We start from the raw sequence: 115,343 nt of genomic DNA on the forward strand, positions 1-115,343 counted from the left end.
GAATCGTTTTCTCATCACATTGTATGAGTAGTGCACCTTCTGAGCTAAGTCCCGTTGCAATCCCAGATACCGTATTTTTAGCTGTACGAGCCGTTATACGTTCCCCGAGCATTCCAGCTCCTGCTTCCCACTTTAATTTGATCGGCAAAAATCCATCCGTCAAGTATTCATCGTACAAAGCCTCAATTTCAGCAAGAAGTGTTGCAATCAGTGGCGCACGGTCCATCTGATGCCCTGTTTCAATGGCTAGCGAGCTAGCTTGATTTTGTAATTCTGAAGGAAACATTGTGTATGGTGTGTTCACATTCATACCCATTCCCACAACAACATAATGAATTTGATCTTGTTCACCCCGTAGCTCCGTCAATATACCGCATATCTTTTTTTCATTAATCAGTAAATCATTGGGCCATTTTATATGTGGGGATAATCCAGTCGCCTTTTGAATGGCTTGCCTTACCGCTACAGACATTAGCAGAGTAAGTTGGGTCGCTGCTTGTAAATCGATTTGTGGACGCAAAATCAAACTGAACCAAATCCCCGCTGATTTAGGTGAAAACCAATTACGTCCCAGGCGCCCCCTCCCTGCCGTCTGATTATCTGCAATAACGATTGCACCTTCTGGCGCTCCTTCTTTCGCCCATTCATGCGCTACCGTTTGCGTAGAAGTGGTTGTGTCTAAATAAGTGATATGTCGCCCCAATCGTTTCGTTGTCAAATGGGCGGAAACTTCCGCAGCGGATACACGATCTGGATTTACTTGCAGTCGATACCCGCTACGTGGCTTCGCTTCAATCTCATAACCGGCTTTACGTAATTCCTCAATATGTTTCCAAATCGCCATACGGCTACATCCGATCTGTTTACTCATCTCTTCACCCGATAAAAAATGAGATCGGTTTTGCAATAAGAGCCGAATGAGTTCATGCTTGATCCGATTTTCCAATTTCATAACCTACCTTCAGCAATACCTGCTCATCATTGGCAATCTCTTCTAGTGCAACTCGTCTGCATAGCGCTTTTAGAGTCCGACCTAACCACGCTCCGGCTTTTCGATTGACAGTTTTTTGTAGTGAGGCTCCATCGATTACGAGCTCCCGTACATGGTGAATGGGCATTTCTGCATACCATTGATTCAAGTCCTCTTCCGTCGGAACGGCTTCCTGCATCCAAATCCGTTCATAAAATTGACGTACAACGAACAGTGTAGATAGGTCGTATGTCAGCATGGCTTCTTTCCAAGCCATAGAAGTCGCACCGATTGGCTTTATGATCAATTGAAAAGCGACAAGTAGTTGTTTCTTGATCCGATTAGGTAAGCGAAATGCCGTTAAGCGCTCTTCGATGTCCACTGGTTTGATATCTAACAGGAACAAGAGATAGAGCCAATAAAACAGCGGGTTTCTGATGCCATCTACATCTTTGATTTTCACCTGATGAACTTCCCAAGAATGAAAAGGTGGCAAATAGTTGCATAGCGGCGTATCAAACAATAAGCGTAGGCCCAAAGTAGGGTAAGGCGATTCCCACATTTTTTGTAATTCGGCCGTCACACGTTCGACTGATAGATGGATACATAGCGGTGCACACTGTACCATCGCTTCATAGCATGAATGATTGATTTGAAAGCCCAGTTTAGCAGCAAAGCGGGCAGCCCGTACAATACGTAACGGATCCTCCTGAAAACGTTCGACTGGATCTCCTACTGTACGAATCACGCGATTTTCAATATCTGAAATACCACCAAAATAATCATGGCGTCGCCCATGACGATCTTCAGCAATCGCATTAAAAGTGAAATCACGACGTGCCAAATCTTCTTTTAAAGAAGAAACAAATTGAACAGAGTCGGGTCTGCGAAAATCACGATAAGTCGATTCCACTCTAAAGGTGGTCACTTCAAAAGCATCACCTTCAATCACAACTGTGACCGTTCCATGTTGCAATCCTGTAGGTATGGTATGCTCACAAATACGTATCACTTCCGTAGGAGTGGCATTTGTCGTGATATCATAATCATTCGGATTTTTTTGTAAGTCTTCATCTCGAACACAACCGCCTACTAAATACGCCTCATACCCGGCTTTCTCTAATGAATGAAGCAGTAGATAAGCCTTCTCTTTTAGGTGGTACATGTTTAAAATTCTCCTGCTAATACACGCTGATATACAGCTTCATATTGTTCCGCGATCTTATTTCCGCAAAACTCATTTTTTACGCGTTTTAGACCAGCCTGTGAAAATTGATGGTGTAAATCATCATTTTTTAGGAGCTGGACAGCCCAGCGAGCCATCTCATCCACATCTCCAACCGAAGCCAAAAAACCGGTTTCTCCATGAATCACAACTTCTGGTAACCCATCCGCATTTGATCCAACAGTAGGTACCCCACATGCCATCGCTTCTAATGCTACCAAACCAAAACTTTCTTTTTCTGATGGTAAGAGTAACAAATCTGCAAGCGATACCAGCTGAGACACTTCATCTTGTTTCCCTAGGCATATCACCCGTGACTGAAGTCCTAATTCTTCCACTCTCTCCATCACTCTCGGTAATTCAGGCCCTTCACCTACCAATAAGAGCCGGGATGACACATGTTTTTGTACACGATTAAAAGTTTCAATGACATCCATCGGCCTTTTTACTGAACGAAAATTTGAGATATGTAATAATAACTTTTCATTGGGATAAATATATTTCTCACGCAAGAAAGTTACATCCCGCGGATAATAGATACGCGTGTCTACAAAGTTGTAGATACGATCAATAAACGTGTCGGCACAAAACAATTGATGTGTCTTGTTCACGAGGCTGTTGGAGACAGCTGTAACAGCATCACTGTGTGTGATCCCAAAACAGATTACATCCTTTAGCGATGAATCCTCGCCCAGTACGGTTATATCTGTTCCATGAAGCGTCGTTACGACTTTCAAGTCATCTCCTACCATCTGTTTTGCTAAGACGGCTGCAATAGCATGGGGAACCGCATAATGAACATGGAGTAAATCAAGATCATAAGTTTTAGCGACTTGTGCCATCCGACTCGCTAAAGCGAGATCATAAGGTGGATATTTAAACACCGCATATCGATTGGCCTCTACACCATGATAACGAATGTTTTGATGAAAGCTCCCCAGGCGGAAGGGCATATCATACGTGATAAAATGGATGTCATGTCCCCGTTCTGCTAGTAGTTTACCAAGCTCAGTCGCTACCACTCCTGATCCACCATGACTCGGATAGCATGTAATACCAATACGCACAAAGATTCCTCCTCTTCCATTATACGAGAAAGCTAGATGTGAGAGGCTTGCGCGTTTTTAAGCCTTCACCATACACCGCCTGTATTTGGTTCCCCCATAATTGATCTCTGCCTCGCATCATCGACAAATAGGTAGAGCCATTAAGAGGGGTTTCTACTTCTCCAGCTTCTCTTTTAAATTGCGTCTCATAAGCTAAAATGGCTTTCGTTTTTTGTTCATATACATCACTAATATCAATAATCAGATCAGCTGGTTTGATATCATTGATAAAGTAATAGAAAACATGCTTCACTCGGTGTGCCGCTTCACCACCCGAGGTCCGTTGCTTACGGATCGCAGCATCAAATACAGCCTCATCCACCATTTGACTACAGGTGACATGATCCGGATGACGGTCTTCAAAGTAAGGTGCCAACACCACTTTAGGACGATAACGACGTATCATTTGTGTTAATCGTTCCACTTGATGAGGAACGTTACGTATCGATCGATCCGGCAATTTTAAATTGATCAGCTCTTTTACACCTAAGATTTCAGCCGCTCTACTCGCCTCTTTTCGTCTCGTTTCTACGGTACCATTTGAGGATAACTCTGCTTCTGTTAAATTACAGATTGCTGTTACAAATCCGGCTTGACTATGCTTCGCTAAAACGCCTCCTACGCCAATTTCGACATCATCAGGATGTGCACCAAATGCTAATATGTCGACTTCTGTATGCTTCATGAAACACTCTCCCTTAAGACTGATCCCTATCAGGCGTATCGATTTGACCGTCGTAAGACTACTCCGCCATAACAGACTTTCTCGTTTTGCTTAATCGACACGCCTATGACCATGTATCATTTTACGCCAAGCTAAATCCCCCTGCTCAATGGAACGAATCAGCACTTCAGCAGTTGCTAAATTTGTTGCAACTGGAATATTATGCACATCTGCCAATCGTAAAAGCGCTAAAATATCCGGTTCATGTGGCTGTGCTGCTAATGGATCCCGAAAAAAAGCAATAAAATCCATTTCATTTTGGGCTACCATTGCACCAATCTGTTGATCACCACCAAGCGGTCCTGATAAATAACGATGTATGGTTAAACAGGTCTCTTCCATAATCCGTTTTCCGGTTGTTCCAGTTGCATATAATTGATGTTGTTTTAACAAGGGTTCATAACTAACGGCAAACTGGACCATCGTCTCTTTCATACGATCATGCGCAATTAAAGCGATTTTCAATGTTTTGCACCTCACCTTTAGAAATCAAGCACATTTTCTAAGCCATACACGAAGTAGTCCAATTCCATCACTTTTTCAACCGCTAATTTTACGCCAGGCATAAAAGATTCTCTATGAATTGAATCGTGGCGAATCGTGAGGGTTTGTCCTTGATCACCAAAAATAACTTCCTGATGGGCCACCATGCCAGGAAGCCTAACACTGTGGATACGGAAGCCGCTCATCATAGCACCTCTAGCTCCATCAATCAATTCTTGTTCGTCGGGGTGACCTTGCTTGATTTCAGAGCGATTTCTAGCAATCATTTCTGCTGTTTTGACTGCTGTTCCTGAAGGCGCATCTAATTTCTGATCATGATGGGACTCTATGATTTCAACGTGCGGCATGTACAGCGCTGCTTTTGCTGCAAATTGCATCATAAGTACAGCTCCTATCGCAAAATTGGGGGCAAAAATAACACCAATTTTGTACAACCGTGCTAGATGACTCAAACTTTCGATATCCTTTTCTGATAATCCACTCGTACCGATCACAGGTCTAACGCCAGCTAATATCGCTTGTTCGGCATGAACTTTTACGTGTTCAGGTGTTGTAAAGTCAATCAATACATCCGCTTGTACGGCTTCAAGTGTTTGAATCACTGAGGCTGTACATAAGATGCCTAATTTTCCAAGGCCCACTATATCTCCGATATCCTTACCTACATTGGAACGTGATACCGCGCCCACCAAGTGAAGATGATCATTTTGTTCAATCATGCGAACGACTTCTTGTCCCATTCGTCCCGTGGCACCTGCAACAATTACGCTTATTTCCATTTCGAATTCTCCTCTTTAAGTTAAAACCCTTCTTCATCAATCGGTGTCCACCGATTTTGATCTCGCGTTTGATATTTCAACATCACCTGCTTAAACGCTTCCTCTAAATCAATATCTAAACTGTTTGCAAAGCAGATCACAATAAACATTAAATCCCCTAGTTCGTTCGCAATACTATTTTCCGCTTCTTCCCCTTTTTTCTTTTTTTCACCGTACTGATGATTCACTTCACGTGCTAGCTCTCCTACTTCCTCCGTCATGCGAGCCAGCATAGATAAAGGATGAAAATAACCCTCTTTAAATTGAGAGATATATTGGTCTACTTCAGACTGCATGGCTTGTATCGTTTTTTCTTTGTCCATTATAAGATCATCCTCGCATCTCTGTGAAAGTTGATAGATCTTCAGATCTCTATACACGAACCTTATGTGATTCCTACACATTATCATGTTACCTGATCTTACATCATATCTCAATCATTCTTGCATTGAAGTAGTAGGAATGGGCATGTATAATATAGCGGGTATGGAAATGTTATGGAGTAATGAGGGATTATAAATGAAAAACAATAAGTTGTTGTTTCATGCGCGTAATATTTTATTGATTTTTATTGGTACTCTTTTATTTTCATTTGGAATCAACTACTTTGCAATTCCTAATGAACTAGCTGAAGGGGGATTTACGGGTATTGCCATTCTACTTTATTATATGTTTGATTGGACACCCGCTTATATCATTTTTATTTTAAACATCCCCTTGATTTTCATCGGTCTTAAAGTTTTTGGTAAACAAACTTTTGTTTATACGATTGTTGGCATCCTATTTTCAACTATTTCACTAAAGCTTACTGAAGATGTAAGTAGTAGAATTGGAACGACGATAACGGACCCCCTCCTAGCCGCACTGTACACCGGCGTATTTGTTGGCGCTGGCCTAGGTCTTATTTTCCGAACAGGAGGAACGACCGGTGGCGTTGATATTATTGCACGCTTAGCGAATAAGTATTTTGCGTTAAGTATTGGACGTACCATTTTTATCCTTGATTTTGCCATCATCTTGTCGTCTGTTCCTGTAATTGGCTTAAATAAGATGATGTATACATTGGTGGCTATCTTCGTGGGTGCTCGTGTCATCGATTTTGTGATCGAAGGTGCCAATGCCTCAAAAGCAGCCACAATCATTTCAAATGTACCACAAAAATTGGCCAAAACCATTACAAAAAAGATGGACCGAGGCGTTACCTTATTAAAGGGACAAGGAGGTTATACCGGGAAAGAAAAAGAGGTGCTCTATGTTGTCGTTGCACCGAATGAACTCCCTAAGCTAAAAGCAATCGTCAATGAGCTCGATTCGAACGCATTTGTGGTCGTACATGATGCGCGCGATGTGCTAGGAGAAGGATTTACTTTTGATAAAATCAATGGAAACGGAACCACACCATCCTAGGTAATGAACCACAAAGTGCCCAAATGAGATCTTCATTAGGGCACTTTGTGGCGATAATTTTTAAGACTAATATAAGCGAGCGCACCAGCTACAACAACGCTTATGGTCAAAGCGATCATTTTTATCGACAACATTTCAAAGCCGATTGCGGCATACACTTCTTGCTCACTGCCGTGAAAAATGGGTGACATTAAATCCTCTAGTTGCTCAACCACTCTCATCTTTTTAGATATGGCTTCATCCGATCGAAGAAAGCGAAGCAATCCTTCTACATGATTGACGATTTGGGGACTTTTGGCGATCAATAAAGCTGGGCGGATGCGTTGGTATTGCAGATCCAATCGATCTAACTCTCGCTTTATTTTTTTTTGATCACCTGTGGAGATGGCTTCCTTTACCTTTTTTAATTGCGATTGCAGATCGTACGCTTGCTCCTTCCAAAGTGGCTGATTGGGATTCGCAACTGCATCAAAAGCGAATTGTAAACGCCATGTCGCCTCCCGAATAGCTGAAGGATTTGGACGTAGTTGATTTAAGTGATTTTCTAACTGTACAATCACATCAGCCAATTCCCGTATCGATCTTACAGTTAAATTTTGATCCGCTAATTGTGACTGAGAGAAGCGATGTGATAATTGCTTTAGCTTCGTACGTGCCGTTTCATAATCTTCTTGTTCAACAGCCGCTGCGACGCTGTTTGCCCGCTGTAACCAATCTTCATTTTCTTGCTCAAACGCAGGACTGAGCGATCCCCCAAACAGATGAAACCAAGCCATAAAAGTGATTAGGCACTTCATAAACAACCCTCCTACTCTATGACTATGAAGGTTGTCCCTTTCTATGACAAAAAACCTAGTTGCCTTAGGCAGCTAGGTTTTTTGTCATTCATCTATTATTTTTGTTGTTGCTTTAACAACCATTCCACTAATACTTCTCTTTGTTCGGGTGTTCCTTGAAACATACCAGCCGGCATGCCGTTCTTACCTTCTACAATATAGCGATCAATTTCTTCTGCAGTGCGGTAATTTCCAACTCCAAGTAGACTTGGACCATTTTTACCCTCTAAGTTTTCACCGTGACAAGTAATACACGCACTTTCAGAGTATAACTTATATCCTTCATCTTCTACCGCCACTACATCTGTCGTTTCAGGCGCTTCCGGTGGAGCCGATTCGAGTTGCTCAATATGCTCCGCTTCTGCTGCCCATGTGAGATAAATGATGGAAATCAGTGAAAGAATCATGATCGATGACGCAATCGGGCGTTTTAATACCCGACGCTCATTACTGCGATCTAACCATGGTGCGAGTAGTAATGCACCAAAAGCAAAACCAGGTAATAAGAGTCCAACCAAGTTAAAGTCACCTGATGCCCATTTATACTTCAATATTTGATATAAGAATAAGAAATACCAATCCGGAACTGGTAAGAAGCTCGAATTAGTCGGGTCAGCAACTTCACCAATTGCAGGTACATGCGCCATAACCAAAGTCATAAACGCAACCAAAAATACAGCCCCAACCATCCATTCTTTTAACAAAAAGTCTGGTAAAAATGCTTCATTATTCCCTGGGAATTCAGCGTAATCTGGTGTGCGAAATTTGTCCTTCTTCGCACGTACACGTGAGTCTCCCACATAATGAACTTGCTCCATTTTACCATCATGCTTATGCGACAAGTGGATCCCTCCTCACGCGTAGACCTTATAGTGGGCCCGAAATACCTTGTCTACGAATAATAATAAAGTGAGCGCCCAATAAACCTAATAATGCTGCTGGAAGGAAGAACACATGAATCGCGAAGAAACGTGCAATCGTTTGTGCTCCTACAATATCTCCACCTTGTAGAAGAAGGCCAATATACTCACCGATAAACGGAACCGAGTTCACGATCTCAATGGTAACTTTTGTAGCAAAGTAAGCCTTATTATCCCACGGTAAGAGATAACCTGTTAAACCAAGCCCCAACATCACAAAGAAAATTAATACCCCTACTACCCAGTTCAATTCACGTGGGTTTTTATAGGAACCTGTAAAGAATACACGCATGGTATGCAAGAATAACATCACAATCGCTACACTTGCTCCCCAATGGTGCATTCCGCGCACAATTGCGCCCATTGCAACTTCATCTTGTAAGTATTTAACACTTTCATTGGCATTGATGATATCTGGAACATAGTACATCGCCAAAAACATACCGGACAAAATCTGAATCAGAACAACAAAAAATGTCAGTCCACCAAAACAATAAATAAATGCTGAAAAATGGTGAGCTGGATTGACATGTTCCGGCACTTCATGATCGGCAACATCACGCCAGATTGGCGTAATATCCAAACGCTCATCTACCCAGTCATATATGGCGCGCAACATTTACGCACACCTCCGATCCATGCTCATTATGCTTTTACTACCGGTCCGATCAACAATCTACCGTTTTCAATCTTGGTTTCATACTCATCCAACGGTTTAAGTGGTGGCGTACCGGGTACGTTTGTGCCATCTTTGAAGTAGCGTCCAAAGTGACACGGACAGAAAAATTCATTCTTAAATTTGGGGTTACCGTTATAGTTCACTGTGCAACCTAAGTGCTTACATGTTGGTGACAGGGCTACAATTTTGCCTTTGTCATTTTTAAAGACATAAGCAGTACGCTTTTCTATGAACTCGTACCATCCATCTACGGCTTCTACATCGTAGTGTATCAGTTGTGGTGTATCTGTAACATCTTTTTCAGATAATCCAGCTTCGACAAAGCCTACGCCGCCGCCCTCTTTTAAAACAGGGTCGATGGCGAAGCGTACCATAGGGAATAGCATCGTTGAAGCGAAGAAACCAGCTGTTCCACCCAACGTGTAAGTCAGAAACTGACGGCGGGATACTTTCTTACTCACGACTCGTCTGACCTCCTTCTATACGGCTTAACCGTCCATTCGGAGCGGAACCATTTGCTAAGACGAATACATTTTTTACTAGGACATTTACCATGATAGCCAATAGCCCTAGTAAAAGTCAAGAAAATGACTGTGACCATCAAACGACAATTCGTTGTCAATCTTTTTAAACTTGCTTCTGCCAGTTTTCTAAAATCTGCGCATAGAGGAGATCGATTTCAGCAGTGCGCGCTTCTTCGTCATTCACGTTCTCTGTCTTTACTATGTAGGGCAAAAATTGAATCATCGAATCGGTAGGCATTTCAAGTTGAATTTTTTGATCGGTAATACATATAAAATGATAAAAACCAGCAGCTTGGAAAGTTTGTAGCACATGCTCGATGTAATGCTTAAAGAGATCCATATCACCGCCTGTATAAGGAATAGCAGGTAACAGGAGCATACGACCGGTTAAGCGTTTCTCAATCCCTACAGCAATCTCTTCCACCATTTTAGCAGCATCCATCATAATTTGTTTTCCTTCTATACGCACATCATAGACCGGTAAACATAAAGTATCTACAAAAGATGCATGTTGTTTCCATTCTTCTTGCTTCATTGTAGCTAATAACATTATTATCCCTCGTTTCCAATAAAAAATGCTCAGTCTCTGCTGAGCATTATACCTAAATTGAATGAATCATTCTAGTGATGCATTATATTGTTTGGAAAGTTGCATAAAAGCATCGCGATCTCCAGCTACTAGAGCTTGATCGATTTGTTCATATAAAGTATGTTGTCTATATGTTTTTATGGATTGATCAAGAATCATTTCTGCGAAGAGCTCCAGCAAATGATCCTGTGCGATCTCATGTTTACGCATGGGATGTACCTCCAATACAGCAGCATATTTTGAACAGACCGTCCGATCTTTAAAATACAAACCGATATATAAGTCGTCGTGTGGATAAGATCGTATATCGTAAAAAGCGGATTCCACATCTGATCCAACTCGTTTGTTTTTTATAAATTTAAAAGCCGCCATATTACTACACTTTGTGGAAATGATAAGAGAGCGCGCTAAATGACGTGTATGTTCAACAAAATGGACTTTTGTTAACAGTTTTTCATTAGAGGATAGATAGCTGAGTAACCACGCTGCTTCTTTTTTTTGTAACTCATAATGTTCCAGAAACCAATTGATGAATTCCTTTTTTTCTGCAACCGAAATCATGTTACGCATGCCCTTCCTCCTCATAAACAAATTAAATTGAATATTATGTCTATTTAAAGGTGCGTATCAATTTTCTTTGTGGTTCATAGGGAGCATTTAAAAAACACCCCCCTGCTTGTGTTTACGTAATAATCAATTCGACCTCTATGGTTATTTTTCCTGCTTTAAATTTTGTTGAATAAAATGATCTTCGATCTCTCTTTCACGAAATGCAGACACTCCTTGCATCCATTTTTGGCCAGATTGGGTAAGCGTGAGATAAGTGATCTCATCTTCTATCCCCACCTTAATCACGCCAAGATGAAGTAACATTTTAATCACTTTTTGAAAGAGTGCTTCATGATTGAGATAAAAATAAGGGGTAAGCCAATTTTTAACCGCTAGCCAAACAGATTCTTGTTCAATCCAATCTGGATAACCTAGTAAGCCAATCCAACGAATGACCATCGGGAGTTGCTGAATCGGCTTACGGTATAAACGAATCCAAAAGCGGTACATAGCCTTTAAATTTTCTTCTTCATTTTCATGTAATTTCCCGTTCCCTGCTTCTGTTAAACCTAAACTTCCGTCAAGATTTTCCCTGATATAACCACCATAGTATGCATAATCATAAATGAAAGAGAAACGATCTGGATATTCATGATATCTTCTACCAAAACCAAAACGGGGACCTCTCTTTGTTATGACCTCTTCTTCGATTTGAAATTGAGCAAAAAGCTGTTTTTGTTGATTTTTATAGATTGCCCCACTATGTGTCGTCTTGACGACTTCTGTCTTTATGAAATGTAGAAACTGGATAAAGTCAACATGTAATAAATGAGATTCATCTCGATATATAGCTGGTGTATATTTGCATATGTGAGGAGATTGGCGATAAGAAGTAGCCAATCGACTAAGAAGATGCTTACGCACATCGTGTGGTACATGAAATAAATATTGTGTTTGGTGCGTATAACCTGGGAATAACCATCCCCGCTTTATGGTATCTCGAATTAAAGCTTGTGGTTTGGCAGAACCAGCTATTGATGCTTTAGCACGTAATTCTTCCATCGTGAAGGAGAGGCTGGTGTCTAAAATAATTAATTGTGTAAATCGCTTCGCATCCTGTTCCAGTTCATCATAATTTTTATGCACAAAGCACTCGTTCCCGATGGTTTGCAGTAATACACGGATTAACTCATACTTGGAATGTTTGGTTTCTTGGTCAAAACCATAGTATCGATTCATTGATTTTAATTGCTCAATATCCGTATAAGATAACCAATCAGCCATCCGCATAACAATCTTCCTTCCGCTTTTTTCCTATTACTATTCTGGTCTAAATAAGCGAAAGATAGACTTAAAATATCATATTTAAAACTGACAGGAATGGTTAATTTAATTGTAAAAAAAGGTTGTTGTCATGAATCAAAACCGCGCGTTCTGCTTCTCATTTTTTGGGGCACTTTCTCTGTATCTGCGCTTTCCGTTTTAACATGTACTTGAAATCCAATGCAATAAAGCACGAGATAACTTATGAATACCATACTGTCGTTGATCACAGAGTTTCGAAGAAGTGGTGCAGTTACATCACGCATAAAATGATTCCACACCTCTCCAACGAAAGTGAGTAACGGATGAAAAGGAATGATAAATATAAGGTGAAATAAGACAAATATGATTATGCCAATGGACAAAGGTAATTGATAAACAAATTTTGCAGATGAGCCAAACCCGATATATATAAAAGCAACCATTACGCCAATGATCACTGCGGTCCATTCCATTAAAATCGATTGAAGGTGTATATCAGGCAACCATAACTGGATAAAAAAAGGAAAAATCCATAGTTTCAAACCGGCTACAATCGTCAAAATGACAGTCATTTCCACCCATAAGCGTACTATTTTTCTCCACATCAACCAACCACCTCACTATAAGGGGTATGCATGTACCCATAAAAAAGACCGCTTTTTTAAGCGATCTAAACTGATAATTGTGTGATAATTGATTCAAAACTGGGAAACGATACTTTGATCGCTTCTGCTCCATTCACCCGCACACCATCTCTGGCAGCCAACCCTGCTATCGCAAGCGCCATCCCAATACGATGATCACCATGACTACTACACATTCCGCCCTGAATTTCATTTCCGCCTTCAATCACCATACCATCTTCTGTTTCCGAAATGTTAACACCGATCTTTTGTAGTTCCATCACTGTAGTGGTGATTCGATTTGTTTCTTTAACTTTTAGCTCAGAAGCATCTCTGATAATTGTTCTTCCATTCGCTTGCGCAGCGATCACTGCCAATATCGGGATTTCATCAATGAGTCGTGGTATAAGTGTCCCGCCAATTTCTACACCCTTCAGATCGTCTCCATATACGGTTACGTTACCAATGGGCTCATTACACCACACTCCAGTCTGTTCTATTTCCACTGTTGCACCCATTTGGACAAACACGTCTAAAATTCCTGTGCGAGTCGGATTAATGCCCACATCCTCTACCGTCATTCGACTACCTGGTACCATTAATGCCGCTGCCCATAAGAAAGCAGCAGAAGAAAGGTCACCAGGCACTTTAACATGGGTTCCAATTAAAGATTGCTTTCCTGGCACCATCACCTCTAACCCATTTGTAATCACTTCTACTCCAAACCCAGGTAACATCATTTCAGTATGATTACGTGAATGAATCGTCTCCCGAATCACTGTTTTGCCCTCAGCCTGAAGTCCTGCCAGTAGTAAAGCTGATTTAACTTGAGCAGATGCAATTGGACTGTTATAGTGCGTGCCCGACAAGCGGCTCCCTTGAACGGTAAGAGGCGTAAATCTTCCATGTTCACGACCTTCAATCTGGGCCCCCATCAGTCGTAGAGGCTCTACTACTCGTGACATGGGACGTCTAGCGATGGATTCATCCCCAACCAATACAGCACTCACTTTCGTTCCAGCTAGTATGCCTAGCATTAATCGAATCGTTGTACCAGAATTCCCTACATCGAGTGGTTTCAACGGTGATTGTAAGCCCTCTATTCCTTGACCATAAATCACAAGACTGCTCTCATTTTCCATTTGAATGTCTACGCCCAACTGTCGTAAGCAAGAAACAGTACTTAGACAATCCTCTCCATGTAAAAAGCCGTCTATGTATGTTTTCCCTTTGGCAATTGCTCCAAACAAAACAGCACGGTGAGAGATCGATTTATCACCTGGCACGGTATATCTTTTCTGAAAGGGTTTTATTCGCATTGTTTCTAACATGCTCATCCTCCTAAAGCTCATCTCCTGTAAATACGATATATCCAACACTGCGTAAGATCATAATCGCATTTAATAGATCCTTATTCGTTTTAAATGTTAGTCTGAGTACACCCGGATGGTCAACACGATTTTCCATCACTTCTATGTTTCGTATGCTAACTTGTGCATCACCTAAATGTACGGCTACTTTCCCAATCATACCTGGGTGATCTGGGATATCGACAAAACACTCATAACGAGGAGCTAAAATACCTCGGTCTCGCTCTGGCAACCGTTCTCTCAGTTGCTTTGATCGGGTGAATAATGAAATAATTTTTTGATCATCTTCAGTGGCAATCGCCTCTTGAAATGATGCCATCTGTCGTAACCAATCTTCCATAATCCGTAAAATCTCATGTCGATTGGTAAGTAAAATATCTTGCCACATCGTGGGATCACTAGCACCAATTCGAGTTAAATCGCGGAATCCTCCCGCAGCCAGACGGTGAAAAAAACCACTTTCTTGGTTATAGTCTCCTACCAAATTAACCAGACCTGATGCGATAATATGGGGAAGATGACTAATCGCTCCCACCACACGATCATGGTGCCTAGGCTCCATTTGAATAAACAACGCATGTGTTGCTGGTTTAAGTAAAGCTTGTAATCGATCCACTTCAGGTTGTAAAGCTTCATCCCCGGGGGTTAGAACGTAATAAGCATTCTCAAATAAGAGGGAGTGTGCCGCTTGAATCCCCGAACGATGCGAACCGGCCATAGGATGCCCTCCAATAAAAACAACTTGCTGATGGTCAAATAGATGACGGTAATCCATCACTTCCATTTTTGTGCTTCCAACATCCGTAATCACACAACCTGGTTTCAACGATAAGGCGGCTAACTCCTCCATCATGACTTTAATCATACGCACTGGAAGTGCAATGATGATATAGTCACAATCCACAACAGCTTCTGCTAAACTTGTCGTTCCCCTATCTAAAGCACCAATGAGCTTAGCAAAATGTAAATCTTCCAATGATCGATCAAAACCGATCACTTCACAATTGGTTCTTTCCTTCAATCCCAGTGCGAGTGAGCCACCAATCAAGCCCACTCCCAAAATGGCAACACGGTCTGACATAATCTTATATCTTCCCTTTCTCCTTTAAAAAAGCTGCAAAGGCTTGTAAGAAAAGTTCATTTTGCTCTTTTGTTCCTATCGTTACCCGAATAGATGTGGGATAACCTAATACTTGTCCAGATCGAACAATTATGCCAGCTCTCAGTAAATGATTAAAAACGTCATCTCCAGCAAAACCCGTATGAATCAGGATAAAATTGGCTTGTGATGGATAATAGGAGAGATCCCATTTCTCTAATTGAGATGTAATTTGCTTCATTCCTAAACGGTTTTGATTACGACAGTACAAAACAAATGTTTGGTCTGTTAAGGCATGTAAAGCTGCTGACTGTGCATAGCGATTGGTATTAAAAGGGTCGCGTACACGGTTGAGCATCTGTATCACACTAGGGTGGGCGACTGCATATCCGATACGAAAAGAAGCAAGCCCATATATTTTAGAGAATGTACGAAGCGCGATAACCTGTGGATTATAATCGATGAGTGCAATCGTATCCGGATAATCAGGATGTGTAACGTATTCCTGATAGGCTTCATCCATGACAACCAAAACATGTGGCGGTATACGTTCTAAAAACGATTCGATCGTAACACGATCGACGATCGTACCTGTAGGGTTATTCGGATTACAGATCCATACAATTTGCGTGTCCGCATTAATTCGATTTTCCATTTCTTTTAGATCGTGACACCCATCGGACAATGGGACTTTCACGATATCGGCACCCGTCATTTTTGTAACCATTTCATAGCGAGGAAATGTGAAATCAGCCATGATCGCGTTTTTTCCAGGCTTTAAATATACTTGGGCTAACATCTTAACAATTTCATCGGTTCCGTTCCCAAGTAGAATACGACTTGGGTCCGTCTCAATATGCTCTGCAATTTTTTCAGTGAGATCGGGTGCTGCCCCTTCCGGATAGAACGGTGTATCTTCTGGATGACTCACCCCTTTTGACCAGACCTCTTTTGAACATCCCCATGGATTTTCATTTGAAGCCATTTTAATCACTTCAGTTAAACCTAGTTCACGCTTCACTTCTTCCAGTGGCTTTCCAGGCTGATAGATCGCAGTATCCTTTATCCATTCATTTGGTGACACCATACCATAACACTCCTCTCCTTTATTCCTCCTTATCTTACTTTGATTTTAATGTTCTGACAAACTGTCGAAGCATACTTATCCCTTCCGATCGTGTTTCTAATTGAGTGAGTAGGTGTGATACAGCTTCTATTTGTTGGACAAATGCACTCCCCACAATTACGCTATCGGCGTGTTGATGAAAATAACGAACATGCTCCACTTGAGAGATGCCAAACCCCACTGCAATCGGAACTGGACTTACACGTCGTACTTCATTTAAAAATAACTCAACTTCCGGATTAAAGGTGGTACGTACTCCAGTCGTTCCCACCGATGAAACACAATAGATAAAGCCACTAGCACCTTCTACAATTTTCTCCATTCTAGCGCCAGATGTAGGGGCTACTAGTGGAATGACGGCTATGCCATATGACTCAGCTAACGCACGAAGCGCTAAACTTTCTTCGTAGGGGAGATCCGGAACAATGATACCCTCAAATCCACTTTGATGCGCATCGTGTATTAGCTCTTGAAAACCATACTGATAGAGAGGATTGCTATAAGAGAACAGAATCAAGGGGACATCTAAGCCTCTTGCCTGTGCTTGCTTTCCTAGCAATAATACATCTTTTAAATAAGTTTTTTTCCTGAGCGAGCGCTCTGCTGCGAGCTGAATGGCTGGACCATCTGCAGTTGGATCAGAGAAAGGCACACCAATCTCAATAGCCGCAACCTCTTCCTCTTGTAACATTTGAATCAAGTCTAATGTCACTTCTAAGTTTGGATCTCCTGCCATTAGAAAAGGAATAAGTTGTTTTCCTGAGCGTAATCTCAATTCAATGCGGTTCATATGCTTCCTCCTCCCATCACACGTCGAATTGTCTCCACATCTTTATCACCTCGACCAGACAAACAGACCACTAGGACTTCTTCAGGTGAACGCTTCTGAGCTACTTGAATCGCATATGCAATGGCATGAGCGGATTCTAATGCAGGGAGTATGCCCTCTGTCTGACATAACTCAACCAACGCTGACATCGCTTCATCATCTGTGATCGCATGATAGCCAACACGTCCAGTCTCTTTTAAAAAAGCATGTTCTGGTCCTACTCCTGGATAATCTAAGCCAGCAGAGATCGAATGTGCGGGTGAGACGAGACCATTTTGATCTTGTAAAATGTAACTTTTCATGCCATGTAAAATACCTGGAGTTCCCTTAGAGAGTGAGGCTGCATGTTTCTCAGTACTTAAACCCGAACCAGCAGCTTCTACACCGTGTAAACGCACCTCTTCGTCGGTCAAAAAAGCTGCAAACATACCAATCGCATTACTTCCTCCGCCTACGCAAGCGATAACATCTTGCGGGAGCCTTCCCGTTTGGGTTAAGATTTGTTCCCTCGCCTCATCACTAATCACGCGTTGAAAATATTTAACCATTGTGGGATAAGGATGCGGACCGACGGCTGAACCAATCAGGTAAAACGTATCTTCTACCTTCGCGACCCACTGTCTGAGTGCTTCATTGGTCGCATCTTTTAATGTTTTTGTACCCGAAGAAACGGCCTCTACTTTGGCTCCGAGAAGTTCCATCCGAAACACATTGAGTTGCTGTCTTGCCATATCTTCCTCGCCCATATAAACCGTACATTCCAGTCCGAGTAAGGAAGCTGCTGTTGCTGTAGCTACACCATGCTGCCCAGCACCCGTCTCCGCAATCAGCTTTTTTTTCCCCATTCTTTTTGCCAATAATGCTTGACCAAGTGCATTGTTAATTTTGTGTGCACCGGTATGATTCAAGTCCTCACGCTTCAAATAAATTTGTGCTCCGCCAATTTGCTCACTTAAACGTTTGGCATAGGTTAAAGGAGTCGGCCGTCCTGAATACGTATGAAGATAATGCCCAAGCTCTTCGACAAAAGCTGGATTAGCTATAGCCTCCAGGTAACCAGCCTCCAACTCTTCTAAAGCATACATCGCTGTCTCAGCTACAAACTGCCCACCAAAATCACCAAATCGCGTACGTGTAAAATGATCATTTTTCATCAACTCTGCTCACCTCGTCTATCAATTGTCTCATCTTCATACTATCTTTTTTACCGTTTGTCTCTATTCCACTCGAAAGGTCAATGCCATCTGGTGCATATTGATCGATTAATGCACCTACATTTCCCCTATGAAGTCCACCGGCTACCCACACCGGAAGGGTAGCACTTGGTAATTGATTCTTTACTTCAACGATTTGCCTCCAATCAAACGAAACACCTTGCCCACCACGTTTATTTTTATTGGCATAGTCAAGTAATATCACATCAATCCACGGTAAATATTCCTTTACAAGAGGCACTGGCTTTCCTTCCTCAATATGAAATACTTTGATCAACTGCAAATCGAAATGATTTTTAATCTCTCTACAAAACAAAACCGACTCGTTCCCATGTAATTGAATACCATCTATTTGAACAGCATGCATAAGCGCTGCGACGTCTTGAAAGGAAGGGTTCTGCATGACCGCAATTCGCTTACTCTTATCGGGTACATGCTGCAATAGATTTTGTAATGTCGTGTGTGAGACGGTGCGTGTTCGTCCTGGTACCAAAATAAAACCCATGTAATCAGGTGAAAGGGGTATTGCTTTTTTTACATCCTCACTCGTTTGAAATCCACACATTTTAACGGTTGTTTTTTTCAAATCACTTCACCTGCACAATTTCAGCTACAGTCGCTGTAGGAGATGATTGTCGCATCAAAAATTCTCCCACTAACACACCGTCAACACCAGCTCGACGCATCCGAATGGCATCTTTTATAGAATGGATGCCACTTTCTGCTAGGATGGGACGATCCGAGTTTAGAAAGGGAAATATACGTTCAGTATGCCCCAAGTCCGTTGTCAAAAGTTGAAGATCCCGATTATTAATACCAAGCACATCAGCCTTACTTTCATTAGCCACCTCGACTTCTTCAAGCGAATGCACTTCTACTAATACTTCCATCCTCAACTGATGGGCTAACGTAATCAAATCGTGTAAGGTTTGTGGTGTGAGTAAGGAGACAATCAATAAAATCGCATCTGCCCCTAATCGCTTACTTTCAATCACCTGTAGCGGATCTACGATAAAATCTTTGCGCAAGATGGGAATCGATGTCTGTTGTTTCACAGCCGTTAAATATTCAGGTTTACCCTTAAACCAATTTTGTTCGGTTAAAACAGAAATACATTGCGCTCCTCCCTCTTCATACATACGTGCTGTCTGCACAGGATCAACTTGATCTTTAATCACACCACGAGAGGGTGATGCCGGTTTTACTTCTGCAATTAAAGTGAGATGATCTTTTTGTAACGCTTCCGCAAACGGTCTTCCTGCTGGCAGCAATAGCGTTTTTTCCTTTATCTCTGGTGTAATGGTTTGCTCCAGATGCTTAATCTCATTTTGTTTATACGCAACGATTTGTTTAAGAAACATCTCGCACCCCCTGTGAACCGTTGATCACATCTGTTAACTTTTGCTTTGCTTTACCGCTGTGAATCGCCTCACGTGCCATTTTTACCCCTTGTGCCAAATCATTTGCATGTCCTGCTACATATATGGTTGCTGCAGCATTAAGTACCACGACATCTTGCATAGCACCTTTTTCATTATTGACAATTTTACGAATGATACGGGCATTCACTTCCGCACTTCCCCCCTCAATCGCTGCTACAGGTGTACGGTCAATGCCAAATTGTTCCGGAGTAATATCATAACTGAATACCTTGCCCTCTTTCACTTCACTAATTCGTGTCGGTGCCGAGATTGAAATTTCATCTAATCCATCATAACCTGCAACAACAATTGCTCTATCTACACCTAATTCACGTAAAACGAGTGCTACTTGCTCAGTTAATGCGATATCGTATACGCCTAGGAGTTGCGTATTTACGCCCGCTGGATTGACCATTGGTCCCAATAGATTAAAGCAAGTTCGTATCCCCATCTCCTTACGGGTAGGCATTACATGACGCATCGATTGATGAAATAAAGGAGCAAATAAAAAGCATAATCCTGTATGACGAAGTAATGCTTGCGCTTCATCTGCGTTCAATTGGATATTCATCCCAAGCGCTTCAAGAACATCCGCACTTCCGCTCTTACTGGAAATCGCACGATTGCCATGCTTTGCAACCGGGACGCCAGCGGCGGCTGCCACAAACGCAGATGCCGTAGAAATATTAAAGGTTTTACCACCATCTCCACCGGTCCCACATGTATCTACAGCCATAGGATAATCATGGTGAACACGCAACGCGTGTGTCCGCATACTTTGTGCAAACCCGACTAATTCAGAAACCGCTTCACCTTTCATCCGTAATGCGGTTAAGAGTGCTGCGATTTGCGCAGTCGTAAAGGTTCCTGTCATCATCTGATCCATCAAATCTCTGGCTTCGGAACGCGATAAGTCAGTACCGGCAATTATTTTTTGTAAGGTTGTCTGGATCATACCGCTCCCTCCACTGCTCTATACGACTTCGCAATTTCTAGTGAAAGTAAAGCTCCTTTAGCTTTATTTACCGTTTCTTGATACTCTGCTTCAGGATCAGAATCGGTGACAACTCCAGCACCTGCTTGTACAGTTGCGCGTTGATCTTTAAAATGGATCGTTCGAATCGCAATACAGGCATCTATATTTCCTGTAAAACTGAAGTAACCGATTGCTCCACCATATATCCCTCTCGGTTCTGGTTCCAGCTCTGCAATAATCTCCATTGCTCTTATTTTGGGCGCTCCTGATAAAGTACCTGCTGGAAAAGCAGCTGCAAATGCATCCAATTCACGATACGGTTCATCCAATGTAGCGGATACATGGGATACCATATGCATCACATGGGAGTATTTTTCAATTGATTTTAAATCAGACACTTGAACACTGCCAAAACGAGCAATCCTGCCTAAATCATTTCTTCCCAGATCAACTAACATCATATGTTCAGCGCACTCTTTTTCATCGGCAAGCAAACTTTCTTTGAGGCGGTTATCTTCATCACGCCCTTTACCTCGAGGGCGAGAGCCTGCTATCGGTCTAATTCCAACTTTGCGATCGTGAACGCGGACAAGCAATTCGGGTGAACTTCCTACAATCACCTCATCGTCTAAGCGTAAATAATACATGTATGGTGAAGGATTTAAAATCCGTAAAATACGATAGGTAAGCATAGGATCTGGAGGATCATCCATCGTCCATTTCTGCGACAGCACAACTTGAAAAACATCACCTGAATCAATATAAGCTTTAGCTTGCTTAACCTTCTCTATATATGTGTTTTTGCTCATATTCACACTTGCATTTCTAATCGGTTGTTCCGTTAAATCAACGGTTTCGATCGGCAGAATCTGTTTGGATTGGCGTATAAATGCTACTGCCCATTCTTTCAACTCTTCGGTCAATTGCTCATATCCAATCGCAAGTGCTTCTGTATCCATTTCTTCTACTACTTTCAAAAATCCAACAAACAATACCTGTTGTTTTAAATGATCAAAAACGATCATCCGATCGACAAACATCAAGTGAAAATCATGATGATGGAATAATTGATCTTCTTGGATAAGCGGCCGGTTGGGTTCAAAATAACGAATACTTTCATAGCCAATTGTTCCTACAGCCCCACCTAAAAATGGTGGGTATCCTTCGTACTGAGGTGCATGATGCTCATCTAATAATTGCTGTACGAGATTGATGGGATCAAATGTCATTTGAATATCACGACGATCTCTGCTTTTTAATTGAAATTTGCCATTTTGACCCTTTACAATTAGAAATGGATCTGCCCCAATATAGGAGTATCGTGACCATTTCTCGCCACCTTCTACACTTTCCAATAAAAAGGAATAGGACTCCTGAAGCATGCGATGATATAGGCTGACAGGTGTCTCTGTGTCAACAACGATCGTTTTACAAACGGGAATAAAGGAATAATGCTGTGCCAGATGTTTTACATCTGTAAGTGATGGGTATATGGACATACCGCGTTCCCTCCTCTTTTCTAAGCCTATTGCCTAAAAATGGAGGAGAAAGAATATAGGGGATTCGTGGGATATGAAATAAACCAAAGTAACATAAACTTTGGCTGAGGTTTTATATATAAAACTCCACTCAGCTCACCTAAACTATATCCAATCTCCACTCTGCTACTCTCATCTCTGGGTTCTTACCTGATCTTGCATTAGACTTTACCGTAGAATTTATATCATGTCAATAGATATTTGCGGATTGCTAAGATCTGGTCGAAGTTGCTCCGCCTCTTTCAAATAAACATGCTGAATCTCGCTTGCTGGTTTTTCTGTATTAACGAGTACCAATAACCGAATACAACGTGGTAAACTACCAGGCACAGCAATTTCACTCGCACATAGTAAGGGCACAGCTTCCCATTGGGGCATCGTACGGATCGCACGTGCAGGAAAAGTAGCATTAATATCTGCCGTAACCGTCACAAAAACACTACATATATCTTCAGGCATAATCTTGTTTTGCGCTACAATTTCTAATAACAACGTTTTTGTTTCAGCTAAAATGACATTTGTCTCATTTTCTTCAACTGTAATCGCACCTCGTATTCCTCGTACAGACATACTTAGCCTCCTCGAATAACTTGAAGCGCTTGTACAATCAACGCTTCTTGAACATGTTCTACCATTTCCACATGGCCAAGCTGTTTGGGTAATATGAAGGATAATCTACCAGAAGTACTTTTTTTATCGTGTTTGATGAGGTTGATGAGCTCATCATCTGAGCAAGGCAAGGAAAACTGCGTCGGCAATCCAAACGATTCAATTAATCGAATCGTTTTATCGATGACGGCTGGTGGTGTTTTAAGTACCCATTGCCCCAGATAAACGGCACTTACCATGCCAATTGCTACACATTCTCCATGTGTGTAGTGTTTGTAACCCGCACAAGCTTCGATCGCATGTCCAATCGTGTGCCCATAATTTAAGATAGCACGGATACCATTCTCCTTTTCATCCTGCTCCACAATCGTAGCCTTAATCCTACACCCGCGATAAATGGCTTCACACAATAAGGATGGGTCTCTCCCTAACAAGGCATTTTGATGATTCTCTAACCACCCTACAAATGACACATCCCAGATGAGCGCTTCTTTAATAAGTTCAGCAAAACCGGATCTCAGCTGACGTAATGGGAGTGTAGAAAGCGTATCTACATCAAAAATAACGCGTAAGGGTTGATGAAATGCACCAATAAGATTTTTACCCATCGCATGGTTGATGCCTACTTTACCCCCTACAGCACTATCATGTGCCAGCAGTGTCGTGGGAAGTTGGATAAAAGGAATTCCACGCATGAATGAAGCTGCTACAAAACCAGCCAGATCACCTACAACGCCTCCACCAAGCGCTAGGATCACACTTTTTCGATCTAAACCAAACTTCAAACATGCTCCAACCACACGTTCATACTGTAAAATGCTTTTACTCGCCTCACCAGCTGGTACAAAACATGTACCTACTTCATACCCAGCGGTGCATAATTGATCTTGAATTCGCCCTGCGTACAAAGGCCCTACATGACTGTCCGATATTAACATCAATTTTTGCTGTTGTGTAATCCCGAGTTCACGAAGTGATTGTACAAGCTGTTTGTGTAAACCAGATCCTATTTGAATATCATAGCTGTGATTTTTGGTCTTTACCGATAAATCATGAACTATCATTAAAACATTCGCACCCTTTCACGATAACGATGAACTTGATCGACTAGTTCTTCGATTGTATCAGCGGGGAACTTTTCAAGTAATGCTTGAGCGACCTCCCATGCTACCACATTCTCAGCTACTACGCTAGCAGCTGGAACTGCACAACTATCTGATCTCTCAATACTCGCTGCAAAGGGTTCCTTACTATCTATATCAACACTGTTTAGAGGTTTATATAACGTTGGGATGGGCTTCATCACGCCACGCACAACAATGGGTTCTCCTGTAGACATCCCGCCCTCAAACCCACCTAGGCGATTTGTCGCTCGAAAAAAGCCCTTCTCTTGCGACCATAAAATTTCATCATGTACTTCAGATCCTGGGCGTGATGCGGCCTCAAATCCAATCCCAAACTCAACACCTTTAAAAGCATTAATGCTAACCATCGCTTGTGCAATTTTAGCATCTAATTTTCGATCCCACTGCACATGACTACCTAAACCAACAGGAACCCCATCTACAATCACTTCTACGATACCACCCAGAGAATCGCCTTCTTTTTTCGCTCGGTCAATTTCTGCCATCATTTGGGTAGTTGCCTGTTCATCTAGACAGCGAACGGGCGATGCTTCTGAACGATCTTGCATCTCTTTTAGCCCTAGATCAAGGGATCGACTTGCCTTCACTCCACCAATTTGCAAAACATGTCCCATGATGTCAATTCCACAAGCTAATAAGATTAAACGCGCTACACCTCCAACTGCAACACGCGCAGCCGTTTCACGTGCACTGGAGCGCTCTAATACATCTCGCATATCGCGTAAGTCATATTTTAAGGCACCATTTAAATCAGCATGACCGGGACGTGGACGAGAAATCCGTCTTGCATCTACTTGCTCCGGATCAGGTTCAGCAGTCATAATTTTTTTCCAATGTGTCCAATCTTTATTCTCAATGATGAGTGCGATGGGCGCACCCGTTGTTTTTCCAAAACGGACACCTGACATCACCTGAATCTGATCTTGTTCGATTTGCATCCTCCGACCTCGACCATATCCTTTCTGGCGCCTGGCAAGTTGTAAATTAATTAGCTTCTGGTCAAACTCAAGGTGACTAGGGACACCTTCTATAATTAAAGTAAGTTGTGGTCCATGTGATTCTCCAGCAGTTAAATACCTCATCTCTCTACTTCCTCTCAGCTTCTCTGCTTCTCAGCTCTCATATTGAATTTAAATTTGCTTACTATCATATCACAAAAGGTATGGATAGATGAAGACCTAACACTTATGTCTGTTCATAGAATATACTGGAACAATAGCGAAAGGAGGCATTAATATGGGTATACAACCCATTCTCCAGCATCGACAAAAGAAATATAGCTATAAAAGATGGTCAAAACTTCCTTATGCTGGTGAAACAAAGCCGCCAGCATATCCAGTAACCCCAGATGCGAGAACTTGGCCGCTTTATTATCTGACCCACAATCGCATCGGCCATTTTGATGGACCCCACGGAAAGCGTATTCCACAAATTTTAAGCCCGAACCTGATCAACTGGACAAAACAATTAAAAGTGGTTAGAAAGGTCCTTCACAAACTGACTCCGCACCAAATTGCAATTGCTAAATATTGGGGAGCAGGGCCCGCTACGAAACAATGGGTGCCGATTTTAGATATTTTAATCGATACGTACAGTTCTTACCGGATTCATAACCCCATTATAACCCCTACTTATGCTGGACGAATTTTAGCTACAACACACGCTGCGATGAATGACACCTTTGTGGTTACATGGCAATTAAAATATCAATGGGATGTGGCTCGCCCCAATCAAATCGATCCCCAAACGGTTCCGATCTTATGTACACCTGTTTTCCCCGCTTATCCTTCTGGACACGCTGCCATCGCAGGTTGTGCAGAAGCGATGCTCAGTTATTTTTTCCCTGCTGAAAAAGAACGTTTAAAGCAACTCGCACAAGAAGCCGCCCAATCTCGTTTATATGCTGGTGTACATTTCCCAGTCGACAATCAACAAGGGTTAAAGTTAGGTCGTCAGATTGGTAAACAGATCACACAATTTTTAGCCACCCAAATTGATGGAACAGGCAAACCCATCGACCAGCCTCTACGACAACGTCGATCAGCCAAGCTCCCTCCACCTCAATATGAACAGGTTATTCCCTATTCTTTCTCTAACTATTGCTCATCCAAAATAAAAAAGGTGTCTCCATAGATAGCTGGAAACACCTTTAAGAAAATCACATTTAGATCCATTTGGAAATCGTTTTATCATAAGAAACGATTTCGTTTTCATCAAACCACAAAGCGAGTTCACGTGTTGCGCTTTCTGCAGAATCAGAACCGTGAATAATGTTCATGCTCACATTTACACCAAAATCTCCACGTAAAGTTCCAGGGAGTGCATCAGCTGGGTTTGTTGCCCCCATCATTTGACGTGCTGTTGCAATTACGTTGTTTCCTTCCCAAACCATTGCAAAAACAGGGCTAGAAGTAATAAAGTCGACAAGCTCACCAAAAAAAGGTCTCTCTTTATGCTCAGCATAATGCGTTTCTGCAAGCTCACGAGATACATCCATCAGTTTGGCCCCTACTAATTTGAACCCCTTCTTTTCAAAACGGGCAATTGCTTCCCCAGTGAGTCCACGCTGTACGCCATCTGGCTTAATCATTAAAAACGTTCTTTCCATTTCGTATTCCTCCATCTATTATGTAAATTGAGTCCCTCAAAATTCTACCAAGATTCCTAGCGTTACGCAAGTTGACTGAGATACTTTAATACGAACGGCGTACAATAAACTCGCCAATCAATTGTAAAGATTGACGTTCCAAGGAGTCTGGCAGTAGCGCTAATGCATGTAATGCCTTTTTTAGATAGCGTGTTGAGAGTTGAAGTGTTTCTTCGATCCCGCCAGCCGTTCTTACAATATCTAATACTTCGTTTAAGGCTCCTTGTGTACCTTTACTCTGAATATAGGTTAAGATTTTGGTTTGATCTTGCTCAGTAGCATGATGAAGGGCATAAGTAACAGGGAGCGTAATATTTCCTTGTCGTAAATCACTGCCTGCCGGTTTACCTAATACTTTTTCGTCGCCCGTTAAATCAAGCACATCATCTGTTAACTGAAAGGCCATCCCCACGTAATACCCATATTTCGCTAAAGCTTTTACATCTCGATCTCTTGCTCCAGATACAATCGCACCCAACTGGCAACTAACAGACATCAATAAAGCCGTTTTTCTCTTTATACGACGTAAATAACGTTTTAAAGATTGATCTGGAGCAAATATATCCTCAATCTGTTCGATTTCGCCTTCACACATCTTCATCATGGCATTTGACAAGATGGCTTGCACATCTGAATCTTTGATTTGAGCAATCTTTTGCAAAGCACGTGCGAAAATAAAATCACCCGTATACATAGCTGTTTGATTACTCCACTTTGCTTTTACTGTTTCTTTTCCTCGTCTAGTACGCGCATTATCGATGACATCATCATGAACAAGCGAAGCCATATGAATCAGTTCAAGTGCTACAGCAACGTGACTAATGTTCTCCAGATGATACGTACCAAACCGTCCAGAAAGCAAAACAAACACGGGACGCATTCTTTTCCCACCTGCTTTTAATAAGTGGTGTGCAGCATGTTGTAAAGTCGTTTGTTCAGTGTGAATCGAATGCGTTAATTCTTGTTCAATTTTTTCTATATCTCTTCGTAAATGTAAATAAATGTCTTGAAGTTCCATCATGCCCACCCTAACGATCTCGAACTGACCTCAGCTGGCAAATCATACATTCGAATCTGCACCTCATTTGAAAGCAGTCCAATATCAGCTGCACAGCGATAATATTCTCTTAAGCCCGCTACTTCCATGGATCCAAAATGATAATTTAAACCGGCATAATATTGCATCCAAAATTGAGAATCACCACCCAAGCGTGCTTGAGCGATCTGGATGATCTCTTCTAAATGGATTTCACCCTTTTGCTTGGCTTCCATAAAACTTTGATAGATATGCGATATCCGATCGCTATAGGCAAGCGCACAATCTTCACGAATTGCCCACACTGCAAATGTCATACTATATCCTGTTCTGTTATACCATTCTTCTCCAAGATCATAAAACGAGATTTGTGGATACCTCCACTGTGCTAAAATCGCATCATCCCCAATGATTAGTGCCGCATCAGCAACTTTCATCATCTCACCTAGATTCGGTTGCATCGTGATATAATTGGGCTTCACACCTTCAAATTTTTCTAACAAAATTTTGAGCAGTGCCACCGATGATGCTGAAGTTTGTGGTAAAGCCACAGTTGCACCATTTAGTTCTGATAAATTTTTCCCTTTTGTAAACAAAAAAATGGATCTAACCTTTCCAGTAGCACTTACCGAAAGATCTGGCATGAGCAAATAACGGTGAAAATGTTCCGCATATGAGAAGGAGGATATGGGGCCCATATCGATTTCTCCATTTATCATCTTTCGATTTAGTCCAGTCGGAACTTCAGGAATAAATTGGACGGTCTGATTGCGTCCTTCGAAATAATGGTAAATGGGTAAAATATTCGTAAATGATATTTTACCGATACGAATCGGTTTCATTTTCCACCCTCCCAGCGTTTGTATAACTGATGTTCAACTTCTATACTATCCAAAACCTTGCCCGCTACAAACCGAACCATATCTTCAACTGATCGGGGTTCATGATAAAAGGCAGGCATAGCAGGTAGGATATGCGCGCCATTTTGTGCTAATTTCAGCATATTTTCCAAATGAATCGCAGACAGTGGCATCTCTCGCGGTACAATTACTAATTTACGCTTCTCCTTTAACATCACGTCGACCGTGCGTTCTAAGAGATTTGTCGATAAGCCGTGTGCTAACTTAGCAAGCGTACCCATGGAACAAGGAATCACCACCATGGCATCACATTGAAACGATCCGGAAGCAATGGAAGCACCAATATCCTTTAGCGGATGATAGATTAATTCGCCTGGTAATCCTTTAAATTGTGATTGCAAGAAAGCTTCACGATTGCTTAACACCCATCCATGTTCTTCTTTTAATACGCGCCACGCAGCTTCTGTTAGGATGATATGAACCGTATCTCCTCTGCCCAGTAAGGTTTGGACAACTTGTAAGGCATAAGGAGCACCACTTGCCCCCGACATTCCGATGACAACCCTTTTTTTATTCATAGCCATACATCCACCATCGTAAAGAAAAATAGGATAACACTTAACACACCATTCATGGTAAAAAAGGCAGTATCAAGTCGCGATAAGTCATCTGCTGATACAATCGCATGCTCATAAAATAAAATAAGAATCGCAATTAATACCCCCATAGCAAACCACATATGTAGTCCAGTATAAAAGATCAGCGCAATGAGTCCAATCGCTGTCCCGACATGCATGAAACTAGATATGAGAAGAGCGCGCTTTAAACCAAATCGTACGGGAATAGAATGAAGCTTAGCTTTCCGATCAAAGTCGACATCTTGACATGCATAAATGATATCAAACCCACCTATCCACAACGCTACAGTAAAAAACAAGATCAAAGATTTGGCATCAATTTGTCCTGTTGTTGCCACCCAGCCGCCGAGTGGTCCTAAACCTGTCGCAATCCCGAGTACGAGATGGCATGTCCAAGTAAATCTTTTCGTATAAGAATAGATGACTAAAAAAAACACCGCAATCGGTAATAACCAAACGGCTAAGAAATTAAGTTGCCATGCGGAAAAAAATAAAACGGCAAATGACACCACAACAAATCCCCAAACATAGGAAACGGAAACCAATCCCGCTGGAATCGCCCGTTCTTTGGTACGTGGGTTTTTGGCGTCGATATGCCGATCGATGAGACGATTTAACGCCATCGCAGCACTGCGAGCACCGATCATAGCCAGTGTAATCCAGCCGATTTGTCCCCAGGTTGGAAGTACCCCATTTACTTCTAAGCTACCTAACACCGCACCAAGATAAGCAAAAGGTAAAGCAAAAATCGTATGTTCAAACTTAATCATTTCTAAAATTATTTTCAGCTTTTTTATCACATTCACTTTAACATCTTTCCTTTTTCCTCAAATGGCTTGTGGCCGATATGGAGGGCCATAATTCCACCTGTTAAAGGATATACTCCAACATTTTCTAGACCAATATCGGTTTTCATGATATCACCTAATTGCTTATAGTCTGGAAATGTGAGTAATGACTCGGGTAACCATTTATACTGTTCATAGCGGTTAGCAAAGATCTTGCCAACGAACGGAAGTAAATGCCTGAAATACAGGTAGTAAACAGCACGAAATGGTTTCCAAGTAGGCTTTGATAAATCCAAAGAAACGACTTGTCCTCCTGGTTTAACCACTCTTTTCATTTCCTTTAACACATGTGCCAAATCTTTTACATTTCGCAATGCAAAACCGATTGTGACATGGTCAAAGGTATCATCTTCAAATGGAAGGGCCATGGCATCCCCTTGTACCAACTCGATGATAGCGCAATCGGGTGATTGATCTACTTTCTCCTGCCCGACTGCCAGCATATTTTGACTGAAGTCTAAACCCACTATTTTACCAGTTTGCGACGCATGCGCGAGTGATAGTGTCCAATCCGCCGTGCCACAACAAATATCTAACGCGTAATCGCCTGCCTTTACCTCCATTTTTTTCATCGCAAACTGTCGCCAACGTTTATGCATATTAAAGCTAATGAGTGAGTTCATGCGATCATAATCACGTGCGATACTTTCAAAAACACCATGTACAAATTTTGGCTTCTCTTCGTTATGATGTTGATTCATAGCTATTCACCCTCTTTCACACGCTTATCCCACAGATTAAATGGCGTCTATTTGTAAAAATCGAACCAGTTCTGTTTTCCAACTCATTTCTTCATGCACACGAAAAGAATGGAGGATGTCGGTTACTTCTTTTTTCATATTCTCGATGGCATCATGATCGCCCTTTTTGATATGATGACACCGTTTAAAAAGAAGGGGTAGTAAACTTTTCCAAAAAGCACCTAAATCTTCCTGAACATGAAAAAAATCGGCCAACGCCGTTAATAACTTACTATCTATGATATGTTGGTTAACTTCCTCATCAACCAATTGACGCTCAACTTTTAGTTCATTTACTTCACAAACGGCTTGGGATAAACATTTAATTCCTGCATTTTCATTTTTTAGAGCTAATAACCGATAAAAAAGTGCACTATAGTAATCTCCTGCTAAAACATAAAGTTGCCTTTTCTTCAAATCGGTATCTGACTGCTGCTCTTGGTTCGTTACATTTTCATGTGTCAACAAACTCATTTGTAATAATGTAGTGGCAACCGTATACGTATGTATTCGGTCTCTATCGAGTTGAAAAGATTGGAGCATCATCATACACATATGTGTGAAAAATGAAGGTATTTCTGGCTTGCCAATCCATCTCTCCACAAACGGAGATAAACCATATTTTTCAATATCAGAATAAACTTGATAAATACCATTTACTTCTATGGACGTCATCAAAAGCGCCCCTCCAAAATGCCTTGCACGGCTCGTCAATTTTTCAGATTTACATTCCACCGCCCCAATAATGGGACTTCCAGTGATCAGTATAACACATTATGAATGAATTAGCAGTTGCAAGGCCCGAATTCTTAAGGGTTGGTAAAATCTTTCAACTGGAAATATTTTCGCAAAAATGGCTCTATGTTATCGGTTTCCATGTTTTTCATCAATACTTGTTTATCGATTGCTGACTTGTCAGCCTCAAAGCTCATTTGTACTTCATTTCTCTGATAGATCGTAACAAATATGGTTTCAATATTCTCCTTCTCTACAAAAGCGGATTGAACCAGGTGTCGTAGATCTGTCCATTGTTTTTCTTTTATCGTTTGTTCTGGATAAGTAAGTTCTAGGTATAATGCGCGTTCAGTCCAGTCAGCTGTTTTAAGATCACCTGTAAGGGAAAGTGACATTAAAAAATCAACTAAGTTTTGCATTGTGATCACTTTGTCCTCGCTTTTTTTAAATACAGGTAGATCGCCTTCTAATTGTGACGAGGACTGTAATACAGGAACCAGAGACAGTAACAAAACCAACAAGACAGACACAAACATCGTAGCAGCGATCCGCTTCCCTATTTGTATCATAAGTAATCCTCCTCATATTCGCCTTGCTTTATTTTATCGAGGAGGTCGTTTAAACATGTCTATTTTATTCTTCAGTTCGTATTTCACCTAACGGCGTAATAATCTTAGCTTTACCACGAATTTTGACAGCAGATGTATGCTCTGTAAATTGAGCAATCATCACTTCACCTTGATCTAATTTCTCAGAGTGATGAAATCGTGTATCTTTACCTCTTGTTAATCCAATTACATTCACACCGTTTTCTTCTGCTTTAATAATAAAATATTCTCCACTTGACATGCTATCAATTCCTCTCCTTTATATCTCACAACACACTTCTACTCTAGTCTACCATGGAATGGATTCTAAGATCCAAGAAAAAAGGCGATCTGGATCATTCAGCTCCAATTGGCTTCCTATCTGCATGAACGAAATATTTGTTATATTTGGCTCATCCAATTCCATCATAATAGTGAATCTTGAGTATTAGATTTGTTGATATTCAATGTGATCAAAGCTATGAAAAACACACATCCAATACCGGTGTTTTTTTATGTTTAACAGTTGGGTGGCCGATACGGTGGGATTAAAACCAGAAGGGATTCAGCTCATTCGTAGTAGACTGTGGCTGTTTCATAAATACCTTTCTCTCATATTATATAGAAGTGACGTGCAACAAAAGTATGGTGTAAGTATTAATGCATCTATGTTTACATCCATATTAAAAGGAGTAGATTCATGGCTCATAAAAAGAAGAGAAGAAACGCTAGAGGAGCAAAAAGAATAAGTCAAATAATAGGTGGATCTGGATCCAATGGATTATTAAACAATAGGAAAGCATCAAAAACGAATAGGATTACGAAGACTACACGCTCCTTTATGTCTGATCAACCGCTCATTTTTTCTTGGAATTTTTCTGTAGCTGTGTTAGGATTCAGTTCTTCTATATCTCCAGTCTTTTTGCAAGACGGCGTCTTTAGTTTAGACAATAATCCACAGTTAGGTTCACTTATTTTTAACCCTCCAACAGGTACGGTCTCCTCATTAACAAGCGCAATAACGCTCACCCAGCCTGTAAACGTAAGCGAACTAACAGAAGCCTTTATCCGCTGTGGGATATGGACGAGGCAAGAAAATACAAACAACTTTATACCAACGAATATTTTTGTTGATTTGCCAAAATTCACTGGTTTAAAACCAGTAGGCACTCACTTTACAGCCACTGCACATCTATCAAATTCTGTAGATGCTCGTGAGGAGTTTCTTCTCGTCTATTCACTTATGTTTACCTCAAATCCAAATGTAGGCACTGGAATCAGCGGTATAGGTAAAGCTACAATTGTATTTAACTAGGAACAAATAGATCGCGTATTCATTACGCTGATCGTTCAAGTACCAGAGTAACACCCTCACTAACTTACGCTGTCATTTCAATTGAGGAAGCTCGAGACCGTTGCAAAAACAAAGATTAAAAAAGAACTGTCCCTAGAGTAGTCAATCTACTCTAGGGACAGTTCTTTTTTAATCGAATCGGGCTAGCCAGATTTGAACTGACGACCTCTTGCGCCCCATGCAAGCGCGCTACCAAGCTGCGCCATAGCCCGCTATAATGATATGTAAGTTGAATTACTAACATAAAAATTATATAACGCGCACGATATAGAGTCAAGAGGTAAATTTAGTTTTATTTACATGGTATTTCTATATTAATCCATACGATTGTTTCATTTCATTTGGATTAAGCTTAATGCTTCTGCTCTTGCCGCATCATCATTTGTGAAGATACCGCGTACGGCTGATGTAATCGTTTTAGAACCTGGTTTTTTCACACCTCTCATCGTCATGCACATGTGCTCTGCTTCCACGACGACGATAACGCCATGAGGCTCTAATGTTTCAACGATGCTATCCGCAACGGTTGAAGTAATACGTTCCTGTAATTGAGGGCGTTTGACAACAGCTTCTACTGCACGTGCTAATTTACTAAGACCTGTTACGCGTCCGCCTTGCGGAATATACCCCACATGAACCTTACCAAAAAAAGGTACCAAATGATGTTCACATGTTGAAAAGAAAGGAATATCTTTTACCAAGACCAACTCTTCGTGATCTTCGCTAAAAATTGTAGCAAAGTGCTTTTTAGGATCTTCATGCAATCCCGAAAAAATCTCTTCATACATCCTTCCCACACGAGCAGGTGTATCTAGTAACCCTTCACGATCTGGATTTTCCCCAACCGCTTCTAAAATCATTCGAACTGCTTCTTCTATCTTTCGTTTATCTACTTGCATCCTAGTATCCTCCGTTAATGATCTAAACAAATCAGAAATGGTATGTACACTTCGTACAAACATTATTATATCACGCATCATAGAAAAAAGACCTCAAATAAGGTCTTTTTTCTACAGGTTGTTATGTATGGCTATCCATTAACATGGATATATAAAAACACCTGTTTATTTGTTCACTTCTTCTTTTAATTGCTTTCCGGCTTTAAAGCTTGGAACTTTACTAGCTGGAATATCAATTTCTTCACCTGTTTGTGGGTTGCGCCCTTTACGTGCTTGGCGCTCTTTTACTTCAAAATTTCCAAAACCAATCAGTTGTACTTTATCCCCTTGTTTCAAAGCATCCGTGATCGCATCAAGGACAGCTTCAACTGATCTCGAAGCATCTTTTTTTGTCATTTCAGTAGCTTCAGCAACTTGATTAATTAATTCCGTTTTATTCATTACAACACCTCCTGTACGAATCCATGACTGACCCGCTATTTAAGCGTGATCTTACATGTGACAATCCTATACTAATATAGACATTGGCGAAGTTCAAGTAATTAAACGGTATTTTTTGTCTGAAATAAAAAAAAGCGCTAACGTTGCGCTTTTTAAAATGTTTATAATATGATGGCAATTAATCCTCCAGATCCTTCGTTGATGATTCGTTCTAATGTTTCCTGAAGCTTGTATCTTGCATTTTCTGGCATCATGGAGAGCTTTGCCTGAATACCTTCACGAACAATTTGACTTAACGATCTGCCAAAAATATCAGATTCCCAGATTTTTAAAGGATCTCGTTCAAAATCACGCATCAGATAATTAACCAATTCTTCACTCTGCCGTTCTGTACCAATAATCGGCGCAAATTCAGAATGCACATTTACTTTAATCATGTGAATGGACGGTGCAGTAGCTTTCAAGCGAACACCGAAACGACTTCCTTGACGAATTAATTCTGGTTCATCTAGTGCCATTTCTTCTAATGTAGGTGCTGACACGCCATAACCTGTTGTCCTCACCATTTTTAAACCTTCTGCTACTTTATCATATTCTCGTTTGGCCATGCTTAACTCTTGCATTAACTCTAACAAGTGATCTTTCCCCCGAATTTCTACTCCAACTACTTCCGTCAAGACTTGATCATACAGTTCATTAGGTGCAAACAAATCGATTTCAGCTACACCTTGCCCCATATCCATACCCGAAAGTGCAGCCTTATCAATAAAAGAGTAATCGTAAAAATGCCCTACCACCCGATCTACATCCCGTAAGCGTTTTATATCTTTTACAGTCTCTCGAACTGAGTTTTCGTACTCGCGACGCAACCAATGTTCTTCGTCTAGTACCATCACCCAGCTTGGTAAGTTCACATTTACTTCATGCACCGGAAACTCATATAAAACTTCACGTAGAACGCCCAAAATATCCTCTTCACCCATCGTAGCTACACTTATGGCAACGACTGGTATATCATATTTTTCAGCCAGTTCTGCACGTAAGTTTTGTGCTTGTTCACTATAAGGGCGTGAGCTATTTAAGAGCATAATAAATGGTTTACCTACTTCTTTTAACTCATCTACAATTCTTTCTTCTACTTCTTCATAAGAAGCGCGAGAGATATCGGCTATGCTGCCGTCAGTCGTCATAACAATTCCTAAGGTAGAATGTTCCTGTATGACTTTGCGTGTTCCTACCTCTGCTGCTTCTTGAAAAGGAATGGGCTCTTCAAACCATGGGGTGTTAATCATGCGAGGGCCATTTTCATCCTCGTAGCCTTTGGCACCTTCGATCGCATACCCGACACAATCAACCAAACGAATATTAACATCTAGTCCTTCACCAACATGTACACTTACCGCATTGTTAGGTACAAACTTAGGTTCAATGGTTGTGATGGTTTTTCCAGCACCACTATGTGGTAGTTCATCCGTTGCCCGTATACGATCTGACTCGTCAGAAATATTAGGAATAACTACCTGCTCCATAAAACGTTTAATAAATGTAGACTTCCCGGTGCGCACCGCACCGACCACACCCAGGTAGATGTCTCCTCCTGTTCGTTCTGCTATATCTTTCAAAATATCTACTTTTTCCACGAAATGACCTCCTTCAAGGCTCCTTCTTTCTGGAATTGTCGCCGGTGCGAAGGCGCTACCCCTCTCTCCGGTCCTCCCTTGGACAATACTAATATATGAAAAAAATACGTTAATATGAATCTGATTCTAAAAAAAGAAAACCTGCCAATAACGACCGATGTCGATGAACTTACAGTGTGTTACTAACCGTCATGCCGCTATACGAAGTTCCGCTCCAAACCTACTTCCTCATTTTGGCTAATCGATACTACTGATTTTTCGTTAATTAAAAAGACTGTTTAGAAGTAGGACTTTTCGTTCTAAACCCAGCTACTTTAACCGTAGCCGATAGCCTTCCTAATATAAAAACGCCAGGAATAATAAGTAAGTGAATCCAAAAATCTCGCATTCCACTTCACCTTCTCCATCATTTCTACAAATTTATTTCACATTTTATGTCCCTATCTTTAAAAATATGCAAAGAACCTCCTTATGTGGTTTACATAAGGAGGTTCTTTGCATATTTTCTTATTCTTCCAGTTCGACAAATACAGGTTCCTGATTGACAATTTTCATCGGTGGTGAATACGAGGGTGCAAATAGATCTTCTAACGCTAACCACTCTCTTAGATCTTGATCAGCTTGTGGTGGTTTCTTTGACTCCTGCATCTTTCTCATTACTTCATTTCGATAGTCGACATATACATTTCCTGACTGATCCATTACTAATGGCAATTTCTCGCCTGGGGTATATGGACTTTCAACCCATACTTCTTTTGTTCCTAGCTTTTCATAATCAATCGAAAAGATGTGGTTTGTAATTTGATCTATACTGGGTAGCTTACCCTTTTTTTCTAATTGGGTTTTTACATAAGGCTCAATTTTTTTCACCCGATCTTGAATCCTTAAGTCAAGTAGACGAACGGTGGGCTTCTCCCCCGTATTTACAATCACATAGTAGAAATATCCGCCATTCTCAAAAGCAGATGGTGGAATTTCTCCCAAGATTGGCCCGATCTCCTTAAAGTCGACTAAATAATGTGTAGTCAACATGGTTTCATTTTCTCGATATTGAAATGGGAGTATATTTCTTTGTTTCTCATATGTTTCCAAAGCAGATTGAACACGCATCACATGCTGTGGAAGTTGGTCCAACTGTTGTCTTTTTTGATCGGGATAACATGCAGTTAATAGTCCTAAGCATAATAACAAAAATAAAAACCGAGTCAAACGGTTCATGTAAAAAACCCTCCTAACCAAACAATAACCTTAAAATAACAAGTAACGTAAAGAATAACAATACAAACGAGATCGAATTTAAAACCCATCGCAACCATGTTCTATTTTGTTGCCTCCCGATAGCAATCAATAAATTAATCAATACCAGCAAAAATAATATAATCATTAACTCCACAGAACATACCCCTTTCAATACCCCTATTATAAAATTTATTTTGTAAGATTCCTATCTCATCATTGTCAAACACGTGACTTTCACAAATCCACTACTGCCTAACCAAGAACTAGACACCTTACCCAATCCAAATACACCTAAGTATGCATATGATAGATGGACACTTGCCTTTAATGGAGGGGAAATCTATTGGCTAAAAAACCGACGAAGACCACTGCGAAAAAAAGGCCATCAAAACGACCTGTTACGCCAACTAAATATAAAAAACCAATGGCACGTAAACCACCTGCACCACCGATTGCAGAACCTGACATGGATGAGATTTTCGAGAATGAACCTTATCAAACCTCTATCGTTCCCAAGCTAGCACGAGATCTGTCGTCCATTAACATCGCGAAAGTATTAACCAACTTTATGACTTTTCGTTCCACAGTTAAAGATGTAAGTACTTCCATTCAAAAATTAGAAAAAATGATGGACTCTGCCTATGATATGTTCGAACTCTCATCTCAGTTTTTTGGCGATACCAAAAAGCGTGGCAAGCGTTCACCATTCTTACCACCTCCACGACCTAAACATGAACAAGGTGACGATATTCCTATTATTAATTTACCTGAAGGAAATCATAAAGGTCCACTCAACTCTAATTTTCTAAGTATGCTAGGCCCACTCAGCGGTGTCTTAAAAAATGTAGACATCGCGCAAATCATGAAAATCATGCAATCACCTTTTGCACAAAAAATGATATCCAACTTATTAAAAGCAAACGGAGCACGAACACAAAGTTTAAATCGTTCAAAAAAAAGGTGAAGCGAAATCGCTTCACCTTTTTTATTTCCACATCATCTTCAGTTGAGACTTGATGCTGCATCCCTGTCCCAGTGCTTTCTCGCTCAAGTGAAATTGATAATGTGTAAAGCTATTACAAAATATGTCTGATGAATCAAGCTTGCAACACGAAAACCGCCCAAAAACTACCATGTTTCCATGATTTCTTCCATTTCATTGGTTTTACCTCGAAGCATCAAATCTTTGGCGGCTTGTTCTGGTTCCTTATCCATAAATAAAACTTGGTATAGCTGTTCAGTTAAGGGCATCTCCACCTGATAGTGCTTGGCTAAAGCATGAGCTGCACGCGTCGTTTTAACCCCTTCAACGACCATTCCCATTTCATCTAGGACAACAGATAAGCTTTTACCTTGACTTAACATATAACCAGCTCGCCAATTCCGGCTATGGGTACTCGTACAAGTCACAATCAAATCTCCTACACCCGCTAAACCAACAAATGTGATCGGCTTTGCTCCCATCGCTTTACCTAAACGCGCGATTTCAGCTAATCCTCTCGTCATAAGAGCTGCTTTTGCATTATCCCCGAATCCAAGTCCCTGAACAAGCCCAGCTGCAAGTGCAATAATATTTTTTAAAGCACCTCCTACCTCAACACCAATGGCATCCGAATGTGTATACACCCGAAATGATGTATTCATGAGTACATACTGAACTTGTTTGGCTACTTCTTGATCACCGCAAGCGACCACCACTGTGGTTGGGCTCTTTTGAATGACCTCTTCAGCATGACTAGGGCCTGACAAAATCGCGATAGATGCTTGATCGCGCTCTAATTCCTCTGACAAAACCTCTGACATCCGTTTCCAAGAATCTTGTTCAAATCCCTTTGCCGCATGTACGATATGTGTCTCTTTGTTCATCACCTTTTTCACTTCACGTGCAGTATGGCGCATCGCATGGGATGGCACTGCAAACAATATAAAGGATTTGTTATAACAAGCCTCTTCTAATGATGTCGTAGCATAAATAGCTGGATGTAACTTCGCTTGTGGTAAGTATTTTTTATTGGTATGGCGCTGATTTAACTCATCAGCCACAGGAACAGATCGGGCCCATAAGGTAACATCGTGACCATTTTCAGCTAGCACCTGAGCAAGCGCTGTCCCCCAGCTACCAGCTCCTACTACTGCCACTTTCTCTTTCACACATCTTCACCTCCACATCCCTCTAAATCTTACGCTCTTCCCCATTGATCAAGTTTTTCAAGTTTTGTCTATGTTGAAAGACAGCCAATAGAGCGATTACACTCATCAATAGAATCAATGTCATTTCATAACCCATGACGAGCATGACAAAAGGGAGTGAAACCGTAAATACAAGTGATCCCAGTGACACAAATCGACTGATGAAAATCGCGATTAGTCCTAAAACACCTGATATAAGCGCCGCGTAGAAAAATAAGATAGCAGCCACACCCACTGTTGTAGCAATCCCTTTGCCTCCACGAAAACGAAGAAAAACAGGCCAATTATGTCCAATAATCGCAGCAATGCCGCACACCAACATCAAGGTAAGACTGGTTGGGTCTGTACGGAATAAATATCCGATCCCTACACCAGCCATCCCCTTAATTACATCTAAAATAAAGACAATAAGTGCAGCTCCTTTACCCATTACACGTAGTGTGTTCGTAGCACCAGCATTGCCACTGCCATGTTTACGAATATCGATTCCTTGTCGATAACGACCCATAAAATAACTAAAACTGATAGAACCGCACAGATACGCTAATATTATCGGAATGATCCAATTAAGTAGCATACGAATGCCTCTCCCTTTTTATATTTTAATCTCGCTTATTCCGTAAGAAAATATTTAGAGGTGTCCCAGTGAAAGGGAAAGCTATTCTAATCTGATTTTCTAGATAACGGAGGTAACTAAAATGAGCCAATTCACGATCGTTCACAAATAATACAATGGTAGGTGGTTGAACGGAAACTTGTGTCGCGTATTGCACACGAAAGCGCTTCCCTTTCGTTGAAGGGGGCGGATTTGTCATCAACGCATCATGTACCACTTGATTTAAAACAGATGTAGAAATACGTAATGCATGTTGCTCAGCTGCTAATAAGACTGTAGGTAAAATTTGCTTCAGACGTTGTTTAGTCATAGCTGATACAAACAGAATAGGCGCATAGCTCATAAATTGAAATTGATCACGTAAATTACGTTTAAACTGATCCATCGTTTTTTCATCTTTCTCTACTGCATCCCATTTGTTCACAACAAAAATGGCTGCTCTGCCTGCTTCATGTGCATACCCGGCAATCTTTTTATCTTGTTCTGCTATCCCACGCTCCCCGTCAATGATGATTAAGCAGACATCAGAACGCTCAATCGCTCGCATCGCACGAATGACACTATATTTCTCTATCGATTCATATACCTTTCCTCGTTTACGAATCCCTGCTGTATCAATAAGCACATACGATTGATCCTCATGGGAGAATGGTGTGTCAATCGCATCACGAGTTGTTCCAGCTTCTGGACTAACGATTACACGCTCTTCCCCTAAGATGGCATTAACAAGCGAAGATTTACCCACGTTAGGTCTGCCGATCAAGGAGACACGGATCGTCTCATCATCATAATCCTCTTCCACTTTGTCTGGAAACTGCGATACTAAGACATCGAGTACATCACCTGTTCCTGAACCATGTACAGATGACATCCCAATTACATATTCAAATCCAAGTTGATAAAACTCGTATAAGGAGTCTTCATGTTTTAAGTCATCAATTTTATTTACTGCTACAACAACAGGTTTTCTAGAACGATGTAATAAATGCGCCACTTCTTCATCAGTCGCTGTCATTCCAGCACGTCCATCTGTTACAAATAAAATCACATCTGCTTCTTCAATCGCTAGCTCAGCCTGATTTTTAATATGATCAAGAATCTCATCTTGTACACCCATCTCAAGCCCACCTGTATCGATTAGGTGAAATTCCCGCCCATTCCATTCACTTTTACTGTAAATGCGATCACGGGTAATCCCTGGTTGGTCTTCAACAATGGCAATTCTTTCACCCGCTAATCTGTTGAAAATCGTTGATTTGCCTACATTAGGTCTTCCTACTATTGCAACAATCGGTAAACTCATTCTCATTAATCCTTTCTTCTAAACCATCGGTTCCACGGTAAATGTGTCAGATAGACAACATTAATCTTATCTATATTTATGTATTTAGGCAACCATTAGCCATGTTTGATTATAATCATCGTGTCTGGATCAAGTTCATGTGCCATACCATCTAAAATTTTTTCTAATAAATACGTTTTGCGCTGCAACTCTTTCTCATCTGGTACGATAAACACAACAGACCCACCCGTTACGGCCTCTGCATTAGTTGTAATCACCGCTAACACGACCTTCTGTAGACTCGTACTTCCACCCATTGAAATCCACCCTTTTTTAGTGAAATGATGCCTATGGATATTGCGCTGGTTTTCTTACCGCAGATTCCAGCACCGGCACCTCACTCACGACTCGAATCGCTTTTTGTAAATCTTGATCGTTAGGGAGTAACAAGACACCTAATCGACCACTCTTCAAATCCCTTTTAGATATCGGGATCAGTGCTGGTTCACCCGTATCACGATACACGCCCATAGAGATGGAAGCGTCATGTAGAATGGCTTGGCGCTGTCCAATATTACTAATCGTGACTTTCGCACTAATATCCACTGGTTCCACGATTAAACCCACACCTTGTTGTAAGATGATTTCACGATTTGCAGCTAATCCAATATTCATCAAATAAATATCATCTACATATAGACTAGGCCCTTCTACACGTAACTGACCCCCTTTAACTCGAGCGATATCTTTTAATACTTTTCCCGATTTTACAATGCCACTTATCGCCAACAAGAATATACCAGTTGCTACGCCTACCCACCAGCGATCACTTATCACCGCTGCAAAAGTTGTAAGGGCAGCTGTAAAAATGACTAAATAATTTCTCCCTTCAAACACCATGGCGATACCTTCAATATAAGTAGCACCACGTTGAACCAATTCCATTTGATCTAATTTGGACAATGTTTCACGTTCCATATTACGAACATCACGAAACTGTTGTGCAGCTACAGTCAAAAAAGTGATCGCTGTGTAATCCTTCTGTAGTAAGGCAGGTATGGCTATAGCTCCAAGAGCGGATGCAATCAATCCGAGTGCAAGATGAATGATTTGTCCGTGTGGGTACGTCGGGTACTGACGATAATCCGCTCGCAACATGCGAAGGCGTGTCAAAAATCCAATTAAAATCCCGATGATGACTGCCCATGTGAAATTTTCAAACTCCATTCCTTACACATCCTTACCCTGTCATTTTAACCACACGTTTAGATATCCAACGCTTAGCTTCATCGCTGATATAGATACTTATAAATAAAGCAACAAGCAGCTTTATCATGGTTTCTCGCATCCATAAATCACCGATAATCATCGGGTTAGCCGCTCCAAAATGAAAAGCGATTGTGAGCAAATGATACATCACAATCAAACCCGTGCATAAGCTGATTCCCGTTTGCAAAGGCATGAATATAAACGCTGGCAACATGAAAAAAAGAAATATTTTCCAACTGAGGTCCAAATACAAAAAATGATCGAAGTAGAAACAAAGCCCGCCCAAAAAAATGGGGACCATACGTACAAAAAATAATGCATTTCCTTCTAACCGAAAACTAAAATACATATGAACAATAAGAATCGCGACAAAAAAAAGATGGATATGTATCATGGGCATGATGGGGATCGGGTCAGTATGAAAGACTACAACCATGCTCATGATCGACAGACATATGCGCTTTGAATCCACTTCAAGTTTTCGCTCTAATTGAGAGAACCATCCTGTGTAAACCAAAATGCCAATTGAGAGTAAACATACCCATGCCAAATTCTCTAGAAACAAACGTAGACACCTTCTTCTACCATCAGTTGCCTTTAGTATCTCTACTCCATCCATTTTTAAACAAGAAAACCAACCGCCATTGTGCGGTTGGTTTTCTTGTTTAAAAATAGGCTTACTTATTTAAGTTACGTAGTTCTGGATAAACATCACCTAATGTTACATTTAAGCTTCCATGATTCGCATGCTCTTCAAATTCAGCAATCTCTTTTTTTACTTTAGCTTGCTCTACTTCTTTTATACTGAGGCTAATTCTTTTCTGCTCTTTCACAATATCTAAGACTTTCACTTGTACTTCTTGCCCTTCTTCGAGCGCTTCATTAGGAGAAGCGATGTGGCGATTCGCAATTTGCGAAACATGTACTAGCCCTTCAACACCCGGGAACAGCTCAACGAATGCACCAAACTTGACTAAGCGCTTTACTTTACCCGTGTAAATTTCATCCACTTCGATTTCTTTCATCGCTTTTTCCCAAGGACCTTCCTGTGTTTCTTTTATGCTTAAGCTAATACGCTCACTTTCACGATCTAATTTTAAGATTTTTACTTTTACTTCATCGCCTACGTTCAATACATCAGATGGATGTGCAACACGTTCCCAAGCTAACTCCGAAACATGCACAAGTCCATCTACTCCTCCAATATCGACAAAAGCGCCAAAATCAGTTAAACGTTGCACGGTTCCAGAAAGCTCTTCACCCACTGTTAACAATTCTAATCTTTTCTTTCTCTTGCTGGTTTCTTCTTCTTCTAAAATCTCTTTACGTGACAAGATCAATTTGTTTTTCTCTGGATCAATTTCAATCACCTTTAATGATAATGAGACACCCTTATAATCCGAAAAATCTTCTACAAAATGCAGCTCTACGTGAGATGCAGGAATAAATCCACGAACGCCTACATCTACAACTAAACCACCTTTAACGATTTCGGAAACTGTAGCAGATAACGTTTCATTTGCTTCAAATTTGCGTTGTAGTTCTTGCCAAGCTTTCTCCGCATCGACAGCTTTTTTAGATACAATCAATCGATCTTCTTCCTCGTTACTACGAATCACTTTTAATTGTAATTCATCGCCTTCTTTAACGACGTCGCTAGCTTTTTCAATGTGTAAACTGGCAAGTTCTGAAATCGGTAAGATCGCCTCACTTTTATATCCAATATCTACTAACGCTTGGCTATCTTCCACTGTTACAACTTTACCTGTAACGACATCCCCTACTTGATAGTTCTCTACTTCGGTAAATTCTGATTTCATCTCTTCTGACATAATCATTACCTCCTATTTACAAATCCTTCTTTTCATTACTTTATAATATAAAGATTAAATGGAATAATCACCTAACATACATTAAGCAATCCATTAAATCATGTTACCTTAGCATTTTGAATGGATAATCGAATCGCCTCCATCACATCATTCGTAACCAGTCTTGCAACTTCTTCATTCAATTCTCTAGCTGTTCCATAATTTTCAACTTGAATCGGCTTGCAAAATATGATCCACACGGGTCCGAACAACCGATAGTTACTAATAATAGCTGTTGGTATTATGGGTGTACCGCTAGCGAGTGCAATTTGAGCAGCACCTGTTTTCCCTTCTTTTAGAACACCTGTTTTGGAACGTGTTCCTTCAGGAAAAATCGTGACCACTTTATTTTGTGCTAAGATGCGAATCGATTGTTGGATCGCATTGTTATCTCCATTCCCACGCTCCACCGGATAACTCCCTAATTGCGTAATCAGTTTCCCGAACAATGGAACTTTAAATAGTTCAGCTTTTGCCATGAAATGGATTTGGCGATCCAGTGTAGACGCTAAGACAGGTGGATCAAAATTGCTAATGTGATTCGGACAAATGAGGACAGGTCCGTTCTTAGGTACATTTTCTAGCCCGATTACATGTACGCGATAAATGATACGACAAGTAAGACGTACCAATTTGTGTAAGAAAAGATATAACATATCTTACTCTTCACCGCCCAATTTGTTCCGACAAAGTTGAAAAATCATTTCCGTTACTTCTTCAATGGTAAGAGAAGTTGTTTCAACGAATAGGGCGTCTTCTGCTTGTCTAAGCGGCGCAAAAGTGCGCTTTCGATCATTCTCATCACGATCCGCTATTTCTTTGTGAATGACTTCTAATTGAGTGGACTCACCCTTAGCCCGGAGTTCTTGATAGCGCCTCTGGGCTCGTGCCTCGATAGAGGCAGTCAAAAATATTTTCACATCTGCATGAGGTAAGACATGTGTTCCAATGTCTCTTCCATCCATTACTACAGCCTGACTTTGACTGATCAACTGCTGTTTTTTGACTAATGCTTTACGAACCCCAGCAATTTTAGCAATATCTGAGGCGAGAAGTGAAACTTGATTGGAGCGAATCTCATCCGTCAGTTTGAGTCCATCTACATAAACTCCGTCTGTGTCAAGTGTAATCGTCAATGCTTCTGCTAAAGAAGAAATTTTCTTTTCATTCATCAGCTCGATCCCATCTTGCAACACACGCCAAGCAATTGCTCGATACATAGCTCCAGTATCTACATATACAGCGCCTAGCTTATCTGCTAGGCGACGTGCTACTGTGCTTTTTCCAGCACCAGCAGGGCCATCAATCGCAACTTGAAACTTTTTCATAAATCTTACAATTCCTCTCTTGACAGGGTAAAAAGCCGAGCAGGTGAAAGGCCTACTCGACTTTGGGTGAGTTTCTGCAATTTTACTCAACATCTAAACCCTATCGACAACGCCGACCTTCGACTTCCATGTTTGACAAAAAGTATGTACACAATAAATATAAATTAAAGGATATTCATCCATTCAGAAAGAATAAAATGAGTGCGTATACCTGTAACCAGACTAACATAAATTGTATTGACTTGCAACGAAAACAATGGACAGGTCGCATAACACACAACCTGCCCCTACCCAATTATGCAAGGTCAGCATCAGCTTGCTTGACCTTTTTCACCTCTACTTCATCACCCGTATTTGCATCAATAAATACACGATATAAGCTATTCTTCAATATACCTTGAAATTCATAGCATAATCTGGCTTCTCCTTGTCGGTCATAGATAACTGCTCGGTTTACTTTTTGAATTTTCAAGTGTTGATTCACCTGTTTCTTCGCGTCTTTCTCACTTAGCTTCGCTTTCATTTTGGACACATCTAAAGGATTGAATACATACTCGTCTGTTTGTAATCCCATGATATCTCCATTATCTAAAGCTACCTTCGCTACAACCGTTTTCGGATAAACCATCACACCATTTGTCTTTTGAACAAAATTATAAGCGATTACATTTTCTGTTTCATCATATGAGATCGCTTCCATATGTTTAAAACCAGATTTGATTAAAAAGCGCTTTGCTTTACGCAGTGCTTCTTCATAGGATATTTTAGACACTGTTACGGGACGATCGTATAAAAACCAGACAGGATGACCGCCTTTAACTGTGACATTTGCATAAACATCACCTATTTTAGATTCTTTGTAGTTGATATTCCATGTCGGAAAATCGCCTTTCACACTTTTTTTCGTATTCATCCCGTCCGTTGTTTTACGATCAACCATTTTAGCTACTACTTTTTTTGCATCATCGGCTGTAATCGTAGGTCCAGTCAAACGATTATTCTTTTCTTTTTTCCGCACTTCCATATTACTTATAGTTGGACCCCAATCAATCTCTGGATACTGTTCGACCTTGTGATTGACCTCTTTAAAACCATCAATAATCACATTATCCATTTTTTGATCTTCAGATGCTAATGCCATCTCTACATCCATCCACCGTAAATCTTTATCCATCACTTTCTTCTGTACAGACTGCAGATCCTTGCGTATATCGTCAGCGTTTTGATACAACCCTTCTAAAGTTTTCCATTCATCATCCGTAAGTGGCTGCTTATCCAAATCTCTTAGACCAATTTCATAAGCAAATTTACCTGTTTTAGCTACAAATTTTTCAGCCGAATCAAACGGCATAAGTGTTAGCGGGAGCTGTCCAATATTACTTTGAGCCGAATATGAAATTCTCCATACATTAGAAAGAGAACTAGACATTTGGTTACGGGAGTTTAAAGCTAATGACTTTCCCAATTCATCCTGTAATTGATCCACGTTTGCATTTAACTCATGAAAAGCACGTTGGTACTGACTTTCTGCCTTAATCAAAATAGAATTCTTATCTTGATTTTCTTGATATCCCCATGTAGCAGTTGCAACCAGTGCAATGAGTGTAACAGGAAACAATACAGCAGCTATTCGTTTATACATCAAGCCATCACCTCATTTATTTCCATTCTCATGTTGGACATAGTTTCTGCTTGTTAAATCGGAAATATACCCGATATTAAGGATTCATCTCATTGACAGTTGAAAGCCGCTTACATACGATAGATGAGGATTAGAAAAGCTAAGACGAATGTCCGTAAAAGAATCATGAGAGGTGGTGAATGTACGTACTTCTGCGTACAAGATCCTATGAAAAAAATAATCGTTTTAACCACTGGCGGTACGATCGCGATGCAAGAAAACGAACACACACAAGGCGTAAAGCCAGAAAACCCTAATGTATTAAACAATGTCATTCCACTACTTTCTAAATATGCTTCCGTTGAAATGGAGCACATTTTTAATTTACCCAGTCCACATATTACTTTTGCTCATATGTACCAAGTTGCCCTAAAAGTACAAGCTTATCTAGATCAATCGGATATTGGTGGCGTCGTCATCTCCCATGGTACGGATGTCCTAGAAGAAACCGCATTTTTTTTGGACTTAGTCATTCAAAGTGAAAAGCCGGTCATCGTGACAGGTGCGATGCGGAGTCAAAATGAACTTGGAGCAGATGGTCCATATAATCTTGTAAATGCAGTTCGCGTGGCAGCTCATGCGTCAACTTCAAATTATGGTACCTTAGTCGTTTTTAATGATGAAATCCATGCCGCGCGTACGGTTACTAAAACTCATACAAGTAATATTGCTACATTCCAATCACCAACGCTCGGACCAATCGGCTTCATTACCAAGAAAGAAGTCACCTTTTCAAGACAAGTCACACGACCAAAACCACTACCTTTAAAACCTTGTTCTGATCAAATTGCACTTTTAAAGGCAGCAGCTGGGATGGATAGTCAATTACTCAACTTTGTCATAAATTCAAACTATGAGGGGATTGTCATTGAAGCATTAGGTCAAGGAAATCTCCCCCCTACTATGCTACCTGGCATTGAAGCTGCCCTAAAAAAGAAAATTCCGATCATTCTTGTCTCCCGTTGTTACAATGGTTTTGTTCAAGATACGTATGATTATGAAGGTGGTGGGAAACAACTAATGGATAGGGGTGTTATTTTTTCTAATGGTTTAAATGGCCAGAAGGCACGAGTAAAATTAGCACTCACATTAAACATCACAAAAGAGCCGAGTCAATTACAGCAATTCTTTTCAATATAAACGTGTACAAAATGGCTCTATCTACTTATAATAGAATTTGTGCAAATTGCACGGGTGGGTGAGGGTATATATGATTAAAGGAAGTCGAATGTGAATTTGATGAACCGTTTATTCTCATTAAAAACACACCAAACAACAGGTAAACAAGAAGTGCTGGCAGGACTTACTTCATTTTTTACTGTCGTGTACATTATTATCGTAAATGGTCGCATTATCGCAGATGCAGGTATTCCTTTAAGTGCAGCTATTATGGCGACTGCTCTTACTTCCTTTTTTGGGTGTCTATTAATTGGACTCTGGGCGAATGCCCCCCTTGTACTTGTACCCGGTATGGGCGTAAATGCGTTTTTTACGTATACGATTGTTCACGGAATGGGTTTAAATTGGCAAGAAGCTTTAACGGTGGTCTTTATTTCCGGTTTGCTGTACATGATCGTAGCATTCACCTCGTTAAGTGGCACCATTTCACGTGCTATCCCTAGTTCACTTAAACAAGCCATTACCGTTGGTGTTGGACTACTTATCGCCTTTATTGGCTTACAAAAGGGCGGGCTGGTGATTGCAGATTCTAACACTTCAGTGGCAATTGGGGATTTAGGTGAGCCCAATGTATGGCTAACGTTATTTGCATTGGTCACCACCTTCGTCTTATTTGCTCGCAATGTTAGAGGGCATTTCCTTATTGCCATTTTGATCACAACTGTAGCTGGTGCAGTAAGTGGGATTCATTATCCAATCGAAAGCAATGAACATACTTTCTCTATATCGACCTATTTAGAAGTTATAGGATCCTTCTCCTTCTCTAGTATCGGGACTTTCGCCTTTTGGAGCGCATCGTTTGTCCTCACGATGGTATTAGTTTTTGAAAACATGGGGTTAATCCAGGGGATGCTCACGGATCAAAGTAAATTTAAACGTTCCTTTCAAGCAAATGCGATTTCATCCGCTGCTTCTGGATTTTTAGGGACAAGCCCCACTGTTGCGTCACTTGAAAGTGCCACGGGGATTGCATCCGGAGGGAAAACAGGGTTAACGGCAGTTACTGCGGGTCTACTCTTTCTTCTTTCTCTTTTCTTTATCCCCTTCATTAAGTGGATTCCAGATAGTGCAATCGCTGCTGTTTTAATTGTAGTCGGCGGACTCATGATGCAAGAGGTTAAACATATCCCTTTTCATGATTTTAGTGAAGGTTTTCCTGCTTTTATTACGCTATTATTAATCCCGTTAACATATAGCATTCCAGACGGCATTGCGTTTGGTTTCATCAGCTATGCCATCTTAAAAATCGCTGTCGGAAAACGAAAAGATGCATCTGCTACGTTTTACGTCATCGCTCTGTTATTTTTATTGCAATTGATCTTGCATGGTTAGTAGTATAAAAAAAAAGAACCGTATGTCATACTCATACGGTTCTTTTTTTCGCTTTAATTGCCGTTGCTATGATCTCTCCATGATATCTCCCATTTTCAATAAATACTTTGGTTGAATCATGACCCGTTACAACTACACCTGCCATATACAGCCCTGGGATGCTCGTTTCCATTTCTTCCGATAGTATCGGACAGCCTGTTTCCAAATCAATTTCTCCACCCAATTGTGTGAACAGGCTCAAGTTAGGTACATAACCAGTCATGGCAAAGACGGTATCCGCTTCAAGACGCTGTACACATCCCTCCTTTTCAATCCAAATATAATTTGGTTCTATTTTTTTTACTTCTGATTTCCATAGTACTTTTACTTTTTCTTTTTCAATCAGAGATTCAATGAGTGGTCGTACCCACGGTTTCACACTATCATGAATGTGTTCCCCTCGGTAAATCAATGTTACATCTGCCCCCACAAACTCTAATTCTAAAGCAGCATCAACCGCTGAGTTTCTTCCGCCAATTACCACCACTTTTTGATGAGAATACGGATGCGCATGCTGAAAATAGTGATGCACGTGAGGAAATGATTCACCAGGAATTCGTAATAAATTAGGTTGGTCATAAAAACCCGTAGCCCAAACCACATTGCTTGCTTGATAACGCTTCTTTCCAGTTTGATGCTGGGATACGATTTCAAAACCATCCTCATTCGGCGTCATTCGCTCCACCTTTTCAAAAGTATGTATATTTAAGTCATAGTGCTTTGTAACCATACGATAATAGTTTAACGCTTCATCTCGAGTTGGCTTTGCATGACTAGATATGAAAGGAATATCCCCTATTTCTAAGTTATCTGCCGTACTAAAAAATCGCATCGACATTGGATAATGATAGATTGAATTCACAATACAACCCTTGTCCATTATAAGAGGGGTTAATCCGCGTTTTTTTAATGCAACAGCAGCCGCAATACCACATGGACCTGCCCCAATAACGATCACTTCTTGCAAGTTTTTATCTCTCCCTTCAAGCGTGTTGATTTTCCATAACATCGTCGTGTATTTTGCTCTCTATGCACTTTCGCCTTGAAAATCAACGGAACAAGACGCCCTGACAGTCAAACACTTCGCTAAGTGAAGGCGCGGACTTCCTCATTTTGGATCATCAACAACACTGTTCTCTCTTATGCGTGTAGAAAAACACCCATCGCCATTTATGGGTGTTTTTCAAATCGACTTATTTTATTATTATACCCAACCTCTAAAGCGAGACGCTTCTGCCATTTTTCGAACGCCAACCATATACGCCGCTAATCGCATGTCAATACGCCGTGCCTGTGCCGCTTGATACACATTTTCAAATGCACGCACCATGATGTTTTCCAACTTTTGTTCTACTTCTTCATCTGACCAATAGTACCCTTGATTGTTTTGAACCCATTCAAAGTAAGATACCGTAACCCCACCTGAACTTGCTAGCACATCTGGAACGAGTAGCACGCCTCGCTCATATAAAATACGTGTTGCTTCTAGTGTTGTAGGTCCATTTGCAGCTTCCACGACAATATCCGCTTTAATTTGATGTGCATTGTTTTCTGTGATCTGATTTTCTACAGCTGCTGGCACTAGAATATCACAGTCAAGTTCAAGCAATTCATCATTAGATATCGTATCTTTAAATAACTTCGTAACCGTACCAAAAGAGTCTCTGCGATCGAGTAAGTAATCGACATCTAATCCTTCTGGATCATGTAATGCACCATAAGCATCTGAAATGCCAATCACTTTCGCTCCCGCGTCATGCATGAATTTGGCCAGAAAACTGCCTGCATTTCCAAACCCTTGTACAACAACGCGTGCTCCTGTTAACTCAATTCCACGTTTTTTTGCCGCTTCACGAATCACGATGGTAACACCTTTAGCCGTTGCCGTTTCTCGTCCCCTTGATCCTCCAAGTACCAGCGGTTTCCCTGTGATAAATCCAGGAGAGTCAAATTCACGAATACGACTATACTCATCCATCATCCACGCCATGATCTGCGAATTAGTAAACACATCAGGAGCAGGGATATCTTTTGTAGGGCCCACGATCTGACTAATTGCACGTACGTATCCGCGAGATAAACGTTCTAATTCTCGAAACGACATATTACGCGGATCACAAATAATACCTCCTTTTCCGCCTCCATATGGCAAATCTACAATACCCGCTTTAAGACTCATCCAAATTGAAAGCGCTTTCACTTCAGTTTCCGTTACTTGTGGATGAAACCTTACACCACCTTTAGTAGGCCCTACAGAGTCATTATGTTGGGCACGAAATCCCGTAAATACTTTTACGGAACCGTCATCCATACGAATTGGAATTCGAACTGTAAGCATACGAAGCGGTTCTTTTAATAATTCAAATACAGCTTCGGGATATCCTAATTTTGTTAGTGCCTTTTGTATGACTGTTTGTGTAGAAAGAAGAACGTCCAGATTTTCATGTTCTTCACTTTTCTGATTCATCGTTGACTGTCCCATTCTTACCACCCCAACCAAGATTACTCAAACAAAAAGTAGTCGTGTCGATCTGCCCCATATGCTCACCGCTCAGAAAATCGCCGTCCGCTTCTAATGATCACTTTTACTATACCCAAGTCCACAAACTCCGAAACTTGATAGATGAGACATGACTTGGTTAATCGACACCTATAATGCTTCTGCTTCCTCTAAAACCATACTACATTGTAACCCCAGAATCAATTCAGATTTTATCATTATTCCTCCGCTGAAGAGATAGGAAAACGCACCCAAAAGAGTGCGTTTTATTTATATACACCAAAATATTTTGTAATTTGGTTAATAGCATCTTGTTCAAACACGACTTTTCCATATTCCTGAAGTAAAGTATCTGTGATCGTAGACGCAACTCCGTATTCTGAAAGTAACGAAACTACAGCATCAATACGCTCCCCCACAGACTCTTCGGACAACAATAAGTAATAAGCCTTTTGATAAGCATAAACCTGTCCACCCGACTCCGTAAACGATTTGATTCGATGTGAAGCTTGAACGAGATTTTCAAAGTCAGGAAAACAGAAAGTAATATGATCCGTTTCTTCCATCGTCACTTCTAATTCATAAACATCTGTTGGATCTAAGACATCTTCAGGAGATTTAGTAGATCGGCCGCGTGTCACGATAACTACCATTCCTTGAGCGGGCAAAGCAAATACTTCGACTGCAACTGGACCTGCAACTTCAAATCCTAATTCTTGATAGGCATGATCCATCATATCATTAAATAACTCATGTACTTTGGGAATATCACTCCACATATCTTCTTTCACAATTCCTCGATCTGTTAGATCGCCCAAGGACAAAAAGAAGCGGACTTTATCCCCTCCTAGACGTTCCACACGCATGGCTTCCCCTCCCTCTTTGGAGAATCTCCTCATTCTATCTTATTGAAATGAGGCCTCTCATGTTACTAAAATACATGCTCTATTTCTCTCTGTCTTACTTCTACAAAATGAGCATAGATTTGAATACTTATACCCCAAAGATACCGGAAGTATCCCATGACGTCAACTCTTTTAACTATGAAATGACAAATCTGTTACAAAGTTACTTTCAGTATTGATCAACACCTGAACTGAACGATGAATAAAAGTGTGAGGAGCACCTATCCTATTGAAGTTACTTAGTGTGATTGTTTATCATTCATCACTGTGAAAGATCGACTTTTTTTATGCTTTTTTATCCAAGTTATTCCTTGAATCACACTAAAAATTACAATAAATAGAATCGCGTGTAATACATAAGCATACAGGGTATATAAAATCACCATGAAATAAATACATACCCACAGCAGACGTTGTAATTTTTTGCGCTTTATGGGGTTTTCTATACTCAAAGAAGCGTTCAAGCGAATTCTTGTCACTAATATCGCTATACTGGTTGCAATAAATAGATAGGCAAGCGCATTTTCAAAATCTAACCAAGACCAAAATAGATCGCCTGCAAGGGAACCTTTAAAAAATATCTCGAACAAAAAAATAAATAGGATCGAAATGGGCAAAAAAATAAAGTCTTTCATCTTATCCCTCCTTCAAAGTGAAAAATCGCATATATAATCCCATTAAAAGATCAATAACCGTATGTGCGATAATGACTGGCGCTAATTGCCCCGTCCATTCCACAATAAAGCCGAATAAAATACTAATTCCCACCACAAAACTAAATAGGAGCCATTTATGTAAATAACGGGTGTGAAGCAGCGCAAATAGCATTGTACTCCCCCATATGCCAAGCCATTCTTGAATCACTCCCCGAAATAAAATTTCTTCCACAACACCTGCAATACATGCGATCCAGCAAATATGCAAAAAAGAACGATTTTTTAGTAGTAGATGGTTGATTCCACCATCATCCATCCAATCTTGGGGAACCATTTGGATTAAAATCAATTCTATACAAACGATTAAAAGTCCAAGCGATGCCCCCCATATCCACATATCTATGTTACTAAACCCGAAGTATCCCTCATTAAAATGACCTTGCCACCACAACAAAGGAAAGCCGATTACCATCATGATAAGTTGGGTAATATAAAAACTAAGGAGAACTTGTTTTTCAGTGAGTTTTCTAGCTGTCATGCCTACTTACTCCTTTTCTACTCTATGTTTTCGATCTTGCATTTCTTAATCATTCGTTCTACAATGAGGGTTGGGAGTAGACAATATCCTTGAGGGACTTCATTTTTAGGAGGAGATTTAATCTCATGCGTACTTGGGTAGACAAAGACACATGTATTGCGTGCGGAGCTTGTGGCGCAACAGCTCCGGATGTATATGATTACGATGAAGATGGTATCGCATATGTCATTCTTGATGATAACACAGGAACTGCAGATGTTCCTGAAGATTTATTTGATGATGTTCGTGATGCTCAAGAAGGTTGTCCAACCGATTCAATTAAAGTTGAAGACTAACCATATAACAAAACTGCTGGGGTAATCCTCAGCAGTTTTTGTTTATCCATTTACTTAAGACGCTCTATATATGCAGATACTGCGAATATCCCCTCATCTACATGAATGATTTCACTGTACCCTTGACTTTGTAAAAAATGAGCAGCATGTACACTACGAACGCCATGTGCACACAAAACATATAGGGTCGAATCCTGCTTCAATTCATGCAAGCGCTCAGGGAGCGTTTGTAGTGGGATGAGAAGACTACCTGGTAAATGCAGTATTTCCCATTCCTTCTCTTCTCTTACGTCTAAAATATAGCTATCTGTATGACCCCAATCATTCTCTATATACTTCTGCGCAAATAACGCTGCTGAAATATGCTTCATTAGATCCCTTCATTCTTCTATTTATTTTCCAATACACTGGTACTGTTCATTACGATCATCATCTCAACATTTTTCATTTGCGTATATGGCTAAAAATGACTACAATGTGAGAGATAAGATTTTCATACATAGTATGTTGAAGGAGGAACCAAGCATGAGCAAAGAACTAGTACTTGATGCATTTATTGAAATTCCTACCGGGAGTCAGAACAAATACGAATATGATAAGGAACAAGGTGTATTCCGTCTTGACCGCGTATTGTATTCCCCTATGCATTATCCAACTGAATACGGCTACCTTGACAATACCTTAGCAGAGGATGGAGATCCCCTAGATATTTTAGTATTAACGAATTTCCCTACTTTCCCTGGTTGTGTGATTAAAAGTCGTGTTATTGGGGTTCTGGTCATGTCTGACGACAAAGGCCCAGACGAAAAATTACTGGCGGTACCCGTTGACGACCCTCGTTTTAATCATGTCCATTCTTTAGAAGATATTTCCTCACATATCCCTAAAGAGATTGAACATTTCTTCCGCGTATATAAAGATTTAGAAAACAAAGAGACAAACATCATCGGATGGAAAGACGCTGACTTTGCAGCCAATCTCTATGATGAATGTGTCAAACGCTATCAAGAAACCAACTGATCCATTTGGCAACCTCCTCCTATCCATGGGATACCGAGGAGGTTGCTTCTTTGACTAGAGTTAAAAGTCCCAGCTGTCTTGACAACTCATAATGCAACTCTGTTACACCATGAGTAAAACGGATCATCACTTTTCGTCCTGGTGCTACACCTTCCATGGGCATGACTTTTAAAACCAATCCTTCTCCAAATTTAAAGTGATGTAGTTTCATCTCCGGATCAACCACTTCATCAATAAACTTCAAGTGAGGTTGTGATTGGGTTCTGTTCGGAGTAGTTCTTGTAGGCTTCATAACCTGCTGTTTCATAACACTTGGTGACGCTTCCTGATAGCCAATCTCTTTCAAAAACGGCGAAGGTCCTATTTTTTTTCCTTGCCTCATTTGACTAACGGATAGATACAGCTCCGTTTTGGCACGTGTCATCCCGACATATAAAAGCCTTCTTTCTTCTTCCCATGCTTCATTTTTTCGATGCTCCGCTACGTTTAAACTACGACGATGTGGCAATACCATGGCATGTAACCCCATTAAAAAGACGCGATCAAACTCTAATCCTTTTGCTTTATGAAAAGTCATGAGATGAACAACTGGATCATGTGGTTGATTCTGAATCACTTTTTTCACATGCTCAATGTGCGCCAACAAGGCTTGTCCATCTTGATGATGACGAGCAGCAAGCAACAACTCCTCGATCGGTTCTTTTAAAGTTGCTACATCATTTCCTGTATGCTGAGCAAAAGATTCTAAATAACGAAAGTACCCGATTTCCTCACAAATATAAGCTACTGCTTCTTCTGCACACATTAATGGAATACGTAACAGTTGCTCCTGCAACGTTTTCATATGTTTCTTTTGGTAAGATTCTAATCCAGGTAATTGAGGTAACACTTCAATTAAACTTACTTGTTGTTTACGTGCCATACTCCAACAAGCGTCTAGCCAATCCGATTGATACAGATATCGCTTCGGCTTATTCACAATTTGGGCCAAGGCGTCTAAATCATTGCCATTCATGCTCAACCGTAAATAAGCTAAAATATCTTGAACTTGAAAGCGAGTATAAAAAATACGATCTCCTTCAGCAATTGAAAAGGGAATCTCTTTGCGAATACACGCATCTACTAGCGCCCGTGCTTGTGTAGAAGTGCGATATAAGATACCTGTATGCATCCCATCTCTGAGCTGTTCAATCATTTGAATGGCTTCTTCCTCTTCATCCTGAGGCGAAAGCCATTTAATCGGAGCCCCTTGGATCCCTGTACCCGCGCGTCGTTTTTGAGCACGATGCTTATTTTGCCTGATTAAGCGGTCACTCACTGCAATAATTTCATCCGTAGAACGATAGTTGGTTTCCAGTACAACTTTACTCACCGAATTAAAGTCTTGCTCAAGTTGCAACATAAAACGAGGATGACTGCCTCTAAAACCATAAATGGATTGATCATCATCTCCTACTACAAAAAGCTGTTGATCATGCTGACTTAATCGCAATAAGATATCATATTGAATTTGATTAATATCTTGAAACTCATCTACCAATATATGCTGAAATCGCTCTTGCCAGTATATCCTTACTTTCTTATCGTCCAATAAGTGATAGGTAGCCATCAAAATGTCATCAAAGTCCCAGTATCGATGTTGCTGTTTCAATTGTTCATAGCCAAAATATATCTTTTTAAAAATTCTGTTCTTCTCTTTTTTAACTTGTAGTTGCTCTGGTAGAATGCCATTCCCCTTACATAGCCCAATTTGATTCATAAACATGGCCACCTGTTCATCATCATTGGGTAGTTCATTCTGGGCCAACAACTGGCGTATCCACTCATTTTGCTTAAAGCCACTCGCTAATGTGGGAACCATGATACCCGCAGTACGTAGCATTTTAAGAAAAAGGGCATGGAAGGTCCCGATCCAAATTTGATGAATCTGTTTGGGAGAGATTTGCAACAAACGCGCTTTCATTTCATTCGCAGCATCACGCGTAAAAGTGACGATCATCAATTGATCAGCAGGCACACCTTGTGCTAGTAAATATAGGACACGTCGTGTTAAAACCGTCGTTTTACCACTACCAGGTCCAGCAAAAACCACAACGGGTCCTCCATCTGCCACAACAGCCTGAGCTTGTTCTTGATTTAGATCTGCCAAAATCATGGATGATGCATCCATTTTTATAACCTTCTTTCAACTCCACAATCTTCATACATTCGTTTTTTTGCTAATGTTTCCATGTTACCATATCTCATATGGAATCAAAATGTGTATTTCCCGAAATATTTTCGAGTTGACAGGTATTAATATTCGTGTTAGAGTAAGAATCAAATTTTAGATTCTAAATACGACGAAGGAACCAAATATTCTGTTATGAACTTGCAGAGAGCCGATGTTTGCTGCGATTCGGTAGTTCAATGAATATGGAGCATTCCTGAGTGAAGCGCTGAACATTTAGTAGGCGATTCCGGATGATATCCGTTATCAAAATACTCATAATGAAGACTATTTAAGGAATGCTTAAATAGTGAATGAGGGTGGCACCACGAACCTTTCGTCCCTCACCTGCAATTGGGCAGGTGTGCAGATGGAGGTTTTTTTATTATTCATTTTAATCCTAGGAGGTATACCATGTTATTTCAAGACAAATTCCAACTTCGTATTCCTGGCCCTACACCCATACCACCCCAAGTTCAAATGGCCTTAACCCAGCCGATGATCGGTCATCGCAGTACAACGGCATCCACCTTAATTGAAACGTGTAGTGAGGGCCTTAAACATATTTTTGGAACGCAAGAGTCGCCTCTCATTCTAACAAGCAGTGGGACTGCGGCACTTGAAGCTGCAGCCATTAATGCACTTATGCCTGGCGACGAAGCGATTGTGATCGTGACGGGTGCATTTGGCGATCGGTTTGCTAAGATCTTAAAACGTTATCAAATTAAAGTGCACCGTCTTGAAATTCCTTGGGGACATGCTTGCGATCCCCATCAAATACAAACATTTCTAGAAGCACATCCTCAAACAAGTGCCGTATTTATGACCTACTGTGAAACCTCTACAGGGGTATTAAATCCCATTTCATTGCTTGCACGAACCATTCGTCAACAATCTGATGCACTTATTATTGTTGATGCGGTGAGTTGCTTAGGCGCTGTCCCAAGCTTAGTCGATCAATGGGGAATCGACATCATGGTATCTGGCTCACAAAAAGCATTGATGCTTCCGCCTGGTCTCGCCTTCGTTACCGTTAGTCAACGCGCTTGGCCGATCATTGAACAGAACCCAACCCCACGCTTCTATCTAGACTTACACGCATATCGCAAACAACTTGAAAACCAAACGACACCATATACCCCCGCCCTGAATCTATTATTCGGATTAGAGGCCGCTTTAACACAAATTGAAACTGAGGGATTACCGCAAGTTTTTACGCGACACCAAACGTTAAAGCGGATGACCCGTGCAGGCTTAGAAGCCATTGGTTTTGAGTTGATGACGTCTGAAAGAGATGCATCCCCCACTGTTACATCTGTATCTGGCCATAAACAAGCGATCCATACAGAACAACTAAGAAGCTTATTAAAGGAAATGCATGTCCATGTTGCTGGTGGTCAACAGCATATGAAAGGAAAAATATTCAGGATTGGACATATGGGATATTGTGATGGTTTTGATATTTTAACCACTTTAGCAGCCATTGAAATGGCGCTTACAAAAATGGGCATAACAATCGAATTAGGAAGTAGCGTCCGAACCGCACAGGAGGTATGGATCCATGCATAAGGTTTATATTACTGATCCACTTAGCGATCAAGGTATTGAGAAACTACTACAAGCTGACGATATTGAAGTGATACGCAGATACGACCTCACCCCTAACCAATTATTAGAAGAAATAGCAGATGCCGATGCTTTATTGGTTCGAAGCCAAACACAAGTGACAGAACAAGTGATTGCACAGGCGCCACGATTAAAGGTTATCGCTCGTGCTGGAGTCGGAGTAGATAATATTGATATCCCTGCCGCCACCCAAAAAGGCGTCATCGTCGTCAACGCACCTGATGGGAATACGATATCCACGGCTGAACACACCTTTGCCATGTTACTGTCACTATCTCGTAATATTCCACAAGCTTATCACTCCATCCTGCAAGGAAAATGGAATCGAAAAGCGTTTGTCGGCATTGAGCTCAAATCAAAAACATTAAGTATTATCGGACTAGGTCGAATCGGAGCCGAGCTTGCCAAAAGAGCTAAGGCATTTCGGATGGAAGTGATGGCGTACGATCCGTATCTGACGAAGGAACGTGCAGAAGAGCTGGGTGTAAAAAAAGCATCCTTTGATGAAGCAATTCGTTATGCGGATTATATTACGGTTCACACTCCACTCACCAAAGAAACCAAACATTTCATTAACGCTGATACCTTTCAAAACATGAAGCAAAATGTGCGCATTTTAAACTGTGCACGCGGCGGAATTATTGATGAAACCGCACTTTACGAAGCCATTAAAGCTGGTAAGGTAGCCGGAGCAGCACTTGACGTTTTTGAAGATGAGCCACCTATACAAAATCCATTACTTGAGCTCCCCCAAGTGATTGCTACACCCCATTTAGGTGCTTCTACTATAGAAGCACAAGAGAATGTAGCCATTGATGTGTCCGAAGAAGTGATTCGCATCTTACGCAATCAACCATTTAAAAATGCAGTAAATTTACCTTCGGTTCCTGCTGAATTGCAACAAAAATTACAACCTTACCAAGAATTAGCTGAAAAGCTAGGCTCCTTCTTGGCTCAAATCACACCTGGAGCACCAACTAAGATTACATTCACCTATGCTGGAGAGATTACCGCATTGGATATTGCGCCTCTTACCCGTACCATCTTAAAAGGCTTACTGTCCCATTCCTTGGCAAGCGTCAACGATGTCAATGCCCCCCATTTAGCACAACAACGTGGCATACAATTAATTGAACAAAAAACTTCTCATACACATGGATTTACACAAATCATTCATGTCGAGATGGAAACGAGTCGAGGGAGTCACCGTATTGCAGGAACACTGATCAATGGTTTTGGTGCACGCATTACGAAAATAGATGATTATTCTGTCGATGTCACACCTCGTGGCAATCTCCTTTATATCAGGCACCAAGATATTCCAGGTGCGATTGGGAAGGTAGGTATGTTTTTAGGACAACAAGGTGTCAATATTGCCACAATGCAAGTAGGTAGACTTACCCTTGGTGGACAGGCGATAATGGTACTGCGCATGGACCGCCCACTGACTGCTCCTATTTTAAATGAATTCACACAAATACCCAACTTCGAAGAAGTGATTGAGATTACGTTATAATAGAGGAGGGGGGAAGGCAGTGATGTTAATGATTCAGAATGAGGAAATGCCTCCCCGTCTTCACTTAGCGAAGCCTAAAAAACGAGCAATCCGTTTAACCAATCGGGATTTTTGGCAGTGCAGACTTTTCAGCTGCTTTGCAAGGCAAAAGTGCATAGCGTGCAAAATACACGACGATCCAATGGAAAAAAACATGAAAATCAGCACACATGGGAGGATGTGAGTTAATTGCAAGATTTAACGGAAAAAGTGGCCATTGTAACAGGAGCGAGTCGAGGGCTCGGAAAAGCAATATGTAAGCGGTTAGCTGAAGCGAAAGTAACTGTGATCGCTGCTGCACGATCATTTGATGATCTAAAACAGCTTACCACTTCTTACCCTGATCAGATTACACCGATAGCTTGTGATGTTACAGATCCGAAGCAGGTTGAAAATTTGATCCATTCGACCATGACCATGCACAAACAAATCGATATCCTGATTAATAATGCAGGTATCGGTCGATTTGCACCCGTAGACGAGTTAAGCACGGAAGACTTCTCGCTCATGTTAGATGTCAACTTAAAAGGCACCTTCTTCACTTGTAAGTACAGTATCCCACATTTAAAAAAGAGCAAAGGACATATCCTCAATATTTCAAGCATCGCTGGAATTGAATCATTTGCGAGCGGAGGTGGTTACTGCGCCTCCAAATTTGGCGTAATGGCTTTATCTGATGCTTTACGGATGGAATTAAAGTCACATCATGTAAAAGTATCCACTTTTTGTCCCGGCTCTATCAAAACGGATTTTGGCCGCTATAAAGATTACGCACTTGAACCGGAACAAGTAGCCGAATCGATCTATCAGATCGTTGCAGCTGATCCGGGTGTCATCATGAATCAAGTCGTCATGCGCCCACTCGTCCCATAATAAGAAAAAGCATGTGATCTCTGGTAAGGGGTCACATGCTTTTTCTTATTATGATTGGAATCAAATTCGACAACTTCCTGCCACACGCCCGTACATACTAAGCTTATAAATGAGTTAAAATATTGACTAGTTTCCCAAAAGGATCTCTCACATAAAAACGCCGAACCCCCCATGGTTCTGTAGTCGGTCCATACACAATTGGAACTCCATTATCTTTTATTCGAGTAAGAACTTCGTCGAGGTTATCAACTTCAATTGACAAATCAGGTACTGGTGTGCCCGATCCTCCCTCAGATAAAAAACTGATTTGAACGGCCATTTTCTCATCAGATCCATATGTTGCAATAAATCCATGGTCCATTAAGTGATCAAGTCCTAGTATTTTCTCGTAAAAGTGCCTTGCTTTAGAAGTATGCTGCGTTTCAATATTTGCGACAATTCGCTTGACTTTCAATGCTACACCTCCATGGTATTTTGCATATTCGTTTTCTTGTTACGCCTCAAATCTGCCTAATGTAGATGATAACTTCCAGATTACCATTTCAGAAACCTTCAATAAATTCAATAAAAATTGCGTAACCCTTCTTAATTTCACGAATACAAAAAGTTCCTTTGACAAGATAGTCCATCCCCTACTAGATCACTATTTAAAAAATGAGTATTAAAAAATATACCCTTTTCTGTAAGATTGGGGTAGAGATTAGATACCCTAACGCATAAAAAGTAGAAAACGTCCTAACAGATCGTGCAGACCGAATCCATTGACTAACAAATCGTTATCATTTCGTATTTCTGAACTACTCACTACCTACGCTAACATCTCGTTTCATGGGGCGGCTACTGCCGTCTCCTCCACGAAAGCTCATACCGTAAGGTGTTCCGAGCCACGTTCACATCACAATGTGCGATGGGTACGCTTTTTTTACAATCTGTCCAGATACTGAATGTGTTTACTTGCTTACCAGCCCATTCTGCCTTGTAAGTCGTGAACTGAATTAATATTCTCCAATTTATACATAGGCATCTAAATTGGCATCAACTAGGTTGATATCATCATACCCAAGGTGTTGTTCAACAAATAAATCCACTTCCCTACACCACCTTTTATTTAGTATGTTTATGCATATACCAAATAAGCACCTCTGTCATTTAATAATGATGGAGGTGCTTATTTGATGCAAAATCCAATAGATATTCGCTTTAAAGTAATTCAAATCAAACAACGAGCAGAGAATGGGGATCCATGTGGTGGGAAAATGTGCTTTGATTGCCCTGACCCACCCTGTATTTGTAATGGAAATTTAGATGTATGTTATAGCCCTAATGATGTGGTGACCGTTCAAAATGCAAATGTCAAAGTGATGAGAAAAAGAAGGAAAACCCAGCTGATTATGCGACCAAGTAATAGAGCTCAGTTTACGTTAATTAGCAATCCAGCTAAAGGAAAGCTGTTGATACGTACATTTAGGTTTCCAAACAAAAAAAATCCAGACCAAACAAGAGCATTTATTCAAATAACGAAATCTAAGAAAGTGATTCAACGAACAATCTTCTTTGATTCTGCCAATAAAAAAATAAAAAGACATTGCAAATAATAATTTGAATAGCATCTATCGTTTTTATAATGAAGAGGTCGATACTTCATCATATGCGAATATGAGCATGTCACATGAGGTAATTTATTTTAAGAGGTTGGAATTGTCGTGAGATGGTAACCTTCTCACGACAATTCTCATACCTTACATCTCATCTTGAGCCTCATCACGCTTCGCCTGTATCGGTAATGACACGGTAAAGGTGGTTCCTCTTCCCACCTGACTCTTCACAGTTACTTCGCCTTGATGTGCACGAACCAAGTGTTTCACGATCGATAATCCCAAACCAGTACCACCCGACTGGCCACGCGTACGCGCTTTGTCCGCTTTATAAAAACGTTCAAATACGAATGGTAGGTCTTCTTCCGGAATCCCGTTTCCAGTATCAGCCACTGCTAATAAAATACGATCGGATTGGACCGTCACGCTTAAACATACTGACCCAGAAGCAGGCGTATGTCGAATTGCATTATCTACTAAGTTCGTTAAGACTTGCTCTATTTTATCTTCATCCCAATACACAAGCGGAAGAGCATCACTCATTTCAACGCGTAGTTGAACATTTTCTTCCTTCGCTAAGGTAGAAAATTTCCTTTCTATACGCCGTACTAAAGTGGTAACCTCTACTTCGTCGATAAAAACTTGGACATGACCTGCTTCCATTCTTGCTAAATCAAGTAATTCACGTACTAATCGACTCATCCGCTGTGATTCGTCATTGATCACTTGTGCAATTTCTTTGCGATCAGCCGGAGTAGACGCGATATCATCAAGCAGGGCTTCACTATACCCTTGCAACATAGCCAGCGGTGTTCGTAATTCATGCGAGACATTCGCAACAAAATCTTTGCGTAGTTTTTCCAACCTCCGCTTACCCGTAACATCCCTTAGAACGGCCACTGCACCACGAACTTGTTCACCTGCGTACAAAGGCGCCATTACGATTGCCCATGTCGTGTCTTGCTTGGATACATCTTCAACCACTTCTTCTTCTGATTCCATCACACGCTTTAAAAAATCCGTCAAAGGCGGCGGTAAATCATTGTCGGAAGTCCACAAAGCTAAAAAGCGGTCAGCTTGTGGGTTGCTTAATATTACTTTTTTATACTTATCAATCGTAATGACACCATCCGACATACTGCGTAGAATACTTGCGAGTTGCTCTTTTTCTTGAGAGAGCTGATGTATCGAGTCTTCAAGCTGGGCAGCCATTCGGTTAAACGTAATCCCTAAGCTGGTAATTTCATCCCACTCATGAATGCGTACAGGTATACGAATTTTAAATTCGCCTTTCGCCATTCGTTCTGCTGCCCGCTTCATCTGAATTAAAGGTTGCGTAATTCGTGTAGATAGAAAAAAAGCGAATATCGTCGTAAGTATTAAAGCGATCAGCGCTGAATAAAAAATCCATTCTTTAATTTTAGCTCCACCCAGATCGTCTTTAATCTGATAGATTACCAACACTCCTGGGGACGCACCTTGTTGATAATAAGGGTCGGCGACCAAAATAATCCCCTTACTCTTTTCTTCATCCGCTAACTGGATTGAATCATGCCAGACCAGCCGCTCTCCGTTCATCACTTTTGTCAGTTGATTCGCCGAGAAGATATCCGTCCATTTAATATCTGATGCATGTGGAGAAGTGACCAGCGGTTTTGTGCTACCATCTGAATTTAAGATCACCATATATGTACGAAATAGCTTAGCGGCTTCTAATGTTTGGTTGAGTGACTCGGTTTGATCACTTTGAGAAGTAGATAAGCTTTTTTCGATATCATCAGCCAACTGGATTAAACTCTGCTCTTGATCTTTCATATAAGCTGATCCAACTTGTTCACTTAAAAATAAACTTAATAAGAGTAGCACCAGCGAAACTAAAACGATAATGGTCAGCCATAACTTTCCTACTACGCTCCGTAAAATCACTACTTTGCCACCTCAAGTTTATAACCGACCCCCCAAACGGTGGTAATCATTTTAGCTGCTTCAGCAGAGGCTTTGTTTAACTTTTCACGTAAACGTTTGACATGGGTATCAACGGTTCTGAGATCACCAAAAAACTCGTAGTTCCAAACATCTCGCAATAATTGTTCTCTCGTAAATACTTTATCCGGTGACTTGGCTAGATAATATAAGAGTTCATATTCTTTGGGTGTTAAAGAAATGAGCTTTCCACCAGCTTTTACTTCATGTGCGTCATGATCAATCGTTAGATCAGGGAAAACAATCACATTATGCGTTTCGGTATCCGTTGTCAAAAAGGCGGTAGCGGAAGTACGTCGTAAAACCGCTTTAACACGATGAACCAACTCGCGTGGGCTAAATGGTTTCATCACATAATCATCCGTACCTGCTTCAAAACCTTCGACCCGATTGGCTTCTTCCGCTCGTGCGGTTAACATAATGATGGGTGTTGCTTTCTTCTTGCGAATCTCTGTACATACTTCTAAGCCATCCATTCCAGGTAACATCAAGTCGAGCAGAATGAGATGATAATCTTCAGAAAAAGCTTTTTCCAAGGCTTGTTCCCCATCTTCAGCCTCTTCAATGATATAGCCCTCACGTTCTAAATACATGCGTAAAAGGCGGCGAATACGATCCTCATCATCCACGATTAAAATTCGGTGTGCTTGTTCCAATTTGCTCATCCTTTCTATTATTCATGGCTAAGAGAAGGCTGATACATATTCATCCTTCTCTTAGCGCGATCTATGCGTATGAGTGTAGTCCAGCAATAATGAGATTCACCACAATCAGGTTAATCAATATAATGACAAACCCACCTACTGCAAGCCACGCGGATTTGGTTCCAATCCACCCTCGCGATAAGCGCAGATGAAGATAGGCACTATAAAATAGCCATGTAATCAGGGCCCATGTTTCTTTTGGGTCCCAACCCCAGAAACGTCCCCACGCTTCATGCGCCCAAATCATTGCAAAGATCAACGCACCTAATGTAAAGAGTGGGAAACCAATTGCAATCGCACGATAGGTAATTTCATCAAGTAACTCTAAATCGATCTTTTTGGTCATGGGATGAACGAGCTGGGTCATCCGTTTACGAATCAATAATCGTAACATGACATATAAAATCGCCCCGGTAATAATCGCCCAGATGACCGAATTAAGTGTTAGAGCTGCTTTTTGCCCAATCATCCAAGCTGGCGCTTCAAATAAAGCTTCTTTTAGCCCCCAGAAAGGAGTGATTTCTTCCGGTATGCCACCGTTAGGCGCCACAATTGGAGGAAGTTCGTATTCTTGCTCTGTCAATTGACCATCTACTTCATGTTTATAAACACTTTGATAGCCAGTTGCTTCAAAAAGTAGACTTACGCCACTAAAACCAATGAACATAACGATCAAAACCATAATGGTTTCCAACCAAAAAGCCTGTTTTCCTTTGGCATTTTGACCAAAACGCTGAATCAAATAGATAAAGCCTGCTACAAATGCAACCATAAAAGCACCTTGACCTAATGCCGCAGTAGTCACGTGAATGTAGAGCCAGTGACTTTTCAGCGCTGGAATGAGGGGCTGAATATCACGTGGAAAAGCCGCTGCATATCCAAGTAGCACGACGACAATCGGCATCACAAATGCTCCTAACACTGCGGACCGATATAAAAAATAAATCACAATAAACGCGATCACAGATGCAAAACATAGGAAAGCCGTAAATTCAAACATATTACTGGTTGGAAAATGACCACCGATCAAAACACGCAAAATGATAAAGCCGAGATGTAACAGAGCACCAGCAATCGTGATTCCAACTCCGATTTTTTGCCATTTCTGCATACGCTCCGTTTTATCATCTTCTTTACTTCCTCTCGTTCCCATCACAAATGCCACCGCTGCTATTAAATAGAGAAAAAAAGTAGCCAGCAACATGTATTCCATCAATTGTACCATTTCCATCCCACCTATTCTTTCACAAGCTTGATTTTAAGGCCTGCTGTTTCTGCTACAGATTGGATATCTCGACGCAAGCTGTACCAATTCTTATTCGTATGTCCACCGATGACAATCTGATTGTTTGTGACACGAACCCAGACACGACGGTGTTGCCAATAAAAGCCCATCACGAGCCCAATCATCGACACAATACCGCCAACCAACATAACGGATAGGCTACGGTCGACACGTACAATTAAGCCTGCCGTATTCACCAATTTAAAGTCTTTTAATTGAATGTTATATTGATTATCCTGCGGATTTTCAAAGTCCATACCTGAAATCACCCATGACACTTCCTGACGCTTGGTTTTCGGATCAGTCACCTCAATAACAAAAGCAGGTCGATTCGGTTTTTGCGATTTGGTAATCGGTTGGTTTCCTTGTAACTCAAAATCAGGGAAATAACTCTTCACCTTAACATTTAAACCATTGGCATGATAAACTTGATTCGCTTTTATATCATATAGATCTACGGAAAACGATCCTACTTCTTGTTCATTCTCTTTATCGATCACAGCTAACTCTAAGCCAGAAAGTTGCCCTGCTTTCAAATCAGATTGATAGAGGAGTAAATCTTCATACTCAAAGGGGTGATTAATCAATATTTGCCCCTTTTTCAGCTCAGTTAATTTTCCGGTAGTATCATCTTTTTGGTACAGGGTAACATCGGTTTGATATTCCTTTACAAAATTAGTCTGATTTTCAGAGCCTGGCGGTAGTTCGTGTGGCTCATACATCTCTACAAGAGAGCGCTCATTTTTAACATAATAAGGTAGTTCAGGTATTTTTTTCACTTCTTCTTCCTGTAACCACATGGTTTCACTCAAATACCAGCCCGGAACAAACCTTAAAAAAACCCCAAATAAAAATAAGATTAATCCGATATGATTAATATAGGGACCCCAACGGCTGATACGCCCCTTTTCTGCCAGGATGGCATCATCTTCCACACTAACGTTATATCGCTTCTGTTGTAAGGACTCGATGAGCGCCGTTCGTTTATGCTCTTTTTCAGTCTCTACAATCTTTTCTACATGTGAAATGCGTTGACGCTTTATAAATTCAGTGTTTTTAATCACTTTTTGATTATTTAACGCCTTATATAAGGGAATCACACGATCCAAACTACATACAACCAGTGATACACCAATCATACTTAGTAGCAAAATATACCACCATGAATTATACATGTCAGAAAATCCGATGAGATAAAACCATTTCCCTAGTAGTCCATATTCATCTTCATAATAACCTTCTGGGTTAGATGAAGGTACAAAAGTCTCTTGGGGAAAAATGGTACCGATTCCTGAAGCAATCAGTGTAATCACAATTAAAACAATCGCCACTTTTACTGACGAGAAGAAAGCCCATGTTTTATCAAATAAAGACGTCGTATAGGTTTGTGAACGCCTTGCTTTTCCCTCATAACGCATTTCATTTTCTATGGTTTGCTCACTATTTTTTATCGCCTCATCAAGCGGCTTCCCGCAGTATTCACAAAGGATGGTTCCAACGGGATTATTATGTCCACATGCACATTTTGTGTTCTCAATCAATACATAGCCCTCCCAAAACTGACGATACCCCGTCTCCATTATATCCTTTGTGATCGCGATAAATTGCGGTTCAATTTGAAGATTATATGAATGCAGGTGTGTTGATTGGCATTAGGTTTACAATTAAAGGTAAAGGCTGTAACCAACACTACTGGTATGCATGCACCTTATCTCTATATGTAGAATTGCAAATAAATCCTTACTTCTCATTCTGCAAACGCGTGAGATCTTGTTTGTTTAGCTCTCGAAAAGTCCCTCTCGTCAAACCCTTCATATTTAAAAAACCGATATGCGTTCGAATTAAATGTTTAACTGGGAATCCGATCGCTTCACACATTCTTCTTACTTGTCGATTACGTCCTTCGTGTATAATCAATTGAATGCGTGATTCACCTACACGCTTAGGTGACAGTGTAGAGATATGTGCAGGTGCAGTCATTCCATCATCTAGTTGAATCCCCTGACGTAACTGGTTTAATTGCTCTTCTTGTGGCTCTCCTCTAACTGTTGCAATGTACGTTTTTTCTACTTCATAACGCGGATGTGTTAAATGATTGGCTAATTCGCCATCATTGGTCATCAGGAGCAAACCTTCTGTATCATAGTCAAGTCTACCAATTGGATAAACACGTTCTTCGATCCGCTTAAAAAAATCAGCCACTGTTTCGCGACCTTGAGGATCTTGCATCGTCGTTACGACATGCATAGGTTTATAAAATAGAAAAGTACGCTTTTGTTCTTGCTCAATTAGTCTTCCATCTACCTCTATTTGATCCATGCTTGGATCCACTTTTAAACCTAATTCTTTTATAATCTGTCCATTTACTCGTACTCTACCTGCTAAGATCCATGCTTCTGCTTGTCTGCGTGATGCTACACCAGCATGTGCCATCACTTTTTGTAAACGTTCCATCAAGCCACCTCCCTAGCCATCTTACCCATTTATTAACGCCGTTACAAGTATATCCCTAATTAAGGAGCACCCGCATCACGAATGATGCATTTCTCGTGATATAATATAAAGTATACTTTGTAGGGAATACTATATATGATAAGGAGGAAACCATGAATAAAGTGATCCAGTTTTTATTGAGTCGAGTCGTGATTGTAAGCCTCCTCATCATCATCCAGCTTATGTTCCTACTCGTTCTTATTTTTGGTGTATCTAAATACATATCTGTGCTTTACACGATTTTAGAAGTCTTAAGTATTATGCTTGTCATAGTTGTGGTAATTAGTAATGATAATCCCTCCTATAAATTAGCTTGGACCATTGTCATTTTAATTTTACCCATTGTAGGAGGCTTGTTTTATCTTTTGCGTGGAAACAACTATATTCCTAAAAAGCAACGACGTAGCTTAGAAAATTTTCTAAGTGAACACGAAGATATTTTAAGCCAATCGTCGGAAGTGGAAACAGCATTTTCTAATGAGCATCCCAAAGATGCTAGTATTTCTAAATTCATTTCTGCTGCTGGAAATTATCCGATCTGGAGTCACACGACCGTTGAATACCTCTCAACTGGTGAAAGGATGCACCAAAGATTACTCGAAGAATTACAACTTGCAAAACAATTTATTTTCATGGAATACTTCATCGTAGACCAAGGAGAAATGTGGGATTCTATTTATGCCATTCTCAAGCAGAAAGCCGATGCAGGCGTGGAAGTTTTTTTTATGTATGATGATTTAGGTTGTATTCAAACCCTGCCTACTGGTTTTGACGCTATGTTACGTGCAGATGGGATCAAAGTCGCGATCTTTAACCCTTATCGGCCGCAGCTTAATCTAATGGTGAATCATCGTGATCATCGGAAAATCACAGTAATCGATGGAAAGGTCGGTTTTTGTGGGGGGATTAATATCGCAGATGAATATATAAATGTCATCGAGCGTTTTGGTCATTGGAAAGATACTGCTGTTCTACTTCGTGGGGAGGCCGTATGGAATTTAAGTACCATGTTTTTGTCCCTGTGGAATTTTGCTTCCACAGAAAAATTAATGCTGGAGCCCTATCTAACCACACGTCATCAAGCCAAATCTGATGGCTATGTACAACCTTTTGGGGATAGCCCGCGATATCCTTTAAAAATTTCTGAGAATACCTATTTAAATATCATTAGTAAAGCAACACGATATGTATATATTACGACGCCCTACCTCATTATTGATCATAATATGCAAACTGCACTGATCCGAGCCGCGCATAGTGGTGTAGATGTACGTATCATTACACCACATATTCCGGATAAGTGGTATGTGCATTTAACAACCCAATCCTACTATGAAACGCTGATCAAAGCCGGTGTGAAGATTTATGAGTACACGCCTGGTTTCATTCATGCCAAGATGATCCTATCTGATGATGACCTGAGTATAGTAGGTACCGTTAATCTCGATTACCGTAGCCTATATCTTCATTTTGAATGTGGTGTTATTCTATATCAATCCTCTGTTATACAAACCATTAAGAAGGATTTTCATGACATTTTACAAAACTCTATGGCCGTGACGTTAGAAAACACCAGGAAAGTACCTATTCTAAACCGATTGCTTCGCAGTTTCTTGCGATTATTTGCACCCTTAATGTAAATAAAAACACGAGTCCAATTACTCGTGTTTTTTATTTACATTAGGCGTATCCATTTGCACGATTTTGCCTTTTGACAACCGTGCATTTTACGCTCTATGCACTTGCTCATTTTGGAAAATCAGCACTGCTGACTTTCGATCCTATGTTTGATATCGGACAACTGGTTTTCTTGCTGCCTGAACTTCATCCATTCGCTTCACAATGGTATGATGGGGAGCTTCTTGCACCAACTCAGGAGTAACTTCTACTTCATTGGCAATTTGAATCATCACATCAATGAAATAATCCATCGTTTCCTTACTTTCCGTTTCGGTTGGTTCTATCATTAGGCACTCATCTACAATTAATGGAAAATAGATAGTCGGTGGATGAAATCCAAAATCAAGTAAACGCTTGGCAATGTCTAATGTGCGTACGCCTAACTTCTTTTGCTTTGAGCCTGACAGTACAAATTCATGCTTACAATGTTGTTCAAATGGCAATTGGTAGTAGGGGGCTAATTTACGCATCATGTAATTCGCATTTAAAACAGCATTTTCAGATACAGCGCGTAGTCCATCTGGTCCCATTGTGCGAATATAGGTATAAGCACGAACCAAGATGCCAAAGTTGCCATAAAAACCTTTAATACGTCCGATTGATTGCGGCATCTGAAAATCGAGAGAATAAGTTTCCCCTTTTTTTCGAACCATTGGGCGTGGTAAGAAAGAGGCTAATTCTTTCTTTACACCTACTGGACCAGCTCCTGGTCCTCCTCCACCGTGGGGAGTTGTAAACGTTTTGTGTAAGTTGAGATGAACCACGTCAAATCCCATATCTCCTGGTCTCGTAATCCCAAGGATCGCATTGGCGTTTGCTCCATCATAATAAAGGAGGCCTCCTGCTTCATGAACCAGTTCAGCGATTTCCTTAATCTCCTCTTCAAACAACCCTAATGTATTCGGATTTGTGAGCATTAATGCAGCTGTATCGTCACCAAGCCTTGCTTTTAATGCTTCTACATCAACTAATCCTTTTTCATTCGATGGGATCGTGATCGTTTCATAACCGGCCACGGCTGCACTAGCTGGGTTTGTTCCGTGTGCGGAGTCAGGTACGAGCACTTTATTACGCTGCCCTTCTCCACATTGTTCATGATAAGCGCGAATCATGAGTAATCCAGCCCATTCTCCTTGCGCCCCAGCAGCAGATTGTAAAGTAACCTCATCCATACCAGTTATAACGGCTAAATCTTGTTGTAATTCATATAATAATTGTAACGCACCTTGAACAGATGATTCTGGTTGATAAGGATGAATTTGGGCAAACCCCGCATACCGCGCTACATCTTCATGTACTTTAGGATTATATTTCATCGTACACGATCCGAGTGGATAAAAACCATTATCTACACCATGATTACGTCTAGATAAAGCGGTATAATGGCGCATCAAATCAAGCTCCGCTACCTCAGGTAATTCCGCCTGTTGCTCACGTAACATCGATTGTGGCAATATATCTATGGTTTCTGGCACATCTAATTCAGGTAAACTGTAAGAAATACGTCCAGGCTCACTTCGTTCAAATATTAAAGATTGTTCTTGATTTTCTTGTATCATAAGAGCCCCTCCAATACGTCAGCAAAATGGTCCATTTCCTCTTTTGTACGCATTTCTGTGATTGCAACTAACATGTGCTGTTTGAGTTCAGGATAATCACGTGACAAATCATAGCCACCCAATATACCATGAGCAAGTAACTCCTCATTCATTTCGGAAACAGGTCGACTCAACTTCATAACAAATTCATTAAAAAATGGGGAGGTACTTACGATTTCTACACCACGAACTTGAGACAGTCGTTTACTAGCATAATGCGCTTTGTGGAAATTGCGTTCTGCTACTTCTTTTATACCTTGCTTCCCTAATGCACTCATATAAACAGCAGCTGCAATCGCATTAAGGGCTTGGTTGGAACAAATATTAGAGGTTGCCTTATCACGCCGAATATGTTGTTCCCTCGCTTGTAAAGTGAGGACAAAGCCTCGAACGCCATCTTCATCTACCGTCTGTCCTACAATACGCCCTGGGATACGGCGCATATATTTTTTCGTAGTCGTGAAAAAGCCACAATGGGGACCGCCAAAAGAAGCACCAATCCCGAGTGGTTGCGCATCTCCAACTACGATATCAGCAGCGTATTCCCCTGGCGGTTTCAATAATCCGAGAGAAAGTGGATTGGTACTCACCACAAATAATCCTTTATGCGCATGAGCTATTTTTTCAATCTCAGCTAAATCTTCAATCGCCCCGAAAAAATTGGGTGATTGCACTACAACAGCCGCTGTTTGCTCATCCGATGCCTTACTTAGTGCTTCTATGTCGGTTACACCGTTATGGGTATCGATCTCTATGATTTCAAGTCCTAATCCTTTTGCATTTGTATGGAGAATTTCACGCGCCTCCGGATGTACAGCACGGGAAATGACAATTTTTTTCAATTTGGTAATGGCTGAAGCCATGCTTGCCGCTTCAGCTAATGCAGTAGAACCGTCATACATGGAAGAGTTTGCTACATCCATTCCTGTAAGTTGACAAATCATCGTTTGAAATTCAAACATAGCTTGCAATTCACCTTGACTGATCTCGGGTTGGTAAGGGGTATAAGCTGTATAGAATTCAGAACGAGAAATGACATGACCTACGACACTTGGAATATAGTGTTCATACACGCCCGCACCCAGAAAAGAAACATGTGTATCAAAAGATGCATTTTTATTGGCGAGCCTTTTCATATGTTTCACTAGCTCAGGTTCTGCTAGCGGTTCTGCTAGCGGAAGTCGTCCTTGATAGCGAACGCTAGCTGGGATTTCGGAAAATAATTCTTCGATATCTTTTACACCGATCGTTTTAAGCATGTCTTGTCGGTTTTGTTCAGTCATTGGCATGTAACGATGCTTCATCTTTTGTTTCCTCCCTCAACTACTTGGTTCGCTTATAAAATGGAGTCGGAATGACAATCGCTTTCAATCTCTTCCCTCTAATTTCAACCTCTACTTCTTGGTCTATTTGAGTGTACGCTATATTTACCAACGCAAGCCCAATATTTTGTTTCAGCGTAGGGGATTGTGTGCCTGTGGTGATCGTCCCAATTTGCTTGTTTCCACTCCATACCGTGTAACCATTTCGTGGAATTCCGCGATCTAACATCTCGAGTCCAATTAATTGGCGTGTTAAACCCGTTTCTTTTTGTTTCAACAAAGCTGCTTGCCCTATGAACTCCCCTTTATCAAGCTTTACAGCGAAGCCCAACTTCGCTTCTAAGGGAGATATCGAAGCGGACAATTCTTGACCATACAATGGCAATCGTGCTTCAAATCGCAAAGTGTCACGCGCACCTAACCCGCAGGGAAGTAATCCTTCCACTCCTCCAACTTCTATGATTTTCTTCCATAAGAAGGGGGCATCTTCAGCATCAAAATAGAGTTCAAACCCATCTTCACCTGTATAACCGGAGCGAGAGACCAGTACAGGAATACCTGCAATATCTACATTTTCTTTAAAAGAGAAAAACTTGATCTCTGCTAAATCTTGAGCTGTCATCTTTTGCAAAATTTTCTCCGCAAGCGGCCCTTGAATGGCAAGTTGGGCGATTGAATCTGAGCGGTTTTGCACCGTAACATCTCCAGTTTGCCATTCTTTTATCCAAGCCACATCTTTCTCAATGTTAGAAGCATTAATGACCAATAAATACGTTTCTTCGCTGGTACGGTACAGTAATAGATCATCTACAGTACCACCATCTGGATAACACATCAAAGTATATTGCGCTTTACCAACTTGTAATTTTTCTGCATCATTCGTGGTTAGTTTTTGTATCAGGGCAAGAGCATCTGGACCACTAATCTCAACCTCTCCCATATGTGAAACATCAAATAAACCTGCTCGAGTTCGAACCGCTTCATGCTCCTGTTTAATGCCTATGAATTGAACAGGCATTTCCCAACCGCCAAAAGGAACTAACTTACAAGAATCTTTATACGTTTCATATAGGGGAGTTCGCTTTAAATTTGACATCATTACACCTCCGCGTACATAAAAGGACAGAGCAGACCCCTTCCAATTACCTTGGATGGATCTGCTCTGTCCTTACAACCTGAGAGTTTTCTTTGCTTTATACATGCAAAGTTGCCCCTTGGGTGGCTTATATGTAGATAAGCACTCTCCAGAGAAGCGTCCAGCGAGCCTCCTTTTGCCTGAGAGATTCATCTGGTCTACATCCTAGAACCAGACTTGCTCCTTCGGCGCCACTTGATCGTGGTCTCTCCTCTCGCCTTCAACCGCCGAACAATATTACATTAACTTACCCATATTGTGCCATAAAACCCGGTATATTACGAGTCTTTTTTTTGAAAAAGTACGTCTTTTTTCGAATGGTTTCAAATTGAACGAGCACCTCGTGTCAACTTATATGTTTGCATAAAGAGCGATGTATGAATTGAGATATTTCTCCACATAATACAACGGATATGAAATTGCGTAAAGATAGGGGGCAGCCATCATGAAATCCATTCCCATTCGGATGGACCGAACCTGGATATCAGAACTACAAAATCGCGTAGAACAGGATACCCTTTGGTCCAGTTGGGAGGCTTTTCAGTTAGCCATTGAGGCTGCTGAAGCTGAAAGTATTCCTTCTTTTGACTCACTCGTTTGTCTCAAACAACTCTATGGCTTTGAGCCCCTTCCCCACCAAATTGAAGTTGCTAAAAAAGTGATTCATCAAATGCGCGGTCGCGCCATACTAGCAGATGAGGTTGGTCTTGGCAAAACGATTGAAGCGGGACTCGTTTTAAAAGAATACCTATTGCGTGGTCTGGTTAAAAATGCTTTAATTCTTGTTCCTTCCTCTCTTGTTTTACAATGGACAAGAGAGTTATCACAAAAGTTTCAAATTCCCGCTATGGCCCAAAAAAAAGAATGGATGTGGGACAAGTATGATTTCCTGGTCGCCTCCATTGACACAGCTAAACGAGAACCACACCGTGCCCATATCTTAAATAAGCATTATGACATGATTATCGTAGATGAAGCACACAAGCTTAAAAATCGCAAAACACAAAACTGGCAATTCATTAATCAAGTGAAAAAAAAATATTTGCTACTCTTAACCGCTACACCCGTACAAAATGAGATGTCTGAGTTATTTAATCTCGTCACACTACTTAAGCCTGGTCAATTGGGCAAACAAAACGATTTTAAACAAGAATATGTAGCCGGAAAAAGATTGGCTAAAAATGAAGAGCAATTGCGGAAAGAGGTTCACCGCGTACTCATTCGAAATAAACGTAGAGATGGAGATATACATTTGACGAAGCGAATGGTAAAAACCATCCCCATCACCTTATCTGCACCCGAACGAGCCCTTTATAATGGTATTTCTCAATTTATTCGTACGCGTTATCATCAAGAAAAAGACTTGAAAAATATGCTCTCACTTCTTGTATTACAAAAAGAAGTTTGTAGTAGTCGCGATGCGGTATTCCATACTTTATTTAAATTGTTTCAGCAACATGAAAAAAACAGCCAGTACTTATCTCCAGAAGTGGCTCATTTAACCCATTTATTAAAACAGGTTACATCCTCTTCAAAAGTAAAAACAGCGATCCAACTGATCCAAGAATTATCACCTGAAAAAGTTGTCTTATTTACAGAGTATCGCGCTACCCAAGAAATGATTGTCCGGGAATTAGCACAAGTTGGCATTTATGCTGTCCCTTTCCGTGGCGGTTTTAAGCGAAATAAAAAAGATTGGATGATGGAATTATTTAAGATGCGAGCTCAAGTGTTGGTAGCTACAGAAGCAGGTGGCGAAGGCATTAACCTTCAGTTTTGCCACCATATGATTAACTTCGATATGCCTTGGAACCCCATGAAAGTAGAACAACGGATCGGACGTATCCATCGTTTTGGTCAAAAAGAAGATGTTCGCATTTATAACTTTGCAACGATGGACACCATTGAAGAACATATTATTTGGTTACTTCATGAAAAAATACAACTGTTTGAAACCGTGATTGGAGAGCTTGAAACCATCTTGGTCAAGGTAGAAAAGAAACACTCTTTTGAACAAAGTGTCATGGAAATGATGCTGCAATCTGAAAATGATACTGAAATACGGCAACGCATGAAACAGTGGAGCGATGACTTTCAAGATGCAAAAGCGCTAGTAACCGCTGAAATGAAGCAACAGGATGTGTTATTAAATGGATCAATTAAAAGTTAAATCTTTTACAAAGCGCTATCTTACCCACCAGGGTTGTTCGATTATTGAGGAATTCCCCTCCTTCTTGACTACCCAGCTTTCTATTGAAGTAGATAAAGACCTTTTAAATCGTCCCTACTATTGGATGTATGTAGAACGCATGCAAATTCAACCACAACCTGCTACACTTTGTCTCGTATTTGATCCAGACCAACCACCTACTCATCGCAATGGGGAGTACCTTTTTTTTGGTGCTCCACGTTTCCGTATGCTTCTAAAGTCTGCACAAAAGCAAGGTCGTTTTGTTCGTCTCTATCAAGAGGAACCTAACGGATTTAGATCAAATATCTCTCAAGCCTATGATCAGTGGCTCTGTCTGAACTTCAAAGTGTCTTATCTATGTGATGTGAAGAAAGACCGGCTCGTATCAATAGGCATTCACATGCATTCAGGAGAGATCAAAGATCATTTCTATCCAACCATCCAATCGATACCATGGACCTCCAAACTCCCTGCTCATCGATTTACGCAAACACCGCAACTCACCTTAATGGAAGCGATAGGGGAAATCGAATATGCCTTACAAGAACAATTACAAAATGAAGATCGAACCTGGGCAGAAGAAGCACTCGAACGTTTAAATTTTGAGCGTTCTTTGTTAGATATTTACTATCCAGACAACTCACAACAAGAAGAAAAGAAGCAGAGAGAGACCGAAATTATATGGCAATACCATCCTCGTATTGAAGTGACAATCCTGAATGCAGGCTTATTCCACCTTCTAAACACCTATAAAATTATGTCTCATTATGATAAAATGTGAATATATGAATTTGTATCATTTGAGGGGGAATGGTGTGGATAATCGTTCATATTCACGCGTTTGGGATAAGCTATCAGCTCATATAAGTGAGCAACTTCGGCATAACGAACAGGTTGTTAATCAGTTTAACTTGATTTTATACCGAAAAATCGTGAAACATGAACAGCCTTCACACCACAAAAAGATACTTTGAAACTTGGAGGAGGTTCCATATGGATCAAACCATGATGATAGGTAGTATTGCTGTTGCAGTACCCATACTCCTGATGACTTATTTTATCATCTCCAAACGACGCAATCCGAATAGACAAACCCATTTTCAACATTATGACAAAAGAATAGCCACTACAGGCACGGCTTCCTCTGCAAGCAATGCCACAGGCTATGGCGGTCAAAGCGATTGTGGAACAGACGGTGGAAGTTGTACCTGATCGTTCCACAACATCATGTTAATGCATTGTGAAAAGACCAATCACCTCCTAGCATGGTTTCTCAGTAGACATATCCATTCTAGGAGGTGAAAATATTTCAAAAATGCCGAGGTCACATCGTGATACAAGTAAGCAAACAAAATCCGTAATCAATGCAGTTAAAATAATCACAATCAAACAACAACTTGGCATAAATTGTTCCATTAAGCAAGACGAGTCTGTATTTCGAACTATTGCTGACTCGACTTTTTCCTCGTTTCTTTTTTGATTTGCTATCCGTATATTAGGTCATTTAATCGAGGTTCCCCGCTTTTGTGGCATGCGAACATCCTTGACGATCTTCTCTGAAAAGTTGTCTCGTGAGAATTCGCAGCTTTGACACATAAAGCAAGTGGGGATCTTTTTGATTTTCCATAGTAGACAAGACCTGATATCCCTTTCTGATTTTTATTTCAACCTTTTGTACCTTACAGTCACTAAGACGCTATTTATGCAAAGTCCATTTCTACTTAAGTCTACAATCAAACTCATTTTCTTATTTTAAAATAACAGATTAAATATCTAATATTTTAAAAATGAATGCTATATCAGTTTGTATTTCATATGAGTGAATGCTAAAATATCTAGGAACTTTTCAAACATACAGAAGGAGAGAAATATAGTGTTATCACGAATTTTATTAGTAGACGATGAAGTAGGGTTGCTAGATATGATATACAAATTACTTAAAAGAGAAGGAATGCGTAATGTTGACACAGCAACAACAGGTAAAAAAACCATGGAATTCATTCATAGATATGATTATGACCTAATCGTTTTAGATGTTAAATTGCCTGATGCTAGTGGATTTGACATTTGTCAAGAAATTAGGCAGATTTCTGAGGTCCCCATTCTATTTCTTACTTCATATTCAACTGATACGGATAAATTAATTGGATTTGGTTACGGAGCTGATGACTATGTAGCTAAACCCTTTCATTCCTTAGAACTGATTGCTCGAATTAAGGCATTACTTAGACGGCAACAACTTTATCGTAATCAATTAGAAACTATAAAAACGAAACCTCTTCACTTCGGTCATATTCAAATCGTTCGTTTATCTGCTGAATTATATGTAAATGGAAATATATGTCCTTGTTCTGCACACGAATTTCAATTACTATTATTTTTTTGTGATCATCCAAATATCATTTTTAGCATTGAACAGTTATATGAAAAGGTATGGAAGCAAGAAGCAATTAATGTAGATAAAACAGTCGTTATGTGCATTTCTCGATTACGAAAAAAGATCGAGCCAAATCCGAAAAAGCCCTCACTAATCGTTAATATTTATGGACTAGGTTATAAGTTTGTACCACCACAGAGGTGATAACAGATGATGAAATCCATATACAAGATAGCCATACACTTTTTACTACTCTTAGGCGCATTAATAACCAGCAGCACTTTGGGATTTTTCGTAGTTATGATTATTATAATAGTTATAAAATCAAACACTTCATACATGGATTTTATATCTTACCCATTTGCATATTTCATAGCATTCCAGTTTATATTCTTTTTAAATGTAGTTTGGTTGATTGGATACCCGATCCGTTATTTCACACTTTGGATTTTACAACTCGCAAAAGGGAACTACGCCCCTCCCTCTACGAATCAAAATCTTTTTTATGACTTTCACCTGTGTAAAGTTAAAATCCCACTTCCATTTCATTTATATAAGGGGCTATATGATTATATGGAAAAGCTGACAACTCGGCTGCAAATCGCAGAGCAGGAACGAGAGCAATTAGAAAAGTATCGACAAGGATGGGTCGCAGGTATTTCTCATGATCTGAAAACGCCTCTGGCCTATATTAAAGGATACGCTACTATGATGTCTGTAGATACCTATCAATGGAGTAAAGAAGAAATTGCAGAATTTAATAAGCTGATTGAACAGAAAGCAAACGAAATTGAAAATTTAATAACTGATATTCGTTTCTACTTGAATAACGAGGAGGTGACGATGCCTCTACGATTAGAATCAGTTAATGTTATCGAGATGATTCAAGATGTAATTCAGAGCCTGTCGAATCGTCCTTCTACTATTTCTAATCAAATTTCTTTTACGTCTAATTATCCTCGAATACAAATTAAAGTAGATGCTCATTACCTTAAACGTGTGTTACAAAATCTAATTAAGAATGCAATCGTGCACAACACCTATCAAACTTCTATTAAAGTAAGCGTTGAGAAACTTAATCAACAGATACATATACTTATTGAAGATGATGGAAGAGGGATTGATGAATATATTATGAATGAATTAAACGCCAGTAAATATCCATTATCTTATCCAATTCCTACAAATAGAAGAAGTGGAATAGGCTTGCTTATTGCTAAGCAATTAATGATTGTTCTTGGCGGTTCATTCAATATTGAGAGCACGAAAGGGAAGGGAACCAAAATTAGCATTACACTTCCTAACTAATCTAGAAAAATGTGAAATGTTACTTTCTTGTTAGAATCAGTTACTTTTTTGTTACTTTTATTTGCTATCATCACTTTTAGTTATAAATGAAAGGAAAATAAAATGATGAATAATATTATTGAAACGCATGATCTCTGTTGTCAATTCAATCGTATAAAGTCAGTAGACAAGATTAATATTCAGATTCCCGAAGGAGCAATCTATGGCTTTCTAGGTCCAAATGGTGCTGGTAAAACAACCACTTTAAAAATGCTACTCGGACTACTTAACCCTTCTTCTGGATCCATAAAGATATTTGGGGAAAAAATGCCTACCAATCGGATATCAATTCTTCGAGAAATCGGATCGTTAATTGAATCACCGTCTTTTTATGGACATTTATCTGGATATAAGAATCTTAAGATTTTCGCTTCTATTTATGGGCTTCCTAATTCTGCAATTGAAGATGTTTTGAATATTGTGGAACTAACACCACATGCGAATCGCCCTGTAAAGCATTATTCTTTTGGAATGAAACAACGTCTTGGTATAGCGATCGCATTAATTCACAAACCCAAATTATTAATTTTAGATGAGCCAACAAATGGATTAGATCCTGCAGGTATACAACAGATTAGAGATCTTATAAAGCGTTTACCAACTCTTTATAACACTACTGTACTTATATCTAGTCATTTATTAAGTGAAGTGGAGCAAATCGCTACACATGTAGGTATTATCCATGGGGGGAAAATGTTATTTCAAGATGCGTTTGATGTCCTCCGTAAGCAACAAACATCCTATTTAATTATTGATTTGGAAGATCCATCAAAAGCCTACCAATCGATGCAAAAGACTGGATGGGATATTACTGTAAACCATACTGCCATATCGATTCGTTTAGATACACCTGGACAAAAAACGAAAATATTTGAATGTCTTAAAAATTTTAATATTATAAATGTAAAGGAAAAACACAGATCATTAGAGGATATCTTCTTGGATTGGACTGGAGTGAAGAAAGAAGTATGATTTGGAATTTATTTAAAATCGAAGGAATGAAGTTGAAGCGGATCACATGGATCACACCTATTCTTTCTGGATTATTACTACTCATTGTTACGATAGGTGAATGGTACTTGTTTTTTCGTGAAGGTGAGGGGGGCGTATACGCTAGTTTTAATGCACTCTATCTCTTTGTTTCTATTTCTTTTTTATTAACGGGAAATCTATTAATCACGATGGTGGTTGGAACCGAGCATGAATCCAAAGGCTGGAAACAATTTCTTGCTGCTCCTCTATCAAAATCGCATTTGTACATGGTAAAACTAGCATGGGTTGTTGCATTAATTCTGGTTCAAGGCTTCGTATTTATTATAGGATGGGCATTGATATGGCATGTATACACCACAGATCCCCTCCCTTTTTTATTCTTGCTGAAACAAGTTTTTTATTGCATCATCGCAACACTACCTGTTTTAATTATTCAATTTTATTTATCGATTGCATTTGAAAACCAAGCTATTCCGATAACAATTGGAGTACTGGGTGCCATAGCAAGCTTATTTCTAGCACGCTCACAAGTGAATTGGCTTCATTACTTACCTTGGTCTTATCCCGGTTTAGTAACACCTTTTTTACCTAATCACATTCATTGGTTACAAATAAGTCTAGGTATAAGCACTATACTACTACTTTTTACAAATTGGTTATTTTACAATAAAAATTGGAACTAAAGGAGTAATGATGTTGTTTAACCTCTACAAATTAGAATTTAAGAAAATACAGTGGTCTATTCTGATCTTTTTAATATTGTTAGACACGATTATCAACGCAAGTTTAGGTGCCATGTTTATGAAAAGTAATAGTTGGTATTTCCCACCGAGTTGGAGCGAGTTATATATTCAATCACTTAGTTTTCACGCGTTATTTTTTTATCCATTATACGTTGGGATAATTACTTCTCTGGTTTGTTTTTATGAACATAAAAATAATGCTTGGAAGCAATTGATGTGCCTTCCTATATCCAAAACAAACTTATATGTAGCGAAATTTATGTTTATTACTACATTATTAGCCATTACTCAGCTCACTTTTTTTATCGGCTATTTCATCACTGGATGGATCATTCAACCTCCAGGTAAGCTAGATGTAATCAATTATATTATTTATGGAATACTGGGCTGGTTAGCCATGTGGCCCTTAGTAGCATTACAGCTATGGATATCTCAGAAAATAAAAAATTTTGGTAGATCTCTGCTTATCAATATATTTTTAGTATTACCCAATGTTGTGGTAGCTACTGGATTCCCTTCGTATATTGCTGCATGGTTTCCATTTTCCTTATCTTATTTTGCAATGTACCCACAAGGTAGCGTGTTATCCCCAGATTTTCATCCCATTTTTTTCTGGTCAATTGCATTTTTTACATCCATTCTTTATTTTTACATAGGATTAACTTATTTTATAAATAGAAATTGGAATTAATATATTTGTAAAGATGCTAATCATATAGATCGAAAATGCAACAAATAAACTTCCTAGATGTCTAGTAAACATACAGTCCATAAACAGACCAGACACCCCTATAGATGTCTGGTCTGTTTTCTAAAAGAAATCATAAAAGCATGTAGGATATCGACTCACCATGTGATCTAACCGTTTCACCTCTTCGATCTCTCCTTCGATCCTCCCCATCCGATACAGAGTAGCTGCTGTCTGATGGCCCATTAACAGTGTCGTTATGGCTCCGATATCCATATGTAATCCTTTTTGGGGTCGATTTACACACGCTTTTTCCATTTTGGCGGGATAAAAAGTAGCTTCCCCCTGTTTGATAAAAATCGAACCTTTGTTCCATTTTGCAAAGGGATCATCCACGTGAATAAATAAGGGCTGATCATCCCATTCAAATTGATATTGTGCTACAAATGTTTCCATATCTACAATTCTCGCCATAAAATAAGGCTCAATCTTCGTGTTGACACGCGGGTTTACCAACATGAAGGGAAGTTCATCACATTCAGTAAGCGTAAGTGTTACTTCAGATAGCATTGAATCGTGTTGACATATAAATTGCCACAGTCCAATTTTTGCCGCTGTCTCAATCGTAACCATTTCCTCTACGATCATCTTTCGTCCACTCATCTTGTATAATAAATAGCCGTTCAACTCACCGACAGCATTGTAATATCCAACTGCTAATGTATCTTTATCTAATACACCGTATTCCCACCACTCACGTGTACGATTTAGCATACCGTTATGTTGCTTACTAAATTTTTCATACACTTCCTGTATCGGCTTCAGCGCATTAGGCATATTTAATCTGCGTATATTCCCCTCTACGTTTACGGCAGTTTGAATGGGAATGAGTTCATGCTGTGGCACTGTGATTTCTTTACGGCTCGCAAACAGCTCCCATCCATATCTACGGTAAAAATCGATTTGAAAAGGATGGAGGAAGGATATGACTTGTTTTTGTGCACGCATTCGCTCTAACGCATGTAGAAGCAGGTTTTTCACCTTCCCTCCTCGCCGATATTCCGGCCATGTCGCCACACTTGCTACCCCCCCCATCCTCCAGATTTGTTGATTCATCACAATCGTAAAATCATAAATATGAAGTTTAGCTTGCATAATCGCATCTTCAAAATCAGCTAGGATCAACTGTTTACGCATTCGGTTAATCGTTTTTTCCTTCTCTTGATCAGACAATTGATATTGAAAAGCGTACTCAGACAAACGAATACAACTTTCAAACTCTTGTTCTCCCACTTCGCGTATCAAGTTGACTCCTCCATTCAATTTAAGCTAAGGGAATAATATAAGCTACCATCATCGCAAAATGAACTGCTGACCCGGCCATGATGAATAGGTGAAATACTTCATGAAATCCAAAACGGTTTGGAATAAAATCAAATATCTTGGTTGCATAGATGACAGCGCCAACCGTATAAAAGACGCCACCAATAAACATCAGTAATATTGCACCTGTAGGCAACGTTTTAAACAATTGCAAAAACGGAACCAAGGCAATCCATCCTAATGAAGCATAAAAAGCGGTAGAAACATATCGAGGTACATGGATAAAAGCGACCTTAAGCACCATACCCATAACTGCCAACACCCAAACCGCGATCAACATGGACCACTTCCATGCTCCAGATAATCCATGATAAAAAACGGGTGTATACGAACCTGCAATTAATAAGTAAATCGCACAATGATCTATTTTTTTGAGCCATAATTCTTTCTTAGGTGTCGTCCTTATCCAATGATAGGCCGAACTGGCCCCGTACAACAAAATCACCGAAACCCCGTATATCGACATGGTTATCAGACTAGACATATTCTCTCTACTTAATATAATCAGAAATACGAGTCCCACAACCGCTGCTAGACAGGTAATAAAATGGGTCCAAGTATTTACTGGTTCTTTCATCTTTAAAATCTTCAATATGATCTTCCTCCTTCAATCATTCGTCTATTTATTATAACGTGAACATGAACGAAACTGTTAATAAATCTCAGCGGTATCGACTTACCTTTATTTTCCTATAATTAGATTTAGGTTATTCCTCTCGAGCTCCTCAATCCCCCCTAATGAGAACGAATAGCTAGGAAGAAAGATGAATACCACAGCACACTGGACATGATTTTCAAAATAAACATTGTGTTATTCAATTACTTTTGATATGATCATAAGCAATTGAATAGCTACTCTGAGTGTGTAGAGGTGCGGAATGATATGAGTCCTTTTCTGGAGACTGGCAGTCTGTGAAGGAAAATAAAAGGATCTTCCGCCGAAGCGTAGAACAATGCCAACGGAACTATGCTGGGTCGGTTTTGAATAAGAATCGAACTGCCACATGATAAATTTGTGGAGCGCTCGCATCAGGGAGATTACGTAACCAACAGCAATAGGCGTACTCCGTCTATTGCTGTTTTCTTTTGCGAGCCCCATATTAAAAGGGGAGAACTAATTTGTATTTACATGGTACAAGTCGAACGAACAAGCACGGCCACCTTGAAATTGGTGGATGTAGTAGTGTTGAGTTAGTAGAGCAATATGGAACACCACTTTATGTAATGGACGAAAAGTTGATTCGTTCACGTATGCGTGAGTTTGTTCATGCCTTTGAAGAAACGTCACATCCTTTTCAGATGGCCTATGCTAGTAAAGCCTTTTCTACGATGGCCATGTGTAAAATTGTAGAGGAGGAAGGTTTTCTACTTGATGTTGTATCAGAAGGTGAACTATATACCGCTCTCAAAGCCGGCTTTCCTGCAGAACGCATCTATATGCACGGCAATAATAAATCGATCTCAGAGATGGAAATGGGAATCAAACACCGAATCGGGTGGTTTGTTGTAGATAATTTAAATGAGTTAACGATGTTACAGCAAATTGCCGCAAGCAAAGACGTTTCGGTCCGTATTCTCTTGCGCATTAAACCAGGGATAACTGCACATACACATCAGTACATTCAAACCGGACAAGAAGATTCCAAATTCGGGCTGGACCTAACTCCATCTCAGGCATATGCAGGCGTACAACAGGCCCTCCAGAGCAGTCACATCGAACTGGATGGCTTCCATTGCCATATTGGTTCACAAATATTTGATGTCGAAGGATTTGTTCATGCCATTAAACGTATGACTGCGTTTGCACACCATTGCCACCAGATGTACGGGCTTCAAACCAATATTTTAAATCTCGGTGGCGGTTTTGGTGTTCGCTATCAAGAGAGTGACTCCCCTTTGCCCATTTCACAATATGTAAAACAGATGGTAAAAGAAGTGCAGGCAGGGTTTCAAAACTTCGATTGGGTGCCTGAAATTTGGCTGGAACCAGGTCGACGTATTGTAGGAGAAGCTGGAACCACGCTTTATACGATCGGTACCGTAAAAGAAATACCGAACATTCGCAAATATGTAGCTGTGGATGGGGGAATGACAGATAATTTAAGGCCTGCACTCTATCAAGCTCAATATGAAGCAATGCTCGCAAACCGCGCATTTGAACCGGTATCAGAAGTCGTTTCAATCGCCGGAAAATGTTGTGAAAGTGGCGATATGTTAATCTGGGACGTGTCTCTCCCTCCTGTCCGAACAGGTGATACATTAGCTGTGAGCTGCACGGGAGCTTATCATTACGCTTTAGCCAACAATTATAATCGCTTACGAAGACCCGCCATCGTGTTTGTAAACGATGGTACCGCGAGGCTCGTTGTACAGCGAGAATCGCTAGATGATCTGATTCGCCTAGAACAAGCAATCGTGTGATCACATGCCATCATTGGGATGAATAACATACAGGAGGTTGAGCATGCGTAAATCTCAACCTCCTACCTTTAACCTTTTTTGATCATATAGAAATAAAGTTGAAAACACACTATACTCCCAATAGAGATTAAACCCAGTATAGCCATAAAAGCATACATGAAAAACTGAATGGGTAATAAGTAGATAATCGGGTCCGTTTGCGGGTCAAACACCCAGTAATCATTTGAAAAAGAAAGCTCATGAAATAAATTAAAGCTATTTTCAAATCCGTATAGGATAATAAATGCACCCAGCAAAATCGGGATAAAAATGACCCATATTGCTGTATATAATAAAAAAAGGGGCTGCTTTTTCCTTACGAGCCATATCGAACCGAACAGCGATAGGATACCAAAAATAAGGAGTGCGAGCAGTATTTTCATAAAAATATTTCTTACATCCTCAAAGTGAATCTTTCCTTCAGTTGACATGGGAAGGGTAGGTAAGACAAGTTCCTTTTCATGAAGAGGATATAAATAATCGATCACAGTGTTATAGTGATGCTCGATTTCTTCTTTATTCATGTTTGTAACTGTTTTAATATCCAAGTGATCAATTTGGATCGCATAAAACCATTTACTGTAAGTGACAACCGTAACGGAAAGTAGAATCAGAAATATGGCAAGACAAACGGCTACGATGATGTGTTTCAATATATTTCCTGAATATAAAAAGCGTTTTTGTTGAGTGGTCATCCCTCATCCTCTTTATCTTTAAATTATTCACTTTCAAGCCTATTTTCTATTTTAGCGTCATGTATTTAGGTTCATCAACACGACTGACTTTCAATGTACCATAGAAATATCATCGCTTCAATGTGCGTACCATATATTCAAATGCGTCTGCACGAGAGGCTTTGAAATAGAGAACACTTTTGTTGTCAATCGTGTGACGAAGATACCTGATTGCTTTATTTTGATTTCTAAAAGTGTGTACTTGTTTTTTGGGATACCCATTTTGAATCGCTATTTCAGCAATATATCCTACGAGACCTGGCTTTCCAATCGTAATGAGTTGATCTGGATGAAGATGACGCGCTATGCTTTGACCTACTCGAGCATATGCCTGTCTAGTAAAACTCCCCAATCCCTTCATACTTCCTAGTACCGCAATACTATTCCGTTTTGTAGACAGGTGTTTTAAAACTTTTAATCCTTCAATCATTGAAGTAGGATTTGCATTATACGCATCATTTAAAATCAAACTCCCCCCTCTACCCACCATCTTTTGTAGACGCATAGGTGGAGCTTGATATTGATATAAGCCTTGTTGAATTTGCGCATTCGAAACTTGTAGTGACTTGGCTACTGCAATGGCTGCTAAAGCATTATAAACATTGTGCAATCCAAACACTGAAAGTGAGAAGGGATAACCATGAACATAAAAGCGCATGCCTTTCTTCGTATACTGGACATGTTTGGCTGTATAAGTTGCTGCTTCTTTTATCCCAAAAGTGACTACTTTACCTCTATACTGCTGCGTTGATAAACGCCTACTTCTACGATCATCTGCATTTAAGACTAAAAAACCACCTGGCATAAGTCCATCGATGATCTCTTGTTTTCCCTTAATGACGTTTTCAATCGAATTACCAATTTGTCCACAATGAGCTTCTCCGATATGGGTAACCACACCAATCTTAGGTTTAGCCAACGAACATTGCATAGCAATGCCGCCAAGTTTCCCCAGCCCCATCTCAATCACCGCAACTTGATGACGAGGAGTTAGCTTAAAGATATGCGTCGGAATGACACTGGCTACATTATAACTAGCAATGGATCTATAGGTATAGTAACGTTGTCTCAAAATGGACGCTAGCATATCCTTTGTTGTTGTTTTACCTGAGCTACCTGTAATTCCGATAAATAACGTTCTTAATTTTGCTCGCTCATACCTTGCCAACCGAAATAAAGCTTCTTCAGCATGATCAACTAAAATAAGCGGATGATGAGTCGGAATGTGCCGAAAATACGCTGGTGTGGTTACAACACCTAAACTTTTTTTATAACCAAGTTCTCCTAGACGAAATTTGCTACTCAAGTAGCGTGTTGGGAAAAAGAAAATTTTGTGAGATAAATAATCAGATGTTAGATAAGTAGCTTTCTGAATCAGCTGGTTTGGACTTCCTCTTATTAGTCTACCATTTATGACACGAGCCAACTCTCCTAGACGAATAGATAGCAAACATCATCCCACTCTCTCTAAATATTTTATCATTTCAGATTATGAATTGATACGACCCTATCCGTGAATAATTGAAGTATACTCCTCCGTTTGGGATATCGGCATACATATGATACTTTAATCTACGTGTATCGATCAGATCTGGTGCTATGACATTTATACTAACTTAAATGTATTGATTATTATGAATTTACGATAGGGATATCCCTGTCATTTGATTAATCGACACGACTCGTCTGGCAAAAAAAAAGAAACCCTGTTACTTACATGGGTTCTTTGAGTCATGTTATTGTATATATTGGACCGTAAGGAAATTGCGATACCGGTAATTAATCTCCTCTAAATAAACTCTGAAGGACTCCCCATTTAAACGCAACAAACTGAAGCAAGCCAAATCCAAAAAACATACCACTTCATGTAGTTCAGGATGATCTTTTACCCATTCACGTGTTAACACCTTATCTAATGACCACTCAACCTGCTCACTTACCGCTTCTACACAATCTAAATCTCTCGCCTCTGAAAAGGTGTTTAAAAACCGAATACTTTGATCAACCACTTTCAGCACATCACCTAGTTCATTGGAACGGGTGTCCAATTCCAACTTCATCAGTACACCACCTCAGGAGAAATATTACACTCACGCTATTCACATTATGATCTAATAAGCTATCCTATGCTTACACCACTTGAAGTCAAAGCGAGGATCCTAATTTATGAGTCTTTATATGCAATAAAAACAGATAATCATTTGACAATAAATTATAAATCAAAGATCATTCTACACAACGATATCCCCTTTACTATATCATTTTTAAGTATTATGTCGCAATAACTGTCTTGTATTTTATCCAATAACCTTAATTTACACATAATCAGTCACATTATGTCAAATATTGTCAATTCATATGAATAAAGCTAACGGAGCAGATTTGCAAAGGGCTTCAAAAATCTAAAAAACTTTGACTCTGTCCAAATAAACGGGCATGCATCCGTAAGGCAAATGAATCGGTCATACCTGCGATATAGTCACATGTTACGCGAGCCCGAATCAGATCTGAATCTCTACTACTAAACTTGATTCGATCATTCTCGGGCAATAACTTCTCTTCATTCATGAAGGCTTCAAATAAGTTTTTAATCATATAGGTCCCTTTATAAGAAATCGTTTCCACGCGTTGCGACTCAATCATATTGCTCATCACTAATTGTTTTAACTGCTCTAATAAGCCCACCAACTCTGGCGGCAACGTCACAGTATATTGAAGGCGTGGAGATGTAAATTGAGGGTTTGATTTATTGACACGAATACGCGTAACGAACATCGCGATTAATGCTGAAAATATAGGTTTTAAACCATATTTAAGCTGATGATAATCAGGGTCTAACTGATCAATTATTTGAAAGGCCTGAACCAACTCCGGATAGGTTTGCTTAGATAAATACGGGATAAGGAGCTGCTTTACTTGTTTCATATGAATAAAACCAAGTTGAATCGCATCTTCAATATCGTGTGTACTATATGCAATATCATCTGCCAATTCAATAATGGCGCACTCAAGTGTTTTATGGGCCGTACGCTTATGCATGTGAGGGGGTGACTCCAGTTCACAAAAATAGTCCTTTTCTGCATCCGTAAAAGGAGACAGCAACCACTGAAACATCTCTTCATCACATTGAAAAATACTTGCTTTTGGTGGATGAATTCGATTCATCTCTTCATATATTTCAGGAATAACGGCATGGTCCAATATGACTGGGTATTTTAGAAGTGAAAGTAATAGTCCTCTAGTTAAATTGAGTCCTTTGCCATGACCACCTTCTAACTTTGTCAATAATCGAAATGTATGCGCATTTCCTTCAAATCCACCAAAATCTAACATACATGCATGCAAAACCTCCTCACCTCGATGTCCAAACGGTGGATGACCAAAATCATGTGCCAACGCAGCCCCCTCTACCAGAGAAGCATCTAAGGGATTTTCCTGGAAAGCTACATTCGTTTCATTCAGATGAATCACAATTCCACGAGCAATTTGAGCTACTTCCATGGAGTGCGTTAATCTAGTGCGATGTACATCTCCTGCGAATGCACCAATCACTTGTGTTTTTGCTTGTAGTCGACGAAAAGCACCGCTATGCACAATTCTTCCATAATCTTTTTCAAATGGATCTCGAGCCTCGACTTTACTTTCTACATTCCCTTGACCATATCTCTCCATATCCGTGTCTTGATACAGCTCACTATGATTACGTTTCAAAATCAATTCTTTTCCTCCTCGCGTTCTTTTGATTTTATAACTATACCCATACCCACTTTGTAGAAAACATTCATATGCATATGGTCAACAAGACTGGAACAAAAGTACAACGAGGAACTTGTTTTGTGACAAAAAAGAGTAATCGTTTTTTTACCCGTCATGATTGTATCATTGCACCTGAATTAATCGTACAACTTAGCGTTTTTCGTGCAACAGATGTTAAACTTGATCCCAAGCTAAAAGACTTATTTCTAGCTAAATGATGCTTTTCATATACCACAATAAGGCTCTTCTGAAACGTATACAATGCTTTTATGCGCGTTTGATTACCACAATCGTAGTCTGTTTTACTTTATGTTGTGTCGATTTATCCTTCTTATCCGGTAAACAAAATAAAAGTTCAGATTTGTACAGCTTAAAATTTGTGCGTGTACTGGCATTTGATTCAGAAATAGATTGGTAGACAAAGACTGTTTTCTTGTTCTTATTTTAGAAAATCTTTACAATGCACCCATTTGTTCAAACCCATAACTTCAAAGCTTGGTTTTGGTTGGTACGTTCACTATTTAGATCACTTTTTCGATTTTGTTCTGCATTTTTTAGCTTTGATTTTTCTTTTCTATCTGGAGCATTTAACCTATCTAGTCATTTGTTTCGCAATCGACTTATAGCTTAAATAAGTTACAAGAAAATAACTACCATAAATAAGAAGTAACACGCCAGCTGTCATAATAGAAGATAGAAATAGATGGGAGCCAATCAAATTTGTAAGTGTGCGACTCAACACCCTGATTCCAATAATAGAATGTAAGACGGCTAATGTTAGGGGGACCATAAAATATATCAAAATCTGAATAAAGATAATATGATTAATTTCTGTTTGTGTGACCCCAAGTCGCTTGAGTATATTAAATCGCTCCATGTTATCGCTCATCTCTGACAATTGCTGTAGAGCCAGGAAACACGCACTAGATATCAAAAATATAATTCCTATATACAACCCAATATAGACAATCTGATTCGAAGTGATTACGCCCCATTCGTATATCCTATTTTTAAATGTACTGACTAAATGGAAATTATCTTGCTTGTACTTTTGGTAACTTTGAACTCTTTGATATATCTCTGCATCTGCTTTCTCCTTTGAACCGGTGTATTGAAGATTTAGAACAACAGATTCAATCCGTAATCCTTTTGTGGCATCATCGGGTACTACGACTACCATCTCTTCCGTTGCCATCATATCTGTTCTTGTCGAAAATAGCTGGTATCCCTGTGATGAAATGGAATAGGATTTATCACCAATTTTCATATGGTAAATCTGTTTTGTAAATTGCCTCATTTCGTCCTCGTAGGCTCCTATATTAGTAAGAAACAGAATCTCATTTTCTTTTAGGGTAACGGGTTCTTTAACTTGTAATCGTGACAACTGTGCATAAGTTGTCTGTGTGATAATGGTTGGATACGTTTGACTGAGCCATTTTTTGATGGACACATCTTCAATGTCATTAACAGATTCTACTATTGGTTGATCGAATACATACTCATTAAATAACACTGTATTTCCATATTCATCTAATCTTAGTTCCCTCAGCTTCTCTCCCATTTCTTCAGGGGATGCTTCTCTATTAAAGAAAAAAAAGGAAGCATCATATGGAGTCGTGATTTCCAAATCTCCTTCTAAACCATCTTTCAAGCTAAACGCTGTCGATAAGATCGTAATGGTAAAAAATAGTAGCATACAGATAAGTGTCATTGATATAAAAGTATCGTTTACTTTACTACTTATTTGCCGAAGTACAAACATATTTAAATGCTTATAATAAAGTTGTTTATTTTTCTGGATGATATGCAATAAGAATTGAGAAATCGAAAAAAAGAAGAGTATGGACCCAATTAAACATAAAATCACACTCAAGTAAAGTATATTTAAATCCTTTAATATAAAGTCGTTTCTCAATACGATTATATAAGCTGTACCGATCATCAAAACAGCAAGAACAAATAGCCCAATCCCCGTACTTGTCTTACGCATCTTTACTCGTTGATTTTTTCTACCTGCTGTCATTAGACTAAGTAATGTTTGCCGATTAATGATGATCACATTACACATCATTACGATCATATAGATAAGACTAAAGTACAATATCGTTTTTAACATAGCCGTAACAGAAAATACAAATTGGTATACCTGCATATCTACTTTAAATAAAGTAACCGTGAGAATAGATAATCCTTGGGATAAAATTATACCTAATCCTAGACCCACTCCTAAAGAAATTAGACCAATCAAAAAAGTTTCTATCAATAAAACCCTTGAAATCTCGAATCTAGTCATCCCCAGAGTCATATAGAGGCCTAGCTCTTTCTTGCGTTTTTGAATTAAAAAGCGATTTGCAAATAGAATCAAAAAAGCCAACAAAATCGTAATAAAAATAGAGATTATTCCAATTATAGTCATAAAGCTATCAATTAATTCTTCCTGGTGAGAAGAGAGATCTAACATAACTTTCTGCGCGGGAAGTGCATTAAAGCTATAAAATAAGCATACGGCTAGTGTAATCGTAAGAAAATAAATGGCATAATCTTTAAAGCTACGCTTAACATTTCGAAGTGAAAGTTTAGAATACATGATTAATATCCCCTCCCAACAACGTATTCACTTCCATAATACATTTAAAAAATTCGTACTGGGTATCCGTACCTTTCACTATTTCATTAAAGATTTTACCATCTTTAATGAAAAGGATACGATTTGTATAACTTGCTGTGTACGCATCATGCGTAACCATTAGAATTGTAGTGTTCAAATCCTGATTGAGTTTTTCAAGTGATTCCAATAAAATCCGTGAAGATTTTGAGTCTAATGCCCCTGTTGGCTCATCTGCGAACACGAGCGTTGGTTGTGTCACCATTGCTCGTGCACAGGCCACCCGTTGTTTCTGACCTCCAGAAATTTCGTATGGAAATTTACTTAAAACCGATTTGATTTCTAATTTTTCTGTAATATCATTGACGATTAGTTGAATCTCAGAGGTATTAACGCCTTGTATGGTTAACGCTAAAGCGATGTTTTCATAAACAGTTAACGTGTCTAGAAGATAGAAATCTTGGAAGATAAATCCTAATTCTTGACGGCGAAATTTTTCCATTCCCCTTCTATTCAGTGATGTAATTTTCTTTCCGTTGATTATAACATCCCCAGTTGTAACTCTATCAATGGTTGAAAGACAATTGAGTAAGGTTGTTTTTCCACTACCTGACGGCCCCATAATTCCGATGAATTCACCTGGCTCCACTTCGAATGATAAATCATCTATTGCTTTTGTGACATTCCCTTTATTACCGAAATATTTTTCTATGTTTCTCACTTGCAGTATTGATGACATGATCAACTCTCCTTTAATTGATTTCTATCCCATCTTACTAAACTGGAGTAGCATCTCCTATTTCGGTACATGTCACTCATCTTACATTTTTGTAAGACACGAAAAATTGATTGCTCATGATTCGATCAGCAACACTTTACTTTGGGGGAAGATCAGCTGTACATTTGTACCCACATTTTTTTTAGAATTGATGGATATGCCTAGATTCAACTTCTCTGCTAGACGATTGCATAGGTATAGTCCCATCCCCGTAGATTGGCTGTACTTTCTCCCATTTTCTCCTGTAAATCCTTTATTAAATACACGGAAAAGATCTTTCTCAGGTATTCCAATTCCATTGTCCTCGATATGAAGTTGTATCTGATTATCTCGTTTTATAGTGTATATTTTAATCACACCTTGATTGCTTTTACTATATTTCAATGCATTCCCAACAATTTGATTCAATATAAACTCAACCCATTTGACATCACTATATACGATTTCATGAAGTTCGTTCATTTCTAGACGGATTTTCTGATAGATAAATGAACGAGCGTTGCGCTTGGCAACCTTATTTACTACTTCCTGAATTGGAAAGGCACGAATTATATAATCTTGACTCACATCACTACTTCTCGCAAAATAAAGTACTTGTTCTATATATTGCTCTATTTTATCCAATTCATCAAAAACACCCGCATCCATCCCTTGATTTTGTAATGTAATTCTGGTAGCTGCTAGCGGTGTTTTGATTTCGTGTACCCAAGCCTCAATGTATTCTCGATAAGCAATTTGCTCTCTTTTATATACATTGACATGTTCATGCATTTGTTTGTATGTATCAGCGATGGTATCATAAATAATCTGTCCCTCCAAAAATGAAGGGCGCACCAACAGCTCAGGAAGAAGATATTTTTGATCTAATTGAGCTTGAAATCGCACTATATTTTGATAGTAGTTCTTTTTCTTTATGTACGACAAAATATAGTATAACAATAGAGGACCAAACCAAAACAGATAGAATAAAATCATGATTCCAATATGCACGGTCATCTTCCAAAAAATAACTGCGAATAGTAAAGCCAAAACCAGATTAAAAAATAAATAGGTGAATTTTTCCCGAAAAAAAGTGTAGAAATTCACGGCAAAATATACCCCATTCCTCTTCTCGTCTCTATCAGATTACTTATACCAAGTTGTTCTAGCTTCTTTCGTAGCCGGGTGATGTTGACTGACAATGTATTATCATCAACAAATAAATCGGCTGACCATAAGTATTCCATCATTTGTTCTCTTGAAACAATGCTCCCCTTATGTTTAATCAAAAAATAGAGGATTTTAAGTTCATTTTTTGTTAGTATTTGCTCTTTACTTTGATATTCGATCGTTCCACTTGCCACATTTAATTTCATGCCATGATAGGAAAGAAAGTTGTCTCGTTCACTAGAATATACCCGCTTTAGCACCGCCTCTATTCGCGCCATGAGTATTTGTAAGTTATACGGTTTAGTAATAAAGTCATCAGCTCCAAGACTCATACTCATCAACTCATCCATTTCAGTATCTCTACTGGTCACCATGATGATCGGGATATCTGACAGTTTTTTAATTTCTCGATGTATCGTATATCCATCTATGTAAGGTAAATTAAGATCTAGAAGAATTAAATCAGGTGATACTTCTTTTACAATAGTTAAAATACGACTAAAATCAATTACAGTCGCCGTTTCATACCCCACGTTTTCCAAGTACTCATTCAATTCTTCACGAATTCGCTTTTCATCTTCAATAATTAGAATTTTATACTTTATCATCTATTCACCCACATATCTATGCTTTCTATCGAATTCATTATATAGAAGTCAAACTGCCACTACAAATGAGCATCATACAGTTGTCAAACAGATTTACATCAAGAAATGTAATAAACTCCCCTTAAAAAAGTAAAGTACGCTTTTTAAAAGGGAGCTTGATTATTTTGTAATGAATTAATTTGCGATCTCTACCATTCCTTGCTGTAACAAGTACATTTTATGATATAATCCTTCTTTTTCGAGTAACGTTTGATGCGTACCTTTTTCTACAATTTCTCCTTTATGAAGCACCAAAATCAAATCTGCTTCTTTTATGGTTGAAAGTCGATGCGCAATCGCTATGGTTGTTCTACCCGCTCTCATTTTTTCAAGTGCGACTTGAATTGCCTCTTCTGTTTCCGTATCGACACTAGCCGTCGCTTCATCCAGTACCAATATCTTAGGATCATGAACCATCGTTCTCGCAAATGAGATCAACTGTCGTTGTCCGCTTGAGAAAGTAGCACCTCGCTCACCGACTGGCTCATGATATTTCTGATCTAATTTTTCAATGAAAGAGTGGGCCTGAACGAACTGTGCAGCCTCCTTTACTTTTTCATCTGTGATCTCAGCATCATGCAAACGAATATTACTAGTAATATCTCCCACAAATAGGAACGGATCTTGTAATACCAATCCGATCTTAGTTCGTAGTACCTCATTACGAAAAGATTGAAGAGGTATGCCATCAATTGAAATGCTTCCCTGCTGAAAGGGATAGAAATGCATCAATAGATTCACAATTGAGCTTTTTCCACTACCCGTATGACCCACAAGCGCCACCATCTGCCCAGGTTCAGCTACAAATGAAATATTTTTGAGGACATCTGTTTTACGATCGTATGAGAAGGTAACATCTTTAAACTCAATTCGCCCTTGCGTAATTTGCGGATTTTCATTTCCTTGTTGTGCTGGTGCATATTCCGTTTGGTCTAACAGTGTAAAAACACGTTCTGCTGAGACAACCGCTTGCTGAAACTGGGATAGACGCATCATCATTTGATTAATTGGCTCAAATAAGCGTCCTAGCAAATCGATAAACCCGTATAATATCCCTAGCGGAATAGCAGTAGAGAACGACATAATTCCAAAGTAATTTAATACTAAAATGGTCATAAAAACGGATAGTAGCTGGGTCGCGGGACGAAGCAACAACCCAAACAATTTAATATTTTTCATGTATGCAATATAATGGTCTTGATTAATTTTGCTAAACGCATCATGTAACCTTTTTTCTTGTCTCATGGCTTGAATCACATTCATCCCTTGAATCGACTCATTTAGTTTAGCATTCATCTGACTTAGTTTAGATCGTATCACATGGTAAACTTTAGAACTTCGCTTACGATATCCATGCATGAGAAGCACGACAGCCGGTAATAAGATTAAGCTAACTACAGCTAAGGTTGGTTCCAGAATAAACATCCCAATATAGACACCAATGATGATGACAATGTTTTGCATAAAGGATGATAAAACATTAATATATAGCTCTTTAATCGCTTCAGTATCATTGGTAATGCGCGACACTAATGATCCATCTGCATGCCGATCAAAGAAAGAAAGTCCGAGGTGTTGCACTCTGCTAAATACATCAACTCGAATATTTTTAATCACCCACTGCGCAATCGTTTGGAACGCTAAATATTGGTAATAAAAACATATCGCTCCCAATAAGGGTAATCCAACAAATAGCGCCGAAAATAGAATAATGCTACTCCAGTCCAATAAACGCGGCGTCAAGTAATGATCAATATAGTGGCTCGCAATTACCGGAACAGCAATTTCTGCTGCTGTAGATAAGACTAGAAGAAAGAAGGCAAACCAAAACTTCTTCTGATACGGTTTTAAGTAAGAGATGAGACGTTTAGTTACCAATCGCTCCGCCTCCTTCCATAACAACCGACTCTAATTGTTGTTGATCATAAGTCATTCTATACCAACCTTTTTGTTCCATCAATTCACGATGTGATCCTTGTTCGATGACTTTTCCATCATTTAATACGATGATGTTTGTCGCTTGTTCAACTGCACTTAATCGATGAGCTGAAATCATTGTTGTCTTCCCGGCACGTTCCTTCCGTAGCGCATCTAATATACTATGCTCAGTTTTGGCATCTACGGCGGATAAAGAATCATCCAAAATTAAAATCTCTGGATTTAATAGTAAAGCCCGTGCAATCGATATCCGTTGCTTTTGACCACCTGACAGCGTTACACCACGTTCTCCAACAATCGTTTCATAACCACTTTCAAACGACAAAATATCTTCATGAATACAGGCCAGTTTCGCGACCCGGTCAATCTCAGCTTGCGTCGCATCTGGCTTTCCAAAAGCAATATTTTCTGCTACAGTAGTCGAAAATAAGAAATGATCTTGTGGAACATACCCAATCGCTTTGCGTAAGCTTTCTAATCGAAAAGATTGAATTGATTTCCCACCGATTAAAATTTCTTTCTCTGCTACATCAAATTCACGTAACAATAAGCGTAGCAGTGTTGATTTCCCGCTCCCTGTTTTACCGACAATACCTAATGTTTCACCGCGTTTTAGTTTGAAATCAACGTGAGAGAGTACAGGTACATTTCCCTTCGGATAAACATATTTTTCGATCTGATAAACAAGGTCTCCACTCGGTACTTCATCTCGCGCTCCAGACTGATCCGCAATATCCGGCTTAGTTTGAAGTAATGAATTGACACGATCATAAGAAGCACGCCCGCGCTCTACAATGTTAAAAAGCCATCCAAATGCAAGTAGCGGCCAAATGAGGAACCCGAGATACATCGTAAATTGAATTAATTCACCAATGGTTAAAGTACCATTTATAATCCCGTATGAACCATATGCGAGCGTAAAAAAGTAAGAAAGCCCTACGACCATTGTAATCACAGGGTCAAACATAGAATCTACCCGTGCTACCGCTATATTTTTATCGACTACATCATCTAGTAAATGATCAAAATCTTTTTTCTCAGCATCTTCCTGTCCAAACGCTTTAATCACACGAACACCAGAAATATTTTCTTGTACTTTATCGTTGGTATCAGAAAAAGCAGCTTGCGCCTTGTGAAATCGTTTATGTAAAACGGTACCGAGTTTACTGGTTGCATAAGCCATAAAGGGCATCGGGATTAAAGCTACTAACGTTAGTTTCCAATCCACTAAAATTACCATGGCAATAATTACAACACTACCTTTAATAATGGAGTCAGCAAGTGTAAGCACGCCTTCTCCTGCGGTCATCTCAATGGCACGAATATCGTTAGTCGCATGAGCCATCAAGTCTCCTGTACGCTTTTTATGAAAAAATTGTGGTGACATGCTAGAAAATTGCTGATAGAGACGATTGCGCAACAGTCGCCCTAAGCGATTGGCCGCTCCAAACAGCATCACGCGCCATATATAGCCCAAAAAGTAAGTTGTTATTCCAATGCCTAAAGCGATCACTGACCACATCATTAACACTTCTCGTGTTAATGTGCCTGCTTTGATCCCGTCTGCGATGATACGTACCGCATACGGTAAGATTACTTGCAAGCAACCAATCAACAAAAGAATGAAGATACCTACAAAATAACTCTTTTTTTCTGATTTAAAAAACCACATCAAGTCCTTGAGAACACTCAATTTTTCTTCACCTCTTCTGTGAACTTCACTTATACATTAAGATAGGGTCACGCTTCCACTCACCACCCCTCTAAAGGAACATTCTTATTTCGAAGTCCCTCATCCACTCTCCTTGATGTTCAAAATATGTAGTATATAGCGCATTTTATCACAAATAACATATCATATTTCCAGTTAAATTTTCAAGAACAGACGTTCCAGTATGATGCCATAAAAAATCGAGACAAATTGTCTCGATTTGGCTATGTGGAAGGACGATTGGTAGCATCTATTTTTTGATTTCCATAGGCCGCATTTTGGTTACGTTCACGCTCCTGAACTTGTTGTTCATAGCGTTCAGCTTCTTGCAATTTCTGTTCAGGGCTATCTCCCTTTTTGCTCATTTTTCTCCCTCCTTTCCTTATCAGTATGTGGAACTTTTCGTTTCCTATGTAAAAGAACTGTATATTCGTCTCGTTATGTGGTACGATTTCGAATGGATTCATTTTTCATAAACGGAGGAGGTAGGGAATTTTTAATTCCCTAATCAACATGAATAAACCTAATAACATTCGAAATATCGCGATTATCGCACACGTCGATCATGGTAAAACCACACTTGTTGATGCCATGCTAAAGCAGAGTAAGATTTTTCGTGAGAATCAACAAGTAGATGTACGCGTGATGGATTCCAATGATCTAGAACGTGAACGTGGCATTACCATCTTATCTAAAAATACTTCAATTGATTATAAAGACACCAAAATTAACATTGTCGATACACCAGGACATGCTGACTTTGGTGGTGAAGTAGAACGTGTAATGAACATGGTGGATGGTGTTTTGCTACTTGTCGATGCGGTAGAAGGCCCTATGCCCCAAACCAAATTTGTGTTACGTAAAGCTTTAGAGCGTGGGTTAAAAGCAATTGTCGTTGTGAATAAAATCGATCGCCCTAACGCTCGACCTGATTATGTCATCGATCAAACCTTTGATCTATTTGTTGATTTAGGTGCGAGCGATGAACAGTGTGAATTTCCAGTCGTATTTGCTAGTGCGCTTTCTGGTACATCAGGAAAAGATCCCCAAAATTTAACCGACACGATGGAACCATTATTTGAAGAGATTCTAACCCAGCTACCTTCACCCGAGGTCGATTTAGATGGACCCTTACAAATGCAAGCCACTTTACTTGGGTTTGATGAATACAAAGGGCAAATTGCCATCGGTCGTCTTAATCGTGGTACCATTTATCGGAATCAATCTGTTGCCTTAATCGACGCCAACAGCAATAAGAAGAATGTGCGTGTAGGCCAAGTGTTTACACACAAAGGTTTAGGACGCCTCGAAGTAGAATCTGCCCATGCTGGCGATATTATTGCCTTAACAGGAATTGGTGAAGTGGGCATTGGAGATTCCATCTGTGATCCTGAACATATTGATCCACTGCCTCCGATTCAAGTAGAAGAACCTACCTTAAGAATGACGATTGGTGTAAATACAAGTCCATTTGCAGGACGTGATGGTGACTACTTAACCTCACGTAAAATTAGAGAACGTCTCATGCGTGAATCAGAAAGAGATGTAGCCCTAAAAGTAGCGGATACAGATTCAGCAGATAACTTCATGGTTTCCGGTCGTGGTGAACTTCACCTTGGAATCTTAATTGAGAATATGCGTCGTGAAGGCTACGAATTCCAAGTGAGTAAACCTGAAGTAATTTTAAAAGAGATTAATGGTGTTAAACATGAGCCAATCGAGACCGTGGAAATTGAAGTAGGAAGTGACCATCAAGGAGCAGTCGTTGAACTATTGGGACAGCGAAAAGGCCAAATGAAAAATATGGCCGTTCTAGAAAATGGCAATATCCATTTCTCCTATCAGGTACCTTCTCGCGGTTTGCTTGGATTTCGCCAGCAACTTCTAACTGAAACACGTGGAGAAGCCACCATGAACAGCTTAATCGCTGGCTATGAGCCTTTTGCTGGTGAAATTGAAACACGTGGTTATGGTTCACTTATTGCTTGGGAAGATGGGATGGCTACAGCTTACGCTCTTCACTCGGCTCAAGAACGTGGCCAATTATTTATTTCACCTGGTATCGATGTATACGAAGGAATGGTCGTAGGTCAACACATTCGTGACACAGATCTTGAAGTAAACGTATGTAAAAAGAAACAAAAAACAAACATCCGTAGTGCAACAGCAGATGACGCTTTACGTCTCGACACACCGAAACAGATGAGTATTGATGAAGCAATCGAATATCTAAAAGATGATGAACTGCTTGAAGTAACACCAGAAACATTCCGCTTGCGCAAAAAATATTTAGCCAAAAATGTGCGTGATCGGCACAATAAACATAAAAACTATCAAAAGTAATCACATTTCCGTAAAGCAATCAGATAGAGTGGATACTCTATCTGATTGCTTTCTACCTCTCCCCAGAGAGGTCTTTTTATTTTTATAATAGTTAATTAGTATGATTTAATTTATTGTTCTGTTTTATTATACTATACTTAAATCTATCTATAGGGATCGCGTACATTTTCATTTATCCCGTTTCTCTATCTTTTTTAATTTCATCCTGTCATCTTAGTCCCATTGGTTCGCACTGCTACTACTTAAGAAAAAACTTCAACGCGAACCACCGGAATGGGTGAAAAAAGGAGGTAAAAATCGAACGTGTTTAGGAAAAAGCAACTGTGGATTGTCATGATTGGATTGATGTTATTCGCAATTTTAATCCTTGTTGACATCGGAACCAAAGAGATTATTTATAAAGATCCACCACAAGTTATTGCCCAATCTCCCCATTATAAAGCGGAAGTCATTTGGCCTTTGACAATGAAAGATAAAGAAATTGCTGGGGAGGCAAGTGGTGTAGCAATTGCTGCTTCAGGAAACCTATACTATTTGCATCGCGGGTCTTCTTCGTATGGTGGTGACAAACGGATTACAGAGCCAACAATCATCGAAATTGATCCACAAACAAAAGAAGTGAAAAAGAGATGGGGAGAAAATCTTTTTGTTTCTCCACATGGGTTAGAAATTGATCCATATGGACAGATCTATGTAACAGATACTATATTAAACCAAGTTTTTAAATTTTCACCGGAAGGAGCGTTACTGCAGACTTTCGGGGAGGAATATCCGTTCTATTTAGAATGGACCCTTCGTATACGCAATTTGATTCCACACTTTCCAACAGGGATCAATGCGGACACGTTTGCAAGACCTACGGATCTTACGGTCGGTAAAGACGAATCAATTATTGTTAGTGATGGATATCGCAATCACCGGATTGTAAAATTTGACGCAAGCGGAAAACGAGTATGGGAAGTTAATCAATTTGGTGCAAATGCCGGACAGTTTCACCTTCCTCACAGTATTACCCAAGATAAAGATGGAAATCTTTATGTAGCCGATCGAAATAATGCCCGCATTCAAGTGTTTACACCAGATGGATCTTTTCGAGAGAGTTGGAATCAATCAGAGTTAGGTCGCCCTTTTGCTGTAGATGTAGGGTTGGATGAACATATTTATGTAGCAGATGGTGGTGATGCCCTTTATTCAGAGGGTAATCAAGAACAGAGTCAAATTGTGATTTTAGACCGGAATGGTAAGTTTTTATCTCGCTTTGGAGCATGGGGAACACAAGTGGGTCAAATGAAAATCCCACATGATATTGAGGTAGATCATAGGGGTACGATCTATATCGCAGACTTACAAAACAAACGACTTCAAGCATTTTATAAAACAGAACAAAAATAACAAAACCATAAATAATAAATCATCGAACATTGGGTATTCTGGATATCAATAGATTTTTAGATTGGTGTGATATTTATTTTTTTGAAACAGCGCACAAAAACAATCCAACAATCATTCATTTCATCTTAGCTAGAGCCATCTCAATGAGAGTTGGCTCCTTTTTTATTTCGCAAAAACATATACAAAGATGCCGCAAAGATGATCAAATAACCAGTTATACTATATCGATCAGGTAATTGATCAAAAAAGATAAAACTAAAAATAGATGAATAAATAACTGTTGCATACATAAAAATGGAAATTTCTTTAGCTGGTGCAAACTTATACGCAGCTGTGATGCCCAGTTGTCCGACAGTAGCAAATGTCCCCGCTAACAGTAAATACACAGTCTGTTTTAAGCTCATAGGTTCATAGAACCAGAAGACAAACGGAAGCAGAATAACCGTGGAAAAAAAGGAAAAATAAAAAACAATTGTATAAAAATTCTCTTTATCGCCTAAGAAACGTAAAAACGTATAAGCACCAGCCGCAAAGATTGCTGACAGCACACCTGCTCCATATGGAATCAGATCGACAGAAAAGGCAGGCTTAATGATAAATAATGTACCTATAAACGCCACTAAAATGGCCACCACTTGAAAGGTACGAGCCCTTTCTTTTAAAAATACCGCAGAGAAAATAATTAAGAGAAACGGACTTAATTTGTTCAGCATCTCGGCATCCGATAATACTAAATGATCGATCGCATAAAAATAAAAGATGATTCCCAATGTCCCTAACACAGATCGCCAAAATAAAAACTTCTGATTCTCACGCCTACCAAAAAAACGCTTTTTATAATAAAGGATAAAGCCAAACGCTATCAACGCCGTAATCAAATTACGAAAAAGCGTCTTTTGAATGGTAGGTAAATCACCTGATAGTTTCACAAAAACAGCCATCAGAGAAAAACCGACGGCTGAGACCAATAAAAGGATAATTCCCTTTTCTTTGTTTCCCATTTTACTCCCTCTATTTCTACCCCGCGCGTAAGGTGAATATCTGCTCAACGAAAAACATTACCTGATATATGAAAAGAAGTCAAATACGACCGCCTCCCTTACAGATATTCAATTAAGAAATCATTGAATTATGTTATAATCGTATAGGTACAACTCATGATAGGGGCGTTGACATGTTTATTTATTTGGGAATTACTTTTATACTTATGGGTCTATTGTTCATCGATAAAGGATTAAAATATGAGTCGATACGCACATTATTTCTATTGATGGGTGCTTTCTTTATCCTTTTAGGAACCCTTTTTGTTTTTCTATCACCATTTCTTAAACTGATTCGAGTCATCAAAAGGAGCACCATACTCTTACATAACAAAACCATCCAAGCACAAGTGACAGGCGTATCCATCGATTATCGGATCAAATTAAAAGGTGCTGGTGAGTGGAACACCAGCACAGGTCAATCTCCATATCGCATACACGCTAAATGGACCCATCCACATAACAATCGCACCTATACCTTTTACAGCGGTAGCATCTGGACTGACCCTTCATCCTTACTCCCCTCCCATGTAGACGTGAAAATCAATCCCCTCAATCCCAACTGGTATCAAATGAATTGCAACTTCTTACATCGATCTGCATTAAAAACACCTTCAGTCGGTGGACTAGGTGGTATATTTCCATTTTTGATGGCATGGGGGATGCTCATTTATATGTATATCAAAATGTAGGGAGGAAACGGTCAAGTTATCGTATGACTTATGACTTGACCGTTTTTAGTCCAGGCTCTGGAAGGTGATCAAAGGCATACTGATTAATCCCCTTACGATCCATCAGCTGACGTAACTCAGTAACTAGTTGCGTGAAATAATCTTTATGATTTTGCTCGCCCGCATATTTGTTAAAGAAATAATCTCCAGTTACCGCATCATACAAGCCCTGTAAATCACCTACTAGAACTTTCTTAATATCTGCTGGTGTAATCGATTCATCTATACTACATTCATCTACTAACATTTGTAGTGTCTCTACTCTCGCATCATCATCATATGAAGAGTGAGATAGTAAATATTTAAGATCATATAGATCTTTTAATCTCGGTCTTACAATGGTTTGATGAAGTTTCCAAGCCACTTGAATAGAAAGCGGTACAGCATATGGCACAATGAATTTTTCACCAAAAACAGGCTGATACGTGAGTGAAGACGGTTGAAATCCTAAATCGATATTAAAGGAAATATCCACATGCAAGTCTTCATATTCATCTTCCTCACCTTTCTCATGTTCCTCAGCTTTGAAGAAATACCCTAGATCAGTATTAATTGTTGGAAAATCCTCCGCCATAGCGTAGTCTATTCTTCTCCAAAACGCATTTTTACGAAAATTTTCAAACCCAATTCCATCACCTAGATCAAGCTCGGTCACTTGGCTCATCCAGTTCGTAAAGATTTCATGTGCTTGCTCTTCATCTTTGATTCTACCCACATATAAAAAATCAATATCTTCAACGAAACGCGTACTCGGATCTGCTAAATATTGCCGTGTTAATAAACTTCCCTTTAACATAAATGGCATCTTTACAATGGCAATTCTGCGCAACAGTGCTTCTAATCCAACTAGTTCCTTCTCTTCATAGGTCATTTTGTTAATGGTCGCTTCATTTAACATGATGATCGCTCCCTATTCTACTATATTAAGTCACCCAGCCACGATCTAATTCTACACGACTATCATAGATACACAGTTCATGTTGTTGTTTTATAATATCGATATGATTAACCTGCAATATAGCATGTATGTCTTGCACACGGGCATAAAATTTCGGTTTACTTGTATATTCTCTAACCGTTATAAATCTCACTTTACCATTGGCATTTAATGAATTTCTGGAAAGATGCCCTCCTAATCCTTCACATAATTTTTTTACCCTTTCCACATCTTCGACTTCAATTTTCCCGTGCCATTCAAAATACGGTTTGAAAAGTTGTTGTGGCGGTTGATTGAAGTAGTGCTCTTCATGTGGAGAAGTTTCAATCTTCTTTCGCATCATTTTGTACCCTTTTTCTTCGAATAAAGTAATCATTTTATCGATTTCTTGATTTGCTCTAGGAAAATCGACATCACGAATCACACCCGTACACATCGGTTGGCTGATATAATTTCCTTTATCTAATACAATCAGTAATGGCTTTACTGAAAGAGATTTACAAAAATCTACAAAAGCTTGTCTATCTGTTTCTTCAATGTCTTGAACAGTAAGATGATATTCAAACTCCATTTTCTACCTCCTCATCTCAAAATTAACATTAGCATACTATTTTTAATCTTGAATAGCTTTTTTGTCATAAATGATGTCTCTCCTTACTATAAACTACATATCAGGCATGAAATCACCCTTGCTTAGAATATATTGAATCATCTATAGGAATGGGGCGGATGAGGCATGCTTAAGGTAAATGTAAAAGAACCTCCTTATCACGCACGAGGAGATGGTGAGACAGATGATACGCATCCCTTGCAACGTGCCATAAAGGATGTACTGGCAGCTGGTGGCGGTGTGGTCTATATCCCTGCTGGAACCTACTTCGTTTCGGCTTCCTTAGAACTGGGTTCAAATTGTTCGGTTGTAGGTGCTGGTGTAGACCACACCATTATCGATTTAAAACATCATAATCGTGTCATTGCTTTTGACTTACCCCAGCCCCCAATTACGGGTTTAATACAAACGGAAGATATCCAAGTTGGTGATCAGTCTAACCCGATCGAAAATCAATTACTTTCAGGAGATTTTATCGTTTATCGTAATCATAAGCGCTTTACGGAAGAATGGGATGGTGGAGCAGCAATACGCGGTTACTACAAAAGCGGAGAGCTATTTAAGATCAAACACGCGGAAACTGGATTACTCCAATTTGAAGAGAGGGCTTCACTTGATCTTCCTTACACTTCTGTAGCAGGTGTAGATGGCTTTACTCCCTATCGTCATGTCGTGATTTCCCATATGACAATCAAACGGAACGGAGAAAAAAAGTCCGGCCGAGAAGTGACGCATAACATCTCCATTCGCATACAGTTTTGTGACGGTGCACATGTACACAACATCAAAAGCATCCATACGAATTACGCGGGTCTTAAAATAGATCGCTGTATGAATATAAAGGTCAATCAATTTGAATCCATCGGTTATAGTGAAACCGACGGCCTATTGTATGGTGTATTAATCGCAGACGCCAATAAATACATCACATTAAAAAAGATCTATTCACGTCGTAATCGGCACGGCGTATGTGGTGGTAATAGCGGTTATGGCGTACCGATGTATGTCACAGCAGATGGCGTATATATATCAGAAACCACGCCCAATCCCAGTGGTCAGGATACACACGCTCTAGATTGCCACGGTGCTTCGATGTGTTTTGTCTATCGTAATTGTGTACTAGATAAAGGCATGAGCATCAGCGGAATGGGACATAGAGTGGAAAATGTAATCTCGAAATCAGGTGTTTTCATGATGTATGAGGGTGGATCAGATATGACCTTCTCCCATATTACCTATCATCAATGCAAAGGATTTTATAGTAAAAGCGCCTTGAAGCGGATCAACTATCAATTTGTTCATTTGAACTTTTATCAGTATTCACGTAATCAAATAGCTGAAGGATCTTCCCATCTGCACTTCTCGCACATTCGTTTTATTAATCAGAAACTAGAAAAAGCTGATAAATTAGACGGTATCGGTCTTCAGTTAAGACACGGTTATAGCATCCGCGATAGCTACATAGAAGGATTTTGGCAAGGATTATACGTTAACGGCGAGAACTGCTTCGTTGAAAATATGAAACTCGTAAATTGTGGTTGGAAATCTCTTTTATCGAAATATGCATGTGCTTTACGCTTAAGCGGTCTAGCTTCCCATTCGTATATTAATGGTGTAGAAATTCATTTCATTCATCAGAAGCTTACCCTAGGTAGCCCTTTACGCTTAGATTACTTGAAGCAAGGTGAAGCTACATCTATTTGGTTCGCACGTATCAAACAAATCAAACATCGCTATTCATCAAACTCAGAATCTCCATACGCTCACCCTAAATTTAACCAAATCTTCATGTATGATTGTTACCTCTATCCAGATCCTTCTCAGAAATGGAAAGCTTCTGGAAAATATGTAGAGGTGAATTTTACGCACAAGTTAAAACCCCAATAAGTAGCTATTGGGGTTAACACCACTTCCCTATTCCCCCCACGCTTGCAACAACTCTTGTTCATTTGCAAAGTCAAGACGGGGCATCGCATGCTGAATCACGACCACATCATGCTGCTCTTCTTTAAAGATATCAGAAGTGAGCTGTTGTTCTATTTCTGCGAATGGGATGATTTTGATCGATAACTCGCGTTGGTTCCAGTATCCTCCCCAGAGGTGATTACCAAGTGTACATTGTGAGACATGAACCGTGCTAAACTGTTGATGTGTACCTTGTAAATCAATCTCATGTTGTTCAGATGTGGCATAGGGGTTCGACGCATGCCGATGTAAATTGACGGTAACGAATTCACCTATTTTCATCTGTCCAGATCGCTTCACCTCAGAACCGACCGCAACTACCAGACCTAATCCAATTTTGCCACTAACCCCAAAATCAGTTGGTCGTTCCGTTTGTCGATTCAACTCGCGTGCATGGTACTCACTCGCTAGCATATATACAACAACTTCAAGCGATTTCGGCTGACGTACAGCCACTAATTTTTTATCCACTTCAATTTCATTCTCAATCTCATCTACTTTTACTTGATGTGCATATTGCCAGGCTGGCAAAGTTGTGAAACGTGGATAAAAGCTACTGCCTGGGCGAAGAAGTTGACCTGTTTGTTGCCATTCTTGCTCTTGCACCGCTGTCACATGATCCAAGTATTTGGGTAATTCCACTTTCAATCTCCCCATTTCTTGTTTTATCGTTGTGCGCGATAACATCCATTCTTGTTCCAGCTGTAATCCTCGCTTAACTCCTTCTAGATATCCTGTTTCGATGCATTTTTGTGTCATGGCATGATAAGGTGTCTGCTTATACTGTGAGAAATCATGTTGAAAACGCTTTTTTAGATTCCAATCTGTTTTTAATGCTTCCATGCGAACATACGCGCGATAAAGGTTACCATCTTGAGCTACGATATATTCGCGTGCCGTTTGAATGGCTGTTACGAGCACATCCTTATCTTTCACAATCTGATCAACCAAACCGATTTGACAAGCTTGTGCACTATCCATCACGTCACCTGACATTAACCATTTAATCGCACCATGTACTCCTGCTTTTTCTTTTACAGCTTGACAACGACGTGGTAAACGCTGCGTCGCACCAGCCCATAGGGGTGTGTTTCCCATCCATGTATTAAAAATAGCTTCCGAATCAGCAATGACGAGGTGGCCCACACCCAGCCAATCACTCGCTACACCTAGTGCTCCTTTTTGTACGGCAATAAGGGTCGGCATATCTGATTTATCAATCGTGTCCATTAATTGATAGATTCCGTTTAAGTCAACTTGCGCTACTTCCTTCTCCCAAGTCTTAGCATCGTTAAGCACCTTACGTTCTTCACCGGTAATAATTAAAGTTTTCACAGCGGGATCGTCGATCACGCTGGTTAACTCTTTACGTAAGCTTTCCAGTGCACCAGGATGAAGTAATGTAAGACAAAGATCATTTAAAGCTAGGATCGCTATTTTTTTCTGCGGTAGCACTTCATGATATTGCAATTGAAAATACGGATAATTGATAAAAATAGGACTTTTATAATGGCTCACGCGTTTGATCTTTTGGTTTACGGAAGTTTGCAAGTAAGTCGCCCCCTGTTATCTGTCTCTATATCATGTGTGTTCGTTTTATCTGTTATATAATACCTTTACATTTATTTTATATAGTATATAACAGTTTTGCAAGTCTTTTTTCAAAAATGGGCCTATTTTTCCAAGTTCCTGTTTAATGCTCCACCAAAACCTTACGAATCGGCCAACAGATTGTTCGCTTGACTACGCTAAAGGACAACGAGGCCTCCTCTTTTTATCATGAATCCACCGCCAAGACAGCAAAAAAACGACAGCTCATTTCGCAAGCGCTGTCGTTTTTTTGCTTCAATTTTGATTTCGTGCTTTCCATTCTGCATATGAGGGACGGGGCATGGTAAATGTTTTACCAATCGTCGTATAGTTAAGCCCGGCCAATCGCCCAACAGGTTGTAACGCCTCCGTATTGATTTTTCCATCCCGATAAAGTGCTGGGTCGATATGGAACATCACCACTTCTCCAATAATTAAGTCACAGTTCGGCGATGCTTCATCTCCACCTAGTGGTAGGATTTGGTGAAGTTTACACTCCATTTGAATAGGCGACTGTTTTATTCTAGGTGTACCAATTCGCTCACTTGGAAGTAAGTCATACCCTACTGATTCCGCCTCACTAATATCAGGTGGAAAGTCAATCGCAGTCGCGTTAATTTTTTCGACTTGAGCCTCTGTTACCACATGTACAACAAAGTCTTGCTGTTTCTCAATATTGTATAACGTATCTTTTTTTACTCCCTCCGGCTTTCGTGCGCATGTGATACTCAGCATCGGTGGCTCAGTCGCTACGACTGAGAAAAAGCTAAATGGTGCAGCATTTACTATGCCTCCTGGACGAAGAGAAGTAACAAAAGCAATCGGTCTAGGTAAGACCGATCCTATCAGCAATTTGTAATTCTCTTTTTGCGTCTGGTTTGTCGGATCAATCTGCATTTCATTCCTCCTCTTCTGGCGGGAGCCAACTTTTCATATATCCTTCTGCTTCCATCTGTAGGGCCTGTTTAGTAACCCGTAGCGGCTTAAAAGTGTCTACCATTACTGCTAATTCCTCTGTTCTAGTCTTACCGATACTTGCTTCAATTTTTCCCGGATGAGGTCCATGCGGGATCCCACTCGGATGCAGGGTAATCGATCCTTCCTGAATGCCTTTACGACTCATGAAATTTCCTTTTACATAATATAACACTTCATCACTGTTCACATTACTATGAAAATAAGGTGCAGGAATGGCTTCTGGATGATAATCATACATACGCGGTACGAAAGAACATACGACAAATCCCGGTGCAGAAAAGGTTTGATGTACAGGTGGCGGCTGATGTATGGAACCCGTTATCGGTTCAAAATCATCGATATGAAAAGCCCATGGAAATAAAAAACCATCCCACCCTACTACGTCAAAAGGGTGGTGCACATAGCGATATTCATGTAATTGATTGCGCGCTTTTACCCGTAACTTATATTCCCCTTTTTGTGTTTGCGGTTTTAGCTGCTGTGGAGGATGAATATCGCGTTCGCAAAAAGGGCTGTGTTCCATAAATTGGCCATGTTCATTTCGATATCGCTTAGGAATGGATACTTCGCCGGCAGATTCAATGATTAAAAATCGACTCGATTCACTTGTCATCTTAATTTTATACGTCGTCCCTACCGGAATCACCAGATAATGACCCGCTTGATAGGGAATATCACCAAAAATCGTTTCGAGTATACCTTCCCCACTATGCACGAACCATATTTCATCGCCATCACTATTACGAAAAAAATAATCCATCTCTTCCGATGGACGTACTGTCGCGATCGCTACATCATCATTGATCAATTGATGAAAACGCCCTGATATGGGATCTCCCTTTATCTCCTGCGTAAAGGTGAGGAAGTGTCGATGTTGATTTACTCCTGTTTCTTCACATTCAGGATACCAATCCCCTAAGTACACAGCTGGCTTAATTTGTGTAGGTGGATAAACATGATAAAGAATTGATTGCATACCGGAAAATCCTTTTGTTCCCATAACTTCCTCTGCATAAAGAGACCCGTCTTGTTTTTTAAATTGGGTGTGACGTTTCCGTGGAATCTGACCCCTGCGCTGATAAAAAGGCACCTGTTAACCCTCCACTCTCCAAAGTAGACATTTGATTTGAAATTTACACTCTAATTTTAACAATCATTCTTGGGTAGAGCAAACGATGTATAATCAATAACAAGCTTACTGAATGGCATAATTCACCTATTTTATCGTCGTGTATTTGGAGTAGTGAGCTTGGGGAATCAGATGGAGGTCTCCCCCCTCTAAAGATCAACACCACACCACTTCGCTAATAAATATTTCTCATATAAAGTAGGGATACATTCATATCTATATATTGAGACAGTTAAACACCTGCGATTTTTCAATCTCAGAAGGAAAATCGCATCTCTATATTTAATCTAAAGTAAGACAGTTGGTTGCACTTGTAGTATAGTAGAACTATTCAACTTAATCATGTGAAAGGATGAATGATGTTGTCACAATGGGCAAGAGAACTTTATACATGGAGTAGTGCTATTGTTATTGGAATCGTGGTTGCACTTTTTGTAAGTATTTTTCTCTTTCAACCTACCAAAGTTTCAGGCCACTCAATGGAACCCACTCTCCATCACCAGAATCGGATCTATATTTCTAAGATTCCGCGCACCTTTTCATACAACCCTAAGTATGG

General features: G+C 39.9%; 116 protein-coding genes, 1 tRNA gene, 2 riboswitches and 1 other annotated feature (2 of these 120 running past the window's edge). Of the genes, 30 read left to right on the plus strand and 87 right to left on the minus strand.

Annotated features, from left to right (window positions below; genetic code table 11):
• The 7 genes from IC619_RS00940 to IC619_RS00970 form a co-directional block, all read right to left on the minus strand.
• Window positions 1-952, minus strand: partial view of a biotin--[acetyl-CoA-carboxylase] ligase gene (locus tag IC619_RS00940; protein WP_191138246.1) — the 5' portion only. It extends 29 nt beyond the left edge of the window; the window shows 952 of its 981 coding nt (coding positions 1-952); its start codon is at window positions 950-952; the stop codon falls past the left edge of the window.
• Window positions 924-2,135, minus strand: coding sequence for a CCA tRNA nucleotidyltransferase (locus tag IC619_RS00945; protein WP_191138247.1), 1,212 nt, complete (start codon window positions 2,133-2,135; stop codon window positions 924-926). Before IC619_RS00945 ends, IC619_RS00940 begins: the two co-directional genes overlap by 29 nt.
• Before the next feature lie 2 nt (window positions 2,136-2,137).
• On the minus strand, window positions 2,138-3,262 hold the full coding sequence (gene bshA / locus IC619_RS00950) for an N-acetyl-alpha-D-glucosaminyl L-malate synthase BshA (protein ID WP_347239741.1): 1,125 nt from the start codon (window positions 3,260-3,262) through the stop codon (window positions 2,138-2,140).
• A gap of 19 nt (window positions 3,263-3,281) precedes the next feature.
• On the minus strand, window positions 3,282-3,986 hold the full coding sequence (gene bshB1, locus IC619_RS00955; RefSeq protein ID WP_191138248.1) for a bacillithiol biosynthesis deacetylase BshB1: 705 nt from the start codon (window positions 3,984-3,986) through the stop codon (window positions 3,282-3,284).
• A gap of 90 nt (window positions 3,987-4,076) precedes the next feature.
• Complete coding sequence (locus IC619_RS00960; RefSeq protein ID WP_191138249.1) at window positions 4,077-4,490, minus strand: methylglyoxal synthase; 414 nt, start codon at window positions 4,488-4,490, stop codon at window positions 4,077-4,079.
• A 17-nt stretch (window positions 4,491-4,507) separates the two neighbouring features.
• Complete coding sequence (gene dapB / locus IC619_RS00965; protein WP_191138250.1) at window positions 4,508-5,308, minus strand: 4-hydroxy-tetrahydrodipicolinate reductase; 801 nt, start codon at window positions 5,306-5,308, stop codon at window positions 4,508-4,510.
• Between the two features lie 20 nt (window positions 5,309-5,328).
• Window positions 5,329-5,670: a nucleotide pyrophosphohydrolase gene (locus tag IC619_RS00970; RefSeq protein WP_191138251.1), complete on the minus strand. Its 342-nt coding sequence runs from the start codon at window positions 5,668-5,670 to the stop codon at window positions 5,329-5,331.
• A gap of 196 nt (window positions 5,671-5,866) precedes the next feature.
• On the opposite strand from IC619_RS00970, the gene IC619_RS00975 reads away from it, so the two are divergent.
• Window positions 5,867-6,754 (plus strand): YitT family protein, encoded by an 888-nt coding sequence (locus IC619_RS00975; protein WP_191138252.1) that lies wholly within the window; start codon window positions 5,867-5,869, stop codon window positions 6,752-6,754.
• A gap of 35 nt (window positions 6,755-6,789) precedes the next feature.
• Here the strand turns inward: IC619_RS00975 and IC619_RS00980 are convergent, their stop codons facing one another.
• The 20 genes from IC619_RS00980 to aroC form a co-directional block, all read right to left on the minus strand.
• Window positions 6,790-7,551, minus strand: coding sequence for a sporulation protein YpjB (locus tag IC619_RS00980; RefSeq protein ID WP_191138253.1), 762 nt, complete (start codon window positions 7,549-7,551; stop codon window positions 6,790-6,792).
• A gap of 95 nt (window positions 7,552-7,646) precedes the next feature.
• Complete coding sequence (locus tag IC619_RS00985; protein WP_347239742.1) at window positions 7,647-8,432, minus strand: menaquinol-cytochrome c reductase cytochrome b/c subunit; 786 nt, start codon at window positions 8,430-8,432, stop codon at window positions 7,647-7,649.
• 25 nt (window positions 8,433-8,457) lie between these two features.
• Window positions 8,458-9,129, minus strand: a complete 672-nt coding sequence (qcrB, locus tag IC619_RS00990) for a menaquinol-cytochrome c reductase cytochrome b subunit (protein WP_191138254.1) — start codon at window positions 9,127-9,129, stop codon at window positions 8,458-8,460.
• Window positions 9,130-9,155: 26 nt separating this feature from the next.
• The gene (locus IC619_RS00995; RefSeq protein ID WP_191138255.1) at window positions 9,156-9,650 is read right to left on the minus strand and encodes a Rieske 2Fe-2S domain-containing protein; all 495 of its coding nucleotides are present in this window, start codon (window positions 9,648-9,650) and stop codon (window positions 9,156-9,158) included.
• Between the two features lie 166 nt (window positions 9,651-9,816).
• Entirely contained in the window at window positions 9,817-10,263 is a 447-nt protein-coding gene (locus tag IC619_RS01000) for a DUF2487 family protein (RefSeq protein WP_191138256.1), read from the minus strand.
• Between the two features lie 66 nt (window positions 10,264-10,329).
• Window positions 10,330-10,872 carry a YpiB family protein gene (locus IC619_RS01005; RefSeq protein WP_191138257.1) on the minus strand — a complete coding sequence of 181 codons (543 nt, stop codon included), beginning with the start codon at window positions 10,870-10,872 and terminating at the stop codon, window positions 10,330-10,332.
• A gap of 141 nt (window positions 10,873-11,013) precedes the next feature.
• Window positions 11,014-12,141, minus strand: a complete 1,128-nt coding sequence (locus tag IC619_RS01010) for a hypothetical protein (RefSeq protein WP_191138258.1) — start codon at window positions 12,139-12,141, stop codon at window positions 11,014-11,016.
• Window positions 12,142-12,263: 122 nt separating this feature from the next.
• Complete coding sequence (locus IC619_RS01015) at window positions 12,264-12,761, minus strand: hypothetical protein (protein WP_191138259.1); 498 nt, start codon at window positions 12,759-12,761, stop codon at window positions 12,264-12,266.
• 65 nt (window positions 12,762-12,826) lie between these two features.
• Complete coding sequence (gene aroA, locus IC619_RS01020; protein ID WP_249669665.1) at window positions 12,827-14,110, minus strand: 3-phosphoshikimate 1-carboxyvinyltransferase; 1,284 nt, start codon at window positions 14,108-14,110, stop codon at window positions 12,827-12,829.
• A 10-nt stretch (window positions 14,111-14,120) separates the two neighbouring features.
• Entirely contained in the window at window positions 14,121-15,230 is a 1,110-nt protein-coding gene (locus IC619_RS01025; protein ID WP_191138260.1) for a prephenate dehydrogenase, read from the minus strand.
• 4 nt (window positions 15,231-15,234) lie between these two features.
• The gene (gene hisC, locus IC619_RS01030; RefSeq protein WP_430624085.1) at window positions 15,235-16,332 is read right to left on the minus strand and encodes a histidinol-phosphate transaminase; all 1,098 of its coding nucleotides are present in this window, start codon (window positions 16,330-16,332) and stop codon (window positions 15,235-15,237) included.
• 37 nt (window positions 16,333-16,369) lie between these two features.
• A complete protein-coding gene (gene trpA / locus IC619_RS01035; protein ID WP_191138262.1) occupies window positions 16,370-17,164 on the minus strand; it encodes a tryptophan synthase subunit alpha in 795 nt (264 codons plus the stop codon).
• Window positions 17,161-18,357, minus strand: coding sequence for a tryptophan synthase subunit beta (trpB, locus tag IC619_RS01040; RefSeq protein ID WP_191138263.1), 1,197 nt, complete (start codon window positions 18,355-18,357; stop codon window positions 17,161-17,163). Before trpB ends, trpA begins: the two co-directional genes overlap by 4 nt.
• Window positions 18,347-19,003: a phosphoribosylanthranilate isomerase gene (locus IC619_RS01045; protein ID WP_191138264.1), complete on the minus strand. Its 657-nt coding sequence runs from the start codon at window positions 19,001-19,003 to the stop codon at window positions 18,347-18,349. The genes trpB and IC619_RS01045 overlap by 11 nt, the downstream gene beginning before the upstream one ends.
• A gap of 1 nt (window position 19,004) precedes the next feature.
• Complete coding sequence (gene trpC / locus IC619_RS01050) at window positions 19,005-19,778, minus strand: indole-3-glycerol phosphate synthase TrpC (protein ID WP_191138265.1); 774 nt, start codon at window positions 19,776-19,778, stop codon at window positions 19,005-19,007.
• Complete coding sequence (gene trpD / locus IC619_RS01055) at window positions 19,768-20,793, minus strand: anthranilate phosphoribosyltransferase (protein ID WP_191138266.1); 1,026 nt, start codon at window positions 20,791-20,793, stop codon at window positions 19,768-19,770. Before trpD ends, trpC begins: the two co-directional genes overlap by 11 nt.
• Window positions 20,790-22,313 carry an anthranilate synthase component I gene (trpE, locus tag IC619_RS01060; RefSeq protein WP_191138267.1) on the minus strand — a complete coding sequence of 508 codons (1,524 nt, stop codon included), beginning with the start codon at window positions 22,311-22,313 and terminating at the stop codon, window positions 20,790-20,792. The genes trpD and trpE overlap by 4 nt, the downstream gene beginning before the upstream one ends.
• Window positions 22,314-22,532: 219 nt before the next feature.
• Window positions 22,533-22,922 (minus strand): chorismate mutase, encoded by a 390-nt coding sequence (gene aroH, locus IC619_RS01065; protein WP_191138268.1) that lies wholly within the window; start codon window positions 22,920-22,922, stop codon window positions 22,533-22,535.
• 2 nt (window positions 22,923-22,924) lie between these two features.
• The gene (gene aroB, locus IC619_RS01070; protein ID WP_191138269.1) at window positions 22,925-24,025 is read right to left on the minus strand and encodes a 3-dehydroquinate synthase; all 1,101 of its coding nucleotides are present in this window, start codon (window positions 24,023-24,025) and stop codon (window positions 22,925-22,927) included.
• On the minus strand, window positions 24,025-25,188 hold the full coding sequence (aroC, locus tag IC619_RS01075; protein WP_191138270.1) for a chorismate synthase: 1,164 nt from the start codon (window positions 25,186-25,188) through the stop codon (window positions 24,025-24,027). Before aroC ends, aroB begins: the two co-directional genes overlap by 1 nt.
• Window positions 25,189-25,342: 154 nt before the next feature.
• On the opposite strand from aroC, the gene IC619_RS01080 reads away from it, so the two are divergent.
• On the plus strand, window positions 25,343-26,239 hold the full coding sequence (locus tag IC619_RS01080) for a vanadium-dependent haloperoxidase (protein WP_191138271.1): 897 nt from the start codon (window positions 25,343-25,345) through the stop codon (window positions 26,237-26,239).
• Window positions 26,240-26,270: 31 nt separating this feature from the next.
• Here IC619_RS01080 and ndk read toward each other — a convergent pair whose 3' ends face one another.
• The 9 genes from ndk to mtrB form a co-directional block, all read right to left on the minus strand.
• Window positions 26,271-26,714 carry a nucleoside-diphosphate kinase gene (gene ndk, locus IC619_RS01085; RefSeq protein WP_191138272.1) on the minus strand — a complete coding sequence of 148 codons (444 nt, stop codon included), beginning with the start codon at window positions 26,712-26,714 and terminating at the stop codon, window positions 26,271-26,273.
• A gap of 85 nt (window positions 26,715-26,799) precedes the next feature.
• Window positions 26,800-27,771 (minus strand): polyprenyl synthetase family protein, encoded by a 972-nt coding sequence (locus tag IC619_RS01090; protein ID WP_191138273.1) that lies wholly within the window; start codon window positions 27,769-27,771, stop codon window positions 26,800-26,802.
• Entirely contained in the window at window positions 27,771-28,631 is an 861-nt protein-coding gene (locus IC619_RS01095; protein ID WP_191138274.1) for a menaquinone biosynthetic enzyme MqnA/MqnD family protein, read from the minus strand. The genes IC619_RS01090 and IC619_RS01095 overlap by 1 nt, the downstream gene beginning before the upstream one ends.
• Entirely contained in the window at window positions 28,628-29,227 is a 600-nt protein-coding gene (locus IC619_RS01100) for a UbiX family flavin prenyltransferase (protein WP_191138275.1), read from the minus strand. The genes IC619_RS01095 and IC619_RS01100 overlap by 4 nt, the downstream gene beginning before the upstream one ends.
• Window positions 29,224-30,057 carry a UbiA-like polyprenyltransferase gene (locus IC619_RS01105; RefSeq protein ID WP_249669688.1) on the minus strand — a complete coding sequence of 278 codons (834 nt, stop codon included), beginning with the start codon at window positions 30,055-30,057 and terminating at the stop codon, window positions 29,224-29,226. The genes IC619_RS01100 and IC619_RS01105 overlap by 4 nt, the downstream gene beginning before the upstream one ends.
• 32 nt (window positions 30,058-30,089) lie before the next feature.
• On the minus strand, window positions 30,090-30,836 hold the full coding sequence (locus IC619_RS01110) for a demethylmenaquinone methyltransferase (RefSeq protein WP_191138276.1): 747 nt from the start codon (window positions 30,834-30,836) through the stop codon (window positions 30,090-30,092).
• 36 nt (window positions 30,837-30,872) lie between these two features.
• Window positions 30,873-31,550 carry a heptaprenyl diphosphate synthase component 1 gene (locus IC619_RS01115; protein ID WP_224749585.1) on the minus strand — a complete coding sequence of 226 codons (678 nt, stop codon included), beginning with the start codon at window positions 31,548-31,550 and terminating at the stop codon, window positions 30,873-30,875.
• Window positions 31,551-31,684: 134 nt separating this feature from the next.
• Window positions 31,685-32,179, minus strand: coding sequence for a hypothetical protein (locus IC619_RS01120; protein ID WP_191138278.1), 495 nt, complete (start codon window positions 32,177-32,179; stop codon window positions 31,685-31,687).
• A 64-nt stretch (window positions 32,180-32,243) separates the two neighbouring features.
• The gene (gene mtrB, locus IC619_RS01125; RefSeq protein ID WP_191138279.1) at window positions 32,244-32,459 is read right to left on the minus strand and encodes a trp RNA-binding attenuation protein MtrB; all 216 of its coding nucleotides are present in this window, start codon (window positions 32,457-32,459) and stop codon (window positions 32,244-32,246) included.
• Between the two features lie 253 nt (window positions 32,460-32,712).
• Here mtrB and IC619_RS01130 point away from each other — a divergent pair, with 253 nt between their 5' ends.
• Window positions 32,713-32,946, plus strand: a complete 234-nt coding sequence (locus tag IC619_RS01130) for a hypothetical protein (RefSeq protein WP_191138280.1) — start codon at window positions 32,713-32,715, stop codon at window positions 32,944-32,946.
• A complete protein-coding gene (locus IC619_RS01135) occupies window positions 32,898-33,512 on the plus strand; it encodes a hypothetical protein (RefSeq protein ID WP_191138281.1) in 615 nt (204 codons plus the stop codon). Before IC619_RS01130 ends, IC619_RS01135 begins: the two co-directional genes overlap by 49 nt.
• Window positions 33,513-33,689: 177 nt before the next feature.
• Here the strand turns inward: IC619_RS01135 and IC619_RS01140 are convergent.
• From IC619_RS01140 to IC619_RS01160, 6 genes are all read right to left on the minus strand, one after another.
• Window positions 33,690-33,763, minus strand: a tRNA-Pro gene (locus tag IC619_RS01140).
• A gap of 120 nt (window positions 33,764-33,883) precedes the next feature.
• Entirely contained in the window at window positions 33,884-34,450 is a 567-nt protein-coding gene (gene folE / locus IC619_RS01145; RefSeq protein ID WP_191138282.1) for a GTP cyclohydrolase I FolE, read from the minus strand.
• Window positions 34,451-34,615: 165 nt separating this feature from the next.
• Window positions 34,616-34,891 (minus strand): HU family DNA-binding protein, encoded by a 276-nt coding sequence (locus IC619_RS01150; RefSeq protein ID WP_191138283.1) that lies wholly within the window; start codon window positions 34,889-34,891, stop codon window positions 34,616-34,618.
• Window positions 34,892-35,052: 161 nt separating this feature from the next.
• The gene (gene spoIVA / locus IC619_RS01155) at window positions 35,053-36,531 is read right to left on the minus strand and encodes a stage IV sporulation protein A (RefSeq protein WP_191138284.1); all 1,479 of its coding nucleotides are present in this window, start codon (window positions 36,529-36,531) and stop codon (window positions 35,053-35,055) included.
• A 265-nt stretch (window positions 36,532-36,796) separates the two neighbouring features.
• A complete protein-coding gene (locus tag IC619_RS16950; protein ID WP_255505995.1) occupies window positions 36,797-36,919 on the minus strand; it encodes a hypothetical protein in 123 nt (40 codons plus the stop codon).
• Window positions 36,920-37,038: 119 nt separating this feature from the next.
• Window positions 37,039-37,749 carry a hypothetical protein gene (locus IC619_RS01160; RefSeq protein ID WP_191138285.1) on the minus strand — a complete coding sequence of 237 codons (711 nt, stop codon included), beginning with the start codon at window positions 37,747-37,749 and terminating at the stop codon, window positions 37,039-37,041.
• Window positions 37,750-38,113: 364 nt separating this feature from the next.
• Between IC619_RS01160 and IC619_RS01165 the strand changes: the two genes are divergently transcribed.
• Window positions 38,114-38,734, plus strand: a complete 621-nt coding sequence (locus IC619_RS01165) for a hypothetical protein (RefSeq protein WP_191138286.1) — start codon at window positions 38,114-38,116, stop codon at window positions 38,732-38,734.
• A 164-nt stretch (window positions 38,735-38,898) separates the two neighbouring features.
• Here IC619_RS01165 and IC619_RS01170 read toward each other — a convergent pair whose 3' ends face one another.
• From IC619_RS01170 to ypeB, 10 genes are all read right to left on the minus strand, one after another.
• Window positions 38,899-39,921: an NAD(P)H-dependent glycerol-3-phosphate dehydrogenase gene (locus IC619_RS01170; RefSeq protein ID WP_191138287.1), complete on the minus strand. Its 1,023-nt coding sequence runs from the start codon at window positions 39,919-39,921 to the stop codon at window positions 38,899-38,901.
• 22 nt (window positions 39,922-39,943) lie between these two features.
• Entirely contained in the window at window positions 39,944-40,537 is a 594-nt protein-coding gene (plsY, locus tag IC619_RS01175; protein ID WP_191138288.1) for a glycerol-3-phosphate 1-O-acyltransferase PlsY, read from the minus strand.
• Between the two features lie 25 nt (window positions 40,538-40,562).
• A complete protein-coding gene (gene der / locus IC619_RS01180) occupies window positions 40,563-41,879 on the minus strand; it encodes a ribosome biogenesis GTPase Der (protein WP_191138289.1) in 1,317 nt (438 codons plus the stop codon).
• Window positions 41,880-41,974: 95 nt separating this feature from the next.
• Window positions 41,975-42,175 carry a capping complex subunit for YIEGIA gene (locus IC619_RS01185; RefSeq protein ID WP_191138290.1) on the minus strand — a complete coding sequence of 67 codons (201 nt, stop codon included), beginning with the start codon at window positions 42,173-42,175 and terminating at the stop codon, window positions 41,975-41,977.
• A gap of 31 nt (window positions 42,176-42,206) precedes the next feature.
• Complete coding sequence (locus IC619_RS01190) at window positions 42,207-43,085, minus strand: YIEGIA family protein (protein ID WP_191138291.1); 879 nt, start codon at window positions 43,083-43,085, stop codon at window positions 42,207-42,209.
• Between the two features lie 13 nt (window positions 43,086-43,098).
• The gene (locus IC619_RS01195; protein ID WP_191138292.1) at window positions 43,099-43,692 is read right to left on the minus strand and encodes a hypothetical protein; all 594 of its coding nucleotides are present in this window, start codon (window positions 43,690-43,692) and stop codon (window positions 43,099-43,101) included.
• A gap of 112 nt (window positions 43,693-43,804) precedes the next feature.
• Complete coding sequence (gene rpsA / locus IC619_RS01200) at window positions 43,805-44,959, minus strand: 30S ribosomal protein S1 (protein ID WP_191138293.1); 1,155 nt, start codon at window positions 44,957-44,959, stop codon at window positions 43,805-43,807.
• A 98-nt stretch (window positions 44,960-45,057) separates the two neighbouring features.
• Window positions 45,058-45,654, minus strand: a complete 597-nt coding sequence (locus IC619_RS01205; protein ID WP_191138294.1) for a lysophospholipid acyltransferase family protein — start codon at window positions 45,652-45,654, stop codon at window positions 45,058-45,060.
• 3 nt (window positions 45,655-45,657) lie between these two features.
• Window positions 45,658-46,326, minus strand: coding sequence for a (d)CMP kinase (gene cmk, locus IC619_RS01210; RefSeq protein WP_191138295.1), 669 nt, complete (start codon window positions 46,324-46,326; stop codon window positions 45,658-45,660).
• 295 nt (window positions 46,327-46,621) lie between these two features.
• Window positions 46,622-47,968 carry a germination protein YpeB gene (ypeB, locus tag IC619_RS01215; protein WP_191138296.1) on the minus strand — a complete coding sequence of 449 codons (1,347 nt, stop codon included), beginning with the start codon at window positions 47,966-47,968 and terminating at the stop codon, window positions 46,622-46,624.
• A gap of 207 nt (window positions 47,969-48,175) precedes the next feature.
• Between ypeB and IC619_RS01220 the strand changes: the two genes are divergently transcribed.
• Both IC619_RS01220 and IC619_RS01225 read left to right on the plus strand, forming a co-directional pair.
• A complete protein-coding gene (locus IC619_RS01220) occupies window positions 48,176-49,147 on the plus strand; it encodes an asparaginase (RefSeq protein ID WP_191138297.1) in 972 nt (323 codons plus the stop codon).
• Window positions 49,148-49,246: 99 nt separating this feature from the next.
• Window positions 49,247-50,518, plus strand: coding sequence for an NCS2 family permease (locus IC619_RS01225; protein WP_191138547.1), 1,272 nt, complete (start codon window positions 49,247-49,249; stop codon window positions 50,516-50,518).
• A gap of 31 nt (window positions 50,519-50,549) precedes the next feature.
• On the opposite strand, the gene IC619_RS01230 is transcribed toward IC619_RS01225, so the two are convergent.
• From IC619_RS01230 to IC619_RS01250, 5 genes are all read right to left on the minus strand, one after another.
• Window positions 50,550-51,515, minus strand: coding sequence for a YpdA family putative bacillithiol disulfide reductase (locus IC619_RS01230; RefSeq protein WP_347239755.1), 966 nt, complete (start codon window positions 51,513-51,515; stop codon window positions 50,550-50,552).
• Between the two features lie 246 nt (window positions 51,516-51,761).
• Window positions 51,762-53,039 (minus strand): Glu/Leu/Phe/Val family dehydrogenase, encoded by a 1,278-nt coding sequence (locus IC619_RS01235; RefSeq protein WP_430624081.1) that lies wholly within the window; start codon window positions 53,037-53,039, stop codon window positions 51,762-51,764.
• A 284-nt stretch (window positions 53,040-53,323) separates the two neighbouring features.
• Window positions 53,324-53,923 carry a genetic competence negative regulator gene (locus IC619_RS01240; RefSeq protein WP_191138299.1) on the minus strand — a complete coding sequence of 200 codons (600 nt, stop codon included), beginning with the start codon at window positions 53,921-53,923 and terminating at the stop codon, window positions 53,324-53,326.
• Window positions 53,924-54,201: 278 nt separating this feature from the next.
• Window positions 54,202-54,597: a hypothetical protein gene (locus tag IC619_RS01245; protein WP_191138300.1), complete on the minus strand. Its 396-nt coding sequence runs from the start codon at window positions 54,595-54,597 to the stop codon at window positions 54,202-54,204.
• A 1-nt stretch (window position 54,598) separates the two neighbouring features.
• Window positions 54,599-55,156 (minus strand): CPBP family intramembrane glutamic endopeptidase, encoded by a 558-nt coding sequence (locus IC619_RS01250; protein WP_191138301.1) that lies wholly within the window; start codon window positions 55,154-55,156, stop codon window positions 54,599-54,601.
• Between the two features lie 125 nt (window positions 55,157-55,281).
• Here IC619_RS01250 and IC619_RS01255 point away from each other — a divergent pair, with 125 nt between their 5' ends.
• On the plus strand, window positions 55,282-55,491 hold the full coding sequence (locus tag IC619_RS01255) for a ferredoxin (RefSeq protein ID WP_191138302.1): 210 nt from the start codon (window positions 55,282-55,284) through the stop codon (window positions 55,489-55,491).
• A gap of 50 nt (window positions 55,492-55,541) precedes the next feature.
• On the opposite strand, the gene IC619_RS01260 is transcribed toward IC619_RS01255, so the two are convergent.
• On the minus strand, window positions 55,542-55,862 hold the full coding sequence (locus IC619_RS01260; protein ID WP_191138303.1) for a rhodanese-like domain-containing protein: 321 nt from the start codon (window positions 55,860-55,862) through the stop codon (window positions 55,542-55,544).
• A 154-nt stretch (window positions 55,863-56,016) separates the two neighbouring features.
• Here IC619_RS01260 and IC619_RS01265 point away from each other — a divergent pair, with 154 nt between their 5' ends.
• Window positions 56,017-56,511 (plus strand): inorganic diphosphatase, encoded by a 495-nt coding sequence (locus IC619_RS01265; protein ID WP_191138304.1) that lies wholly within the window; start codon window positions 56,017-56,019, stop codon window positions 56,509-56,511.
• A 19-nt stretch (window positions 56,512-56,530) separates the two neighbouring features.
• On the opposite strand, the gene IC619_RS01270 is transcribed toward IC619_RS01265, so the two are convergent.
• The gene (locus IC619_RS01270; RefSeq protein ID WP_191138305.1) at window positions 56,531-58,681 is read right to left on the minus strand and encodes an ATP-dependent helicase; all 2,151 of its coding nucleotides are present in this window, start codon (window positions 58,679-58,681) and stop codon (window positions 56,531-56,533) included.
• A gap of 163 nt (window positions 58,682-58,844) precedes the next feature.
• Window positions 58,845-59,068 (plus strand) — a binding site (T-box leader).
• 66 nt (window positions 59,069-59,134) lie between these two features.
• Here IC619_RS01270 and IC619_RS01275 point away from each other — a divergent pair.
• From IC619_RS01275 to IC619_RS01285, 3 genes are all read left to right on the plus strand, one after another.
• Window positions 59,135-60,289, plus strand: a complete 1,155-nt coding sequence (locus tag IC619_RS01275) for a pyridoxal-phosphate-dependent aminotransferase family protein (protein WP_191138306.1) — start codon at window positions 59,135-59,137, stop codon at window positions 60,287-60,289.
• Window positions 60,282-61,862 (plus strand): phosphoglycerate dehydrogenase, encoded by a 1,581-nt coding sequence (gene serA / locus IC619_RS01280; protein WP_191138307.1) that lies wholly within the window; start codon window positions 60,282-60,284, stop codon window positions 61,860-61,862. Before IC619_RS01275 ends, serA begins: the two co-directional genes overlap by 8 nt.
• 228 nt (window positions 61,863-62,090) lie before the next feature.
• Entirely contained in the window at window positions 62,091-62,774 is a 684-nt protein-coding gene (locus tag IC619_RS01285; protein WP_191138308.1) for an SDR family oxidoreductase, read from the plus strand.
• Window positions 62,775-62,877: 103 nt separating this feature from the next.
• On the opposite strand, the gene IC619_RS01290 is transcribed toward IC619_RS01285, so the two are convergent.
• Entirely contained in the window at window positions 62,878-63,228 is a 351-nt protein-coding gene (locus tag IC619_RS01290) for a VOC family protein (RefSeq protein ID WP_191138309.1), read from the minus strand.
• Window positions 63,229-63,946: 718 nt separating this feature from the next.
• On the opposite strand from IC619_RS01290, the gene IC619_RS01295 reads away from it, so the two are divergent.
• The gene (locus tag IC619_RS01295) at window positions 63,947-64,369 is read left to right on the plus strand and encodes a hypothetical protein (RefSeq protein WP_213260791.1); all 423 of its coding nucleotides are present in this window, start codon (window positions 63,947-63,949) and stop codon (window positions 64,367-64,369) included.
• A 144-nt stretch (window positions 64,370-64,513) separates the two neighbouring features.
• Here IC619_RS01295 and IC619_RS01300 read toward each other — a convergent pair whose 3' ends face one another.
• The 5 genes from IC619_RS01300 to IC619_RS01320 all read right to left on the minus strand — a co-directional run bounded on the left by IC619_RS01300 (window position 64,514) and on the right by IC619_RS01320 (window position 70,795).
• Window positions 64,514-66,295, minus strand: a complete 1,782-nt coding sequence (locus IC619_RS01300) for an ATP-binding protein (protein ID WP_191138311.1) — start codon at window positions 66,293-66,295, stop codon at window positions 64,514-64,516.
• Window positions 66,295-67,008, minus strand: coding sequence for a response regulator (locus IC619_RS01305; protein ID WP_191138312.1), 714 nt, complete (start codon window positions 67,006-67,008; stop codon window positions 66,295-66,297). The genes IC619_RS01300 and IC619_RS01305 overlap by 1 nt, the downstream gene beginning before the upstream one ends.
• Window positions 67,009-67,078: 70 nt before the next feature.
• Window positions 67,079-68,287, minus strand: a complete 1,209-nt coding sequence (ccsB, locus tag IC619_RS01310) for a c-type cytochrome biogenesis protein CcsB (protein WP_283770906.1) — start codon at window positions 68,285-68,287, stop codon at window positions 67,079-67,081.
• A 5-nt stretch (window positions 68,288-68,292) separates the two neighbouring features.
• Window positions 68,293-69,882 carry a cytochrome c biogenesis protein ResB gene (gene resB, locus IC619_RS01315; protein WP_191138314.1) on the minus strand — a complete coding sequence of 530 codons (1,590 nt, stop codon included), beginning with the start codon at window positions 69,880-69,882 and terminating at the stop codon, window positions 68,293-68,295.
• A gap of 199 nt (window positions 69,883-70,081) precedes the next feature.
• Window positions 70,082-70,795: a pseudouridine synthase gene (locus tag IC619_RS01320; RefSeq protein ID WP_191138315.1), complete on the minus strand. Its 714-nt coding sequence runs from the start codon at window positions 70,793-70,795 to the stop codon at window positions 70,082-70,084.
• Window positions 70,796-70,947: 152 nt separating this feature from the next.
• On the opposite strand from IC619_RS01320, the gene cls reads away from it, so the two are divergent.
• Window positions 70,948-72,474: a cardiolipin synthase gene (cls, locus tag IC619_RS01325; protein ID WP_191138316.1), complete on the plus strand. Its 1,527-nt coding sequence runs from the start codon at window positions 70,948-70,950 to the stop codon at window positions 72,472-72,474.
• Between the two features lie 141 nt (window positions 72,475-72,615).
• Here cls and gcvPB read toward each other — a convergent pair whose 3' ends face one another.
• Genes gcvPB through gcvT form a run of 3 tightly spaced genes read right to left on the minus strand, consistent with a single transcriptional unit; the run spans window position 72,616 to window position 76,530 of the window.
• Window positions 72,616-74,073, minus strand: coding sequence for an aminomethyl-transferring glycine dehydrogenase subunit GcvPB (gene gcvPB / locus IC619_RS01330; protein ID WP_191138317.1), 1,458 nt, complete (start codon window positions 74,071-74,073; stop codon window positions 72,616-72,618).
• The gene (gene gcvPA / locus IC619_RS01335) at window positions 74,070-75,416 is read right to left on the minus strand and encodes an aminomethyl-transferring glycine dehydrogenase subunit GcvPA (RefSeq protein ID WP_191138318.1); all 1,347 of its coding nucleotides are present in this window, start codon (window positions 75,414-75,416) and stop codon (window positions 74,070-74,072) included. Before gcvPA ends, gcvPB begins: the two co-directional genes overlap by 4 nt.
• Window positions 75,417-75,435: 19 nt before the next feature.
• The gene (gcvT, locus tag IC619_RS01340; RefSeq protein WP_191138319.1) at window positions 75,436-76,530 is read right to left on the minus strand and encodes a glycine cleavage system aminomethyltransferase GcvT; all 1,095 of its coding nucleotides are present in this window, start codon (window positions 76,528-76,530) and stop codon (window positions 75,436-75,438) included.
• Window positions 76,531-76,687: 157 nt separating this feature from the next.
• Window positions 76,688-76,793: riboswitch (glycine riboswitch) on the minus strand.
• Window positions 76,794-77,014: 221 nt separating this feature from the next.
• Here gcvT and IC619_RS01345 point away from each other — a divergent pair.
• The 9 genes from IC619_RS01345 to IC619_RS01385 all read left to right on the plus strand — a co-directional run bounded on the left by IC619_RS01345 (window position 77,015) and on the right by IC619_RS01385 (window position 84,911).
• Window positions 77,015-78,739: a DEAD/DEAH box helicase gene (locus IC619_RS01345; protein ID WP_191138320.1), complete on the plus strand. Its 1,725-nt coding sequence runs from the start codon at window positions 77,015-77,017 to the stop codon at window positions 78,737-78,739.
• Window positions 78,720-79,541: a YqhG family protein gene (locus tag IC619_RS01350; RefSeq protein WP_191138321.1), complete on the plus strand. Its 822-nt coding sequence runs from the start codon at window positions 78,720-78,722 to the stop codon at window positions 79,539-79,541. The genes IC619_RS01345 and IC619_RS01350 overlap by 20 nt, the downstream gene beginning before the upstream one ends.
• A 34-nt stretch (window positions 79,542-79,575) precedes the next feature.
• Window positions 79,576-79,734 (plus strand): hypothetical protein, encoded by a 159-nt coding sequence (locus IC619_RS01355; RefSeq protein WP_191138322.1) that lies wholly within the window; start codon window positions 79,576-79,578, stop codon window positions 79,732-79,734.
• A gap of 19 nt (window positions 79,735-79,753) precedes the next feature.
• Window positions 79,754-79,972 (plus strand): hypothetical protein, encoded by a 219-nt coding sequence (locus IC619_RS01360; RefSeq protein ID WP_191138323.1) that lies wholly within the window; start codon window positions 79,754-79,756, stop codon window positions 79,970-79,972.
• A gap of 661 nt (window positions 79,973-80,633) precedes the next feature.
• Window positions 80,634-81,341, plus strand: coding sequence for a response regulator transcription factor (locus IC619_RS17160; protein WP_430624082.1), 708 nt, complete (start codon window positions 80,634-80,636; stop codon window positions 81,339-81,341).
• Between the two features lie 369 nt (window positions 81,342-81,710).
• On the plus strand, window positions 81,711-82,445 hold the full coding sequence (locus IC619_RS01370; protein WP_191138324.1) for a sensor histidine kinase: 735 nt from the start codon (window positions 81,711-81,713) through the stop codon (window positions 82,443-82,445).
• Between the two features lie 105 nt (window positions 82,446-82,550).
• Window positions 82,551-83,456 (plus strand): ABC transporter ATP-binding protein, encoded by a 906-nt coding sequence (locus IC619_RS01375; RefSeq protein WP_347239743.1) that lies wholly within the window; start codon window positions 82,551-82,553, stop codon window positions 83,454-83,456.
• Window positions 83,453-84,160, plus strand: coding sequence for an ABC transporter permease (locus tag IC619_RS01380; protein ID WP_191138326.1), 708 nt, complete (start codon window positions 83,453-83,455; stop codon window positions 84,158-84,160). The genes IC619_RS01375 and IC619_RS01380 overlap by 4 nt, the downstream gene beginning before the upstream one ends.
• 13 nt (window positions 84,161-84,173) lie before the next feature.
• Window positions 84,174-84,911 carry an ABC transporter permease gene (locus tag IC619_RS01385; RefSeq protein ID WP_191138327.1) on the plus strand — a complete coding sequence of 246 codons (738 nt, stop codon included), beginning with the start codon at window positions 84,174-84,176 and terminating at the stop codon, window positions 84,909-84,911.
• 120 nt (window positions 84,912-85,031) lie between these two features.
• Here IC619_RS01385 and IC619_RS01390 read toward each other — a convergent pair whose 3' ends face one another.
• Both IC619_RS01390 and trhA read right to left on the minus strand, forming a co-directional pair.
• Window positions 85,032-86,213: a GNAT family N-acetyltransferase gene (locus IC619_RS01390; protein ID WP_191138328.1), complete on the minus strand. Its 1,182-nt coding sequence runs from the start codon at window positions 86,211-86,213 to the stop codon at window positions 85,032-85,034.
• 19 nt (window positions 86,214-86,232) lie between these two features.
• Window positions 86,233-86,883: a PAQR family membrane homeostasis protein TrhA gene (gene trhA, locus IC619_RS01395; RefSeq protein ID WP_224749565.1), complete on the minus strand. Its 651-nt coding sequence runs from the start codon at window positions 86,881-86,883 to the stop codon at window positions 86,233-86,235.
• Between the two features lie 266 nt (window positions 86,884-87,149).
• Window positions 87,150-87,324, plus strand: a riboswitch (Lysine riboswitch).
• Window positions 87,325-87,410: 86 nt separating this feature from the next.
• On the opposite strand from trhA, the gene lysA reads away from it, so the two are divergent.
• Window positions 87,411-88,712, plus strand: coding sequence for a diaminopimelate decarboxylase (lysA, locus tag IC619_RS01400; RefSeq protein ID WP_191138329.1), 1,302 nt, complete (start codon window positions 87,411-87,413; stop codon window positions 88,710-88,712).
• 68 nt (window positions 88,713-88,780) lie between these two features.
• Here lysA and IC619_RS01405 read toward each other — a convergent pair whose 3' ends face one another.
• The 4 genes from IC619_RS01405 to IC619_RS01420 all read right to left on the minus strand — a co-directional run bounded on the left by IC619_RS01405 (window position 88,781) and on the right by IC619_RS01420 (window position 93,202).
• Window positions 88,781-89,446, minus strand: a complete 666-nt coding sequence (locus tag IC619_RS01405) for a TIGR01906 family membrane protein (RefSeq protein ID WP_191138330.1) — start codon at window positions 89,444-89,446, stop codon at window positions 88,781-88,783.
• A gap of 109 nt (window positions 89,447-89,555) precedes the next feature.
• Complete coding sequence (locus tag IC619_RS01410) at window positions 89,556-90,935, minus strand: UDP-N-acetylmuramoyl-tripeptide--D-alanyl-D-alanine ligase (RefSeq protein ID WP_191138331.1); 1,380 nt, start codon at window positions 90,933-90,935, stop codon at window positions 89,556-89,558.
• A 286-nt stretch (window positions 90,936-91,221) separates the two neighbouring features.
• The gene (locus IC619_RS01415) at window positions 91,222-91,545 is read right to left on the minus strand and encodes a hypothetical protein (protein ID WP_191138332.1); all 324 of its coding nucleotides are present in this window, start codon (window positions 91,543-91,545) and stop codon (window positions 91,222-91,224) included.
• A gap of 334 nt (window positions 91,546-91,879) precedes the next feature.
• A complete protein-coding gene (locus tag IC619_RS01420) occupies window positions 91,880-93,202 on the minus strand; it encodes an anti-phage deoxyguanosine triphosphatase (RefSeq protein WP_191138333.1) in 1,323 nt (440 codons plus the stop codon).
• A gap of 119 nt (window positions 93,203-93,321) precedes the next feature.
• Between IC619_RS01420 and IC619_RS01425 the strand changes: the two genes are divergently transcribed.
• Window positions 93,322-93,459 (plus strand): hypothetical protein, encoded by a 138-nt coding sequence (locus IC619_RS01425; protein WP_191138334.1) that lies wholly within the window; start codon window positions 93,322-93,324, stop codon window positions 93,457-93,459.
• Between the two features lie 374 nt (window positions 93,460-93,833).
• On the opposite strand, the gene IC619_RS01430 is transcribed toward IC619_RS01425, so the two are convergent.
• The 7 genes from IC619_RS01430 to IC619_RS01460 all read right to left on the minus strand — a co-directional run bounded on the left by IC619_RS01430 (window position 93,834) and on the right by IC619_RS01460 (window position 102,434).
• Window positions 93,834-95,828 (minus strand): ABC transporter permease, encoded by a 1,995-nt coding sequence (locus IC619_RS01430; RefSeq protein WP_224749566.1) that lies wholly within the window; start codon window positions 95,826-95,828, stop codon window positions 93,834-93,836.
• Complete coding sequence (locus IC619_RS01435) at window positions 95,818-96,585, minus strand: ABC transporter ATP-binding protein (protein ID WP_191138335.1); 768 nt, start codon at window positions 96,583-96,585, stop codon at window positions 95,818-95,820. The genes IC619_RS01430 and IC619_RS01435 overlap by 11 nt, the downstream gene beginning before the upstream one ends.
• 114 nt (window positions 96,586-96,699) lie before the next feature.
• Window positions 96,700-97,620, minus strand: coding sequence for a sensor histidine kinase (locus IC619_RS01440; protein WP_224749567.1), 921 nt, complete (start codon window positions 97,618-97,620; stop codon window positions 96,700-96,702).
• 86 nt (window positions 97,621-97,706) lie between these two features.
• The gene (locus tag IC619_RS01445; protein ID WP_191138337.1) at window positions 97,707-98,381 is read right to left on the minus strand and encodes a response regulator transcription factor; all 675 of its coding nucleotides are present in this window, start codon (window positions 98,379-98,381) and stop codon (window positions 97,707-97,709) included.
• A 174-nt stretch (window positions 98,382-98,555) separates the two neighbouring features.
• On the minus strand, window positions 98,556-100,298 hold the full coding sequence (locus IC619_RS01450; RefSeq protein WP_191138338.1) for an ABC transporter ATP-binding protein: 1,743 nt from the start codon (window positions 100,296-100,298) through the stop codon (window positions 98,556-98,558).
• A complete protein-coding gene (locus tag IC619_RS01455; RefSeq protein WP_191138339.1) occupies window positions 100,288-102,051 on the minus strand; it encodes an ABC transporter transmembrane domain-containing protein in 1,764 nt (587 codons plus the stop codon). The genes IC619_RS01450 and IC619_RS01455 overlap by 11 nt, the downstream gene beginning before the upstream one ends.
• A gap of 242 nt (window positions 102,052-102,293) precedes the next feature.
• Window positions 102,294-102,434: a hypothetical protein gene (locus tag IC619_RS01460; RefSeq protein ID WP_191138340.1), complete on the minus strand. Its 141-nt coding sequence runs from the start codon at window positions 102,432-102,434 to the stop codon at window positions 102,294-102,296.
• A gap of 148 nt (window positions 102,435-102,582) precedes the next feature.
• Here IC619_RS01460 and typA point away from each other — a divergent pair, with 148 nt between their 5' ends.
• Complete coding sequence (gene typA / locus IC619_RS01465) at window positions 102,583-104,412, plus strand: translational GTPase TypA (RefSeq protein ID WP_191138341.1); 1,830 nt, start codon at window positions 102,583-102,585, stop codon at window positions 104,410-104,412.
• 303 nt (window positions 104,413-104,715) lie between these two features.
• The gene (locus IC619_RS01470) at window positions 104,716-105,804 is read left to right on the plus strand and encodes an NHL repeat-containing protein (protein WP_191138342.1); all 1,089 of its coding nucleotides are present in this window, start codon (window positions 104,716-104,718) and stop codon (window positions 105,802-105,804) included.
• 140 nt (window positions 105,805-105,944) lie between these two features.
• Here the strand turns inward: IC619_RS01470 and IC619_RS01475 are convergent, their stop codons facing one another.
• Complete coding sequence (locus IC619_RS01475) at window positions 105,945-106,805, minus strand: DMT family transporter (RefSeq protein WP_191138343.1); 861 nt, start codon at window positions 106,803-106,805, stop codon at window positions 105,945-105,947.
• 173 nt (window positions 106,806-106,978) lie between these two features.
• On the opposite strand from IC619_RS01475, the gene IC619_RS01480 reads away from it, so the two are divergent.
• Window positions 106,979-107,536 carry a hypothetical protein gene (locus IC619_RS01480; protein WP_191138344.1) on the plus strand — a complete coding sequence of 186 codons (558 nt, stop codon included), beginning with the start codon at window positions 106,979-106,981 and terminating at the stop codon, window positions 107,534-107,536.
• 28 nt (window positions 107,537-107,564) lie between these two features.
• On the opposite strand, the gene IC619_RS01485 is transcribed toward IC619_RS01480, so the two are convergent.
• Together IC619_RS01485 and IC619_RS01490 are read right to left on the minus strand one after the other, a co-directional pair.
• Window positions 107,565-108,473: a nucleotidyl transferase AbiEii/AbiGii toxin family protein gene (locus IC619_RS01485; protein WP_191138345.1), complete on the minus strand. Its 909-nt coding sequence runs from the start codon at window positions 108,471-108,473 to the stop codon at window positions 107,565-107,567.
• A gap of 25 nt (window positions 108,474-108,498) precedes the next feature.
• The gene (locus tag IC619_RS01490; protein WP_191138346.1) at window positions 108,499-109,083 is read right to left on the minus strand and encodes a hypothetical protein; all 585 of its coding nucleotides are present in this window, start codon (window positions 109,081-109,083) and stop codon (window positions 108,499-108,501) included.
• Window positions 109,084-109,248: 165 nt separating this feature from the next.
• On the opposite strand from IC619_RS01490, the gene IC619_RS01495 reads away from it, so the two are divergent.
• Window positions 109,249-111,009, plus strand: coding sequence for a glycosyl hydrolase family 28-related protein (locus IC619_RS01495; protein ID WP_191138347.1), 1,761 nt, complete (start codon window positions 109,249-109,251; stop codon window positions 111,007-111,009).
• Between the two features lie 27 nt (window positions 111,010-111,036).
• On the opposite strand, the gene IC619_RS01500 is transcribed toward IC619_RS01495, so the two are convergent.
• The 3 genes from IC619_RS01500 to IC619_RS01510 all read right to left on the minus strand — a co-directional run bounded on the left by IC619_RS01500 (window position 111,037) and on the right by IC619_RS01510 (window position 114,745).
• The gene (locus tag IC619_RS01500; RefSeq protein WP_191138348.1) at window positions 111,037-112,638 is read right to left on the minus strand and encodes an enoyl-CoA hydratase/isomerase family protein; all 1,602 of its coding nucleotides are present in this window, start codon (window positions 112,636-112,638) and stop codon (window positions 111,037-111,039) included.
• A gap of 294 nt (window positions 112,639-112,932) precedes the next feature.
• Window positions 112,933-113,574 (minus strand): flavin reductase family protein, encoded by a 642-nt coding sequence (locus IC619_RS01505; RefSeq protein ID WP_191138349.1) that lies wholly within the window; start codon window positions 113,572-113,574, stop codon window positions 112,933-112,935.
• 1 nt (window position 113,575) lies between these two features.
• A complete protein-coding gene (locus tag IC619_RS01510) occupies window positions 113,576-114,745 on the minus strand; it encodes a homogentisate 1,2-dioxygenase (RefSeq protein ID WP_191138350.1) in 1,170 nt (389 codons plus the stop codon).
• A gap of 401 nt (window positions 114,746-115,146) precedes the next feature.
• Between IC619_RS01510 and lepB the strand changes: the two genes are divergently transcribed.
• Window positions 115,147-115,343, plus strand: the 5' end (the start) of a protein-coding gene (gene lepB, locus IC619_RS01515; RefSeq protein ID WP_430624083.1) for a signal peptidase I. 358 nt of this gene lie beyond the right edge of the window; 197 of the gene's 555 nt are visible here — the first part of the coding sequence; its start codon is at window positions 115,147-115,149; its stop codon lies beyond the right edge, outside the window.

It is taken from the genome of Polycladospora coralii, assembly GCF_014773435.2.
GTDB classification, from domain to species: Bacteria; Bacillota; Bacilli; order Thermoactinomycetales; family Thermoactinomycetaceae; genus Polycladospora; species Polycladospora coralii.

Excerpts from the sequence above, each read along its gene's own strand:
- IC619_RS01105 (WP_249669688.1), bottom strand. The coding sequence starts at position 30,057 with ATGATTAAGTTTGAACATACGATTTTTGCTTTACCTTTTGCTTATCTT.
- typA (WP_191138341.1), top strand. The coding sequence starts at position 102,583 with ATGAATAAACCTAATAACATTCGAAATATCGCGATTATCGCACACGTC.
- folE (WP_191138282.1), bottom strand. The coding sequence starts at position 34,450 with ATGCAAGTAGATAAACGAAAGATAGAAGAAGCAGTTCGAATGATTTTA.
- IC619_RS01505 (WP_191138349.1), bottom strand. The coding sequence starts at position 113,574 with ATGCAGATTGATCCGACAAACCAGACGCAAAAAGAGAATTACAAATTG.
- IC619_RS01100 (WP_191138275.1), bottom strand. The coding sequence starts at position 29,227 with ATGAATAAAAAAAGGGTTGTCATCGGAATGTCGGGGGCAAGTGGTGCT.
- IC619_RS01130 (WP_191138280.1), top strand. The coding sequence starts at position 32,713 with ATGTTTAACAGTTGGGTGGCCGATACGGTGGGATTAAAACCAGAAGGG.
- IC619_RS01000 (WP_191138256.1), bottom strand. The coding sequence starts at position 10,263 with ATGTTATTAGCTACAATGAAGCAAGAAGAATGGAAACAACATGCATCT.
- IC619_RS01015 (WP_191138259.1), bottom strand. The coding sequence starts at position 12,761 with ATGTGGAGAAAAATAGTACGCTTATGGGTGGAAATGACTGTCATTTTG.
- der (WP_191138289.1), bottom strand. The coding sequence starts at position 41,879 with ATGAGTTTACCGATTGTTGCAATAGTAGGAAGACCTAATGTAGGCAAA.
- IC619_RS01495 (WP_191138347.1), top strand. The coding sequence starts at position 109,249 with ATGCTTAAGGTAAATGTAAAAGAACCTCCTTATCACGCACGAGGAGAT.
- IC619_RS01240 (WP_191138299.1), bottom strand. The coding sequence starts at position 53,923 with ATGCGTGTGGAACGTCTAGGAGGGGATAAAGTCCGCTTCTTTTTGTCC.
- trpD (WP_191138266.1), bottom strand. The coding sequence starts at position 20,793 with ATGATCCAGACAACCTTACAAAAAATAATTGCCGGTACTGACTTATCG.
- IC619_RS01090 (WP_191138273.1), bottom strand. The coding sequence starts at position 27,771 with ATGGAACTTCAAGACATTTATTTACATTTACGAAGAGATATAGAAAAA.
- cls (WP_191138316.1), top strand. The coding sequence starts at position 70,948 with ATGAATAAAGTGATCCAGTTTTTATTGAGTCGAGTCGTGATTGTAAGC.
- IC619_RS01445 (WP_191138337.1), bottom strand. The coding sequence starts at position 98,381 with ATGATAAAGTATAAAATTCTAATTATTGAAGATGAAAAGCGAATTCGT.
- IC619_RS00980 (WP_191138253.1), bottom strand. The coding sequence starts at position 7,551 with ATGAAGTGCCTAATCACTTTTATGGCTTGGTTTCATCTGTTTGGGGGA.
- trpE (WP_191138267.1), bottom strand. The coding sequence starts at position 22,313 with ATGTCCATATACCCATCACTTACAGATGTAAAACATCTGGCACAGCAT.
- IC619_RS01010 (WP_191138258.1), bottom strand. The coding sequence starts at position 12,141 with ATGCGGATGGCTGATTGGTTATCTTATACGGATATTGAGCAATTAAAA.
- IC619_RS01485 (WP_191138345.1), bottom strand. The coding sequence starts at position 108,473 with ATGTTAAATGAAGCGACCATTAACAAAATGACCTATGAAGAGAAGGAA.
- IC619_RS01375 (WP_347239743.1), top strand. The coding sequence starts at position 82,551 with ATGAATAATATTATTGAAACGCATGATCTCTGTTGTCAATTCAATCGT.
- IC619_RS01235 (WP_430624081.1), bottom strand. The coding sequence starts at position 53,039 with ATGGGACAGTCAACGATGAATCAGAAAAGTGAAGAACATGAAAATCTG.
- ccsB (WP_283770906.1), bottom strand. The coding sequence starts at position 68,287 with ATGGAAATGGTACAATTGATGGAATACATGTTGCTGGCTACTTTTTTT.
- bshB1 (WP_191138248.1), bottom strand. The coding sequence starts at position 3,986 with ATGAAGCATACAGAAGTCGACATATTAGCATTTGGTGCACATCCTGAT.
- IC619_RS01260 (WP_191138303.1), bottom strand. The coding sequence starts at position 55,862 with ATGAAGCATATTTCAGCAGCGTTATTTGCGCAGAAGTATATAGAGAAT.
- gcvPA (WP_191138318.1), bottom strand. The coding sequence starts at position 75,416 with ATGAAGCATCGTTACATGCCAATGACTGAACAAAACCGACAAGACATG.
- IC619_RS01095 (WP_191138274.1), bottom strand. The coding sequence starts at position 28,631 with ATGAAACCGATTCGTATCGGTAAAATATCATTTACGAATATTTTACCC.
- IC619_RS01360 (WP_191138323.1), top strand. The coding sequence starts at position 79,754 with ATGGATCAAACCATGATGATAGGTAGTATTGCTGTTGCAGTACCCATA.
- IC619_RS01245 (WP_191138300.1), bottom strand. The coding sequence starts at position 54,597 with ATGAAAGACTTTATTTTTTTGCCCATTTCGATCCTATTTATTTTTTTG.
- IC619_RS01205 (WP_191138294.1), bottom strand. The coding sequence starts at position 45,654 with ATGTTATATCTTTTCTTACACAAATTGGTACGTCTTACTTGTCGTATC.
- IC619_RS00975 (WP_191138252.1), top strand. The coding sequence starts at position 5,867 with ATGAAAAACAATAAGTTGTTGTTTCATGCGCGTAATATTTTATTGATT.
- aroH (WP_191138268.1), bottom strand. The coding sequence starts at position 22,922 with ATGTCTGTACGAGGAATACGAGGTGCGATTACAGTTGAAGAAAATGAG.
- IC619_RS01265 (WP_191138304.1), top strand. The coding sequence starts at position 56,017 with ATGAGCAAAGAACTAGTACTTGATGCATTTATTGAAATTCCTACCGGG.
- IC619_RS01220 (WP_191138297.1), top strand. The coding sequence starts at position 48,176 with ATGAAAAAAATAATCGTTTTAACCACTGGCGGTACGATCGCGATGCAA.
- IC619_RS01435 (WP_191138335.1), bottom strand. The coding sequence starts at position 96,585 with ATGTCATCAATACTGCAAGTGAGAAACATAGAAAAATATTTCGGTAAT.
- ypeB (WP_191138296.1), bottom strand. The coding sequence starts at position 47,968 with ATGTATAAACGAATAGCTGCTGTATTGTTTCCTGTTACACTCATTGCA.
- IC619_RS01115 (WP_224749585.1), bottom strand. The coding sequence starts at position 31,550 with ATGACGTCCATAGAAGTAAATGGTATTTATCAAGTTTATTCTGATATT.
- IC619_RS01475 (WP_191138343.1), bottom strand. The coding sequence starts at position 106,805 with ATGGGAAACAAAGAAAAGGGAATTATCCTTTTATTGGTCTCAGCCGTC.
- IC619_RS01080 (WP_191138271.1), top strand. The coding sequence starts at position 25,343 with ATGGGTATACAACCCATTCTCCAGCATCGACAAAAGAAATATAGCTAT.
- IC619_RS01025 (WP_191138260.1), bottom strand. The coding sequence starts at position 15,230 with ATGTCAGACCGTGTTGCCATTTTGGGAGTGGGCTTGATTGGTGGCTCA.
- qcrB (WP_191138254.1), bottom strand. The coding sequence starts at position 9,129 with ATGTTGCGCGCCATATATGACTGGGTAGATGAGCGTTTGGATATTACG.
- IC619_RS01160 (WP_191138285.1), bottom strand. The coding sequence starts at position 37,749 with ATGAACCGTTTGACTCGGTTTTTATTTTTGTTATTATGCTTAGGACTA.
- IC619_RS01185 (WP_191138290.1), bottom strand. The coding sequence starts at position 42,175 with ATGGGTGGAAGTACGAGTCTACAGAAGGTCGTGTTAGCGGTGATTACA.
- IC619_RS01250 (WP_191138301.1), bottom strand. The coding sequence starts at position 55,156 with ATGACAGCTAGAAAACTCACTGAAAAACAAGTTCTCCTTAGTTTTTAT.
- IC619_RS01380 (WP_191138326.1), top strand. The coding sequence starts at position 83,453 with ATGATTTGGAATTTATTTAAAATCGAAGGAATGAAGTTGAAGCGGATC.
- IC619_RS01120 (WP_191138278.1), bottom strand. The coding sequence starts at position 32,179 with ATGATACAAATAGGGAAGCGGATCGCTGCTACGATGTTTGTGTCTGTC.
- IC619_RS01190 (WP_191138291.1), bottom strand. The coding sequence starts at position 43,085 with ATGGAGTTTGAAAATTTCACATGGGCAGTCATCATCGGGATTTTAATT.
- IC619_RS00970 (WP_191138251.1), bottom strand. The coding sequence starts at position 5,670 with ATGGACAAAGAAAAAACGATACAAGCCATGCAGTCTGAAGTAGACCAA.
- IC619_RS00945 (WP_191138247.1), bottom strand. The coding sequence starts at position 2,135 with ATGTACCACCTAAAAGAGAAGGCTTATCTACTGCTTCATTCATTAGAG.
- IC619_RS01415 (WP_191138332.1), bottom strand. The coding sequence starts at position 91,545 with ATGAAGTTGGAATTGGACACCCGTTCCAATGAACTAGGTGATGTGCTG.
- dapB (WP_191138250.1), bottom strand. The coding sequence starts at position 5,308 with ATGGAAATAAGCGTAATTGTTGCAGGTGCCACGGGACGAATGGGACAA.
- IC619_RS01275 (WP_191138306.1), top strand. The coding sequence starts at position 59,135 with ATGTTATTTCAAGACAAATTCCAACTTCGTATTCCTGGCCCTACACCC.
- IC619_RS01405 (WP_191138330.1), bottom strand. The coding sequence starts at position 89,446 with ATGACCACTCAACAAAAACGCTTTTTATATTCAGGAAATATATTGAAA.
- IC619_RS01225 (WP_191138547.1), top strand. The coding sequence starts at position 49,247 with ATGAACCGTTTATTCTCATTAAAAACACACCAAACAACAGGTAAACAA.
- IC619_RS01440 (WP_224749567.1), bottom strand. The coding sequence starts at position 97,620 with ATGACCGTGCATATTGGAATCATGATTTTATTCTATCTGTTTTGGTTT.
- IC619_RS01370 (WP_191138324.1), top strand. The coding sequence starts at position 81,711 with ATGGAAAAGCTGACAACTCGGCTGCAAATCGCAGAGCAGGAACGAGAG.
- serA (WP_191138307.1), top strand. The coding sequence starts at position 60,282 with ATGCATAAGGTTTATATTACTGATCCACTTAGCGATCAAGGTATTGAG.
- trpB (WP_191138263.1), bottom strand. The coding sequence starts at position 18,357 with ATGAAAAATGATCATTTTACACGTACGCGATTTGGTGATTTTGGTGGG.
- IC619_RS01005 (WP_191138257.1), bottom strand. The coding sequence starts at position 10,872 with ATGCGTAACATGATTTCGGTTGCAGAAAAAAAGGAATTCATCAATTGG.
- aroB (WP_191138269.1), bottom strand. The coding sequence starts at position 24,025 with ATGATAGTTCATGATTTATCGGTAAAGACCAAAAATCACAGCTATGAT.
- gcvPB (WP_191138317.1), bottom strand. The coding sequence starts at position 74,073 with ATGATACAAGAAAATCAAGAACAATCTTTAATATTTGAACGAAGTGAG.
- mtrB (WP_191138279.1), bottom strand. The coding sequence starts at position 32,459 with ATGTCAAGTGGAGAATATTTTATTATTAAAGCAGAAGAAAACGGTGTG.
- aroA (WP_249669665.1), bottom strand. The coding sequence starts at position 14,110 with ATGTTAGAAACAATGCGAATAAAACCCTTTCAGAAAAGATATACCGTG.
- IC619_RS01345 (WP_191138320.1), top strand. The coding sequence starts at position 77,015 with ATGAAATCCATTCCCATTCGGATGGACCGAACCTGGATATCAGAACTA.
- gcvT (WP_191138319.1), bottom strand. The coding sequence starts at position 76,530 with ATGTCAAATTTAAAGCGAACTCCCCTATATGAAACGTATAAAGATTCT.
- IC619_RS01255 (WP_191138302.1), top strand. The coding sequence starts at position 55,282 with ATGCGTACTTGGGTAGACAAAGACACATGTATTGCGTGCGGAGCTTGT.
- trpC (WP_191138265.1), bottom strand. The coding sequence starts at position 19,778 with ATGTTTCTTAAACAAATCGTTGCGTATAAACAAAATGAGATTAAGCAT.
- IC619_RS01430 (WP_224749566.1), bottom strand. The coding sequence starts at position 95,828 with ATGTATTCTAAACTTTCACTTCGAAATGTTAAGCGTAGCTTTAAAGAT.
- ndk (WP_191138272.1), bottom strand. The coding sequence starts at position 26,714 with ATGGAAAGAACGTTTTTAATGATTAAGCCAGATGGCGTACAGCGTGGA.
- IC619_RS01490 (WP_191138346.1), bottom strand. The coding sequence starts at position 109,083 with ATGGAGTTTGAATATCATCTTACTGTTCAAGACATTGAAGAAACAGAT.
- IC619_RS01480 (WP_191138344.1), top strand. The coding sequence starts at position 106,979 with ATGTTTATTTATTTGGGAATTACTTTTATACTTATGGGTCTATTGTTC.
- IC619_RS01350 (WP_191138321.1), top strand. The coding sequence starts at position 78,720 with ATGGATCAATTAAAAGTTAAATCTTTTACAAAGCGCTATCTTACCCAC.
- IC619_RS01320 (WP_191138315.1), bottom strand. The coding sequence starts at position 70,795 with ATGGAACGTTTACAAAAAGTGATGGCACATGCTGGTGTAGCATCACGC.
- IC619_RS16950 (WP_255505995.1), bottom strand. The coding sequence starts at position 36,919 with ATGCGAGATTTTTGGATTCACTTACTTATTATTCCTGGCGTTTTTATA.
- plsY (WP_191138288.1), bottom strand. The coding sequence starts at position 40,537 with ATGCTACTTAATTGGATCATTCCGATAATATTAGCGTATCTGTGCGGT.
- trpA (WP_191138262.1), bottom strand. The coding sequence starts at position 17,164 with ATGAACCGCATTGAATTGAGATTACGCTCAGGAAAACAACTTATTCCT.
- IC619_RS01135 (WP_191138281.1), top strand. The coding sequence starts at position 32,898 with ATGGCTCATAAAAAGAAGAGAAGAAACGCTAGAGGAGCAAAAAGAATA.
- aroC (WP_191138270.1), bottom strand. The coding sequence starts at position 25,188 with ATGAGGTATTTAACTGCTGGAGAATCACATGGACCACAACTTACTTTA.
- IC619_RS01270 (WP_191138305.1), bottom strand. The coding sequence starts at position 58,681 with ATGGATGCATCATCCATGATTTTGGCAGATCTAAATCAAGAACAAGCT.
- rpsA (WP_191138293.1), bottom strand. The coding sequence starts at position 44,959 with ATGTCAGAAGAGATGAAATCAGAATTTACCGAAGTAGAGAACTATCAA.
- IC619_RS01460 (WP_191138340.1), bottom strand. The coding sequence starts at position 102,434 with ATGAGCAAAAAGGGAGATAGCCCTGAACAGAAATTGCAAGAAGCTGAA.
- cmk (WP_191138295.1), bottom strand. The coding sequence starts at position 46,326 with ATGAAAAAGTTTCAAGTTGCGATTGATGGCCCTGCTGGTGCTGGAAAA.
- IC619_RS01110 (WP_191138276.1), bottom strand. The coding sequence starts at position 30,836 with ATGAATCAACATCATAACGAAGAGAAGCCAAAATTTGTACATGGTGTT.
- IC619_RS01150 (WP_191138283.1), bottom strand. The coding sequence starts at position 34,891 with ATGAATAAAACGGAATTAATTAATCAAGTTGCTGAAGCTACTGAAATG.